General features: G+C 75.3%; 112 protein-coding genes, 1 pseudogene and 2 riboswitches (2 of these 115 cut by a window edge). Of the genes and pseudogenes, 52 read left to right on the top strand and 61 right to left on the bottom strand.

The features are described from left to right. The 18 genes from BMZ50_RS05105 to mraZ form a co-directional block, all read right to left on the bottom strand. Positions 1-490, bottom strand: partial view of a DivIVA domain-containing protein gene (locus BMZ50_RS05105; RefSeq protein WP_091321850.1) — the 5' portion only. Its footprint begins 230 nt before the window's first position; only the first 490 of its 720 coding nucleotides appear in the window; the start codon lies at positions 488-490; its stop codon lies off the left edge, out of view. A gap of 112 nt (positions 491-602) precedes the next feature. After that, a complete protein-coding gene (locus BMZ50_RS05100) occupies positions 603-890 on the bottom strand; it encodes a YggT family protein (RefSeq protein WP_091321849.1) in 288 nt (95 codons plus the stop codon). A gap of 54 nt (positions 891-944) precedes the next feature. After that, positions 945-1,721, bottom strand: coding sequence for a cell division protein SepF (locus tag BMZ50_RS24955; protein WP_091321847.1), 777 nt, complete (start codon positions 1,719-1,721; stop codon positions 945-947). A 26-nt stretch (positions 1,722-1,747) separates the two neighbouring features. Further along, entirely contained in the window at positions 1,748-2,509 is a 762-nt protein-coding gene (locus BMZ50_RS05090) for a YggS family pyridoxal phosphate-dependent enzyme (RefSeq protein ID WP_091321845.1), read from the bottom strand. Between the two features lie 41 nt (positions 2,510-2,550). Continuing rightward, positions 2,551-3,282, bottom strand: a complete 732-nt coding sequence (pgeF, locus tag BMZ50_RS05085; protein WP_218146099.1) for a peptidoglycan editing factor PgeF — start codon at positions 3,280-3,282, stop codon at positions 2,551-2,553. A 55-nt stretch (positions 3,283-3,337) separates the two neighbouring features. Continuing rightward, positions 3,338-4,624, bottom strand: coding sequence for a cell division protein FtsZ (gene ftsZ, locus BMZ50_RS05080; RefSeq protein WP_091321843.1), 1,287 nt, complete (start codon positions 4,622-4,624; stop codon positions 3,338-3,340). A gap of 339 nt (positions 4,625-4,963) precedes the next feature. Beyond that, positions 4,964-5,551, bottom strand: a complete 588-nt coding sequence (locus BMZ50_RS05075; protein WP_091321841.1) for a peroxidase-related enzyme — start codon at positions 5,549-5,551, stop codon at positions 4,964-4,966. Positions 5,552-5,572: 21 nt separating this feature from the next. Further along, the gene (locus BMZ50_RS05070) at positions 5,573-6,364 is read right to left on the bottom strand and encodes a cell division protein FtsQ/DivIB (protein WP_245753358.1); all 792 of its coding nucleotides are present in this window, start codon (positions 6,362-6,364) and stop codon (positions 5,573-5,575) included. Then, positions 6,361-7,815 carry a UDP-N-acetylmuramate--L-alanine ligase gene (gene murC, locus BMZ50_RS05065; RefSeq protein WP_091321840.1) on the bottom strand — a complete coding sequence of 485 codons (1,455 nt, stop codon included), beginning with the start codon at positions 7,813-7,815 and terminating at the stop codon, positions 6,361-6,363. The genes BMZ50_RS05070 and murC overlap by 4 nt, the downstream gene beginning before the upstream one ends. Then, complete coding sequence (gene murG / locus BMZ50_RS05060; protein ID WP_218146098.1) at positions 7,812-8,915, bottom strand: undecaprenyldiphospho-muramoylpentapeptide beta-N-acetylglucosaminyltransferase; 1,104 nt, start codon at positions 8,913-8,915, stop codon at positions 7,812-7,814. Before murG ends, murC begins: the two co-directional genes overlap by 4 nt. Positions 8,916-8,923: 8 nt before the next feature. Beyond that, a complete protein-coding gene (gene ftsW / locus BMZ50_RS05055) occupies positions 8,924-10,438 on the bottom strand; it encodes a putative lipid II flippase FtsW (protein WP_091321984.1) in 1,515 nt (504 codons plus the stop codon). 80 nt (positions 10,439-10,518) lie between these two features. Next, positions 10,519-11,598 carry a phospho-N-acetylmuramoyl-pentapeptide-transferase gene (mraY, locus tag BMZ50_RS05050; RefSeq protein WP_091321838.1) on the bottom strand — a complete coding sequence of 360 codons (1,080 nt, stop codon included), beginning with the start codon at positions 11,596-11,598 and terminating at the stop codon, positions 10,519-10,521. After that, entirely contained in the window at positions 11,595-12,989 is a 1,395-nt protein-coding gene (locus BMZ50_RS05045) for a UDP-N-acetylmuramoyl-tripeptide--D-alanyl-D-alanine ligase (RefSeq protein WP_091321836.1), read from the bottom strand. The genes mraY and BMZ50_RS05045 overlap by 4 nt, the downstream gene beginning before the upstream one ends. Beyond that, positions 12,986-14,548 carry a UDP-N-acetylmuramoyl-L-alanyl-D-glutamate--2,6-diaminopimelate ligase gene (locus BMZ50_RS05040; protein WP_091321833.1) on the bottom strand — a complete coding sequence of 521 codons (1,563 nt, stop codon included), beginning with the start codon at positions 14,546-14,548 and terminating at the stop codon, positions 12,986-12,988. Before BMZ50_RS05040 ends, BMZ50_RS05045 begins: the two co-directional genes overlap by 4 nt. 174 nt (positions 14,549-14,722) lie before the next feature. Next, entirely contained in the window at positions 14,723-16,555 is a 1,833-nt protein-coding gene (locus BMZ50_RS05035; protein ID WP_091321831.1) for a peptidoglycan D,D-transpeptidase FtsI family protein, read from the bottom strand. Between the two features lie 3 nt (positions 16,556-16,558). Beyond that, positions 16,559-17,239, bottom strand: a complete 681-nt coding sequence (gene ftsL / locus BMZ50_RS24005) for a cell division protein FtsL (protein WP_177212641.1) — start codon at positions 17,237-17,239, stop codon at positions 16,559-16,561. 73 nt (positions 17,240-17,312) lie between these two features. Further along, positions 17,313-18,290 carry a 16S rRNA (cytosine(1402)-N(4))-methyltransferase RsmH gene (gene rsmH, locus BMZ50_RS05020; RefSeq protein ID WP_091321827.1) on the bottom strand — a complete coding sequence of 326 codons (978 nt, stop codon included), beginning with the start codon at positions 18,288-18,290 and terminating at the stop codon, positions 17,313-17,315. A gap of 429 nt (positions 18,291-18,719) precedes the next feature. Further along, positions 18,720-19,154, bottom strand: coding sequence for a division/cell wall cluster transcriptional repressor MraZ (gene mraZ / locus BMZ50_RS05015; protein WP_091321823.1), 435 nt, complete (start codon positions 19,152-19,154; stop codon positions 18,720-18,722). Between the two features lie 337 nt (positions 19,155-19,491). Between mraZ and BMZ50_RS05010 the strand changes: the two genes are divergently transcribed. Genes BMZ50_RS05010 through BMZ50_RS05000 form a run of 3 tightly spaced genes read left to right on the top strand, consistent with a single transcriptional unit; the run spans position 19,492 to position 24,232 of the window. Beyond that, positions 19,492-20,475: an AAA family ATPase gene (locus BMZ50_RS05010; RefSeq protein WP_143087082.1), complete on the top strand. Its 984-nt coding sequence runs from the start codon at positions 19,492-19,494 to the stop codon at positions 20,473-20,475. Between the two features lie 2 nt (positions 20,476-20,477). After that, positions 20,478-21,851 carry a DUF58 domain-containing protein gene (locus tag BMZ50_RS05005; RefSeq protein ID WP_091321821.1) on the top strand — a complete coding sequence of 458 codons (1,374 nt, stop codon included), beginning with the start codon at positions 20,478-20,480 and terminating at the stop codon, positions 21,849-21,851. Next, a complete protein-coding gene (locus BMZ50_RS05000) occupies positions 21,848-24,232 on the top strand; it encodes a transglutaminase TgpA family protein (protein WP_091321979.1) in 2,385 nt (794 codons plus the stop codon). Before BMZ50_RS05005 ends, BMZ50_RS05000 begins: the two co-directional genes overlap by 4 nt. Positions 24,233-24,247: 15 nt before the next feature. On the opposite strand, the gene BMZ50_RS04995 is transcribed toward BMZ50_RS05000, so the two are convergent. The 3 genes from BMZ50_RS04995 to dinB all read right to left on the bottom strand — a co-directional run bounded on the left by BMZ50_RS04995 (position 24,248) and on the right by dinB (position 26,477). Then, positions 24,248-24,613 (bottom strand): DUF2750 domain-containing protein, encoded by a 366-nt coding sequence (locus BMZ50_RS04995; RefSeq protein WP_091321819.1) that lies wholly within the window; start codon positions 24,611-24,613, stop codon positions 24,248-24,250. 76 nt (positions 24,614-24,689) lie between these two features. Beyond that, a complete protein-coding gene (locus tag BMZ50_RS04990; RefSeq protein WP_091321817.1) occupies positions 24,690-25,091 on the bottom strand; it encodes a DUF3040 domain-containing protein in 402 nt (133 codons plus the stop codon). Positions 25,092-25,274: 183 nt separating this feature from the next. After that, on the bottom strand, positions 25,275-26,477 hold the full coding sequence (gene dinB / locus BMZ50_RS04985) for a DNA polymerase IV (RefSeq protein ID WP_091321976.1): 1,203 nt from the start codon (positions 26,475-26,477) through the stop codon (positions 25,275-25,277). Positions 26,478-26,775: 298 nt separating this feature from the next. On the opposite strand from dinB, the gene BMZ50_RS04980 reads away from it, so the two are divergent. The 3 genes from BMZ50_RS04980 (at position 26,776) to BMZ50_RS04970 (ending at position 29,451) form a co-directional block, all read left to right on the top strand. Next, entirely contained in the window at positions 26,776-27,165 is a 390-nt protein-coding gene (locus tag BMZ50_RS04980; protein ID WP_091321815.1) for a BatC protein, read from the top strand. A 341-nt stretch (positions 27,166-27,506) separates the two neighbouring features. Then, positions 27,507-28,490 (top strand): cupin domain-containing protein, encoded by a 984-nt coding sequence (locus BMZ50_RS04975; protein ID WP_342708009.1) that lies wholly within the window; start codon positions 27,507-27,509, stop codon positions 28,488-28,490. Between the two features lie 19 nt (positions 28,491-28,509). After that, on the top strand, positions 28,510-29,451 hold the full coding sequence (locus tag BMZ50_RS04970; RefSeq protein WP_091321811.1) for a ferredoxin family protein: 942 nt from the start codon (positions 28,510-28,512) through the stop codon (positions 29,449-29,451). Here the strand turns inward: BMZ50_RS04970 and BMZ50_RS04965 are convergent. The 7 genes from BMZ50_RS04965 to BMZ50_RS04935 form a co-directional block, all read right to left on the bottom strand. Then, positions 29,448-30,617 carry an alkaline phosphatase family protein gene (locus tag BMZ50_RS04965; protein WP_091321809.1) on the bottom strand — a complete coding sequence of 390 codons (1,170 nt, stop codon included), beginning with the start codon at positions 30,615-30,617 and terminating at the stop codon, positions 29,448-29,450. The genes BMZ50_RS04970 and BMZ50_RS04965 overlap by 4 nt on opposite strands. Next, positions 30,614-31,375: a class I SAM-dependent methyltransferase gene (locus BMZ50_RS04960; RefSeq protein WP_245753355.1), complete on the bottom strand. Its 762-nt coding sequence runs from the start codon at positions 31,373-31,375 to the stop codon at positions 30,614-30,616. The genes BMZ50_RS04965 and BMZ50_RS04960 overlap by 4 nt, the downstream gene beginning before the upstream one ends. Positions 31,376-31,463: 88 nt before the next feature. Beyond that, positions 31,464-31,943, bottom strand: a complete 480-nt coding sequence (locus BMZ50_RS04955; protein WP_091321805.1) for a VOC family protein — start codon at positions 31,941-31,943, stop codon at positions 31,464-31,466. 83 nt (positions 31,944-32,026) lie between these two features. Next, positions 32,027-32,893, bottom strand: a complete 867-nt coding sequence (locus BMZ50_RS24000; RefSeq protein WP_177212639.1) for a DUF2267 domain-containing protein — start codon at positions 32,891-32,893, stop codon at positions 32,027-32,029. A gap of 299 nt (positions 32,894-33,192) precedes the next feature. Further along, positions 33,193-36,960 (bottom strand): DNA polymerase III subunit alpha, encoded by a 3,768-nt coding sequence (locus BMZ50_RS04945; protein WP_091321803.1) that lies wholly within the window; start codon positions 36,958-36,960, stop codon positions 33,193-33,195. Further along, positions 36,957-37,439: an SAV_6107 family HEPN domain-containing protein gene (locus tag BMZ50_RS04940; RefSeq protein ID WP_091321801.1), complete on the bottom strand. Its 483-nt coding sequence runs from the start codon at positions 37,437-37,439 to the stop codon at positions 36,957-36,959. The genes BMZ50_RS04945 and BMZ50_RS04940 overlap by 4 nt, the downstream gene beginning before the upstream one ends. After that, on the bottom strand, positions 37,439-37,753 hold the full coding sequence (locus BMZ50_RS04935) for a DUF6504 family protein (protein ID WP_091321799.1): 315 nt from the start codon (positions 37,751-37,753) through the stop codon (positions 37,439-37,441). Before BMZ50_RS04935 ends, BMZ50_RS04940 begins: the two co-directional genes overlap by 1 nt. 220 nt (positions 37,754-37,973) lie before the next feature. Here BMZ50_RS04935 and BMZ50_RS04930 point away from each other — a divergent pair, with 220 nt between their 5' ends. The 6 genes from BMZ50_RS04930 to BMZ50_RS04905 are packed head-to-tail and all read left to right on the top strand — an operon-like array spanning position 37,974 to position 43,305. Then, the gene (locus BMZ50_RS04930) at positions 37,974-38,486 is read left to right on the top strand and encodes a YbaK/EbsC family protein (RefSeq protein ID WP_091321797.1); all 513 of its coding nucleotides are present in this window, start codon (positions 37,974-37,976) and stop codon (positions 38,484-38,486) included. Beyond that, complete coding sequence (locus BMZ50_RS04925; protein WP_091321795.1) at positions 38,483-39,070, top strand: GNAT family N-acetyltransferase; 588 nt, start codon at positions 38,483-38,485, stop codon at positions 39,068-39,070. The genes BMZ50_RS04930 and BMZ50_RS04925 overlap by 4 nt, the downstream gene beginning before the upstream one ends. Next, positions 39,067-40,710: a phytoene desaturase family protein gene (locus BMZ50_RS04920; protein ID WP_091321793.1), complete on the top strand. Its 1,644-nt coding sequence runs from the start codon at positions 39,067-39,069 to the stop codon at positions 40,708-40,710. The genes BMZ50_RS04925 and BMZ50_RS04920 overlap by 4 nt, the downstream gene beginning before the upstream one ends. Further along, positions 40,707-41,522: a carotenoid biosynthesis protein gene (locus BMZ50_RS04915; protein WP_091321791.1), complete on the top strand. Its 816-nt coding sequence runs from the start codon at positions 40,707-40,709 to the stop codon at positions 41,520-41,522. Before BMZ50_RS04920 ends, BMZ50_RS04915 begins: the two co-directional genes overlap by 4 nt. Then, the gene (locus BMZ50_RS04910) at positions 41,519-42,655 is read left to right on the top strand and encodes a glycosyltransferase family 2 protein (protein WP_091321789.1); all 1,137 of its coding nucleotides are present in this window, start codon (positions 41,519-41,521) and stop codon (positions 42,653-42,655) included. The genes BMZ50_RS04915 and BMZ50_RS04910 overlap by 4 nt, the downstream gene beginning before the upstream one ends. Beyond that, the gene (locus tag BMZ50_RS04905; protein ID WP_245753353.1) at positions 42,652-43,305 is read left to right on the top strand and encodes a flavin reductase family protein; all 654 of its coding nucleotides are present in this window, start codon (positions 42,652-42,654) and stop codon (positions 43,303-43,305) included. The genes BMZ50_RS04910 and BMZ50_RS04905 overlap by 4 nt, the downstream gene beginning before the upstream one ends. A gap of 51 nt (positions 43,306-43,356) precedes the next feature. Here BMZ50_RS04905 and BMZ50_RS04900 read toward each other — a convergent pair whose 3' ends face one another. Beyond that, entirely contained in the window at positions 43,357-44,331 is a 975-nt protein-coding gene (locus BMZ50_RS04900; RefSeq protein ID WP_091321788.1) for a carbohydrate kinase family protein, read from the bottom strand. A 97-nt stretch (positions 44,332-44,428) separates the two neighbouring features. After that, complete coding sequence (locus BMZ50_RS04895) at positions 44,429-45,085, bottom strand: CDP-alcohol phosphatidyltransferase family protein (RefSeq protein WP_091321786.1); 657 nt, start codon at positions 45,083-45,085, stop codon at positions 44,429-44,431. Between the two features lie 68 nt (positions 45,086-45,153). Here BMZ50_RS04895 and BMZ50_RS04890 point away from each other — a divergent pair, with 68 nt between their 5' ends. Then, entirely contained in the window at positions 45,154-45,951 is a 798-nt protein-coding gene (locus tag BMZ50_RS04890) for an esterase/lipase family protein (protein WP_091321783.1), read from the top strand. A 53-nt stretch (positions 45,952-46,004) separates the two neighbouring features. Beyond that, a complete protein-coding gene (locus tag BMZ50_RS04885) occupies positions 46,005-46,664 on the top strand; it encodes a hypothetical protein (RefSeq protein ID WP_091321781.1) in 660 nt (219 codons plus the stop codon). Here the strand turns inward: BMZ50_RS04885 and metF are convergent. Further along, positions 46,628-47,530 carry a methylenetetrahydrofolate reductase [NAD(P)H] gene (metF, locus tag BMZ50_RS04880; protein WP_091321779.1) on the bottom strand — a complete coding sequence of 301 codons (903 nt, stop codon included), beginning with the start codon at positions 47,528-47,530 and terminating at the stop codon, positions 46,628-46,630. The genes BMZ50_RS04885 and metF overlap by 37 nt on opposite strands. A 175-nt stretch (positions 47,531-47,705) precedes the next feature. On the opposite strand from metF, the gene BMZ50_RS04875 reads away from it, so the two are divergent. The 3 genes from BMZ50_RS04875 to BMZ50_RS04865 are packed head-to-tail and all read left to right on the top strand — an operon-like array spanning position 47,706 to position 51,303. Beyond that, the gene (locus BMZ50_RS04875; protein ID WP_091321776.1) at positions 47,706-48,830 is read left to right on the top strand and encodes a polyprenyl synthetase family protein; all 1,125 of its coding nucleotides are present in this window, start codon (positions 47,706-47,708) and stop codon (positions 48,828-48,830) included. Then, positions 48,830-50,353, top strand: a complete 1,524-nt coding sequence (gene crtI / locus BMZ50_RS04870; protein WP_091321775.1) for a phytoene desaturase family protein — start codon at positions 48,830-48,832, stop codon at positions 50,351-50,353. Before BMZ50_RS04875 ends, crtI begins: the two co-directional genes overlap by 1 nt. Next, positions 50,350-51,303, top strand: a complete 954-nt coding sequence (locus tag BMZ50_RS04865) for a phytoene/squalene synthase family protein (protein ID WP_218146097.1) — start codon at positions 50,350-50,352, stop codon at positions 51,301-51,303. Before crtI ends, BMZ50_RS04865 begins: the two co-directional genes overlap by 4 nt. On the opposite strand, the pseudogene BMZ50_RS24665 reads toward BMZ50_RS04865, so the two are convergent. From BMZ50_RS24665 to BMZ50_RS04850, 3 genes and pseudogenes are all read right to left on the bottom strand, one after another. Further along, positions 51,300-51,509 (bottom strand): annotated as a pseudogene (locus tag BMZ50_RS24665) (lycopene cyclase domain-containing protein); the annotation flags it as partial. The gene BMZ50_RS04865 and the pseudogene BMZ50_RS24665 overlap by 4 nt on opposite strands. Further along, entirely contained in the window at positions 51,506-51,865 is a 360-nt protein-coding gene (locus tag BMZ50_RS04855) for a lycopene cyclase domain-containing protein (protein ID WP_091321771.1), read from the bottom strand. The gene BMZ50_RS04855 and the pseudogene BMZ50_RS24665, both read right to left, overlap by 4 nt. Before the next feature lie 7 nt (positions 51,866-51,872). After that, positions 51,873-52,196 carry an Rv2175c family DNA-binding protein gene (locus BMZ50_RS04850; RefSeq protein WP_091321769.1) on the bottom strand — a complete coding sequence of 108 codons (324 nt, stop codon included), beginning with the start codon at positions 52,194-52,196 and terminating at the stop codon, positions 51,873-51,875. A 62-nt stretch (positions 52,197-52,258) separates the two neighbouring features. Next, positions 52,259-52,343, top strand: a riboswitch (ZMP/ZTP riboswitch). A gap of 28 nt (positions 52,344-52,371) precedes the next feature. Between BMZ50_RS04850 and BMZ50_RS04845 the strand changes: the two genes are divergently transcribed. The 5 genes from BMZ50_RS04845 to bfr all read left to right on the top strand — a co-directional run bounded on the left by BMZ50_RS04845 (position 52,372) and on the right by bfr (position 57,774). After that, positions 52,372-53,829 carry a glycine hydroxymethyltransferase gene (locus BMZ50_RS04845; protein WP_091321767.1) on the top strand — a complete coding sequence of 486 codons (1,458 nt, stop codon included), beginning with the start codon at positions 52,372-52,374 and terminating at the stop codon, positions 53,827-53,829. Between the two features lie 108 nt (positions 53,830-53,937). Next, the gene (pknB, locus tag BMZ50_RS04840) at positions 53,938-55,941 is read left to right on the top strand and encodes a Stk1 family PASTA domain-containing Ser/Thr kinase (protein ID WP_091321765.1); all 2,004 of its coding nucleotides are present in this window, start codon (positions 53,938-53,940) and stop codon (positions 55,939-55,941) included. A 28-nt stretch (positions 55,942-55,969) separates the two neighbouring features. Continuing rightward, the gene (locus BMZ50_RS04835; RefSeq protein ID WP_091321763.1) at positions 55,970-56,875 is read left to right on the top strand and encodes a deoxyribonuclease IV; all 906 of its coding nucleotides are present in this window, start codon (positions 55,970-55,972) and stop codon (positions 56,873-56,875) included. A gap of 120 nt (positions 56,876-56,995) precedes the next feature. Continuing rightward, positions 56,996-57,193 (top strand): (2Fe-2S)-binding protein, encoded by a 198-nt coding sequence (locus BMZ50_RS04830; protein WP_091321761.1) that lies wholly within the window; start codon positions 56,996-56,998, stop codon positions 57,191-57,193. 92 nt (positions 57,194-57,285) lie between these two features. Further along, positions 57,286-57,774, top strand: coding sequence for a bacterioferritin (bfr, locus tag BMZ50_RS04825; RefSeq protein WP_091321759.1), 489 nt, complete (start codon positions 57,286-57,288; stop codon positions 57,772-57,774). 68 nt (positions 57,775-57,842) lie between these two features. Here bfr and BMZ50_RS04820 read toward each other — a convergent pair whose 3' ends face one another. From BMZ50_RS04820 to BMZ50_RS04810, 3 genes are read right to left on the bottom strand one after another with little or no spacing between them, the layout of a single operon-like run. Then, positions 57,843-58,877, bottom strand: coding sequence for a threonine aldolase family protein (locus BMZ50_RS04820; protein ID WP_091321757.1), 1,035 nt, complete (start codon positions 58,875-58,877; stop codon positions 57,843-57,845). Beyond that, positions 58,877-60,214 carry a class II 3-deoxy-7-phosphoheptulonate synthase gene (locus tag BMZ50_RS04815; protein ID WP_091321755.1) on the bottom strand — a complete coding sequence of 446 codons (1,338 nt, stop codon included), beginning with the start codon at positions 60,212-60,214 and terminating at the stop codon, positions 58,877-58,879. Before BMZ50_RS04815 ends, BMZ50_RS04820 begins: the two co-directional genes overlap by 1 nt. A 46-nt stretch (positions 60,215-60,260) precedes the next feature. Next, complete coding sequence (locus tag BMZ50_RS04810; RefSeq protein ID WP_091321753.1) at positions 60,261-61,286, bottom strand: 6-phosphofructokinase; 1,026 nt, start codon at positions 61,284-61,286, stop codon at positions 60,261-60,263. A 165-nt stretch (positions 61,287-61,451) separates the two neighbouring features. Here BMZ50_RS04810 and BMZ50_RS04805 point away from each other — a divergent pair, with 165 nt between their 5' ends. Further along, positions 61,452-61,673 carry a hypothetical protein gene (locus BMZ50_RS04805; RefSeq protein WP_091321751.1) on the top strand — a complete coding sequence of 74 codons (222 nt, stop codon included), beginning with the start codon at positions 61,452-61,454 and terminating at the stop codon, positions 61,671-61,673. A 15-nt stretch (positions 61,674-61,688) separates the two neighbouring features. On the opposite strand, the gene BMZ50_RS04800 is transcribed toward BMZ50_RS04805, so the two are convergent. After that, positions 61,689-62,336: a hypothetical protein gene (locus tag BMZ50_RS04800; RefSeq protein ID WP_143087081.1), complete on the bottom strand. Its 648-nt coding sequence runs from the start codon at positions 62,334-62,336 to the stop codon at positions 61,689-61,691. Between the two features lie 117 nt (positions 62,337-62,453). Further along, complete coding sequence (locus BMZ50_RS04795; RefSeq protein ID WP_091321747.1) at positions 62,454-63,722, bottom strand: PucR family transcriptional regulator; 1,269 nt, start codon at positions 63,720-63,722, stop codon at positions 62,454-62,456. A 137-nt stretch (positions 63,723-63,859) separates the two neighbouring features. On the opposite strand from BMZ50_RS04795, the gene BMZ50_RS04790 reads away from it, so the two are divergent. Then, entirely contained in the window at positions 63,860-65,074 is a 1,215-nt protein-coding gene (locus tag BMZ50_RS04790) for a cytochrome P450 family protein (protein WP_091321744.1), read from the top strand. An 81-nt stretch (positions 65,075-65,155) separates the two neighbouring features. On the opposite strand, the gene BMZ50_RS04785 is transcribed toward BMZ50_RS04790, so the two are convergent. Further along, positions 65,156-65,644, bottom strand: a complete 489-nt coding sequence (locus BMZ50_RS04785) for a polyadenylate-specific 3'-exoribonuclease AS (RefSeq protein WP_091321740.1) — start codon at positions 65,642-65,644, stop codon at positions 65,156-65,158. A 35-nt stretch (positions 65,645-65,679) separates the two neighbouring features. Here BMZ50_RS04785 and BMZ50_RS23995 point away from each other — a divergent pair, with 35 nt between their 5' ends. Then, the gene (locus tag BMZ50_RS23995) at positions 65,680-65,832 is read left to right on the top strand and encodes a hypothetical protein (RefSeq protein ID WP_177212638.1); all 153 of its coding nucleotides are present in this window, start codon (positions 65,680-65,682) and stop codon (positions 65,830-65,832) included. Beyond that, positions 65,829-66,149, top strand: a complete 321-nt coding sequence (locus BMZ50_RS04780) for a DUF6221 family protein (RefSeq protein WP_143087080.1) — start codon at positions 65,829-65,831, stop codon at positions 66,147-66,149. The genes BMZ50_RS23995 and BMZ50_RS04780 overlap by 4 nt, the downstream gene beginning before the upstream one ends. Before the next feature lie 58 nt (positions 66,150-66,207). Here BMZ50_RS04780 and BMZ50_RS04775 read toward each other — a convergent pair whose 3' ends face one another. Continuing rightward, positions 66,208-67,101 (bottom strand): short-chain dehydrogenase/reductase, encoded by an 894-nt coding sequence (locus BMZ50_RS04775; protein WP_091321736.1) that lies wholly within the window; start codon positions 67,099-67,101, stop codon positions 66,208-66,210. Positions 67,102-67,203: 102 nt separating this feature from the next. Here BMZ50_RS04775 and BMZ50_RS04770 point away from each other — a divergent pair, with 102 nt between their 5' ends. The 3 genes from BMZ50_RS04770 to BMZ50_RS04760 are packed head-to-tail and all read left to right on the top strand — an operon-like array spanning position 67,204 to position 70,257. After that, positions 67,204-68,745: a flavin-containing monooxygenase gene (locus BMZ50_RS04770; protein WP_091321734.1), complete on the top strand. Its 1,542-nt coding sequence runs from the start codon at positions 67,204-67,206 to the stop codon at positions 68,743-68,745. Further along, positions 68,742-69,674: an alpha/beta fold hydrolase gene (locus BMZ50_RS04765; RefSeq protein ID WP_091321731.1), complete on the top strand. Its 933-nt coding sequence runs from the start codon at positions 68,742-68,744 to the stop codon at positions 69,672-69,674. Before BMZ50_RS04770 ends, BMZ50_RS04765 begins: the two co-directional genes overlap by 4 nt. Next, positions 69,661-70,257, top strand: coding sequence for a TetR/AcrR family transcriptional regulator (locus BMZ50_RS04760; RefSeq protein WP_091321729.1), 597 nt, complete (start codon positions 69,661-69,663; stop codon positions 70,255-70,257). Before BMZ50_RS04765 ends, BMZ50_RS04760 begins: the two co-directional genes overlap by 14 nt. Before the next feature lie 33 nt (positions 70,258-70,290). On the opposite strand, the gene BMZ50_RS04755 is transcribed toward BMZ50_RS04760, so the two are convergent. After that, positions 70,291-71,058, bottom strand: coding sequence for a lysophospholipid acyltransferase family protein (locus BMZ50_RS04755; RefSeq protein ID WP_245753351.1), 768 nt, complete (start codon positions 71,056-71,058; stop codon positions 70,291-70,293). A gap of 125 nt (positions 71,059-71,183) precedes the next feature. Here BMZ50_RS04755 and BMZ50_RS04750 point away from each other — a divergent pair, with 125 nt between their 5' ends. Genes BMZ50_RS04750 through BMZ50_RS04740 form a run of 3 tightly spaced genes read left to right on the top strand, consistent with a single transcriptional unit; the run spans position 71,184 to position 73,947 of the window. Next, the gene (locus BMZ50_RS04750) at positions 71,184-71,987 is read left to right on the top strand and encodes an alpha/beta hydrolase (protein WP_245753349.1); all 804 of its coding nucleotides are present in this window, start codon (positions 71,184-71,186) and stop codon (positions 71,985-71,987) included. Continuing rightward, a complete protein-coding gene (locus BMZ50_RS04745) occupies positions 71,984-72,664 on the top strand; it encodes a hypothetical protein (RefSeq protein WP_091321724.1) in 681 nt (226 codons plus the stop codon). The genes BMZ50_RS04750 and BMZ50_RS04745 overlap by 4 nt, the downstream gene beginning before the upstream one ends. 35 nt (positions 72,665-72,699) lie before the next feature. Then, the gene (locus tag BMZ50_RS04740; RefSeq protein WP_091321723.1) at positions 72,700-73,947 is read left to right on the top strand and encodes an ornithine cyclodeaminase, nickel-pincer nucleotide-dependent; all 1,248 of its coding nucleotides are present in this window, start codon (positions 72,700-72,702) and stop codon (positions 73,945-73,947) included. Positions 73,948-73,990: 43 nt separating this feature from the next. Here BMZ50_RS04740 and BMZ50_RS04735 read toward each other — a convergent pair whose 3' ends face one another. Genes BMZ50_RS04735 through BMZ50_RS04720 form a run of 4 tightly spaced genes read right to left on the bottom strand, consistent with a single transcriptional unit; the run spans position 73,991 to position 76,937 of the window. Then, positions 73,991-74,983 (bottom strand): ROK family glucokinase, encoded by a 993-nt coding sequence (locus BMZ50_RS04735; RefSeq protein ID WP_091321721.1) that lies wholly within the window; start codon positions 74,981-74,983, stop codon positions 73,991-73,993. After that, a complete protein-coding gene (locus tag BMZ50_RS04730; protein WP_091321719.1) occupies positions 74,984-75,340 on the bottom strand; it encodes a hypothetical protein in 357 nt (118 codons plus the stop codon). Further along, a complete protein-coding gene (locus BMZ50_RS04725) occupies positions 75,337-76,494 on the bottom strand; it encodes an ArsA-related P-loop ATPase (RefSeq protein WP_091321717.1) in 1,158 nt (385 codons plus the stop codon). Before BMZ50_RS04725 ends, BMZ50_RS04730 begins: the two co-directional genes overlap by 4 nt. An 8-nt stretch (positions 76,495-76,502) precedes the next feature. Next, the gene (locus BMZ50_RS04720) at positions 76,503-76,937 is read right to left on the bottom strand and encodes an SRPBCC family protein (protein ID WP_091321715.1); all 435 of its coding nucleotides are present in this window, start codon (positions 76,935-76,937) and stop codon (positions 76,503-76,505) included. 154 nt (positions 76,938-77,091) lie between these two features. Here BMZ50_RS04720 and BMZ50_RS04715 point away from each other — a divergent pair, with 154 nt between their 5' ends. After that, on the top strand, positions 77,092-78,885 hold the full coding sequence (locus BMZ50_RS04715; protein ID WP_091321713.1) for an AMP-dependent synthetase/ligase: 1,794 nt from the start codon (positions 77,092-77,094) through the stop codon (positions 78,883-78,885). 45 nt (positions 78,886-78,930) lie between these two features. On the opposite strand, the gene BMZ50_RS04710 is transcribed toward BMZ50_RS04715, so the two are convergent. The 5 genes from BMZ50_RS04710 to BMZ50_RS04690 form a co-directional block, all read right to left on the bottom strand. Continuing rightward, a complete protein-coding gene (locus BMZ50_RS04710; RefSeq protein WP_091321711.1) occupies positions 78,931-80,070 on the bottom strand; it encodes a glycosyltransferase family 4 protein in 1,140 nt (379 codons plus the stop codon). Beyond that, the gene (locus BMZ50_RS04705) at positions 80,067-81,332 is read right to left on the bottom strand and encodes a M48 family metallopeptidase (RefSeq protein ID WP_091321709.1); all 1,266 of its coding nucleotides are present in this window, start codon (positions 81,330-81,332) and stop codon (positions 80,067-80,069) included. Before BMZ50_RS04705 ends, BMZ50_RS04710 begins: the two co-directional genes overlap by 4 nt. A 97-nt stretch (positions 81,333-81,429) precedes the next feature. Continuing rightward, a complete protein-coding gene (locus BMZ50_RS04700) occupies positions 81,430-82,512 on the bottom strand; it encodes a C40 family peptidase (protein WP_091321706.1) in 1,083 nt (360 codons plus the stop codon). 16 nt (positions 82,513-82,528) lie between these two features. Next, positions 82,529-82,706: riboswitch (cyclic di-AMP (ydaO/yuaA leader) on the bottom strand. Positions 82,707-82,894: 188 nt separating this feature from the next. Continuing rightward, positions 82,895-83,218, bottom strand: a complete 324-nt coding sequence (locus BMZ50_RS04695) for a hypothetical protein (protein WP_091321704.1) — start codon at positions 83,216-83,218, stop codon at positions 82,895-82,897. Positions 83,219-83,314: 96 nt separating this feature from the next. Beyond that, entirely contained in the window at positions 83,315-85,057 is a 1,743-nt protein-coding gene (locus BMZ50_RS04690) for a D-alanyl-D-alanine carboxypeptidase family protein (RefSeq protein WP_091321702.1), read from the bottom strand. Between the two features lie 198 nt (positions 85,058-85,255). Here BMZ50_RS04690 and BMZ50_RS04685 point away from each other — a divergent pair, with 198 nt between their 5' ends. Together BMZ50_RS04685 and BMZ50_RS04680 are read left to right on the top strand one after the other, a co-directional pair. Beyond that, a complete protein-coding gene (locus tag BMZ50_RS04685) occupies positions 85,256-87,130 on the top strand; it encodes a DEDD exonuclease domain-containing protein (RefSeq protein ID WP_245753347.1) in 1,875 nt (624 codons plus the stop codon). Then, positions 87,127-87,414, top strand: coding sequence for an Lrp/AsnC family transcriptional regulator (locus tag BMZ50_RS04680; protein WP_091321700.1), 288 nt, complete (start codon positions 87,127-87,129; stop codon positions 87,412-87,414). The genes BMZ50_RS04685 and BMZ50_RS04680 overlap by 4 nt, the downstream gene beginning before the upstream one ends. Before the next feature lie 7 nt (positions 87,415-87,421). Here the strand turns inward: BMZ50_RS04680 and trpD are convergent, their stop codons facing one another. Both trpD and BMZ50_RS04670 read right to left on the bottom strand, forming a co-directional pair. Further along, a complete protein-coding gene (gene trpD, locus BMZ50_RS04675) occupies positions 87,422-88,492 on the bottom strand; it encodes an anthranilate phosphoribosyltransferase (RefSeq protein WP_091321698.1) in 1,071 nt (356 codons plus the stop codon). Beyond that, the gene (locus tag BMZ50_RS04670; RefSeq protein ID WP_091321696.1) at positions 88,489-88,905 is read right to left on the bottom strand and encodes a response regulator; all 417 of its coding nucleotides are present in this window, start codon (positions 88,903-88,905) and stop codon (positions 88,489-88,491) included. The genes trpD and BMZ50_RS04670 overlap by 4 nt, the downstream gene beginning before the upstream one ends. 131 nt (positions 88,906-89,036) lie before the next feature. On the opposite strand from BMZ50_RS04670, the gene ctaE reads away from it, so the two are divergent. The 4 genes from ctaE (at position 89,037) to qcrB (ending at position 93,477) form a co-directional block, all read left to right on the top strand. After that, complete coding sequence (ctaE, locus tag BMZ50_RS04665; protein ID WP_091321694.1) at positions 89,037-89,651, top strand: aa3-type cytochrome oxidase subunit III; 615 nt, start codon at positions 89,037-89,039, stop codon at positions 89,649-89,651. A 7-nt stretch (positions 89,652-89,658) separates the two neighbouring features. Continuing rightward, positions 89,659-90,543 (top strand): cytochrome bc1 complex diheme cytochrome c subunit, encoded by an 885-nt coding sequence (qcrC, locus tag BMZ50_RS04660; RefSeq protein ID WP_091321692.1) that lies wholly within the window; start codon positions 89,659-89,661, stop codon positions 90,541-90,543. Positions 90,544-90,694: 151 nt separating this feature from the next. Continuing rightward, positions 90,695-91,813 (top strand): cytochrome bc1 complex Rieske iron-sulfur subunit, encoded by a 1,119-nt coding sequence (gene qcrA, locus BMZ50_RS04655; protein WP_091321690.1) that lies wholly within the window; start codon positions 90,695-90,697, stop codon positions 91,811-91,813. Continuing rightward, complete coding sequence (gene qcrB, locus BMZ50_RS04650) at positions 91,813-93,477, top strand: cytochrome bc1 complex cytochrome b subunit (protein WP_091321688.1); 1,665 nt, start codon at positions 91,813-91,815, stop codon at positions 93,475-93,477. The genes qcrA and qcrB overlap by 1 nt, the downstream gene beginning before the upstream one ends. A gap of 1,162 nt (positions 93,478-94,639) precedes the next feature. On the opposite strand, the gene BMZ50_RS04645 is transcribed toward qcrB, so the two are convergent. Both BMZ50_RS04645 and ctaC read right to left on the bottom strand, forming a co-directional pair. Continuing rightward, positions 94,640-95,041 carry a cytochrome c oxidase subunit 4 gene (locus BMZ50_RS04645; protein ID WP_091321686.1) on the bottom strand — a complete coding sequence of 134 codons (402 nt, stop codon included), beginning with the start codon at positions 95,039-95,041 and terminating at the stop codon, positions 94,640-94,642. 48 nt (positions 95,042-95,089) lie between these two features. Next, complete coding sequence (gene ctaC, locus BMZ50_RS04640) at positions 95,090-95,959, bottom strand: aa3-type cytochrome oxidase subunit II (protein WP_091321684.1); 870 nt, start codon at positions 95,957-95,959, stop codon at positions 95,090-95,092. 279 nt (positions 95,960-96,238) lie between these two features. On the opposite strand from ctaC, the gene BMZ50_RS04635 reads away from it, so the two are divergent. From BMZ50_RS04635 to asnB, 3 genes are read left to right on the top strand one after another with little or no spacing between them, the layout of a single operon-like run. After that, entirely contained in the window at positions 96,239-96,604 is a 366-nt protein-coding gene (locus BMZ50_RS04635; protein WP_091321682.1) for a metalloprotease, read from the top strand. Further along, the gene (locus BMZ50_RS04630; RefSeq protein ID WP_091321681.1) at positions 96,594-96,980 is read left to right on the top strand and encodes a DUF3817 domain-containing protein; all 387 of its coding nucleotides are present in this window, start codon (positions 96,594-96,596) and stop codon (positions 96,978-96,980) included. Before BMZ50_RS04635 ends, BMZ50_RS04630 begins: the two co-directional genes overlap by 11 nt. Positions 96,981-97,036: 56 nt before the next feature. Then, positions 97,037-98,968, top strand: a complete 1,932-nt coding sequence (gene asnB / locus BMZ50_RS04625; protein ID WP_091321679.1) for an asparagine synthase (glutamine-hydrolyzing) — start codon at positions 97,037-97,039, stop codon at positions 98,966-98,968. A 100-nt stretch (positions 98,969-99,068) separates the two neighbouring features. On the opposite strand, the gene BMZ50_RS04620 is transcribed toward asnB, so the two are convergent. Beyond that, positions 99,069-99,416, bottom strand: a complete 348-nt coding sequence (locus BMZ50_RS04620; RefSeq protein ID WP_091321676.1) for a HesB/IscA family protein — start codon at positions 99,414-99,416, stop codon at positions 99,069-99,071. A gap of 147 nt (positions 99,417-99,563) precedes the next feature. Between BMZ50_RS04620 and BMZ50_RS04615 the strand changes: the two genes are divergently transcribed. Both BMZ50_RS04615 and BMZ50_RS04610 read left to right on the top strand, forming a co-directional pair. Then, a complete protein-coding gene (locus tag BMZ50_RS04615) occupies positions 99,564-100,169 on the top strand; it encodes a DUF3043 domain-containing protein (RefSeq protein ID WP_091321674.1) in 606 nt (201 codons plus the stop codon). Positions 100,170-100,194: 25 nt separating this feature from the next. Then, a complete protein-coding gene (locus BMZ50_RS04610; RefSeq protein WP_091321672.1) occupies positions 100,195-101,178 on the top strand; it encodes an aldo/keto reductase family protein in 984 nt (327 codons plus the stop codon). A gap of 54 nt (positions 101,179-101,232) precedes the next feature. Here the strand turns inward: BMZ50_RS04610 and BMZ50_RS04605 are convergent, their stop codons facing one another. Beyond that, positions 101,233-101,445, bottom strand: a complete 213-nt coding sequence (locus tag BMZ50_RS04605; protein WP_091321669.1) for a hypothetical protein — start codon at positions 101,443-101,445, stop codon at positions 101,233-101,235. 120 nt (positions 101,446-101,565) lie between these two features. Here BMZ50_RS04605 and BMZ50_RS04600 point away from each other — a divergent pair, with 120 nt between their 5' ends. Genes BMZ50_RS04600 through BMZ50_RS04585 form a run of 4 tightly spaced genes read left to right on the top strand, consistent with a single transcriptional unit; the run spans position 101,566 to position 103,790 of the window. Then, positions 101,566-102,006 (top strand): phage holin family protein, encoded by a 441-nt coding sequence (locus BMZ50_RS04600; protein WP_091321667.1) that lies wholly within the window; start codon positions 101,566-101,568, stop codon positions 102,004-102,006. Next, positions 102,003-102,392, top strand: coding sequence for a DUF3618 domain-containing protein (locus BMZ50_RS04595; RefSeq protein ID WP_091321665.1), 390 nt, complete (start codon positions 102,003-102,005; stop codon positions 102,390-102,392). Before BMZ50_RS04600 ends, BMZ50_RS04595 begins: the two co-directional genes overlap by 4 nt. Next, on the top strand, positions 102,389-102,664 hold the full coding sequence (locus tag BMZ50_RS04590; protein ID WP_091321663.1) for a DUF4235 domain-containing protein: 276 nt from the start codon (positions 102,389-102,391) through the stop codon (positions 102,662-102,664). The genes BMZ50_RS04595 and BMZ50_RS04590 overlap by 4 nt, the downstream gene beginning before the upstream one ends. A gap of 1 nt (position 102,665) precedes the next feature. Further along, positions 102,666-103,790: a YihY/virulence factor BrkB family protein gene (locus tag BMZ50_RS04585; RefSeq protein WP_091321661.1), complete on the top strand. Its 1,125-nt coding sequence runs from the start codon at positions 102,666-102,668 to the stop codon at positions 103,788-103,790. Between the two features lie 16 nt (positions 103,791-103,806). On the opposite strand, the gene gcvT is transcribed toward BMZ50_RS04585, so the two are convergent. After that, positions 103,807-104,925 carry a glycine cleavage system aminomethyltransferase GcvT gene (gene gcvT / locus BMZ50_RS04580; RefSeq protein ID WP_091321659.1) on the bottom strand — a complete coding sequence of 373 codons (1,119 nt, stop codon included), beginning with the start codon at positions 104,923-104,925 and terminating at the stop codon, positions 103,807-103,809. Between the two features lie 111 nt (positions 104,926-105,036). Here gcvT and BMZ50_RS04575 point away from each other — a divergent pair, with 111 nt between their 5' ends. Then, complete coding sequence (locus BMZ50_RS04575; protein WP_091321657.1) at positions 105,037-106,551, top strand: leucyl aminopeptidase; 1,515 nt, start codon at positions 105,037-105,039, stop codon at positions 106,549-106,551. Positions 106,552-106,633: 82 nt separating this feature from the next. Here BMZ50_RS04575 and BMZ50_RS04570 read toward each other — a convergent pair whose 3' ends face one another. Then, positions 106,634-106,981: an oxidoreductase gene (locus BMZ50_RS04570; protein ID WP_091321656.1), complete on the bottom strand. Its 348-nt coding sequence runs from the start codon at positions 106,979-106,981 to the stop codon at positions 106,634-106,636. A 155-nt stretch (positions 106,982-107,136) separates the two neighbouring features. On the opposite strand from BMZ50_RS04570, the gene lpdA reads away from it, so the two are divergent. The 3 genes from lpdA to BMZ50_RS04555 all read left to right on the top strand — a co-directional run bounded on the left by lpdA (position 107,137) and on the right by BMZ50_RS04555 (position 111,319). Next, positions 107,137-108,516, top strand: coding sequence for a dihydrolipoyl dehydrogenase (lpdA, locus tag BMZ50_RS04565; RefSeq protein ID WP_091321654.1), 1,380 nt, complete (start codon positions 107,137-107,139; stop codon positions 108,514-108,516). A 48-nt stretch (positions 108,517-108,564) separates the two neighbouring features. After that, positions 108,565-110,337 carry a 2-oxoglutarate dehydrogenase, E2 component, dihydrolipoamide succinyltransferase gene (sucB, locus tag BMZ50_RS04560; protein ID WP_091321651.1) on the top strand — a complete coding sequence of 591 codons (1,773 nt, stop codon included), beginning with the start codon at positions 108,565-108,567 and terminating at the stop codon, positions 110,335-110,337. Between the two features lie 76 nt (positions 110,338-110,413). Continuing rightward, the gene (locus BMZ50_RS04555; protein ID WP_091321649.1) at positions 110,414-111,319 is read left to right on the top strand and encodes a TIGR01777 family oxidoreductase; all 906 of its coding nucleotides are present in this window, start codon (positions 110,414-110,416) and stop codon (positions 111,317-111,319) included. A gap of 4 nt (positions 111,320-111,323) precedes the next feature. Here BMZ50_RS04555 and BMZ50_RS04550 read toward each other — a convergent pair whose 3' ends face one another. Then, positions 111,324-112,967, bottom strand: a complete 1,644-nt coding sequence (locus BMZ50_RS04550; RefSeq protein ID WP_091321969.1) for a serine/threonine-protein kinase — start codon at positions 112,965-112,967, stop codon at positions 111,324-111,326. 203 nt (positions 112,968-113,170) lie between these two features. Further along, on the bottom strand, positions 113,171-113,242 hold the 3' end of the coding sequence (locus tag BMZ50_RS04545) for an antibiotic biosynthesis monooxygenase (protein WP_091321647.1). It continues 549 nt past the right edge of the window; 72 of the gene's 621 nt are visible here — the last part of the coding sequence; the start codon falls outside the window, past its right edge — the gene reads right to left on this strand; it ends in the stop codon at positions 113,171-113,173.

Genomic DNA, 113,242 nt, shown 5'->3' with positions numbered 1-113,242 from the left:
TGGCCCGCGCCTCGCGCTCCATCGTGTCGGCCCGGGTACGGGCGTCGCTGACCATCGAGTCGGCGCGCATCTTGGCCTCGCTGACCAACTGCTCGCTCTTGGCGCGCGCGTCGGTGACCATGCGCTCGCTGTTGCTCTTGGCGCTGGCCACCATCTGGTCGGCCTGCGCCTTGGCCTCGTTGACGTACTTGTCGGCGGTCTCGGTGGCCAGCGCGAGCATCCGGGAGGCCCGGGCGCTGTCGTCCTCGCGAGCGGCCGCCGGCGGGGGCGGCGGGGCCGCGGCCGGGGTGGGCACCTCGGGAGCCTCGGCGCGGGGCGTGCGGCCGGTGGCCGACCCCGAGCGGAGCTCGTTGTTCTCCTCGATCAGCCGGGCCAGCTCGGCCTCCACGACATCGAGGAAGGCGTCCACCTCGTCCTCGTCGTAGCCCCGCTTGCCGATCGGCGGCTTCTTGAAGACGACGTTGTGCACGTCGGCAGGCGTGAGTGGCATCGGGCTCACCTCGGGTCGGACAGCGGGAACAGGGACGTTCTCGGACGAGCGGCGGCAGACCGCACCCAGCTCACAACGGCACCATCTCCGGCAGCTTCAGCATCCGCACGGATCAGGCGAGTTGGAGCGTGATGCCACGCAGGATGTACACGGCAATCAGAAGCACCATAAACCCGAGGTCCAAACGGATGGTCCCCAGGTTGAGGGGCGGGATGACCTTCCGGACGGCCTTCAGCGGGGGGTCGGTGGTGGCGTAGACCACCTCCAGCCCCGCTGCGACCAGCCCGGACGGGCGCCAGCTGCGCGCCAGCACCATCACCCAGTCGACGACGAACCGCGCGAAGAGCAGGACGAGGAAGACGAGCAGCACCGACGAGACGATCTGCCAGAAGAGAGCCACGGTCCTCGTTCGTTCGGGGCACCTCGCGTGCCGTGTCCAGTCCTGCGGTCGGCCTCAGGACTGGTTGAAGAACCCGCCTTCGCGGATCCGCGCCTTGTCCTCGGCCGTCACGTCGACGTCCCTCGGGCTGAGCAGGAACACCTTGTTCGTGACGCGCTCGATACTACCGCGCAGCCCGAAGGACAGCCCCGCAGCGAAATCCACCAGTCGCTTCGCGTCGGCGTCGTTCATCTCGGTCAGGTTCATGATGACCGGCATCCCGTCGCGGAAGCTCTCGCCGATCTGGCGGGCCTCGTTGTAGGTGCGCGGGTGCAGCGTGGTGATCCGGTACGGCTGCGGGGCGGGGGCCGGCGCGGGGGTCGGGGCGGGCTCCGGGACCGCGGCGACCGGCTCGCGGACGGCGAGCCCGGCGGCGCCGGACGTGGCCGAGGCACCCGGCCCGGTCCCGGCGCCGCTGCCGGCCCCGGCGCCGGCGAGGCCGCTCACGCGCGCCGAGCCGGCGGCCGGGGCCAGACCCAGGCCGCGGGCCGCCACGGGCCGCCGGACGACCGGGAGCTCGGGCTCGGGGGCCGACGCGAGGTCGGCCTCGAGCTCGTCCTCGTAGCGGTCGTACCGGTCACCGGGGTGGTCGTCGGCGTACCGCTCGCCGACCTCGGTGTAGTGGTCGTCGTAGGCCTCGTCCGCGGCGTACCGGCCGTACCGGCGGTCGTCGGGCCGGTCGCGGCGGTCCGGGTACTCCGACTGCCGGGCGTCGTACCGGCCGTAGGCGCGGGCGTCGTCGTCCTCCACGAGCCCGAGGTAGATGCCCATCTTGCGCATGGTTCCGGCCATCAGACCTCCCCCTTCTGGTGGTGTCGTCAGCGTTCCGACGCGCCAGGGCCGCACGCGGCCTGGTGCCCGTGTGACTGGTGTGACTCGTCCTCGGGCGAGGCTAGAGGGCGCTGCCCGAAGAGCGCGGTACCGACACGCACGAGCGTGGCGCCCGCCGCGACGGCCGGCTCGAGGTCGGCGCTCATGCCGGCCGAGAGCTCCCACGCGTCCGGATGGTCGGCCCGCACCCGTTCGGCGAGGGCCGCCAGCCGGGCGAACGCCGGCGCCGGCTCCTCCGCCCGCGGCGCGACGGCCATCAGGCCGCGCAGCCGGACCCCGTCGAGCCCGGCCACCTCGTCGGCCAGGGCCGGGACGGCGGCGGGGTCGGCACCGCCGCGGGCGGCCGCCTCCCCCTCGGGCCCGCCGAGGTCGACCTGCAGGAAGATCTCGACCGGCCGCCCGGCCGCCACGCCCACCCGGGCCAGCGTGCGGGCGAGGGCCGGCCGGTCCACAGAGTGCACGACCGCGCCGAGCCGGGCGATCGCGGCGGCCTTGTTCCGCTGCAACTGGCCGACGAAGTGCCAGCGCAGCGGGAGGTCGGTCAGCTCACCGGCCTTGCCGAGCAGCTCCTGGGCCCGGTTCTCACCGAAGTCGGCCTGCCCGTGCGCGGCCAGCTCCCGGACCGCACCGGCCGGCCAGGTCTTGCTCACGGCCAGCAGCGCCACCGAGGCCGAGTCGCGCCCCGCGGCGCGGGCCGCGGCGGCGATCCGCGCCCGCACGACCTGCAGCCGGTCCGCCGGAGAGCTCACCCCGTGATCCTCTCCTGCTCCGGCCCGACGGCTCCGCCGGCTCACCCGAGCCACGTGACGCCGGCCTGGCGGCCCGTGACGCCGTCGCGCCGGTGTGAGTAGAGGAAGCGGTCCTCGGCGGTGCAGCGGGGGTCGTGCACGACCTGGGCCACACCGGCGCCGCGGAGCAGCTCGGCCAGGCCGGCGCGCAGGTCGAGGCCGGGCGTGCCCTTCCGCGTGCGGACCGCGCTGGCCGGCGCCACCCGGCCCACCTCGGCCTGCATGGCGCGCGGCACCTCGTAGCAGGCACCGCAGATCGCCGGGCCCAGCAGGGCGGTCACGTCGGCCGGCCGGCTGCCCAGCCGGGCCATCGCCGCCAGCGCGGCCGGGACGACGCCCCGCTGCACCCCCTGCCGGCCGGCGTGCACCGCGGCGACCACGCCCTCCACCGGGTCGGCCAGCAGCACCGGCACGCAATCGGCGGCCAGGACGCACAGCACCAGGCCCGGAGTCCGGGTGACCAGGGCGTCGGTGTCGGGCACCGGCCCGTCCACCGGGCCATCAACGACGGCGACCCCCGTGCCGTGCACCTGGGACATCCAGACCAGCCGCTCGGCGGGCACGCCCAGCTCCCGGGCCAGCCGCTCCCGGTTGGCGGCGACGTCGGCCGGGTCGTCACCCACGTGGTCACCCAGGTTGAACGACGCGTACGGCGGACGGGACCGGCCGCCCCGCCGGTCGGTGACGACCCGTCGGGGTCGCACCGCCCGCGGGGCGGCCGGAGGCTGCGTCACGGCCCCGTCCTCCTCACCGCGAGCCTGCGAGCGGTGAGGGGGCAGGAGGGTCCTTTCACTGACGCAGGAACTCCGGGATGTCGAGCTCCTCCTCGAAGTCCTCGTTGGACAGCGGGCGCCGCGCGCCGCCGACCGAACCGGGGACCGGGGGCAGCGGAGGGACGGTGATGCCGCCGCCGGCGGACGCCACCGCCGGCCGGGCCGGCATCTGCGAGGTCGACGGCGGCGTCGGCTGGGTCGCCGGCGCGGAGCCGACGAGCCGCTCCCCGGTCTGCACCGGCGGGGCCGAGGCGACCGGCTGCGGGTGCACCGGCAGGCGCGCGGACGCCGCGGGCGGGGCCACCGGCGTCGCGGCTGCGACCGAGGCGACCCCGGCGTCCTTGCGGGAGTTGGGCTTGCCGCCGTCGAAGCCGGCGGCGATGACCGTGACCCGCACCTCGTCACCCAGGGCGTCGTCGATGACGGCACCGAAGATGATGTTGGCGTCGGCGTGCGCGGCGTCGGAGACCAGCGAGGCCGCCTCGTTGATCTCGAACAGGCCCAGGTCCGAGCCGCCCGAGATGGACAGCAGGACGCCGTGGGCGCCCTCCATCGAGGCCTCCAGCAGCGGGCTGGCGATCGCCTGCTCGGCGGCCAGCAGGGCGCGGTTGTCCCCCCGGGCGCTGCCGATGCCCATGAGCGCCGAGCCCGCCCCGGACATGACCGACTTCACGTCGGCGAAGTCGAGGTTGATCAGGCCGGGCGTGGTGATGAGGTCGGTGATGCCCTGGACGCCGGAGAGGAGCACCTGGTCGGCGGTGCGGAACGCGTCCATCACGCTGACGTTGCGATCACCGAGCTGCAGCAGCCGGTCGTTGGGGATCACGATGAGCGTGTCGCACTCGTTGCGCAGCTCCTCGATCCCCGACTCGGCCTGCACCGCGCGGCGCTTGCCCTCGAAGGAGAAGGGCCGGGTGACCACGCCGATGGTCAGAGCGCCGAGCTTGCGGGCGATGGAGGCCACCACCGGCGCACCGCCGGTACCCGTGCCACCGCCCTCGCCTGCCGTCACGAAGACCATGTCGGCGCCCTTGAGCACCTCTTCGATCTCCTCGCGGTGGTCCTCGGCGGCCTGCCGGCCGACGTCCGGCTGGGCGCCGGCGCCCAGCCCGCGGGTCAGCTCACGACCGACGTCGAGCTTGACGTCGGCGTCGCTCATGAGCAGCGCCTGCGCGTCGGTGTTGATGGCGATGAACTCGACCCCCTTGAGGCCGACCTCGATCATCCGGTTGACCGCGTTCACCCCGCCGCCGCCGATGCCGACGACCTTGATGACCGCGAGGTAGTTGTGCGGAGGTGTCATGTGGGACTCCCGACCTCGACCCTCATCCTCAAGTAAAGCCTTATAGTTATGTCAACTGGGTCGACGCGGACGAAGTTAGGTGGGCTTCCGCGGCCCCTACAAGCACCCGCCGGGGCCCGGCGTGTCGAACGAGCGCGTTCCCACAGTTCTCAGGCGACGCACTGGTCACTCGAGCATCACGAAGAGTGACGACCCGCGCCGGGAACGTCTCATTCCCAGGTCAATGGCGCGGACACGCCGGGAGCGCGGAACTTGCGAGGTGATCCTCCCCTCCGGGCGTGTCGCGGGCCTCCGCGTGTCGTCCTCGCTGCCGGCCCGGGCAGGTCCCCGTGGCCGCGATCACTCCCGGGCCAGCCGGCCCATCAGGTAGAACTCCTCGTTCGGCGGGATCGCCGCCCAGTGCGCCAGCCGGTTGGAGAGCGCGAACAGCGAGACGATCGCGCCGACGTCCCAGACGTCGTCCTCGGTGAGGTCGTGGTCACGCAGCCCGGCCAGGTCCGCGGCGGTGACCGCCACCGGCTCGACGGCCAGCCGCACCGCCACCTCGAGCACCGCCCGCATGCGCGGCGGCAGCGGCGCCTTGCGCCAGTCGACGGCCACCTGGTCGGCGAGGTACGGATCCCGGGACCGGATGCGGGCGATCGCGCCGTGCGCGACGACGCAGTACAGGCAGTCGTTGGCGGCGCTGGTGGCGACGACGATCAGCTCCCGGTCCGCCTTGGACAGCCCGGGGGTCTCCTTGTCCATGAGCGCGTCGTGCAGCGCGAAGAACGCCGCGGCCTCGGCGGGGCGCCACGACAGCGCGGCGAAGACGTTGGGCAGGAAGCCGGAGCGCTCCTCGACGTCGTCGAAGCGTTCCCGCAGGTCGGCGGGGAGCTCGTCGCGTGGGGGGACGGGGAACCGGCTGGCCGGCGGGGAGGAGGTCACCGCCCCACCCTGCCCGGACGGTCAGCGCAGGACCACTGCCGCCGGCGCGCTCACGTCGATCACCTCGGCCGGCTCCAGCGCCTCGGCGGCCAGCTGCCCGAGCAGCGCGACCAGCGCCGCGGCCTTGGCCGGCGCGTCCTCGGCGCCGCCCCACAGCACGGTGGTGCCGTCGGCGAGCCGGAGGGTGACGTCGTCCGCGCCGGTGGCCGAGGCGCCGACCAGGTCCGCCCGGACGTCCTCCGGCAGCGCCACCAGCGCGGCGAGCGCCGCCCGCGTGGCGCGGTCGTGCGGGCCCGGGTCGGCGACCTCCAGCGGCACGGCACCGGCCGGCGGCTCCCCGGTCACCGTGTCGAAGAGCACACCCGCGGCGTCGACGAGCGAGCGGGTGCCCTGGCGGTCGACGACCGCGACCGGGACCCGCTCCACCACGGTCACGACCACGCTGCGCGGCCAGCCGCGGGTCACCTCCACGGAGGCGACCTGGGGCAGCCGGGCGACCCGCGCCTCGGCCGCGTCGACGTCCACCCGCAGCAGCGGTGTCCCCTCGGCGACCCCGGCCACCTCGACGATCTCCGCGGCGGTCAGCGTGCCGGCTCCGTCGACCCGGACCGAGGAGACGGCGAGCACGGGGCTGCCCCACAGCAGCCAGGCCAGCAGGCCGAGCACGGCCGCGGCGCCGCCGGCCCGCAGCACCAGCCGCCGGCGGCGGTCGGCGGGGGTGTCCCGGCGCCGGGCGCGGGGGGGCCGCCGGGGCTCGGGTCCGGGCGCCCCACCGCGCGCGCGGTCGCGGGTCGTCGTCCCCGAGCGGCTCACCGGGCCGCGTCCTCCCCGCCGGCGGTCCCGGCCGCGCGGGCCCGCAGCGCCGCGAGCACCTCCGGCCCGACCATGGAGACGTTGCCCGCGCCCATGGTGATGACCAGGTCGCCGGGCCGCGCCCGGGCCGCCAGGGCCGGCGCGGCAGCCGACCAGGACGGCTCGAAGTGCACCCGCGAGGCCGGCAGGGGCACCGCGTCGGCGACCATCGCCCCGGTCACCCCCGGCACGGGGTCCTCCCGGGCGCCGTAGACGTCCATGACCACGACCTCGTCGGCCAGGGCCAGGACCTCCCCGAACCCGGCGGCGAACTCCCGCGTCCGGCTGTAGAGGTGCGGCTGGAAGGCCACGACCACCCGGCCGGTGCCGGCCACCGCCCGGGCGGCGCGCAGCTGGGCGGCGACCTCGGTGGGGTGGTGGGCGTAGTCGTCGTAGACCCGCACCCCGTCGACGACGCCCTTCAGCTCGAACCGGCGGTGCACCCCGCCGAAGCGGGCCAGCCCGTCGACCAGCGCGTCGGCGGGCAGCCCGAGCTCCAGACCGGCCAGCAGCGCAGCCGCGCTGTTGCGGGCCATGTGCTCGCCGGGTACCCGGATCTGCACCCGGCCGAGGACCTCCCCGTCCAGGACCGCGGTCCAGGCGGTCGCGTCCGGGCCGACCTCGATGTCCAGCAGCCGCAGGTCGGCGTCCGGGGCGGTGCCGTAGGTGCGCACCCGCGCCGCGGTCGGCACGGTACGCAGCCGCGCGGCCCCCGGGTCGTCGGCGCACAGGACGACGAAGCCGGCCGGATCCACGGTGGTGAGGAACCGGTCGAAGGCGGCCTCGACCGCGGCGAGGTCACCGTAGTTGTCCAGGTGGTCGGCCTCGACGTTGGTGACGATCGCCCCGTAGGGCGCCAGCAGCAGGAAGGAGCGGTCGCTCTCGTCGGCCTCGGCGACGAAGACGTCCCCCTCCCCCGCGTGCGCGTTGCTGCCCGACTCGTTGAGGTTCCCGCCGATGGCGAAGGACGGGTCCACGCCGCACGCCTGCACCGCCACGGTCAGCATCGAGGTGGTCGAGGTCTTGCCGTGCGTGCCGGCGACGGCGACGCTGCGCCGCCCGGCCATCACCGCGGCCAGGGCGACCGCCCGCGGCAGCACCCGCAGCCCCCGCTCGCGCGCGGCGGCCAGCTCCGGGTTGTCCTCGCGGATGGCCGTGGAGACCACGACGGTGTCGGCGTCCCCGAGGTGGGCCGCATCGTGCCCCAGCTCCACCCGCGCGCCCAGCGCCCGCAGCGCCAGCAGGGTCGGGGTGTCGCGGCGGTCGCTGCCGGAGACGGAGACCCCCCGGGCGAGCAGGATGCGCGCGATGCCGCTCATGCCGGCGCCGCCGATGCCCACGAAGTGCACCCTCCCGAGCTCGGGCAGGATGGGCACCGGCTCCTGCCACGCGGCCACGGTCTGGACACTCACCGCCCTGCCACCTCCAGCACGATGTCGGCGAGTCGTTCGTCGGCGTCGGGCGCGCCGGTGGCCGCGGCCCGCGCCGCGTAGCCGGCCAGCGCGGCCGGGTCGGTGACCAACGGCACGATCTGCTGCTGGATCCAGGACGGCGACAGGTCGGCGTCCTCCACCAGCAGCCCGCCCCCGGCCTCGACGACCGGCAGGGCGTTGCGGCGCTGCTCCCCGTTGCCGATCGGCAGCGGCACGAAGGCGGCCGGCAGCCCCACGGCCGACAGCTCGGCGACGGTCACCGCGCCCGCCCGGCACAGGGCCAGGTCGGCGGCGGCGTAGGCGAGGTCCATGCGCTCCAGGTAGTCGACGAGGACGTAGGGGGCCTGGCCCGCGGACCGCGGCGGCACCTCCACGTCGGTGTTCTTGGGCCCGCGGGCGTGCAGCACCTGCACCCCGGCCGCGGTGAGCGCCTCGGCGGCCCCGACGGCGGCGCGGTTCAGCGACGCCGCCCCCTGCGAGCCGCCGAAGACCAGCAGCGTGGGCCGGTCGGCGTCCAGGCCGAAGACGGCGCGGGCCTCGGCGCGCCGGGACCCGCGGTCCAGCGTGCTGATCGTCGTCCGCAGCGGCATGCCGACGTGCGCGCCACCGTGCAGCGGGGTCCCGGGGGTGGTGACCGCCACGCGCGCGGCGAGCCGCGCGCCGATCCGGTTGGCCAGCCCCGGCAGCGCGTTCTGCTCGTGCACCACGATCGGCACCCGCTCGCGGCGGGCGGCGAGGTAGGCCGGCAGTGCGACGTAGCCCCCGAAGCCCACGACGACGTCCGCGTCCAGCTCGCGCAGCAGCGAGCGGGTCTCGGCGACCGACCGGCGCACGCGGCCGGGCACGCGCAGCAGGTCGAGGGTGGGCTTGCGCGGCAGCGGGACCGGGGGAATCAGCCGCAGGTCGTATCCGCGGGCCGGCACCAGCCGCGTCTCCAGGCCGCGGGCGGTGCCCAGGCAGGTGATCCGCACGCCGCCCTCGGCTCCGCGGCGCCGCAGGGCGTCGGCGAGAGCGAGCATCGGTTCGATGTGCCCGCCGGTGCCGCCGCCGGCGAGCACCACGCTCACGGGGCCGTTCACCGGGCCGCTCACCGTGGCCGCCGGGAGTCGGGCGTCGCCGTCCGGGCGCGGGCCGGTGGTTGGCGGCGGGCGTCGGCGCCGCGGCCGCGCTCGGGAGCGCCCCGCCGGTCGCGGGCCGACGGCGCCCGTTCCCGGGACGGGGTGCGCACCCGCTCGCGGCCCGGCGGGGGCACCCGCACCACGGTCCGCCCGCCGGGGACCGCCGGCCGGCGGGCCGGGCGCTCGGCCGGTTCCGGGCGGCTGCGCCGCCGCGGCCGGACCGGGTCCACCGCGGCGGCCGGGACCGGCAGCAGCAGCCGGGCCAGCCGGCCGCGCTCACGGCGGCGCTGGTGGTCGATGGCCGCGGGCTCGGAGACGGCGAAACGGATCAGCAGGCCCACGATGAACAGTGTGAGCACCAGCGAGGTGCCGCCGGCGGAGATCAGCGGGAGGGTGAGGCCGGTGACCGGGAGCAGGCCCACCACGTAGCCCATGTTCAGCGCCGCCTGGCCGACCAGCCACACGGTGATGGCGACGCTGGCCAGCTGGACGAAGCGGTCGGTGGAGCGGCGGGCGATGCGGAACCCGGCGTAGGCGAGCACACCGTAGAGGGTGACCACCACCATGCACCCGAGAAACCCGAGCTCCTCACCGATGATCGCGAAGATGTAGTCCGACTCGGCCTCCGGCAGCAGATTCCACTTCATGGCGCTGTTCCCCAGGCCCACGCCCCACAGCCCGCCGGTGGCCAGCGCGTAGAAGCCCCGGATGGCCTGGAAGCCGGTGTCCGAGGGGTCGGCGAACGGGTCGAGGAACGAGGTGATCCGCTCCATCCGGTAGGGCGCGACCTTGATCATGAGCGCCAGCCCGGCAGCCCCGACGAGGAGGAACCAGCCGAAGAACCGCCGCGGCAGGCCCGCGCCCCAGAGCAGCCCGAGGAGCACCAGGCCGAGGCTGACGATGCCGCCGAAGTCCGGCTCCAGGTAGAGCAGGAAGGCCAGGACCCCGAAGACCGGCAGCAGCGGGACCAGCAGGGTCTGCACGGTGAGGAACCGCTCCCGCACGGCCAGGATGTGGGCCCCCCACAGCGCGAACACCAGCTTGGCCAGCTCCGAGGGCTGGAAGTTGGTGAACCCCAGGTCGATCCAGGCCCGGGAGCCGTTGAGCTGCATGCCGATCCCGGGAATGAGCACCGCGACCAGCAGCACCGCGGACCCGATCAGCGCGATCGGGGCCCAGCGGCGGACCAGGCCGGCGGGCAGCCGCAGCGCGACCAGCAGCGCGACCATCCCGATGCAGGCGAAGACGACCTGGTCGACCCCGGGGCGCCAGGCCGGCTGGTCGTTGAGCGCCGCCTCGATGGCCGAGGCGGAGAAGACCATCACCAGCCCGATCGCCAGCAGCAGGCCGGCCGCGCCGCTCACCAGGTGCGCGCTGGTCATGGGCCCGTCGAGCCAGGCGGGCCCGGTCAGCCGGCGGGCCGGCCAGGTCCGCTGCGGGGTGCGGCGCCCGCCCGGGGCGCCCCGCGTGCCGGTGGACTCCATCGGGCCATGGTCGCGGCTGCGCGCGGCGTCCCGGGGCACCGACGGGGCGTGTCGCAGCACCCGGCCCCTGCTCGTTCCGGTCACAGGCCCGTGACGGCGAGCCAGTCGGCGTAGAAGAGGCCCAGCCCGAACGCCACGGCCATCCCGGTGACCAGCCAGAACCGCACGATCACGGTGTTCTCGGCCCAGCCGGCCAGCTCGAAGTGGTGGTGCAGCGGGGCCATGCGGAACACCCGCCGCCGGGTGGCCCGGAAGAACGCCACCTGGATGACCACCGACAGGGTCACCGCGACGAACAGCCCGCCGAGGACGATGAGCAGCAGCTCGGTGCGGGTGACGATCGCCAGGCCGGCGAGCAGACCGCCGAGGGCCAGGGACCCGGTGTCGCCCATGAAGATCCGCGCCGGGCTGGTGTTCCACCACAGGAAGCCCAGGCAGGCGCCCAGGCCGGCGGCCGCGACCAGGGTGACGTCGAGGGGGTCGCGCACGGTGTAGCAGCCGTCGATCAGCTCGGTGGTGCAGTCGTGGGTGAACTGCCAGAACGAGATGATCGTGTAGGCGCCGCAGACCATCGCCGAGGCGCCGGCGGCCAGCCCGTCGAGCCCGTCGGTGAGGTTGACCGCGTTGGAGAACCCGGCGATGAACAGGTAGGCCAGGATCACGAACCCGATCGAGCCCAGGGCCAGCGGCGCGATGTCGCGCACGTAGGAGACGAACGTCGAGGCGGGGGTGACCCCGGCGCCGTCGGGGAAGTTGAGCGCGAGGACGGCGAAGGCGACGCCGACGACCAGCTGGCCGACCAGCTTGGCCGTCTTGTTCAGCCCGAGGCTGCGCCGGTACCGGATCTTCAGGTAGTCGTCGAGGAAGCCGACCGTGCCCAGCCCCACCATGAGGAACAGCACCAGCAGGCCGCTGGCGGTGACCCCGCGGCCGGGCTGGTTGATGAGGAACAGGTGGGCGATCAGGTAGCCACCGACGGTCGCCCCGACGATGACGGTGCCGCCCATCGTGGGCGTGCCCTTCTTCGACAGGTGCGTCTCGGGCCCGTCGTCCCGGATCTCCTGCCCGAAGCCCTTGCGGCGGAAGAGGTGGACCGCCACCGGGGTGGCGAGGATCGAGATCACCAGGCCGAACGCGGCCGCGACGAGGACGGACTTCACGCGCCTGCCCCGGTCGCCAGCAGGTCCTCGGCGAGCACCTCGAGCCCGTAGGACCGGCTGGCCTTCACCAGCACGACGTCACCGGGCACCAGCACCTCCGTCAGCAGTTCCCGGGCGGCCGCCCGGTCCGGGACGTGCACGGTGCCCTCGCCCTCGCGCGCACCGGCGGCGGCAGCGCCCTCCGCTATCCCTACCGCATCAGAGCCCACCGCCACGACGAGGGCCACGCCCGCGGCCACCGCGTCCCGGCCCAGCCGCCGGTGCTCCTCCGCCGCGCCCGCGCCCAGCTCGGCCATCGCACCCAGGACGGCGATCCGCCGGCGGGCGGGCAGCCCGGCCAGCGCGGCGAGCCCGGCGCGCATCGACTCGGGGTTGGCGTTGTAGGCGTCGTTGATCACGGTCACGCCGTCGTCCCGGCGGGTGACCTCCATCCGCCACCGGCTGCGGGGGCCGGCGGCCGCGAGCCCCGCCGCGACGGCGGCGGGCGCCATCCCGGCGGCCAGGGCCGCGCCCGCGGCGGAGAGCGCGTTGGCGACCTGGTGCTCCCCGACCACCTGCAGGGCCACCGGGTGGGTCTCCCCCGCGGCGGCCAGGGTGAAGTGCGCCCGGCCCGCCTCGTCCAGGGCGACGGCCTCGGCACGGACGTCGGCGCCCGCGGCCCGGCCGGTGGCCACCACCCGGGCCCGGGTGCGCGGCGCCATGCCGAGCACCCGCGGGTCGTCGGCGTTGAGGACGGCGGTGCCGTCCGCCGGCAGCGCCTCCACCAGCTCACCCTTGGCGGCGGCGATGCCGTCGGCGGAGCCGAACTCGCCCAGGTGCGCCGACCCCACGTTGAGGACGACACCGACCCGGGGCGGGGCGACGCGGCACAGGCGGGCGATGTGCCCGGGCCCGCGCGCCCCCATCTCGAGCACCAGGAAGCGGGTGTCCTCGTCGGCGTCGAGCACGGTGAGCGGCAGGCCGATGTCGTTGTTGTAGGAGCCGGGCGGGCTCACCGTCGGGCCGGCGGTCGCCAGCACCTGGCCGAGCAGGTCCTTGGTGGAGGTCTTGCCCGACGAGCCGGTGATCGCGAGCGTCTGCAGCCCGCCGTCGGTCAGCCGCCGGTGCACGGCCGCGGCCAGCCGGCCCAGGGCCGCGACCGGGTCGTCGACGAGGACGCACGGCAGCGCGCCGTCCGCGCGCGTGGCCAGCGCCGCGACCGCGCCCGCGGCCGCGGCGGCGCCGAGGAAGTCGTGCCCGTCCACCCGCTCGCCGGCCACGGCGACGAACAGGTCGCCGGGCGCGACGGTGCGGGAATCGAGGGTCACCGTGCCGGTGACGGCGCCGGAGGCCGTCCCGGCCACCCGCCCGTCCACCGCCGCGGCGATCTCGTCGAGGGTCAGCCGAATCACTCTGAGGGCTCCACTCCGGCCCGCGTCAGGGCCTCGCGCAGGACGGCGCGGTCGTCGAACGGGTGCAGGGTGCCGGCCACGTCCTGGCCGGTCTCGTGGCCCTTGCCGGCCACCAGGACGGCGTCGCCGGGCCGGGCGCGGACGACCGCGGCGGCGATCGCCGCCCGCCGGTCGCCGATCTCCAGGACGTCGCCGCGCCGGTCGGCGGGGACGCCGGCGAGCATGGCCGCGCGGATGGCGGCGGGGTCCTCGGAGCGCGGGTTGTCGTCGGTGACGACGAGCAGGTCGCTGCCGCGCGCCGCGGCCGCGCCCATGGCCGCGCGCTTGCCGGGGTCGCGGTCGCCGCCGCAGCCGAGCACGGTGAGCACCCGGCCGGGCGTGGCGGCACGCAGCGCGGCGAGCGCGGTGGCCACCGCGTCGGGGGTGTGCGCGTAGTCGACGACGGCGACGAACGGCTGACCGGCGTCCACCGGCTCCATGCGGCCGGGCACCACGGTCTCGGCCAGCCCGGTCAGCGCCGCCTCCACCGGGACGTCGACGGCGTCGAGCAGGGCGACGGCGAGCACCGCGTTGGCCACGTTGAAGGCGCCGGGCAGGCGGACGCGGGCCGGCCAGCTGCGCCCCCCGGGGCCGTGCAGGGTGAACAGCGAGCCGCCGTCCGGCGCGATCGCCACGTCGCCGGCCCACCAGTCCGCCGTCGGGTCCTGGGTGGCCACGGTGACCGCGCGGCGGCCGGTCAGCATGCCGGTGAGCCGGCGGCCGTAGGGGTCGTCGACGTCGACGACCTCCACGGCGGCGCGGCCGTCGAACAGCCGCGCCTTGGCCGCGAAGTAGTCCTCGAGGTCGGTGTGGAAGTCGAGGTGGTCGCGGCCGAGGTTGGTGAAGCCGGCCGCGGCGAAGGGGACGCCGCCGACCCGGCCCAGGGCCAGGGCGTGGCTGGAGACCTCCATGACCACCGTCTGCACCCCCGAGCCGGCCATGGCGGCCAGCAGCGCGTGCAGCGCCGGGGCCTCCGGCGTCGTCCGGACGCTGGGGAAGGCGGTGACCGTCGGGGTGCTGTCGGCGTCCCGGCCGCGGGTGCGGGTCTCCACGGTGCCGATCAGGCCGGTGCCCCGGCCGGCGGCCGCCAGGCCGGCCTCGACGAGGTAGCTGGTCGTGGTCTTGCCGTTCGTGCCGGTGATGCCGATGACCTGCAGCCGCCGGGCCGGCTCGCCGTAGACCCGCGCGGCGACGTCGCCGAGCAGCCGGCGCGGGTCGTCGACGACGCACACCGGCAGGCCGGTGGCCACCGCCTGCTCGCGGCCGGACGGGTCGGTGAGGACCGCGACCGCGCCACGGGCGGCGGCGTCGGCGGCGAAGCGGGCACCGTGGGTGCGGGCACCGGGGAGGGCGGCGTAGAGGTCACCCGGCCGGACCTCGCCGGAGGCCAGCGTGACCCCGGACAGCGGGGTGTCCGCGGCCCCCTGCACGGGCGCGCCGAGGAGGTCGGCGAACGCGGCGAGGGTCAGCGGGGCGGTCCCCTCCGGACGGGGTACCGACCCGTCAGCGGTGGGGGTCACGGAACTCCAATCTACCGGCGGGCAGGCTCCGTCCCGGGCCCCCGGGCCTCTCCTGGCGTGCCCTGAGCGTGCGCAGGGTTCGGGGAGGAGTGCTTCTTCGCAGGTGGGGAGGACGGCGGCCCCCAGCAGGGTCCCTTCGCGGGCGTGCGAGTGGCCGGGGCAGGCGGTCCCTTCTCAGTCCGAGGCGGTGAGGCGGAAATCGGGGCGCGGCGTCCCGGACGGGACGATGGCGTCGGCGGTGAGCGCCTGGCGCATGATGTCGGCGAAGACGGGGGCGGCGACCTGACCGCCCTCGGCGGAGCTGCTCGGCCGCTCCAGGTCCACCGCGACGACGTACTGGGGGTCGTCGGCGGGGGCGAACCCGACGAAGGTGGTCACGTACCCGCCGCCGGCGTAGCAGTTGCACTCGGGGTTGGCGCGCTGGGCGGTGCCGGTCTTGCCGGCCACCCGGAAGCCGTCGACCTGGGCCAACGGCGCGGTCCCGCCCGGACCGACGACGGACTCGAGCATGTACGCCGTCTGCTCCGCGGTGGCCTCGCTGACCACCCGGGTGCTCTCCGGGGCCGGGGTCGCCCGGCCGCCGACCGAGGAGACGATGCGCGGCTCGATCCGCACCCCGCCGTTGGCGATCGCCTGGAAGACCGAGGCCATCTGCAGGGTGGTCACCGACACGCCCTGGCCGATCGGGACGTTGGCCGCGCGGCTGGCGGTCCAGTCGGCGGAGTCCTGCAGGATGCCGGCGCTCTCCCCCGGCAGCTCGACCCCCGTGGTGCTGCCGATGCCGAAGGCGCGCAGGTACTTCTCGAGCGCGGCGTCCCCGACCTCGCGGGCCAGCATGATCGTGCCGACGTTGCTGGACTTGGCGAGGATGCCGGTCACCGTCCAGTCGATCGGCTCGTGGTCGTGGGCGTCGGTGACGACCACGTCGCCGGCCTGGATGTGCCCGTCGACGGTGAGCACCGTGTCCGGGGTGGCGACCCCCTCCTCCAGGGCGGCGGCGAGGGTCACGGCCTTCATCACCGAGCCCGGCTCGAAGACGTCGGAGACCACCGGGTTGCCCAGCAGCTCGGGGTCGGTCTGCGAGTAGTTGCCCGGGTCGTACCCGGGGCAGGAGCCCATCGCCACGACCTCGCCGGTCTTCACGTCCAGCACCACGGCGGAGGCGCGGGTGGTCTCGCCGTTCGCGCACTCCTGCCCGAGCCGCTGCTCCATGACGTACTGCAGGTCCTGGTCGAGGGTGAGGGCGACGGTCTGCCCGTCGACGGCCGGGGTGGACTCGTCGATGCCCGAGGGGATCGGGTGGCCGCCGCTGCCCACCTCGACGCGCCGCTCCCCCGGGGTGCCGGCCAGCTCGTCCTGGAAGGTCTGCTCGATGCCGGCCAGCCCCTCCCCGTCCCGGCCGACGAAGCCGACGACCTGGCCGGCGACGGTGCCCGCCGGGTACAGCCGCACCGGGTCGTCCTCGAGGAAGATCCCGCCCAGGCCGAGCTCGTCGATCGCGTCGGTCGTCTCCGGGGACACCTGGGCGGCGAGGACGACGTAGCGGCTGTCCTGCGACAGCTTCTCGGTGAGCTCGGAGACGGGGACGTCGAGCAGCGTGGTCAGCGCCAGGGCGGTGCGCGCCGGGTCGGCCACGACGGTGGGGTCGGCGACCACGCGGGAGGCGTCGACGGTGTACGCCAGGGGGCTGCCGTCCCGGTCCACCACCTGCCCGCGCAGGGCCGCGATCGGGTTCGTGCGCAGCCGGTCCTGCGCGGCCGCGGTGGCGTAGTCGCCGCCGTCGACGCCCTGCAGGAACACCAGCTTGCCCATCACGGCCAGCAGCGGGACGACGACCAGGACGAAGCCCAGGGTGAGGCGCCGGCGGCCGGGCCGCAGCTCGCCGCGGACGTGGCGACGCCCCGGCGCCCGGCGCGGCGCGAACGCACCGCCCGGGCCGCCCGCCCGCAAGGGCGCGCGGTCGCCGGTGCGCCGGCCCGGGCCCGGCGGTCGGTTGTCGCTCGGCACCGGTCAGTCCCCGCCCTCGGGGGCGGCCGGGTCCGCGGCCGGCGCGGGGGCGCCGCGCAGGGTCGCCGTCCCGTCGTCGCCGATGACCAGGTAGGCGGCGGCGCCGGCGGGGACCAGCCCGGCGGCGGTGGCGGCGGCGGCCAGCTGCGCGGGGGTGCCGCCGGCGATGACCTGCTGCTCGAGCCGCTGCACGTCCTCGGCCCGCTCCGCGTTCGCCTCCCGCAGCGCGGTGGCCTGGAGCGAGTTCACCGCGATGGCGGTGTTGAGGAACAGCAGCCCGAGGGTCGTGGCGACCAGCAGGGCGACCACCAGGAGGACGAACGGCGCCCGCCGGGTGGCGACGGCGGCCCGCCGGCCGAGTGCTGCGCTGACCCGTCCGGCCACGGCGGCCGGGCGGGCCAGCGGCGTGCTCGGCCGGGCGGCCCGGGCCCGCGGCGCGGTGGCACCGGCGGTGGAGGTGCGGGCGGTGGAGGTGCGGGCGGTGGAGGTGCGGGTGCGGCCCGGGCGGGACACCGTCCGGTCCGCCGGCTTCGTCCGGGCCGCCGGCTTCGGGGTCGCCGGCTTCGGGGGCGCCGGCTTCAGGGGCGCGGCGGCCCGCACGGGCCGGGGGGCGGCGCGGGAGGTCGACCGCAGCGGCGGGCCGGGGTCCGACGGGGAGCCGGCGGCCCGGGCGGTGGCGCTCATGCGGCCTCCTCGCTGGTGCTCGTCAGCCGCATTCGCGGCGCTGCTGTGCCCACGGGTGCGCTCGCGAGCTCGCTCACCTGGCCCGCCGGATGCGCTCGGCGGCCCGCACGCGGGCGGACGCGGCACGGGGGTTGACCGCGGTCTCCTCCGGCGCGGGCGCCTCCCCGCCGCGGGTGAGCAGCCGCAGCGTCGGCCCGTACTCGGGCAGCGGGAGGGGCAGCTCCGGCGGGGTGCGGTCGGTGGCCCCGGCGGCCAGCGTCTGCTTGACGATGCGGTCCTCCAGCGAGTGGAACGTGATGACCGCGATCCGCCCGCCGACGGCGAGCGCGTCCAGCGCCGCGGGCAGCGCCCGCTCGAGGACGCCGAGTTCGTCGTTGACCTCGATCCGCAGCGCCTGGAAGGTCCGCTTCGCCGGGTGCCCCCCGGTGCGGCGCGTGGCGGCGGGGATCGACTCCCGCACGAGCTCGGCGAGCCGGCCGGTCCGGGTGAACGGCTCGCGGACCCGTTCCCGCTCGATGGCCCGGGCGATGCGGGCGGCGAAGCGCTCCTCGCCGTAGGTCCGCAGCACCCGGGTGAGCTCGGCGGCGGAGTAGGTGTTCACCACCTCGGCGGCGGTGCGGGGCGCCGACGGGTCCATGCGCATGTCCAGCGGGGCGTCGGCTGCGTAGCTGAAACCGCGGTCGGGCCGGTCGAGCTGCAGGGAGGAGACGCCCAGGTCGAACAGCACGGCCTGCACCTCCTCCAGCCCCAGCCGGGCGAGGACGTCGGGCAGCTCGTCGAAGACCGCGGGGACGACGGTCGCCCGGTCACCGAAGCCCGCGGCCTCGATCCGGCGGGTGGCCTCGGCGCGGGCGTCCGGGTCCCGGTCCAGCCCGATCAGCCGCAGGCCGGGGTGGGCGCGGAGCAGGGCCAGGGAGTGCCCGGCCAGGCCGAGCGTGGCGTCGAGGAGGACGGCGCCGTCGGCGGCGCACGCGGGGGCGAGCAGCTCGGTCACCCGCTCGAGCAGGACGGGCACGTGCACCGCGCTGGGCGCCGGCTCGGTGCTGCTCATCGTCGACGGCTCCTGAACGGATCGGGGTGGGGCTCCGGGCCCGGGCACGGCGGGTCCATGGTGGCGCGGGGCGCGGGGCGGCGGGGGGAGCGCGGCGGCGTGTTCGGGGGCGGACGCGCCCCGGGGTGGGGCGCGGTGGGGCAGGTGGGGCGAGGTGGGGCGCCCGAGCGACCCGACGCCCGGCCCGCCCCCCGCGGGGCCGCCTGGCGCCGGGGAAGTGCGTCAGGAGGTGCCCCGCGGGGACGGGGAGGGCTCGCGCCGGCTCCGGCGGGGAAGCCGGCCGGCGTCGCGCCCGATCGGGCGGTGGATCTCCTCCGGACGCCGCGGGAGTCCGAGCCGCGGGGAAGGCGGCTCGGGCCGTCCGGTCGAGCCGCGGGGAAGTCGGCTCGGTCGGGGTGGGGCGCGGAGGGGTCGGGGGGACGGGACGGATCAGGAGAGGGTGGGCATCCCCTCGCTCTCCATCTCGGCGTAGCTGGCCTCCTGCTCGGCCACGTAGGCGTCCCAGGTGGCGGAGTCCCAGATCTCGAAGCGGGTGTCGACGCCGACCACGACGACGTCGCGGTCGAGGCCGGCGTACTCCCGCAGGTTGACGGGGATGGTGATGCGGCCGGTCTTGTCCGGCTCGACCTCGACCATCGACCCGAAGCTCATGCGGGCCCGCATGCGGGCGGCCGCGGTGTCGGAGGGCGCCATCGCGGCGGCAGCGGCGCTCTGCTCGGCGACGCGGGCCATGGTGAGGCCGTAGATGCAGCGCTCCTGGCCCTTCTTGATCACCATGCCGCCGGCCACCTGCTCGCGGAAGCGGACGGGGAGTGCGAGCCGGCCCTTCTCGTCCAGCCGCAGCGGATAGCTGCCGACGAACACCGGATCACCTCCCCCATTGGTCCTCCCACGGATTGCGGGGACCCGTCCGGGCCCTGCCTCCCCACCGGGCCACACAGTAACCCACTGGCCCCCACTGGACACCACTCGACACCATGTCGTGACCGGCCCTCCCCACCGCCGCTCGCGCAGGTCAGCGCGCCGTCGTCGCGACGGCCGCGGCGGCCCCCGGCGCCCCACCCGCGGGCCCTTCGACCTGCCCGCCGTCGCGGACGGTCACGGCCTCCGGCGGCGGCCCCAGCGCCCCGAAAGTGGGGGGAGCAGGCCGGTCACTCCGCGCGATCGCCCGAGCGCCGCTGCGCGCACGTACCGTGGCCATGTGACCGAGGTGACACGTACCGCTGACGGGACGGCCGGCTCCTCGGTCGACGTCGCGGCCGAGGGAGCGCGCATCGCGGCGAACATGGCCCGCGTCGTCCACGGCAAGCCCGACGTCGTGCACCTGGCGCTCGTGGTCCTGCTCGCCGAGGGCCACCTGCTGGTCGAGGACGTGCCCGGCGTGGGCAAGACGACGCTGGCCAAGGCGCTGGCCGCCTCGATCGACGCGAGCGTGCGGCGCATCCAGTTCACGCCCGACCTGCTGCCGAGCGACGTGACCGGTGTGGCGATCTACGACCAGGAGAGCCGCGCGTTCGAGTTCAAGCCCGGCGCGGTGTTCGCGAACATCGTCGTCGCCGACGAGATCAACCGCGCCTCGCCCAAGACGCAGTCGGCGTTGCTGGAGTGCATGGCGGAGCGGCAGGTGACGGTCGATGGGGTCAGCTACGAGCTGGCCCGCCCGTTCCTGGTGATGGCCACCCAGAACCCCATCGAGATGGAGGGCACCTATCCCCTCCCCGAGGCGCAGCGCGACCGGTTCACCGCGCGGGTGTCGATGGGCTACCCCGACCGCGAGGCCGAGCTGGCCATGCTCGACGACCTGGTCACGACCGACCCGCTCGCGTCGCTGACCGCGGTGGCCGACGCGGCGACCGTCCGCGCGCTGGTGGCCGCCGTGGGAACGCTGCACGTGTCCGAGGCCGTCCGCCGGTACGTGGTCACCCTGGTGGAGGCCACCCGCCGCTCCCCGCACCTGCGCCTGGGCGCCTCCCCGCGGGCCGGGCTGCAGCTGCTGCGCACCGCCCGGGCCGCCGCAGCGCTCGCCGGCCGCGACCACGTGCTGCCCGACGACGTCCAGACGGTGGCCCTGCCGGTGCTGAGCCACCGACTGCTGCTCTCGTCGGACGCGGCGGCCGGTCGGCGCAGCGCCGAGCAGGTGGTGAGCGACCTGCTGGCGACCGTGCCCGTCCCGCGCGGACGCTGACCGTGCGGGGGCCGGTCGCGACAGCGCTGTCCTCGCTCACGCTGCGCGGGCGGTGCCTCGTGGCCGCGGGGCTCACCCTCCTGGCCCTCGGCGTGCTGCTCGGGGAGCGGCCGCTCACCCAGATCGCGGTCTTCGTCCTCGCCCTGCCGCTGCTGTCGGCCGCGACCGTCGCCCGGCGCCGCTTCCGGGTCTCCTCCCGCCGGACGGTGAGCCCTTCGCGGGTGCCGCGGGGCGGGTCCGCCGAGGTCCGGCTCGAGGTCACCAACTCGAGCCAGGGCGCCGGGGGGCTCTGGCTGCTGGCCGAGTCGGTGCCGGCCGACCTGGGCCCCTCCCCCGAGTTCGTGGTGGAGCGGCTGGCCGGGGGCGGCACGGCGTCCCTGCAGTACCGGGTGCACGGGCTGCGCCGCGGCCACTTCCGCCTCGGCCCGCTGCGGCTGCGGCTGGTCGACCCGTTCGGGCTGGTGCTGCGCAGCGTCACGGGCATCGACAGCGCACCAGTGGTGGTGGTACCGCGGGTGCTGCCCCTCGGCCCGGGCGGCCCGGCCGGCGGGCACGGCGGCGGCGGGCAGGGCGCCCGCCGGTCGTTCGCCGTCCACGGCGAGGACGACGTCAGCACCCGCGCCTACCGGCACGGCGACGACCTGCGCAAGGTGCACTGGCGGGCGACCGCGCGCACCGGCGAGCTGATGGTGCGGCTGGAGGAGCGGCCCTGGCGGGCGCAGGCCACCGTGCTGCTGGACACCCGCAGCCGCGCGCACCTGCTGGCCCGGGGACGCACGGCCGGCCACCGCCCGCCGACGGCGCACGACGACGCGCCACCGGCGGACAGCCTGGAGTGGCTGATCGAGGCGGCGGCGAGCATCGGCACCGAGCTGATCCGCCGGGGCGCGGTTCTGCGCGTGGTCACCGACGCCGGCGAGCTGACGCCGACCGAGCACCGCGGCGGCCTGGGCCCCGGGGAGCTGCTGGACCGGCTGGCCGCCGTGGGTCCTTCCCGGGTCTCCGGCCTGGGCCCTGGCCTGGACCTGCTGGCCCGGACCGCGGGCGACGGCCCGGTCGTCGCCCTGCTCGGGGCGCTCGGCCCGGACGAGGCGGCGGAGCTGGTGCGGGCGCGGTCCGGACCGATCACCGACCTGGCCGTGCTCACCGACATCGGCAGCTGGGCCGGGACCGGTGTGCCGCCCGCCCGGAGGTCGTCCTCCGCCGGGGCGCACGCGGAGCTGACCCGGCAGCAGGAGGCCGCCGCCGAGCTGCTCCGCGCGAGCGGCTGGCAGGTCGTGGCGGCCGGGGCCGAGGACTCCCTCGCCTCGGTATGGGCCCGGCTCGCCCGGCACGGGCTGGCACCGGCCCCGGGCCCGCGCGGCGTGCCGGCATGACCGGCTCCCCCGCCGGCGCGACCCTCCAGGACGCCGGCACGACGCTGGCCGCGGCCGTCGCCACCGCGCTGGGCACCCTCGCCCTGGTCCCGGTGTTCGCCGGCCGGTCGTGGTTGCCGCCGGTGCTGGCGGCCGTGGCCGTCGTCGCCGCCGGCGGGCTGGCGCTGCGCGCCGCCGGGTCCTTGCTGTGGGCCGGGCTCTCGGGCGGGCGGCCGGTGCCGGCGCTGTGGGGCGGCCTCGGCGTCCTGCTGGTCCCGCTGGGGCAACTGGCCCTGCTGGCCTGCTTGCTGACGGCGCTGTTCGCGCCGGCGACGGCGTTCCTGGGGTGGTTCCCCACGCCGGCGAGCCTGCCCGAGCTGGCGTCGGTGTTCACCGACGGCTCCGCGGAGCTGCGTGAGCAGGCGCCCCCTGCGCTGCCGCTGACCGGGCTGGTGGCCCTGACGGTGCTGATGGTCGGCGGTGTCGCCGTCGTCGTCGACCTCATCACCGTGGCGGGCCGGCAGCCGGCGCTGGCCGGGCTGGGGCTGCTGGTCCTCTTCTGCGTCCCGGTGAGCACCGTGACCGGGTCGATCGGCTTGCTCGCGGTCGCCGCGCCGGCCGCCGGGCTGGCCCTGCTGCTGTGGTCCGACCAGCAGCGCCGGGTGGGCAACCAGCCCCTCTGGGGCCGCCGGTCGATGCTCGCCGGCACGCTCCCCGCCCTGCGCACCGCGGTCGTCGCGGTGGTGCTGGGCGTGGTGGTCGGCGCCGTCGTCCCCACCCTGGCCGAGGGCAGGGTCACCGCCGGCCTGGGTCCGGGCTCCGGGGGCGGGTCCACCGGGACCGCCCTGGATCCCGCCGCCGCGTTGCAGGGCCAGCTGACCCTCGACGAGCCGATCGACCTGCTGCGGGTCGACGCCTCCGTCGACGACCCCGGCTACCTGCGCGTGGTGGCACTGGAGGTGTACGACGCGGCGCAGGGCTGGTCGCTCGGAAACCTCGACGGCGAGATGTCGGTCGCCGACAGCGACGCGCTGGCCCCCCTCCCGGGACGGCGCGAGGGCCGGCCGGTCGACGCGCTGATCACCGCGCTCGGCCACGAGGACCGCTTCCTGCCGGTGTTCCTCTCCCCGCTGGCGGTCACCGTGGACGATCCGCAGCAGTGGCGGTTCGACCCCGGCACGAGCACCGTCTTCGGCCGGGACACCGCGACGGCCGGGCGGACGTACTCGGTGGTCTCGGTGGAGCCTCGCCCGACCGAGCGGGAGCTGGTCACGGCCGGTCCCCTGCCGGCCGGTTCCCCGGTGGCCGAGCGCTTCACGGCCCTGCCTCCGATGGATCCGGGCGTGATCGGCCTGGTGGAGACGTTGACCGCCGGCGCCACCACCCCCTATGAGCGGGTTCGGGCGATCTACGCCCACTTCACCGACCCGGCCAACGGCTACCAGTACTCCCTCTCCACCGCTCCCGGGACCAGCGGCGACGACCTCCTGGACTTCCTGCGGCTGCGCCGGGGTTACTGCGAGCAGTACGCGGGTGCGATGGCCGCGCTGGTGCGCGTGGCGGGCGTGCCGGCGCGGGTGGTGCTCGGCTACACGCCCGGCACGGTGCAGCCCGACGGCAGCCGGCTGGTCACCAGCGACGACGCGCACGCGTGGGTGGAGGTCTACTTCGACGACCTGGGATGGGTGCCGTTCGACCCGACGCCGATCGACGCGGACCGGGCGGTGGAGCTGCCGTGGTCCCCGCGACCCCAGGACCAGCAGGTCGACGACCGGGTCGAGGCCCCGGTCGCGCCGCTGCCGGGACCGACCGCGCCCGCCCCCCAGCCGGGCCGGGTCCCGCAGGGCGCGCCGGCGGCACCGCTGGTCCAGGAGCCGACCGACCGGGTGCGCCCGGTGCTGCTCGGGACGGCGGCGGTCCTGGCGGTGGCCGCGCTCGGCGCGCTCCCCGCGGGGCTGCGCGCCCTGCAGCGACGGCGCCGCCTGGCCGAGGGCAGCGCCGCCGCGCTGTGGGACGAGCTGTCGGCGACCGCCCTGGACCTGGGTGTGGCGCACGATCCGGCACGGACCCCGCGGCAGGTGGCCGCCGCGCTCGCCGGGTCCGTCGTCGACGGCTCCCGCGCCGGTGTCCGGCACGTGCCCGCCCAGGCGGCAGTCGACGCCGTGCACCTGCTGGCGCGGGCCGAGGAGGTGGCCAGCTACGCCCGGCCGGGGGGCGCCTCCGCGGATCCGGAGCTGCGCGCGGCGCTGGTCACGGCGCGGCGCGGGCTGCAGCGGACCGCGCCCCGGGGCGCCCGGCTCCGGGCGGCGCTGTGGCCGGCGTCGCTGGTGGCCGCCCTGCGGGCGCGGGTGCTGCGTGCGGCCCGGTGGCGGCCGCGCCGTGGCGCGCCGCTGCCCGGCTGAGGCCCGGCGGACCGCTCAGGCCGGGTCGCCGGGGCCGCCGTTCACCTGCAGCCGCAGGAGCGCCTCGGTCAGCTCGGGCAGCGAGAGGGTGAGCAGGAAGCGCCCGCCGTCGGACTGCAGGCCGGCCGCGCTCACGCCGGCCGCCAGCCAGAGCGGGATCTCGGCGAGCAGGTCCTCCAGGTCGAGGAGCACGGGCGCCTCGCCGGGGTCCGCGCCGGCCCCCGCCTCGGCCTCCGCCCGCCGCCCGTCGGTCCACAGCGGGACGACGATGCGGCCGGAGTCGTCGGTCCAGGGGACGATGCCGTCGGCGTCCCCCCAGCCCCACAGCCCGCCCTGGGCCCGGGCGGCGGCCCACATCGCGGCGATCGGGTCGTCCGGCACAGCTGCTCCTCGATTCGGGCTCGGACACACGGCAGCCGCCGTCCCGGAGGACGACGGCTGCCGGGAGGAGGGAGGGCTACTGGTCGTAGCGGCGGCGGAACCGCTCCTCGAGGCGGTCCTTCAGCGGCTGGCGACGGGCCTTGCCCTTGCCGCGCCCGCGGCCGGCGGGCCCCCCGGCCGGACCGGCCGGGCCGGCCTCGACCGCACCCGTCGCGGACTTGTAGTTGAGGACGGCCAGGGCCAGGCCGCCGAAGGCGATGAGGAACCCGAGAACGCCGAGGGGGACGGAGGGCACTACCGCGCCGCCGACGAGGACGGCCATGCCGACGAGGACCAGCAGGGCGCCGAGCTGCAGCTTGCGGCGGGCCTTGATCCGGCGGTCACCGGTGCGGACCGACGAGGCGAACTTGGGATCGTCATCGACGAGGGCGCGCTCGATCTGCTCCAGCAGTCGCTGCTCGTGCTCGGAGAGCGGCACGTCGACCTCCCATGGGCCATTACACACCCGTCGGAGGTGCCGCCGACGGTGACTTCGAGGATACGAGCCCTTCGCAGGGCGCGAAAGGCGAGTCGGCACCGACCCGCCGCGATCACCCTCGCGGGTGCGTCGCAGCCTCCACCGACCAGGACGAGCGGGGGTCGCCGGGGGTTCCCGGAGGGGTCATCTCCCGCCCCCGGCGCGGTGCAGCAGGGTCGCCGGGCGCACCGCGCCTGCCCCGAACCGGCGGGCGGCCCGGTCGGCGGCGAGCTCGGCCTCGCGGCGGCCGCGCTCCCGGGCCCCGAGCTCCAGCTGGAGGGGCGCGGAGTCCGCCGGGACCAGCCGCTCGGCGCGCACCCCGACCAGCCGGATGCGCGCCCGGTCCAGGCCCAGCGCATCGAACAGGGCGCGGGCGACGTCGTAGAGCTCCTGCCCGACGTCGGTGGGGACGTCGAGGGTGCGGGCGCGGGTGATCGTCGCGAAGTCGGCGAAGCGCACCTTGATGCTGACCGTGCGGGCCAGCCAGCCGCCCGAGCGCAACCGGCCCGCCGTCCGCTCGGCCAGCCGCAGCAGCTCCCGGTGGATGACCGCGGGGTCGTCGACGTCGGTGGCGAAGGTCTCCTCGTGGCCGGCCGACTTCTCGGGTTCGTCGGGCACCACCCGCCGGGGGTCGCGGCCCCAGGCCAGCTCGTGCAGGTGCGCGCCCGCCGCCTGGCCCAGCGCCCGCTGCAGCGTGCGCGCCGGCACGTGCGCGAGCTCCCCGACGGTGCGCAACCCCAGCCGCAGCAGCACCTCCTCGGTCTTCGCGCCGACCCCCCACAGCGCGCCGACCGGGAGCGGGTGCAGGAAGTCCATGACCTCGGCCGGCCGGACGACGAGCATCCCGTCGGGCTTGGCGCGGGTGGAGGCCAGCTTGGCCACGAACTTGGTACCGGCCACGCCCACCGAGCAGGTGATGCCCTGCTCGTCGTAGACCCGGGCGCGGATGTACTCCCCGATCCCGGCGGCGTCACCCAACCGGCGGCCGGCCCCGGCGACGTCGAGGAACGCCTCGTCCAGCGACAGCGGCTCCACCAGCGGCGTGACCGAGCGGAACAGCGCCATCACCGCCCGGGAGACCTCGCTGTAGAGGGCCAGGTCGCCGGGCAGCACCGTCGCCGTCGGGCACAGCCGCAGCGCCCGGGACACCGGCATCGCGGCGCGCACGCCGTAGCGGCGGGCCTCGTAGGTGGCCGAGGTCACCACCCCGCGGCTGCCGGCCCCGCCCACGATGACCGGCGTGCCGGCCAGCTCGGGGCGGCGCCGCACCTCGACGCTGGCGAAGAACGCGTCCATGTCGACGTGCAGCACGGTGCAGCCCGCCGCACGACCCGACGACCTTCCCACGACCACATCCTCCCCGTCGTCGAACACCTGTTCGACATCCAGGACGGAGACTAGCGGTCAGCCGAGCCCCGGGCCGGTAACCAGGCGGTCCAGGTGGTGCCCGAACCCGCCGCGCCCGGGTCTGCTCGACGGGCACGGCTCGGAGGTCAGCGCGAGGCCCGTCTACCCGGCACCGCCGCACGCACACCCGGCTCGTCCCGGGGGCGCCGCGGCATGTGTGAGGCGGTGCCGGGTGAGGTAAGGAGGCCGCCGGGGGCCGCTGGCCGGCGGTCCGACGACCGACGCGATCGGAGAAGCCATGGCGCTCGACGACGACGACATGACCAGCACGGAAGGCCCCGCTGACAGCGGTGCCGGCCCCGGCACGCCCGGTCAGCAGGACGGTGGCGCCGATGGTGGCGCGGACGGCGGTGCCGATGGTGGCGCGGACGGCGGTGCCGACGGGGGCGCGGACGGCGGTGCCGACGGGGGCGCGGACGGCGGTGCCGACGGCGGCGCGGACGGCGGTGCCGATGGCGGACTGATCGACAAGGTCCGCGACAAGGTCCGCGACGTGATCGGCGGTGACAAGGGTGCCGACGGAGGGGCCGACGGAGGGGCCGACGGAGGGGCCGACGGAGGGGCCGACCGGGGTGCCGACGGAGGCGCGGACGGCGGGGCCGACTCCGGCGCGGGGCGTCCGGTCTGAACGAGGACCCCACGCCGCAGGGCCGGCCGGATGGCAGGCCGGCCCTGCGGCGGTGCACGAACCTCGAGCCGCAGGTCTTCGCCGAGCAGTACTGGGCCCGCCGTCCCCTGCTCACCCGCGCCGCCCAGACCGGCGAGTCCTTCGCCGACCTGCTGGACCTCGCCGCGGTCGACGAGCTGCTCTCCCGCCGAGGCCTGCGCACCCCGTTCCTGCGGATCGCCAAGGACGGCGCCGTCGTCGACCCGAAGCGGTTCACCACCTCGGGGGGCGCGGGCGCCGAGATCGCTGACCAGGTCTCCTCCGACGCGGTCCTGCGGCTGTTCGCCGACGGCAGCACCGTCGTGCTGCAGGGACTGCACCGGCTGTGGCCGCCACTGATGGAGTTCGCCGACCAGCTGGCAGCCGACCTGGGCCACCCGACGCAGGTCAACGCCTACGTCACCCCGCCGTCCTCGCGCGGGTTCTCCCCGCACTACGACGTGCACGACGTCTTCGTCCTGCAGGTGGCCGGCGAGAAGCACTGGCGCATCCACGAGCCGGTGCTGCCGGCGCCGCTGCGCACCCAGCCCTGGAACGACCGCGCCGACGAGGTGGCCGCGGCTGCCGAGGGCGAGCCGGTCATCGACGCGGTGCTGCGCCCCGGCGACGCCCTCTACCTGCCCCGCGGCTACCTCCACTCGGCGGTGGCGCTGGGCGAGATCAGCGCCCACCTCACCATCGGCGTGCACCCGGTGACCCGCTGGGCGGCCGCCGAATCGACCCTCGACCTCGTGCGGGTGCTGGCCGCCGAGGACCTTGCGCTGCGCACCTCCCTGCCGGTCGGGCTGGACCTGGCCGACCCCGCCGGCGTGGCCGACGACGTGGCCGCCGTGATCGAGGGGCTCAAGACCTGGCTGGACCGGGTCGACCCCGCGGAGGTGGCCGACCGGCTGCGCTCCCGGACGTGGGCGCAGGTGCGCCCCGAGCCGGTGACCCCGCTGGCCCAGGCGGCCGCCGCGGCGGACCTCACCGCGGACACCGTGCTGCGGCTGCGCCGCCGGCTGCGCTGCCAGCTGCGGGAGCCGGTCGAGGGACGGGTGTCCCTGGTCGCCGGACGCCGGACGCTGGAGCTGCCCGCGCCGACCCGGCCGGCGTTGGCCGCGCTGCTGGCCGCCCGTGAGCTCAAGGTCGCCGACCTGCCGGGGCTCGACGCGGCCGAGCGGCTGACCCTGGCCCGGCGGCTGGTCACCGAGTCGGTCGCCGTCGTCCCCGGTGCCGTCCCCGTCACCGATGCGCACGCGGAGGACGATGAGGAGCGTGCGTGCACGCCCGGGACCGGACCGTGAGCCGCCCGGATCTCGCCGCGTGACCGACGCCGCCGACTTCTGCCATCCCGCGAGCACGCCCGGCAAGCCCGTCGGCCGGCTCGACGAGAAGCTCTGCTCGGTGCAGGCCCGGCTGCGCGGCGACTCGCCCGTGGCCACGGCCTCCCCCGCGCAGCGCTGGCTGCTGATCGAGCAGCCCGGGCCGTGGGGGATCGACGCGCTGCACCAGTCCCGCTTCGACCCCCAGGTCGCGCCCCGCCTCGCCCACCGGGCGCGGGTCGAGGGAGTGCGGCTGCTCCTGGTGCGCCGCCCCGGCGACCGGCTGGCCGACTCGCAGCGGCGCTGGGCCTACGCCGACGGCCGGCCCGGGCACGAGGGGCTGTGGTGGTCGGTGCGGTCCTCGGACGCCGAACTGATCGACGTCCCCTGGGACGGCTCGGTGGGGCGGCGCGCCGAGGACCCCACCTACCTGGTCTGCGCGCACGGGGGGCACGACGCATGCTGCGCGCTGCGCGGCCGGCCCCTGGCGCGCTGCCTGCCCGCCTCCGACGTCTGGGAGTGCAGCCACCTGGGCGGTGACCGCTTCGCCGCAAACGTGGTGGTGCTGCCGCACGGCTTCTACTACGGGCAGGTCCCCGGCGACGGCGCCGAGCTGATCGCCGCGCACGCGGCCGGGCGGGTGGCGCTGCCGTGGCTGCGCGGCCGGGCCGGGTTCCCGGCGCCGGTGCAGGCCGCGCAGCACACCGCCCGGGGCGAGCTGTCCCTGCTCGGGGTGGACGACCTGCCGCCGCGGAGCGTGCGGCGCACGTCCCCGGCGGGGGCGGACATCGAACGGTGGGTCGTGACGCTGGCCGGCCCGGCCGGTGACGTCGTCGCCGATGTGGAGAGCCGGCTGTCCGAGGAGGCGGTGCTCCTGACCTGCCGGGCGACCCACCCCGCGCACACCCGCACCTGGCACGTCCGGCTGGTGCACCCGGTCTAGCGCAGGGCGCGGCCGCGGGCCAGGAGCAGCGGGATCGCGAGCTCGGTGGCGGTCAGCGAGCCGTGGTAGGCGACCAGCCGGCTGGGCCCGGGCTCCTGCTGGGTGGCGGTCAGCGCCCAGGTACCCCGGGCGAGCGCGACGACGTCACCGATCCGCGCCGCCAGGCCGTCGTCCACGGGGCCGAAGACGCCGCTGGCGATCGCCTCGTCCCGTCCGGCCACCCACGCCCGGTCACCCACGATCTCCCGCCACCGCGCGAGGACGTCGTCCTCCGCGCCAGGGACGGTGTGCAGGTAGCGGGCCCGAGGCTCGCCGGCGAGCAGCCGGACCTGCTCGGTGAGGTCGGGTTCGGCGTCGAGGTCGACCCGGGTGGCCGGCGGGACGTCGAGCATCCCGTGGTCGGCGGTGACCAGCAGGGCGGCGTCGTCGGGCAGGCCGGCCACCACCTGCTCGACGAGCCGGTCGACGAGGACCAGCTGCGCGCGCCAGCTGGCGGAGTCCAGCCCGCGCACGTGGCCGGTGAGGTCAAGCTCGGCGGTGTAGCCGTAGACCAGCGTGCGCGGCCCGGTGGCCAGGGATTGGAGCAGGACGGCGGCGAGGTCCCCGGCGCTGACGGTGCCCGCGTAGCGCGCGCCGCGGTAGGCGGCCCGGGTGAGCCCGGAGCCGGCGAAGGCGTACGGGGCGACGGCGGTGACCTCCACCCCCGCGGCGGCGACGTGCTCGAAGACGCTGCGCCGCGGCTGCCAGATCGCGGGGTCGGGGTCGTCGGCCCACTGGACGTGGTTGAGCGTGCGCTCCTCCCCCGGCACGGCGGTGACGAAGCCCAGTACACCGTGGCTGCCGGGCGGGAGGCCGGTGCCCAGCGTGGTGAGGCTGACCGGGGTGGTGCTCGGGCAGGGGGCGGAGATGTCCCCGGCGGGCGCGGCGAGCGCGGCGAGGGTCGGGGCCAGGTCGGCGTGGGCGCGGACCAGGTCGGCACCCAGGCCGTCGACGAGCAGGACGGCGACCCGGCGGGCTCCGCCCAGCGCCGCCGCGAGGCCGAGCGGGTCGGGCGGGAGGCCCCCGCGCGGGACCGGCACGCCGAGCGCGGCGGCGACGCCGGGCAGCACGTCGGCGAGGGTGGCCGCCTCGTAGGCGGGGCGCTGCAGGTCCGCCGGGAGCGTCATGGGCGGGTGGCGAGCAGGTGCACGCCGGCGGCGACGTCCCGGTAGGGCGAGCTTCCGGCCAGGGCCAGCTCGAGCCGGCGGACCGCGTCGGGGTCGGCGCCGGAGGCGGCTTCGCCGGAGGTCATGTCGAGCAGGTCGGCGACCACGGAGACGCCCCGCCAGGCGCCCGGCCGCAGGCCGGCGGCCTCGACGAGTGCGAGCAGGTCGGCGGGGGCGAACCGGCGGCGGGCCGGCCTCCGGGCCCGACGCGGGGCGGGGTCCCGGTCCTCGAGCAGGGCGAGCGCCTCGACGGGATGCCCGGCGACGGCCCGGGCCAGCACCGCGCCGGCCCGGTTGGCGGCGGCGATGCTGGCGGTGCCGCCCGGGCGCAGGGCGCGGGCGAGCTCGTGGAGGGTGGTGGCCGGGTCGTCGACGACCTCGAGCACCGAGTGGCACAGGGCCAGGTCGTAACTACCGTCGGTGCCGGCAGCCGCGGGGATCACCTCGTGCAGGAGGTCACCGTCGCCCTGGACGCCGCGCACCCGGTCCCCCACGCCGGCGGTCCCCGCCCGCCGGGAGAGGGTGGCGAGAGCGTCGGCGCTCGGGTCGACCACCGTCACCTCGTGCCCGAGCCGGGCCAGGGGAACGGCGAAGTTACCGCTGCCGCCGCCGACGTCGAGCACGCGCAGCGGGGCGCCGGCGGTGACGACCGGATCGAGAGCGGCCCAGACGGCGGCGGCGCGGGCGGGCAGCTGGTCCGCGGCGGGAGAGGCAGGCACAGACGGCGGCACCCGTCGGAGCCTAGTGGCGCCGCGCGCCGGTCACCGGGTCGCGCACGGCCGTGCGCGGAGCGGACCGGCCCGGGTCTCAGGCCGGTACCTGGTCGGCGGCTCGCCTGATCGCGGCGGTGTCGATCCGGCGCATGGTCATCAGCGCCTCGCCGGCGCGCTGCGCGCGGCCGGGATCGGGGTCCTGGAGCAGTGCGAGGAGCTCGGTGGGGACGACCTGCCAGGAGACGCCGAATTTGTCCTTGAGCCAGCCGCACATGCTCTCCTCGCCGCCCTGGGTGAGCCGGTCCCAGTAGTGGTCGACCTCCTCCTGGTCGGCGCACATGATCTGGAAGGAGATCGCCTCGCTGAAAGGGAACTGCGGGCCGCCGTTGAGCCCGACGTACTCCTGGCGGTCGAGGGTGAAGCTGACCGTCATCGCGCTGCCCTCGGGCATCGGCATGCCCGGCCCGTAGCGGGTGATCTCGCCGATCGAGGAGTTGGGGAAGATCGAAGTGTAGTGGGCGGCGGCCTCCTCGGCCTGGCCGTCGAACCACAAGCACGGGATCTGCGTGGGCATCGGGTGGTCCTCTCTCCGGGTCCGGCGTGCTGCCGGTCTCCAGGTGGTGACCGTGCCCCCTGCCCGAACTCATCGGAGCGGGCTCAGCTGATCTGCACCAGGACGTCGTAATCGTCCGACAGCGGCTGCAGGGCGATGTCGACTTCGGTCTCACCGGCCGCGTCGCGCAGGGCGATCAGCACCGCCTGGATGCCGGGGGTGATGTCGTCGTCGGGCACGTCGTTGGTCAGGTCCCGGACCCGGCTGACGAAGTCCTCGACGCCGTAGTCCTGGGCCGGGGTGTCCGGTGGCTCGTCGAGCCACTGGGCGCTGGCGTCGGGCAGCCGCTGGGCCAGGTCGTGGGCCTGCTGTCCGCCGATCCGGTCGCCGAGGACCGACAACGTCGCCCGGGTGAGCTCGGCGGCCTCCGCAGCCGGGAAACCGGCCCGTTCGGCGGTCCGCTGCACGAGCGCGTCGTCCTGCGAGACCGCCGGCGCCGGGCCGCCGGCCCGCTGTCCGCCCCGTGCCGCTGCCCCGGCGGTCCGATCGCCGCCCGACTCGGCGGATTCCTGCGTGCCCACCTCGGGACGGCGCTCCTCCTGCAGCATCTCCCGGAACTCGTGGGGCAGCTGGGCCAGCGTGTCCCGGAACTCCTTCTCCGCCACGGCGTCGCGCAGGGTGAGCATCACCGCGCGGATACCGGGCAGGATCGCCTCCGGCGGGACGTCGACCGCCCGGTCGCGCACCTTCTCCACGAACTCGGCGAAGCCGTACTTCTCCGCCGGCTTCTGGGGTGACTTCCGCAGCGGCCGGGCGAGCTTCTCCGGCAGCTGCACCTCGAGATCGGCGGCCTGGCCACCGCTGATCCGGTCCGCCAGGACCGCCAGGGTGGCCTGGGTGAGGACCGCTGCCTGCTCGCGGCTCACGCCCGCGCGTTCGGCGACGCGGTCGATGAATTCGTCGTACTCCACGGAAGGCCCTCCTGGTGCCTCCGTCGCGACAACGCACTCCTGCTTACCCCGTCCCGGGGCACGGTGAGCGACACTCCCGCTTACCCAGCCCGCGGTGCACCGACGCGAGGAATGCCGGCCCGATTCCCGGCCGCAGAGCGGTCCGGCCCGTGCGCGAGCGGTGTTCTGCGAACGCCCTTCGACGCCCGGTCGGGGTAGCCCTGGCTGGCGCCGTACGTGGCCGCGCCGGCTGCACGATCCGGTGAGGCGCAGCGGATGCGGGGTGGCGCGGGCCGGAGTCACCCCGTACCGGCCGGCGGTCAGTGGCCGGAGCTGCCGGGGCTGGAGTGCCACAGCTTGCGGGGCGGCCCGGCGGCGGCGCGTCGCGCCGCTCCCTGGGTGTCCTCGCCGGCGGGCTTGATGTCGGCGTACGGCGACATCCGGAACCCGGTCGGGTGGACCAGCACCGGCCGCACCATGACCGGTCGCGAGTTCCGCGAGGCGGCCGCCCCGGCGATCGCCTGCTCGGTGTACTGCCCGGGCGCGGCCATCAGCTCGGCGACCGCGCCGGTCCCGCCGGCCTCCCACGCCTCGTGCAGCGCCGGCAGCTCCCAGGCGCCGGTGGCTCGCAGGGACACCCCGCGGGGGCCGGTGCGGCGCAGCACCCCCCGGATGACCAGCAGCCACCCGTGGAACACCGTCGCGGCGTAGGGGCCCTGCGCGTCCTCGAAAAACGTCGCGTCGGCACAGCCGGTCCCGTCGTCGAGGGTCACGAAGACCACCCGGCGTCCCGAGCGGATCGGCGGGGTCTGGGTCGCCACCTTCACCCCGGCGACCAGCACCTCCGCGCCGCTGCGGCAGGTGAGCAGCTCCCCGGCCGGCACCGCGCCGATCGCGGCGAGGAAGGGCCGGTAGAAGTCGACGACGTGCCGGCTGGCGTCCAGACCGAGCACCTCCAGCTCGGCGCGGACCAGCTCGGCGTCGGTGAACTCCGGCAGGCCGCTGCCCTCGGCCCAGCCCGGCCCGGGCTCCTCCGCCTCCTCGCCGGCCGGCTCCAGCCCCATGAGGTCGAGGCTCAGCTGCCCCACCGAGCCGGCCTTCGCCCCGCTACGGCTCCACCGGTCCAGCTCCCCGATCTGCAGCAGCAGGTCCCGCCGGGTGACCTGCCGGCGGGTGCGGGTGGGCCGGCCGGCCTCGCGGTCGCGCACCCCGAAGCCGTAGAGGGAGTCGAACCCACCGGCCAGCACCAGCCGCTCCACCACCGGCCGGGACACCGCGGCCCGGTGCCAGAAGTCGGTCAGCGACCGGTAGGGCTGACCGGCGACGACGCGGGTCACCTCCTCCGCGGAGATGCCCTTCACGTCGGCCAGCGACAGCCGGATGCCGTAGCGGGTCGGGTCGGGCATCGCCGCCGGCATCCACTCCGGCCGCCGCCACGGTTCCTCCTCCATCTCCTCCCCCGGCCGGATCCGCTCCACGCGGTAGGTGCCGGCCGAGGCGTTGACGTCCAGGCCCAGCACCCGGACGCCGAAGTTGCGGGCGTCGTCGAGGATCAGCCGCTTCGGGTACATGCCCGGGTCGTGGGTGAGCACCCCGGCGAGGAAGGCCGCGGGATGGTGCGCCTTCAGCCACGCCGACTGGTAGGTGGGCAGGGCGAACGCCGCGGCGTGGGCCTTGCAGAAGCCGAACGAGCCGAAGGCGGCCAGCACCTCCCACACCCGCTCGGCCACCTCGACCGGGTAGCGCTCCAGGGCCCGGGACATGAACCAGGCGCGGACCTCCGGATGGGCGTCCCTCTCCCCCAGCGCCCGGCGCACCTCGTCGGCCTCGGCCAGGGTGACCTCGGCCATCTGCGCCACGATCTGCAGCACCTGCTCGTGGAAGACCACCACCCCGGCGGTCTCCTCGAGGGCGAAGGCGAGGTCGGGGTGCGGGTAGGTGACGTCCTCCCAGCCGTTCCTCGCCATGAGGAACGGCGTGACCATGTCGCTCTTCACCGGCCCGGGCCGGAACAGCGAGATGTCGATGATGATGTCCTCGAACGTTCCCGGCCCGAACTTGCCGACCAGCTCCCGCTGCCCCGGTGACTCGATCTGGAACATGCCGAGGGTGCGGGTGCTGCGGATCAGCTCGAACGTCGTCGGGTCATCGCGCGGGACGGCGTCGATGTCGACGGTCTTCCCGTCGACCCGGGCTACCTCGTCGAGGGCGTGCGCGATCGCCGACTGCATGCGGATGCCGAGCAGGTCGAGCTTGAGCAGCCCCAGTTCCTCCACGTCGTCCTTGTCGAACTGGCTCATCGGGTAGCCCAGGTAGCTGTTCTCCACCGGGGTGCGGTCGAGCAGCGTGGCGTCGGAGAGCAGCACCCCGCACGGGTGCAGGGCGATGTGCCGGGGCAGGCCGTCGAGCCGGGCGACCAGGTCGAAGAGCAGGTCGAGGTCGCCGGTGCCGCCGGCCCGGCGGGATCCGTACCGGCTGGCCCGCAGCTCGGGGAGGTCCTTGAGCGCGGCGTGCACCTGGTTGGCGCGGATGTGCGGGAAGGCCTTGGCCACGGCGTCGATCTCCGCCGGGGGCAGCCCGAGCGCGGCCCCGACGTCCCGGATGGCGTGCCGCACCCGGTAGGTGTCCATCATCGAGATGCAGCTGACCCGGTGGGCGCCGAAGCGGTCGAGGACCGCGTCGTAGACCTCCATCCGGCGGGCGGACTCCACGTCGATGTCGATGTCGGGCAGCTGGTGGCGCAACGGGGAGAGGAAGCGCTCCATCAGCAGGCCGTAGCGCAGCGGGTCGACGTCGGAGATGCCCAGCAGGTAGGTGACCAGGCTGCCGGCACCGGAACCGCGGGCCGCCGCCCGAACCCTCAAGCTCTTGATGAGGTCGACCACGTCGGCCACGGTGAGGAAGTAGGACGGGTAGCCGAGGGAGTCGATGACCGCGAGCTCCTCGTCCAGCCGCACCCGGACCCGCTCGGTCAGGGGCATCCCCCGCCGGCCCAGCCCCACCTCACAGCGGGCGCGCAGCACCTGGGAGGGCCCCATCCCGCGCTCCGCGGGAGTGGTGACCACATCCAGCTCCGGATAGCGCACGGTGCCGATGCCGAGGTCGGCGCGGACGTCGACGGCGCACTGCTCGGCCAGCCGGGCGGTGCGCTCCAGCAGCCGCAGGGCCGCGTCCCGGTCGGGGCCGACGAGGTCCTCGGCGACCTCGGCCATCTCCTTGCCCGACTTCAGGTAGCCCTCGGCGGTGCGCCGGTCGACGTGCCGCAGGTCCAGCGGGACCAGCCGCCGGGCGGCGTCCAGGACGTCGGCGGTGGGGGCGTCGAGGGCGTCGACGTAGCGCACCGCGTTGGTCAGCACCGCCGGCACGCCCTGCGCGACGGCGAAACGCAGCAGCGCCTGCGCCCGGGAGCGGTCCCCCCGGCCGCGGTGGTGCACGACCTCGAGCACCAGCGAGCCGGGACCGAACACCGCGCGCCAGGCGGCCAGCCGGGCGGCGGCGACATCGGCTCGTCCGGCGGCCAGCGCCCGGCCGACCGGGGAGTCGGGCCCCAACAGCGCCACCAGCCCGGCCGCGTGTTCGGCGGCGGTGGCCAGCGAGCCCGCCGGCTCCCCGCGCGTGCCGCGCAGGTGGGTGGCGCTGGTCAGCCGGCACAGCGACCGCCAGCCGGCGCCGTTGCGGGCGAGGAAGGTGACCCGCGGCAGCCGCAGGTCGACGCCGGCGCCGCCCCGGGCCGGGACCCGGCGGCCGCCCCCGGGCCGGCGGGGCTGCGGGGGCGGCGCGTCCGGGCGGCGGGCGCGGGTCAGCTCCGGCGAGTGCCCGTTCCCGAGCACCGGCGCGAGGGCCGGGGGCGCCGTGCTGTCGACCGGGGGCACGACGGCCAGGTCCACCCCGAAGATCGGCCGGACGTCGGCCGCCCGGCAGGCGAGGGCGAACTTCACCGCGCCGTAGAGCCCGTCGCGGTCGGTCAGCGCCAGCGCCCGCATGCCGTGCTCGGCGGCCCGGCCGACGAGATCGGCCGGGTGGTTGGCCCCGTACTGCATGGAGTAACCCGAGGCGACGTGGAGGTGGACGAAAGGGTCGGCGCTCACCGCCGGTGCCGGGAGCCGCCGACCACCCGCGGGCGGGCGGCCCGGGGCGGCTCGGGGGGTGGCGGCGAGCTGGCCAGCGCGCTCTCGACGACGGTGAGGAAGGCGCCGACGTCGCGGACGAGGTCGTCGGCCTCCCGCACGGTGACCGCGTGGGAGAGGCCGGCCTCCGCGGCGGCCCGCTTGGCGGCACCGGCGGCGAAGAAGGTGGCCCACTCCCCCAGCTCCGGCGCGACCTGGCCGAGCAGCACCCAGGCGCTGCGCGGGCGGCGACGGCCGGACTCCGGTCGGGTGCGGGCGGCCAGCACCGCCGCGGCCGCGCGCAGGGCACCCAGGTGCGCGGTGGCGTAGCGCTGCCGCGGGTCGGTGCTCGCCCCGGCCTCGCTCAGCGCCCGGTAGGCCTGGTCGAGCAGCCCCGCGGCTGCCGCCGGCAGCGGCGGGGGCAGGGGTAGCTGATCGGCCATGACGCGGACGGCGCCCATCAGTCGTGCACCCGCACGAGCGCCCACCGGTTCTCCGACGAGCTCCAGCTCAGGTCGAACACCCCCGCGAAGCTCATCCGCGACCGCCCGGCCCGGACCGCCTCGACCCGCCACACCTCCCGGTTCGCGACCAGCTCGGCGGAGGCCCCGCCGACGGCTTCCGCCCCACGCTGCCACCAGGGAGCGGTCTCCACCCAGGAGTCGAGGAGCTCCCCGACGACGTACCGCGACTGCCCGCGCCAGAACTGCACCGGGCCGAGCGGGCCGCGCTCGACCTGCACCTCTTCGCCGACCCCACCCAGCACCCGGCTCATGACAGACTCCCCACCGCTCCGCGCCGCCCCGATCGGCCCCGACCCGTCGCACCGGGCGGGGAAGGACCCGGGAGCGACGGGAGACCGACATAGCTCGAACACATGTTCGAACGATGTCGAGTAGACCCGACCCTGCCGCCGACGTCAAGCGGGGCGCACAGGGGCCGTGGACGGCGCGCGAGGCGCAGCGTGCCGCCCGAGCCGATGGGAGGATCAGCCCATGAGCCGCGCCGACCATCCGCGGGTGGCCGCGATCACCCGTCTCCTCGCCGAGGCCGGTGCGGCCGGCGAGATCCGCGAGCTGCCCGACGACGCCCGCACTGCGGCGGCGGCCGCCGCGCAGCTCGGCGTCCCGGTCGGCGCCATCGCCAACAGCCTGCTGTTCGACGCGGGCGGTGCGCCGCTGCTGGTGCTCACCAGTGGCGCCCACCGGGTCGACGTCGACGCGGTCGCCGCGCTGCTCGGTGTCCCCTCCCTCGCGCCGGGCTCGCCCGAGTTCGTCCGCCGGCACACCGGCCAGCCGATCGGCGGGGTCGCACCGATCGGGCACCCGGAGCCGATAGGCACGCTGGTCGACGTGGAGCTCGCCCGGTACGCGCAGGTCTGGGCCGCCGCCGGGCACCCGCACGTCGTCTTCCCCACCAGCTACGACGAACTGCTGCGGCTCACCGACGGCACGGCCGCCGAGGTCGGCAGCGGCCCCTCCGTCCTGCCGGAGGCGGTGGCCCCGTGACAGGAACGACCCCCGCCGCGCGGGTCACCGAGCTGCCCACCGCGTGGCTGCGCGACCACATGCACGAGGCGCTGGCCATCTACGGGGCCGCGATGGGCTACTCGGCGTCGGTCGTCGCGGGCCGCTACGGCTACGCCGTCCAGCACACCGAGCGCCCCGGCTTCCGGGCGGTGGGGGCGTTCGTCCAGACCGCCGACGGCGAGCGGCTGGCCGGCTTCGGCTACGGCTACCTCATCGCCCCGGGCCAGTGGTGGCACGACCAGGTGCGAGCCGCCCTCGACCGGCGGACCGGGAAGAAGTGGCTGACCGGCGCCTTCGAGGTCTGCGAGCTGCACGTCCACCCCGACCACCAGAGCCGCGGCCTGGGCCGGCAGCTGCTGCACGCCCTGCTGGCCGGTCTCCCCTACCCGGCGGCACTGCTGTCCACCCCGGACAGCGACACCAAGGCGTTCCGGCTGTACCACGCCGACGGCTTCGTCGACCTGGTCCGCAACTACCACTTCCCCGGCGACGCGCGCCCCTTCGCCATCCTGGGCGCCCGCCTCCCCCTGGACCGGTCGGTCCTCCGCGCGGACCGCCGGTGACCCCAGCCGGTACCGCCGTCGACGCCGTCGTCATCGGCTCCGGGCACAACGGCCTGGTCGCCGCCTGCTACCTGGCCCGCGCGGGGCTCTCGGTGGAGGTCGTGGAGGCCGACGGGGTGCTGGGCGGGGCGGTCTCCACCGTGGAGCGCTGGCCCGGCGTCCGGGTCGACCGCGGGTCGAGCGCGCACGTGATCATCCGGCACAGCGGCATCGTCGAGGAGCTCGCGCTCGCCGAGCACGGCCTGCGGTACCTCGACTGCGACCCGTGGGGCTTCGCCCCCGCCCCCGCGCCGGGCGATCCCGGCCCGGACGGGCAGCCGCTGGTCTTCTCCGTCGACCTCGACGCCACCTGCGCGTCGATCGCCGCCGCCTGCGGCCCCGGGGACGCCGCCGCCTACCGGGAGTTCGTCGCGGTCTGGGGGCCGCGCAGCCGGGCGGTGGTCGCCGCCTTCCGCGACCGGCCCGGCCCCGCGCAGCTGCTCCGCTCGTTCTGGCCGCTCGGCGCCCCCGCCGGCGGGCGGCCGCGCACCCCCGGCGGCGACCTCGCCGTCGACTTCCTCGGCTCCGGCGACGCGCTGCTGGACCGCTGGTTCACCAGCGAGCGACTCAAGGCCGCGCTGGCCTGGTTCGGCGCGCAGTCCGGCCCGCCGATGTCCGAGCCGGGTACCGCGGCCATGGTCGGCTGGGTGGCGCTGCTGCACGACGTCCCGCCCGGTCACCCGGTCGGCGGCTCGGGCGGGCTCACCGAGGCCCTGCGCCGGCGGCTGGAGTCCGACGGCGGGCGGGTCACCCTCGGTGACGGCGCGGCTCGGCTGCTGGTCGACGACGGCCGGGTGACCGGCGTCGAGACGATGTCCGGACGGCGGATCTGCGCCCCCGTCGTCGTCGCCGCCTGCCACGTGCTGGCCACCCGCGACCTGGCCGGCGAGCACGCCCCGCCCGCGCTGGCCGGGGCGGCACCGCCGCTGGGCAACGGCTTCGGCCTGGTCGTGCGGGCGCTCACCGACGCGCTGCCGGCCTATCCGGGGGTCGCCCCCGCCCAGGCGCTGCGGGGCCTGCAGCTGCTGTGCACCGACCGGGCGCAACTCGCCGCCGCGCACGGCGACTGGCGGGCCGGCCGGCTGCCGCGCACCCCGGTGCCGCTGGCGATGTCCTTCTCCGCCGACGACGACACCCTCGCCCCGCCCGGGCAGCACGTGGTCACCGTCTGGGGGCAGTGGTACCCGTACGCCCTGGCCGACGGCGCTGACTGGGACGCGCTCGCCGGGTCCGAGGCGGCCCGGCTGATCGCGGCCGTCGACGGCTTCGCCCCGGGGTTCGCCGGCTCGGTGCAGCGGCTGTACGTGCAGACGCCGCTGCGGCTGGAGCAGGAACTGTCGCTGCTGCGTGGCAACGTCATGCACGTGGAGATGGGGCTGGCCAGCATGTTCGGCTTCCGGCCGACCCCCGCCCTCTCCGGGCACCGCGTCCCCGGGCTGCCCGGCCTCTACCTCGCCGGCGCCTCCACCCACCCCGGTGGCGGGGTGTCGGGCAACTCCGGGCGGACGGCGGCCCGCGTCGTCCTCGCCGACCGCGGCCTGCCCGCGCGCACCCGGGCGGCCGCCGGCCGGCTGGTCGGGCGGCTGCGGGGGTCACGGTGACCGGCCTCGCCGCCCCGCGGCCGCGGGTCCGGGCCGCGGCGCTGCCCTGGCCGCTGGCCGCGCTGCTCGTCCTCACCGCGATCGCCTACCCGCTCACCGACGGCCCGGCCCGCACCACGGTGAGCTGGGCCATCGTGCTGGTGGGCGCCACGCTGTCCGTGGTGCACGCCGGCACGAGCCGGACGCCGCGCACCGGGCTCGCCGTGCTCGCGCTCGTCGCGGCCACCGCGGTCGGCTTCGAGGCGCTGGGCCTGGCGACCGGCTTCCCCTACGGCACCTACACCTACAGCGACGACCTCGGCCCGACGCTGCTCGGCGTGCCGTTCCTCGTGCCGCTGGCCTGGCTGATGATGGCCTGGCCGAGCTGGCTGCTCGCCCGCCGGCTCACCCGCGACGTCCGGCCCGGGCCCCGCCGGGCGGCCCGCGTCGGCACCGCGGCCGCCGTCTTCGCCGGCTGGGACGTCGTCCTGGACCCGCAGATGGTGCAGGCCGGCTTCTGGACCTGGGCGCACCCGCGGCCCTCGCTACCCGGCATCGACACCGTGCCGCTGACCAACCTGGCCGGCTGGCTGCTCGCCGGCGCGGTGCTGATGACCCTGCTCGACCTGCTCGTCGAACGCACCACCCCCGGTGCCCCCCGGGCCGGCGACGGGCCGGCGCTGCTGGCCCTGGGCTGGATGACCCTCGGTGGCGCGCTGGCGCACGCCGGCTGGCTGGAGCTGCCCGGCTCGGCCGCCTGGGGCGTGGTCATCGCCGTCCCGGTGCTCGTGGCGCTGGCCGTGCAGGCGAGCGGCCGCGGCTCGGGCCGGTGACCGGCCGGGTGCTGCGCCTGCTCTCCGGCGCGGCGGTCGGCGGGGCGCTGCACGCCGTGGCGAACCTCGCGCTGCTCCGCCGCCCGCCGGTCCCGCCCCCGGCGGTGCGCCGGCCGGTGACCGTCGTCCTGCCGGTGCGCGACGAGGAGGAGCACGTCGGCGCCTGCCTGGCCGCGATCCTGGCCACGCAGGGCGTGCCCGAGCTGCGGGTGGTGGTGGTCGACGACGGGTCCACCGACGCCACCGCGGCGGTCGTCCGCGCGGTGCCCGATCCCCGGGTGCGGCTGGTCGCCGCCGGGGAGCCGCCGCCGGGCTGGCTGGGCAAGCCGCACGCCTGCGCGGCCGGCGCGGCCGCCGCGGCCGGGGACGACGGCGTGCTGGTGTTCGTCGACGCCGACGTGCGGCTCTTCCCCGACGCGATCGCCGGCGCCGTCGCCGTGCTGGACGCCCACCGGCTGGACCTCGTCTCTCCCTGGCCGCGCCCGCTGGCCGCCGGCCTCGCCGAGCGGCTCGTGCAGCCGCTGGCGCCGTGGCTGTGGGCCACCACGCTGCCGCTGCGGCTGGCCGAGCGCTCCGCCCGCCCGGCGCTGACCGCGGCGAACGGCCAGTTCCTGGTCCTCACCCGCGCGGCGTACCAGCGGGCGGGCGGCCACGGCGCGGTGCGCGGCGAGGTCATCGAGGACGTCGCCCTCGCGCGGGCGGTGAAGCGGGCCGGCGGGCGGGCGGTGCCGGTGGACGGCTCCCGGCTCGCGGCCTGCCGGATGTACCAGGGCTGGCCGGCGCTGCGGGACGGCTACACCAAGTCCCTGTGGGCCGCGGTCGGCGGATCGCCGGCGGCGAGCCTCGCCGCGGCCGCCGGACTGACCGCGGTGTGGGTGCTGCCGGCGCTGGCCGCGCTCCGCGGCTCGCGCACCGGGCTGGCCGGCTACGCCGCCGGGGTGGCCGGCCGGGCGGTGTCGGCGGCGGCCACCGGCAGCCGGGTGTGGCCGGACGCGCTCGCCCACCCGGTGTCGGTGCTGCTGTTCGACGCCCTGCTGGCCCGGTCGGTGCTGGCCCGGCGCCGGGGCACGCTGTCCTGGCGCGGCCGCCCGGTCGGCGCGCCGCCCGGGCGACGCGAGACGATGCCGGGGTGACCAGCCTGGATGCGCGCGTGCGGTTCGACCCGACGACCATGGAGAGCGGCGCCTTCTACCGCGTGCTCAACTCGGTGGTGGTACCCCGGCCGATCGCCTGGGTGTGCAGCCGGTCGGCCGACGGCGTGGTCAACCTGGCGCCGCACTCCTTCTACACGGTCGCCTGCGTGTCCCCGCCGGTCGTGCAGTTCACCTCGGTCGGCCGCAAGGACTCACTGCGCAACGTGGAGGCCACCGGCGAGTTCACGATCAGCCTGACCCCGGAGGCGCTGTTCGAGCAGGTCAACGCGACCGGCACGGACTTCCCGCCCGGGATCAGCGAGGCCGAGGAGTGCGGCGTCCAGCTGGCGCCGAGCGAGCGGGTCGGCGTCCCCCGGGTGGCGGAGTCCCCCGTGGCGGTGGAGTGCACGCTGCACTCCACGCTGCGGCTGGGCGACAGCACGGTCGTCTTCGGCCGGGTGGAGCTCATCACCGTGGCAGAGGGCGCGGTGCGCGACGGCCGGCCGCGGATCGAGGCGCTGCGCCCGCTGGCCCGCCTCGGCGGCAACGAGTGGTCGACGATCGGTGAGATCAAGGAGATCCGGCGGATCGCCTACCAGCGCTGGTCGGAGGATCCGTCGATCGGCGAGCAGGTCCGCGGCGAGCAGTGACCGGGCTCAGCAAGGCCGCGGGGTTCCCGGCGGGGACACGGGGTCATCGCGTCACAGCAGGTGCACGGCGACCTCGTCGGCGGCGTCGGCCCCGAAGGCGTCCGCGAAACGCTCGAGGAACGGCTGCCGGCGCAGCTCGTACTCCTGGGTACCGATCACCTCGACCGCCTCGGTGGCCACCGCCGACCCGAGCTGGGTTGCCCGCTCCAGTCCCAGACCCCACATCCGGCCGGCGATGAACCCGGCGCGCAGCGCGTCCCCACCCCCGGTCGGCTCCACCGGCCTGGTCTCCGGGACGGCGATCACCGAGATCGGCTCGGCGTCGGCCTGCCGCACCAGGACGCCGTCGGCCGCGCGCGTGGTCACCCAGGTCCCGACCCGGGCGAGCACCTCCGCGTCGGTCCACCCGGTCTTCTGCAGCAGCAGCGCCGCCTCGTACTCGTTGGTGAACAGCAGGTCCGCACCGTCGACCAGCTCGCGGATCATCTCGCCGTCGGCCCAGGCCAGCTGCTGGCTCGGGTCGGCGGCGAAGGCGTAGCCGCGGTCCCGGCACTCCTGGGTGTGCCGCACCATCGCCGTCGGGTCGTTGGGGCCGATGACCACCAGGTCCAGCGGGCCGACCCGGGCGGCGACCGGCGCCAGCTCGATCGACGAGGCCTCGGCCATGGCGCCCGAGTAGAAGGACGCGATCTGGTTGTTGACGGCGTCGGTGGTGCAGACGAACCGGGCCGTGTGCTTGAGCTCCGACCAGTGCACGCTGGCGGTGTCCACGCCGTGCCGGGTGAGCCAGGCGTCGTAGTCGGCGAAGTCGCTGCCCACCGCGCCGACCAGCACCGGCGAGAGGCCCAGCAGGCCCAGCCCGTAGGCCATGTTCGCCCCGGCGCCGCCGCGGTGCTGCACCAGGTCGTCGACGAGGAAGGACAGCGAGACGTTCTCCAGCTGGCCCTCGACGAACTGCTCGGTGAACTTCCCGGGGAAGGTCATCAGGTGGTCGGTGGCGATGGAGCCGGTGACGGCGACGGGCACGGAGCGCTCCTCGGGCGGCGCACGCGGACGTCCCGCGCGGATCAGGGCTGAGCACCGCACACCTTAGGAGCCCGGCCGCGACACCGCCGTCCGGGAGTCAGCCGGCCAGCGCCCGGCGCAGCGCGAAGCCCAGCTGGGCGACCCCGACGACCCCGAGCGCGCAGCCGACCGCCGCGCCGCTGGTGACCACCGGCGCGGCCGCGCCCCACCCGGAGATCACTCCGGCGCCGAGGAGCGTGGCCCCAGTCATGATCACCCGGGTCGGCCGCTCCCAGACCGAGAGGATCCCGGTCTCCCCCACCCCGGCCTGCCCGGCGCGGGCCCGCAGGTAGTCGGGCAGCCAGCACAGCGCCCCGAACGCCGCGGCCAGCCAGCCGGGCGCGCCGGCACCCCACAGGGCTGCGGCGTAGGCGGCCTCGGTCACCCGATCCACCGCGCTGTCGAGCACGAAGCCGCGGCGGGACGCCCGGCCGGTGGCGATGGCCAGCGCGCCGTCGAGGGAGTCCAGCAGGCCCGACCCTCCGACGAGCACCCCGGCGAGCAGCAGCCACGCCCCACCCGCCCATGCGGGGACGACGGCGGCCGCGGCCACCGCCAGACCGGACGCGGTCGCCGCGAGCGGGGGCAGGAAGGCCAGGGAGCGGGCCAGGGAGTAGGAGGCCGACAGCCAGCCGCGCACCAGCCGGTTGCCCTCCGGATCGGTGCCGCCGTGCCAGGACGACCACGCGCGGAGGTACTCCTCGCGGCTCAGCACGGCATTCCCTCCACGGCTGCAGTCCACCAGGCGGCACCGTCCGGGGCGCGGGCGGGCACAGTGGCGGCGTGTCCGCTCCCCGCCCCGCCGGCCGCCGCCTCGTCCTCGGCCTGCTGGCCGTCCTCGTCGTCGCGGTCCTGGCCGGGGGTGCGGTCCTGCTGGCCGGCCGGGCCGGTGACCCAGAGGCGGTTCCCGAGGCGGAGCCGGGGCCGGTGCTGCTGGTGCCCGGCTACGGCGGGTCGACCGCCTCGCTGCAGCCGCTCGCCGACCGCCTCACCGCCGAGGGCCGCGACGCGACGGTGGTGGCCGTGCCCGGCGACGGCACCGGCGACCTCCTCGCCTCCGCCGGGGCGCTGGGCGAGGCGGTCGACGCCGCACTCCAGCGGAGCGGCGCCGAGAGCGTCGACGTCGTCGGCTACTCGGCGGGCGGGTTGATCGCGCGGCTGTGGGTGGCCGACGGCGGCGCCGACGTCGCCCGCCGGGTCCTCACCCTGGGCTCGCCGCACCACGGCACCACGGTCGCCGACCTCGCGCGCACCCTGGCCCCCGCCCGCTGCCCGATCGGCTGCCAGCAGATGACCACCGACAGCGAGCTGGTCATCGGCCTCAATGCCGGCGACGAGACGCCCGAGGGGCCGGACTGGGTGTCGATCTGGACGACGCAGGACGCGACGGTCACCCCGCCGGACTCCGCACGCCTCGACGGGGCGCTGAACCTGCCGGTGCAGTCGGTCTGCGCCGACGCCCGGCCCGCCCACGAGGAGCTGCCGGCCGACCCGCTGGTGCTGGCGATGGTCGTGGAGCTGCTGGCGGCCGGTGGTCCAGCCGAGCTGGGGCCGGACGACTGCACGCGGCTGGGCGGATAGCGGGTCGCCCGCCCGCGCATGACCCGGCCGGCCGGACGGGTAGGCGCTCGACCATGGCTCCTCCGATCAGCGACGCGGCCGTGATCGACGTCCTCCGCCGGGTCGACCGGCTGACCGCCCCGCTGGGGCGGCGGCTGGGCCGCTCACCGGCGCTCTCCCAGGCCGAGCGTGACCGGTGGTGGGCCGAGCAGGTGCCCCGCATCGCCGCCGGGGTGAGCGCCGCGCCGCGGTTCGCCGGCAAGCTCGCCGACCTGCTGCCGCTGCAGAACACCGTCGGGGCCGCGGTGCAGGTCCTCGTGATCGGTGGCGTCGCCTCCGAACACGGCGTGGCCGACCCCGCCGCGCGGGTGTCGCTACTGGCCCGGGTGCTGCTCGACCGCAACCTGACCGCCGCGCACGTCGAGCCGCTGCTGCAGCACGCGAGGGGCACCTACCGGGAGGAGGCCTTCGGCCCCCGGGAGTCCCGCGCGGGTCTCGGCGGCAACCTCCGCACGCTGTGGCGGGTCGCCCGGCTGCTGAGCCGCATCGACGAGGCGCTGGACGGCCGCCCCAAGGGCAAGCTGCGCCACCGGTTCCTGGCCAGCCTGCCGGTGGTCGGTGTGTTCGGCGGCTACGCGTCCGAGCGGGAGGGCCTGCGCCGGGCGGCGGCCCGGACGGCCGCCCTGGCCGCGGAGGCTCAGGACGTCGGGGCCAGCGACGCCAGGCTGGCGTAGACCTCGCGGGTCGCCGTCGACCGGTTCATGGTGATGAAGTGGATACCCGGCACCCCCTCGGCGAGCAGGGTCCGGCACAGCTCGGTGGCCACCTCGACGCCGTAGGCGCGCACCGCGGCCTTGTCCTCCGGCCGGTCGCCGTCGAGCGCGGCGAACCGGGTGGCCAGCTCGGCCGGGAACGCCTGCCCGGACAGCTGCACGATGCGGGCGATCTGCCGGGCGTTGGTCACCGGCATGACCCCGGCGATGATCGGCACATCGCAGCCGGCGGCCGCCACCCGGTCGCGCAGCCGCAGGTAGTCCTCGGAGCGGAAGAACATCTGGGTGATCGCGAAGTCCGCACCCGCGCGGCACTTCTGGACGAACATCTCGACGTCGGTGTCGTAGTCCGGCGATCGCGGGTGCTTCTCGGGGAAGGCGGCGACGCCGACGCTGAAGTCGCCCATCGACCGGACCAGCTCGACCAGCTCGGCGGCGTAGCGCAGCCCCTGCGGGTGGGCCACCCACTCGGCCTGCGGGTCGGCGCCCGGCGGGTCCCCGCGCAGCGCGAGCAGGTTGCGCACCCCGGCGGCGGCCAGCCGGCTGACCACGTGCCGCAGCTCGGCCACGCTGTGGTCGACGGCGGTCAGGTGGGCCAGCGGCGTCATCGTCGTCTCGGTGGCGATCCGCTCGGTCACCGACACCGTGCCCTCGCGGGTCGAGCCGCCGGCGCCGTAGGTGACCGACACGAACGACGGGTGCAGCCGCTCCAGCTCGCGCAGCGCCGTCCACAGCCCTGCCGCGCCCTCCGGCGTGCGGGGCGGGAAGAACTCGAACGACCACGTCGGCCGCCCCCCGGCGAGCAGCTCGCGGACGGTGCGGGTCATGGGAGGGAAGGATACGGACGGAGATTTCTGCCGGGGCCGCATCCACCCGGCGCCCTCCGCGCGAAGCAGGACCAGCGAGAGCCGCTCGCGGAACGAGGAGGCTGGTCCGTTGACCCTGTGCCGGGACGTCGCGCCGGTGGAGTCGCCGCATCCGGCGCCGGGCGATACTTGGACGATGATCGCCGGGGCGCAGCAGCGCGAGTCCTCCGCCCTCCCGCTGGCCCCGTCGCCGGCCGCCGCCGAGCTCGACCGCGTCCGCAGCGCGGTCACCTGCGCGCTCACCGAGTTCCTCGACGACCAGCGCGAGACCCTCGCCGCCATGGATGACTCGCTGGTCCCCGTGGCCGACGAGGTGCGCGCGCTGGCCGACGGCGGTAAGCGGCTGCGCCCGCTGTTCGCCTACTGGGGCTGGCGCGGCGCTCGCCGGGAAGGCGCCGAGGACGATGCGGCCGTGCTGCGCGCCGTCGCCGCACTGGAGTTCGTGCACGCCAGCGCTCTGGTCCACGACGACGTGATGGACGGCGCGCTGACCCGCCGGGGCCGCCCGGCCACCCACGTCGGCTTCGCCGCGCAGCACGGGCACCACCGGCTCACCGGCGACGGCGCCTCCTTCGGCGTGGGTGCGGCGATCCTGGTCGGCGACCTGTCGCTGGTGTGGTCCGACGAGCTGCTCCGCCGCTCGGGCATCTCCCCCGCGGCCCTCACCCGTGCCCGCGAGGTGTGGGACACGATGCGCACCGAGGTGACCGCCGGCCAGTACCTGGACCTGCTGCGTGCCGCCGGCGGGCTGCCCGGCGCCCAGGGCGCGCTGACCGTCGCCCGCTACAAGAGCGCCGGCTACACGGTGCAGCGGCCGCTGCAGCTCGGCGCCGCCATCGCCGGCGCCGGGGCGCAGGTCACCGACGCCTACTCGGCGATCGGCCTCCCCCTCGGCGAGGCGTTCCAGCTGCGCGACGACGTCCTGGGGGTGTTCGGCGACCCGGCGGTGACCGGGAAGTCGGCCGACGACGACCTCCGCGAGGGCAAGCAGACCCTGCTCATCGCGCTGGCCGAGGAGGCCGCCGACGCCGGCGGGCGGCGCCTGCTGGCGAGGATGCTGGGCAACCCCGACGCCGGGCCGGCGGACTTCGACGCCCTGCGCCGCCTCATCGAGTCCACCGGCGCCCGCGCCATGGTGGAGCAGCGGATCGCCCAGCGCACCGAGCTGGCCCGCACCGCCATCGCCGAGGCCCCCGTGGCCGAGGACGCGCGCGCCGCGCTCGACGCGCTGGCGGTCGCCGCGACCACCCGCACCGCCTGATGGTCCGCACCGTCCCCGGCCGCACCGACCGCGTGGTGGTCGTCGGCGCCGGGCTCGCCGGGCTGTCCGCGGCGCTGCGGCTGCGCGGCGCGGGCCGCGAGGTCACCGTCGTCGAGCGCGGCCCCGGCCCCGGCGGCCGCGCCGGCCGGATCGAGGAACGCGGCTACGCCCTCGACACCGGCCCGTCGGTCTTCACCGCGCCGGAGCTGATCGCCGACACCCTCGCCGCGGTCGGCGAGAAGCTCGAGGACCGGCTGACCCTCGTGCCGCTGGAGATCACCTACCGGGCCCAGTTCGCCGACGGCTCGCACCTGGACGTGCACGCCGACGTCGAGGCGTTCGCCGCCGAGGTGGCGGCGCTGTGCGGCCCGACGGAGGCCACCGCTCTGCGCCGCTACCTCGCGGGCCTCGCCGACCTCTACCGGCTCCAGCTGGACGCGTTCATCGACCGCAACCTCGACGGCCCGCTGGACCTGCTCGGGCCCGAGCTGGTCGCCCTCATCCGCCGCGGCGGGTTCGGCCGGCTGTCCCGGCACGTCGCGCGGGCCTTCACCGACGACCGGCTGCGCCGGCTGTTCAGCTTCCAGGCCCTCTACGCCGGGGTCAGCCCGCAGCGGGCGATCGCCGCCTACGCGGTGATCGCCCAGCTCGACATCGGTGCCGGCGTCTGGCACCCGATGGGTGGCATCGCCGCGGTGCCCACCGCCCTGGCCGCCGCGGCGGCCGACGCGGGGGTGGCCGTCCGCTACGGCACGGCGGTCCGGGAGCTCCAGCTCGCAGGTTCGCGGGTCACCGGCGTGCTGCTCGACGACGGCCAGCGGCTGCCCGCGGACGCCGTCGTCGTGACCGCCGACGCGCCGCACAGGCTCGTGCCGGGGCTGCGCGGGCCGCGCCGTCCGGTCTACTCACCGTCCTGCGTGGCCCTGCACGTCGGCGTGCGGGCCGAGCTGCCCGGGCAGGCGCACCACACCATCAGCTTCGGCGCCGCCTGGGACGAGGTGTTCCGGGAGCTGACCCGGGACGGGCGGCTGCTCGGCGGGGGTCCCGGGGCTCGGCGGGGAAGGATCATGAGCGACCCGAGCCTGCTGGTCAGCATGCCCTCGCGCACCGACCGCGGCCTGGCGCCCGAGGGCGGGCAGGTGCTCAGCATCGTGGCCCCCACGCCGAACCTGGACCCCCGCAGCGGCGGAAACCCCGACCTGGACTGGGGGGCGCTCGGCCCCCGGTACCGCGACGAGGTGCTGGCCACTCTCGAGGCCCGCGGCTGGACCGGGCTGACCGGCGCGATCGAGGTGGAGCACCTGGACACCCCGCTGACCTGGGCGGCGCAGGGCATGGCCGCCGGCACGCCGTTCGCGCTGGCGCACACCTTCGGCCAGACCGGCCCGTTCCGACCGCCGACGCTCCCCCGCCGCGGCCCGGAGAACGTCGTCCTCGCCGGCTCGTCGGTCCAGCCCGGCGTCGGCGTGCCGATGGTCGTCATCAGCGGCCGGCTGGCCGCCGAGCGGATCACCGGCCCGTGACCCTCCTCGAGCCCCCGCCCACGCAGGCCGAGCGGCAGGCCCGGCTGGACGCCGCCTACCGGCACTGCGCCGCGATCGCCGCCCGGCACGGGAAGAGCTACCACCTGGCCACCCGGTTGCTCACCCCCGACCGGCGGCCGGCGGTCCACGCCCTCTACGCCGCCGCCCGCACCGCCGACGACCTCGTCGACGCCCCCGGCGCCGACCCGGCCGGCGACCTCGCCGACTGGTCGCGGGCCGTGCTGGCCGAACTGGAGGCCGGCTGGTCGGCCGACCCGGTGCGGCTGGCGCTGGTGCACACCTACCGCCGGTACGCCCTCCCGGTCGAGCACCTGGTGGACTTCCTCGCCGCGATGACCAGCGACCTCTCCGTGACCGGCTACGCCCACATGGACGCCCTCGACCGGTACATGTGGGGTTCGGCGTCGGTGATCGGGCTGCAGGTGCTGCCGGTGCTGGGCACCGCCCCGGGGGTGACCCGCGAGGAGGCCGCGCCGCACGCCATCGCGCTGGGCGAGGCGTTCCAGCTGACCAACTTCCTGCGCGACGTGGGCGAGGACGTCGACCGTGGCCGCGTCTACCTGCCCGCCGACCTGATGGCCGCGCACGGCGTGACCCGCGAGCAGCTGTCGGCGAAGCGGCACGACGCCCGGTTCGCGGCGCTGATGCGCGAGATGGTGGCGATCGTCCGCCGCCGCTACGACGACGCCGCCCCCGGCACGCCGCTGCTGGCCCGCGAGTCCCGCGACTGCGTGCGCGCGGCCACCGCCCTCTACGGCGGGATCCTCACCGAGATCGAGCGCGCGGACTACCGGGTGCTCGACCGCCGGGTGTCGGTGTCCCGGCCGCGCCGCCTGGCGGTGTTCGCCCGCCGGTTGACCGCCGCCCAGCTGGCCAGGGTCAGGGTGATCATGGCGAACCCGAACAGCAGGTCCTCCACCGGCGCGTAGACGATCCGCGGACCCCAGATCGCCCCCGGGTCGTAGGTGACCACCTCGAGCCCGGTGAGCACGCCGTTCATCAGCAGCTGGAACGTCACGATGATCGCGTAGGCCACCCAGAACACCGGCCGGGTGACCATCCGGGTGCGGTAGACGAACAGGTCGACCACGAGGACGGCGACGACCGAGGTGACCGCCAGGGCGCTGTAGCTCATGCCCGGTCGCCCAATGGCTCGGCCTCCTGTGCGGGATAGCCCGCGTCCCAGCCGGTCACCTTCCGCACCGCCTCCAGCGCGAGCACCGCGCAGAGCGGGACGACGAGGAAGAACAGCACCTCCTCGACCGGGATGCCGCCGGGCAGCCGGACGCCGAGGGTGTGCTCGCCGGAGTAGTCCCAGTGCCCCTGCGCGATCGCGTAGAGCACCCAGCAGACGAACACCACGAACTCCGGGGTGATCGCGACCAGCAGCCGCCGCCAGCGGGCGTAGACCCGGACCCGCAGCACCAGCTCCAGCGGCGCGGTGACGACCAGGCAGCCGGCCAGGAGCAGCAGGTACGTCAGGTGGCCCACGCGGGGCTCAGAAGGCCAGGGCCTGGGCCCGGCGGGTCACCTCGGTGTGCCGGTCGTCGCGCAGCGCCTGGACCGGCGTCCCGGGCAGCGACTCGTCGACGCGGAACAGCCACTCGAAGACCTCCTCGTCGCTGAACCCGCCGTCGCGCAGCACGGTGATCAGGCCGGGCAGGTGCTTGAGGACCTCGCCGTTCTGGAAGAAGTCGGCCGGGATCCTGCTGTTGCCGCTACCGGGCACCGCCAGCACCTTGCGCTCGCGCAGGAGCTGGCGGACCCGGTTGGGCGAGACCCCCAGGACTGCGGCGACCTCCGCGGGGGTGAGCGTCTCCATGGCACGCGAGCCTATGCGGCGGACACCGGAACACCCGCGCGGGAAGCTCCTCGCTACGATTCCGGTGGGGCCGTGACTGGCGCATCGAGGTGGACGAACCACCGGGGAGCGGCCCGCACCACCCCGCCGGGCGCCTGGGCACCTCCCCGTCGACACCCGCGCTGGAGCCCCTCCCATGACCGACGCGACCGCCCCCTACGACGCCACCACCGCCTCGGCGGCCTACCGCAGCGCCCTGCAGGTCATCGGCGCCGTCGAGCCCCGCGTGGCCGCAGCCATCGGCGCCGAGCTTGCCGACCAGCGGGCCTCCCTCAAGCTGATCGCCAGCGAGAACTACGCCAGCCCGGCGGTGCTGCTCACCATGGGCAACTGGCTGAGCGACAAGTACGCCGAGGGGACCGTCGGGCACCGCTTCTACGCCGGCTGCCAGAACGTCGACACCGTCGAGGCGCTGGCCGCCGAGCACGCCCGGGAGCTGTTCGGCGCCCCCTACGCCTACGTGCAGCCGCACTCCGGGATCGACGCGAACCTGGTCGCCTTCTGGGCGGTGCTGGCCTCGCGGGTGGAGTCCCCCGCGCTGGAGAAGGCCGGCGTCCGGCACGTCAACGAGCTCACCGACTCCGACTGGGCCGTTCTGCGCCGCGCCCTGGGCGACCAGCGGATGCTCGGCATGTCCCTGGACGCCGGGGGCCACCTCACCCACGGCTTCCGCCCCAACATCAGCGGCAAGATGTTCGAGCAGTCCTCCTACGGCACCGACCCGGAGACCGGGCTGCTGGACTACGACGCCGTCCGGGCGCGGGCGAAGGAGTTCCGCCCGCTGATCCTCATCGCCGGCTACTCGGCCTACCCGCGCCGGATCGACTTCGCCAGGATGCGCGAGATCGCCGACGAGGTCGACGCCACCCTCGTCGTCGACATGGCCCACTTCGCCGGGCTGGTCGCCGGCAAGGTGTTCACCGGCGACTTCGACCCGGTGCCGCACGCGCACATCGTCACCACGACCACCCACAAGTCGCTGCGCGGGCCGCGCGGCGGCATGGTGCTGGCCCAGCCGGAGTTCGCCGACGCCGTCGACCGCGGCTGCCCGATGGTCCTCGGCGGCCCGCTCCCCCACGTCATGGCGGCCAAGGCCGTCGCCCTGGCCGAGGCCCGGCGCCCGGAGTTCGCCGGGTACGCGCGGGCGGTCGCCGACAACGCGGTCAGCCTGGCCGAGGGGCTCACCCGCCGCGGCGCCCGGCTGGTCACCGGCGGCACGGACAACCACCTGGTGCTCATCGACGTCTCCAGCTACGGCCTCACCGGGCGGCAGGCGGAGTCGGCCCTGCTGGATGCCGGCATCGTGACCAACCGCAACGCCGTCCCGGCCGACCCCAACGGCGCGTGGTACACCTCCGGTGTCCGGATCGGCACCCCGGCGCTGACCAGCCGCGGCTTCGGCGCGGCGGAGTTCGACCGCACCGCCGAGCTCATCGTCGACGTCCTCTCGGGCACCACCCCGGCGGCCACCCGCGACGGCGGCGTCTCCAAGGCCAAGTACGCGATCACCGACGGCCTGGCCGACCGCACCCGCGCGGCCGCCGCCGAGCTGCTGGCCGCGCACCCGCTGTACCCGGGGCTCGACCTCGCCTGACGTCGTCGGCGGGCCCGGCGTGGCCGGTGGGGCGAGTGCTCCCCGCGTGACCGGGGACGCCCGCGTGTGCGGGCCGCGGGAGACGCCGGGGCTCATACACTCGACCGAGTGGACGCCGCCGTGACCGACCCCGTGGTCGGCCTCGTTCTCGAGGGGCGCTATCGCCTCGAGGAGCGGCTGGCCCGCGGCGGCATGGCCACCGTCTACGCCGCCACCGACCTGCGGCTGCACCGCCCGGTCGCGGTCAAGATCATGGCCGAGCACCTGGCGCACGACCCGACGTTCGTCGACCGGTTCACCCGCGAGGCGCGGGCCGCCGCGATGCTCAGCCACCCCAACGTGGTGTCGGTCAGCGACCAGGGCAGCGACCAGGGCCTGGTGTTCCTGGTCATGGAGCTCGTCCGCGGCCGCACGCTGCGCGACCTGCTCCAGGCCCGCGGCCGGCTGACCGTCGGCGAGGCCTTCGCCGTCCTCGAGCCGGTGCTGTCCGGGCTCACCGCCGCCCACCGGGCCGGCATCGTGCACCGCGACATCAAGCCCGAGAACGTGCTCATCGGGCAGGACGGCGTGGTCAAGGTGGCCGACTTCGGTCTGGCCCGCGCGCTCACCGGCACCGGGCAGACCAGCCACACCGGCGGCGTGCTCATCGGCACCGTCGCCTACCTCTCCCCCGAGCAGCTCGAGCGCGGCAAGGCCGACGCCCGCAGCGACGTCTACGCCGCCGGGGTCGTGCTCTTCGAGATGCTCACCGGCCACCCGCCCTACGGTGGCGACACCCCGCTGGCCGTGGCCTACCAGCACGTGCACCACGACATGCCCACCCCGTCCGACGAGGTGCCCGGCATCCCCTGGCAGGTCGACGAGCTGGTCGCCCGCACCACCCGGCGCGACCCCGTCGTCCGGCCGCTGGACGCCGGGGCGTTCCTGGCCGACCTCCAGGACGTGCGCAGCGACCTGGGCGTCGAGCGGGTGCCGGTGCCCACCGGCCGCAGCGCCGGCCCGGGCACGCTGCGCCCCACCAACCGGCCCACCCGGCCGCGGCACCCGAGCGAGCCCGGGCGGGAGAGCGACCCGGGCACCGAGGTGCTGGGCGGCACGGGCACCCGGCCCGGGCGCGGGTCGCGCACCTCGATGCTGCCCGGCATGGGCGCCGGCCCGACGGCCGACGTCGGCGGCCGGCGCCCACCCCTGGAGCACACCCGGCCCGGCGTGCCGCAGCACATCCGGCGCCGCCGGGCGCGGCTGGCCGTCGCGATCGTGCTGCTGCTCGCCGTCACCATCGGCGCCGTGGGCTGGTGGCTGGGCTCGGGCCGGTGGACCGCCGTCCCCGACCTCGTCGGGAAGGACCAGGAGGCCGCGATCGGCCTGCTCCAGGAGGCGGGGCTGGACCCCGACTGCTGCGACGAGGAGTTCAGCGAGGAGGTCGCGGAGGGCGTCGTCATCGCCGCCGAGCCCGAGGCCGGGGAGGCCATCCGCGGCACCGACGTCCGGCTCACCGTCTCCAAGGGCCCCGAGCGCTTCACGGTCGACCCCGCATCCATCGGGCGCCCGCAGGAGGAGGTGCTCGCCGGGATCGAGGGAGTCATCCCGGTCCTCGTCGAGGTGGTCCAGGACTACGACGACGACATCCCGGTCGGCCACGTGACCGGGTTCGACCCCGAGGCCGGGACTCAGCTGCGGCGCGACCAGCCCCTGCGGGTGTTCGTCAGCCGCGGGCCGGCACCGGTGGCCGTCCCCGACGTCGTCGGGCTGTCCCCGGAGGCGGCGACCACCAACCTGCAGAACCTCGGCTTCGTCGTGGCCCGCGCCGAGGGCCGCAGCTCGGCGGTCGACACCGGCGAGGTCATGGCGGTCGACCCCGGCCCCGCGGCCGGCCCGGTGGCCTTCGGCAGCACCGTGACGATCACCGTGTCGGTCGGCGTGCCCCAGGTGACCGTGCCCGACGTGACCGGCCGCAGCGAGGCGGAGGCCGTCGCCGCCCTGCAGGGCGCCGGCCTGCGCGCCGACGTGCAGACCTTCATCACCGGCGACCGCGTCTACCGGCAGCGCCCCGCCGCCGGCGAGGTGGTCGACGAGGGCACGACCGTCAACCTCTTGTTGAGCTTCGGATAGGGCTGAACTGTTGCGTACACCCACGGGTGTGCCACCGATCGGTGCGCACATCCAGATCAAGGGCGGCCTGGCCAAGGGCGGCCTCGCCTACACCGACGCCGTCGGCGCGCGGGCCGTGCAGGTCTTCGTCGGCAACCCCCGCGGCTGGAAGCTGACCGCCGGTGACCCGACGCAGGACACGCTGTTCACCGCCGGCTGCGCCGAACGCGGGGTGCCCTCGTTCATCCACACGCCGTTCCTGGTCAACGTCGGCTCCCCCACCGAGGCCACCGTCGAGCAGTCGATCGCCTCGATCGCCCACAACCTGGCCCGCGGTGCCCAGCTGGGGTGCCGGGGCGTGGTGGTGCACGCCGGCTCGGCCGTCGGCGAGGACCGCTACGCGGACGCGCTGCGCCAGCTGCACGAGCGGCTGCTGCCCGTCCTGGAGGCCGCCCCGGACGACGGCCCCCGGCTGCTGATCGAGCCGACGGCCGGTGGCGGCAAGGCCCTGGCCGCCACCGTCGAGGACCTCGGCCCGTACCTGGCGGCGCTGGAGAACCACCCGCTGGTCGGTGTCTGCTTCGACACCTGCCACGCCTGGGCGGCCGGGCACGACCTCGCCGTCCCCGGCGGGATGACGGCGACCCTGGACGCGCTCGAGGCCACCGTCGGCCCCGGCCGGCTGGGCCTGGTGCACGCCAACGACTCCCTCGACGAGTGCGGGTCCAAGCGCGACCGGCACGCGACCATCGGCGCGGGCACGATCGGCGGCGGCGCGTACGGCACCGGCCCGTTCGCCGAGCTGCTGGCGCACCCGTCCATGGCCGGCGTCCCGGTCGTCGTGGAGACGCCCAGCGAGCTGGACGGGTCGCCGTCGGCGGGGCACGCCCGGGACATCGCGCTCCTGACCGAGCTGCGGGACGCCGGGCTGCCGGAGTCCGACGCCGCTGCCTGACCCGCCGGCTCAGGCCTACGACCGATGTCTCGGTGCGTATCCGCACGAAAACCCTTGGCAGTCAGGTGAGCCTGGGCTAACTTAGGGGTGCCTTCCTTCCCCAGTCCTCGGGAGCGCCCCGTGTACGTCTGCATCTGCTTCGCCGTCAGCGAGAACCAGCTGGCCGACGTCATCGCCGACGGGGCGCGGACCGAGGAAGAGGTCGGCGACGCCTGCGCGGCCGGTACCGGCTGCGGCAACTGCCTGGACCGGATCTGCGACCGCCTGCGTGCGGCCGACCCGCTGCACGGGCTGGCATTCGGCCAGGCTGCCGCCTGAGCCCAGGCTCGCCTCACGAAGGGCTGCCTGAGTTCGGCCGCCCTCTCCGGGCCTGGTTAGCCTCGGCGTCAACCGCATCCCGAGGAGGCCACATGCAGGGCGACGCGCGCGTGATCGAGCTGCTCAACGAGCAGCTGACCAGCGAACTGACCGCCATCAACCAGTACTTCCTGCACGCCAAGATGCAGGAGAACTGGGGCTACAACAAGCTGGCCGAGTACACCCGCAAGGAGTCCATCGAGGAGATGACCCACGCGGAGAAGCTCACCGACCGGATCCTGTTCCTCGAGGGCCTGCCCAACTACCAGAAGCTGCTCGCCCTGCGGATCGGCCAGACCGTCCGCGAGCAGTTCGAGGCCGACATGGCCATCGAGCTGGAGGTCGTCGAGCGGCTGCGGCCGGCGATCGCCTACTGCGACCAGGTCGGCGACCGCACGAGCAAGAACCTCTTCGAGGAGATCCTCGCCGACGAGGAGCACCACATCGACTACCTCGAGACCCAGCTGCACCTGATGGACACCCTCGGGGAGCAGCTGTACCTGGCCGGGCAGATCGAGCACCCGACCACCGGCGCCGACTGAGCCCTCGGAGACCGAGCCCCCGGACGACGACGGGCCCGTACCTCTCGCAGAGGTACGGGCCCGTCGTGTCACAACAGCTCGGCCAGCACGTCCGCGGCCCGCTCCACGCCGGCGCGATCGACGTCCAGGTGGGTCACCAGCCGGATCCGGCGCTCGCTCACCTGGGAGACCAGCACGCCGCGAGCCCGCGCGGCCTCGGCGATCACCGCCGCCGGGACGTCGTCCAGCACCACCATGTTGGTCTCGACCGACGCCGGGTCGACGCCGAGCCGCTTGGCCAGCATCCGCGCGTGCTCGTGGTCCTCGGCCAGCCGGTCCAGGTGGTGGTCCAGCGCGTGGAGCCCGGCGGCGGCCAGGACGCCGGCCTGCCGCATCCCGCCGCCCAGCCGCTTGCGCCACAGCCGGGCCGTGGCGATCCGCTCGGACGACGACACCAGCACCGAGCCCACCGGCGCGCCCAGCCCCTTGGACAGGCACACCGAGGCGGTGTCGGCCAGCCGCCCGTAGGTCGCCAGGTCGATGCCGGAGGCCACCGAGGCGTTGAACAGCCGGGCGCCGTCGAGGTGCACGGCCACCCCCGCCTCCCGCGACCACTTCCACAGCCGCTGCAGCTGGTCCAGCGGCTGCACCAGCCCGCCGCCGCGGTTGTGCGTGTTCTCCACGGCGATCGCCGCGGTGGCGGTCAGGTGCCAGTTCCCGCGCGGGCGCACCTGCGCGATGAGCTGGTCGGCGTCCAGCCGGCCCCCGTCCGAGACGACCGTGCGGGTGGAGAGGCCGAAGACCGCCGCAGCGGCACCCATCTCGTAGGTGACCACGTGCGCGTCGGCGTCACAGAGCACCTCCTGGCCGGGCTCGCAGACCAGCCGCATGCCGATCTGGTTGCCCATCGTCCCGGAGGGGACGAACAGCGCCGCCTCGTGGCCCATCAGGCCGGCCACCCGCTCCTCCAGCGCCCGGACCGTCGGGTCCTCGGCGTAGACGTCGTCGCCGACCTCCGCCTCGGCCATCGCCCGGCGCATGGCCGGGGTCGGCGTCGTGACGGTGTCGCTGCGCAGGTCGACGACGGCGGGGCGGGAGGGGGCAGCCAGGCCGGCAGCGGTCATCAACCGCGCAGCATCTCGGCGACGAGGAAGGCCAGCTCCAGCGACTGACCGGTGTTCAGTCGCGGATCGCAGGCGGTCTCGTACCGGCTGTTGAGATCCTCGTCGCTGATCTCCATCGCGCCACCGAGGCACTCGGTGACGTCCTCACCGGTGAGCTCGACGTGGATGCCGCCGGGCCAGGTGCCCAGGGCCCGGTGCACGTCGAAGAAGCCGAGCACCTCGTCGACGATCCGGTCGAAGTGCCGGGTCTTGTACCCGGTCGAGGACTCGTGGGTGTTGCCGTGCATCGGGTCGCACTGCCACACCACCTGGTGGCCACTGGCGGTGACCTTCTCCACGATGCCCGGGAGGACGTCGCGGATCTTGCCGTTGCCCATCCGGCTGATCATCGTCAGCCGGCCCGGGACGCCCTCGGGGTCGAGGCGCTCGACCAGCTCGACGGCCTGCTCGGGGGTCGTGGTCGGGCCGATCTTGACGCCGATCGGGTTCGCGATCCGCGACATGAACTCGACGTGCGCCCCGTCGAGCTGACGGGTGCGCTCGCCGATCCACACGAAGTGCGCCGACGCGACGTACGGGCGGCCGTCGTGCAGCCGCACCAGCGCCCGCTCGTAGTCGAGGATCAGCGCCTCGTGGCTGTTGTAGAGCTCGACGCCGCGCAGCGCGGTGTCGTCCACGCCGCAGGCCTTCATGAACGCCAGCGCCCGGTCGATCTCGCGGGCGATCACCTCGTAGCGCACCCCGGCCGGGGAGTTGGCCACGAAGTCCTTGTTCCAGTCGTGCACAGCGTGCAGGTCGGCCAGGCCGCCGCGGGCGTAGGCGCGGATCATGTTCATCGCGGCCGCGGAGTTGGCGTAGGCGCGCACCAGCCGGTTGGGGTCGGGGATGCGCTGCTCGAGCACCGGCTCCAGCGCGTTGACCATGTCGCCGCGGTAGGACGGCAGCCCGAGCGCGTCGGTGTTCGACGACCGCGGCTTGGCGTACTGCCCGGCCACCCGGCCGACCTTCACCACCGGCACGCTGGCGCCGTAGGTGAGGACGACGGCCATCTGCAGCAGCGTCCGCGTGGTGCTCTGCAGGTGCGCGTCGGTGTTGAGGTCGAAGGTCTCGGCGCAGTCACCGCCCTGCAGCAGGAACGCGCGGCCCTGCGCCACCTCGGCCAGCCGCGCCCGCAGCTCGTCGACCTCGCCGGGCGCCACGATGGGCGGCACGGTGGTCAGGGTGGACAGAACGCTGTCCAGAGCGGCGCGGTCGGGCCACTCCGGCTGCTGGGCGGCGGGCAGCTCCCGCCACCGGTCCAGACCGGGGACCGACTCAGCAGATTCGGAAAGTGTCACCTCCCGAGGGTACGGCGGGCCCCTGCCCGAACCGAAGAAGACCTTCTCAGCCGAAGAAGACCTCCACCTCGGCGTACCGCTCCGGCGGCACCAGCTTCAGCCGGGCGGTGGCCGCCGACAGCGGCACGCGGACGATGTCGGTGCCGCGCAGGGCCACCATCACCCCGGACTGCCCGTCGTGCACGGCGTCCACCGCGCCCAGCCCGAACCGGGTGGCCAGCACCCGGTCGAACGGCGAGGGGGTCCCGCCCCGCTGGACGTGCCCGAGCACCACCGCGCGCGCCTCCCGGCCGGTGCGCTCCTCGATGACCGAGGCCAGCGCGGTGCCGATGCCGCCGAGCCGGACGTGGCCGAACGCGTCCTTCTCCCCCGTGGTCAGGACCATGTCCCCGCCCTTGGGCGTCGCGCCCTCGGAGACGACGACGATCGGCGAGTAGCCGGAGTCGAAGCGGTGCTGGCAGTGCGCGACGACCTCGTCGACGTCGAAGGGCTGCTCGGGGATGAGCACGACGGTGGCGCCCCCGGCCATGCCGGCGTGCAGCGCGATCCAGCCCGCGTGCCGGCCCATGACCTCGACCACGAGCGTGCGGTGGTGGCTGTCCCCGGTGGTGTGCAGCCGGTCGATGGCCTCGGTGGCCACGCCGACGGCGGTGTCGAACCCGAAGGTGTAGTCGGTGGCGTCCAGGTCGTTGTCGATCGTCTTGGGGACGCCGACGACCCGGACCCCCGCCTCGGAGAGCCTGGTGGCCACGCCGAGGGTGTCCTCCCCCCCGATCGGGACGAGCGCCTCGATGCCCAGCCGCTCGAGGTTGGCCATGACCCGGTCGGCGCCGCCCTCCATCGCGTAGGGGTTGGTCCGGGAGGTCCCCAGGATGGTGCCGCCCCGGGGCAGGATGCCGCGCACGGCGGAGAGGTCCAGCGGCACGGTGTCGGCGTCCAGCACCCCGCGCCAGCCGTCCCGGAAGCCGACGACCTCATCACCGTGCACCGTGACGCTCTTGCGGACCACGGCCCGGATGACCGCGTTCAGGCCGGGGCAGTCGCCGCCGCCGGTCAGGATGCCGATGCGCATGTACGCCCTCCGCGGGAACAGCTCTCGCAGCTCGGTCGGTTGCTGGGCGCCATGATGCCGCAGGACAGGGGAACGCACCCGCGCACCGCCTGTTCGCCGCGACGGGTGCCACCGGCGCCCACGGGGGGCGGGTGGCCCGGGCACTGGCCGGGCGGGACGACGCCGGTGACCTACGCCGAGCAGACGGCCGAGCAGGCGTGGGCCGCGCGGCGCCCCCTCGGCCCGGACCGGGAGGTGGAGGGCTGGGTGAGCAGCTACCTGGCGCTCGCCGCCGGCGAGCTGGCCGCGGTGACCGACGTGGTCCCCGCGCTCACCGGGCACCCGGCGCGCACGGTGGCCGAGCACCTGCGCGCCCACCCCGAGGACTGGGCGGCGCTGCGCGGCTGACCCGCGCCGGCCGGGTCACCAGGTGCGGTTGCGCCCCGTGCCGAGGTGCTCCTGGGGGGCGTCGTCGCCCGACTCGAGCCACCGCTCGACCCCCGCGGGGTCCCGCCGGGACAGCTCGTCCAGCAGCACGCCGCGCAGGTGCACGACCCGCTCCTGCCGCGCCGGGTCGGTCGCGGCGCCCAGGGCGGCGCTGCTCTCCTGCCACGAGGAGATCAGGGCCCCGGTGGGCAGGCGGGGGACGCTGCGCGCCAGCTGGGTCAGGTCGTTGCCGGTGGAATTGCCCGGCCCGGTCAGCCGGTCGGTGAGCAGCACGAGGATGCAGGCGAGCAGCGCGAGGAGGACCCACGGCCCGAACACCCCGAGCCGGCCGACCCCGGCACCGACCGGCATCAGCACCGCGCCGGCGGCCACGGCCAGGCCCACCGTGCGGCGGGCCGAGGCCAGGGCGGGGAAGCCGGGCACGAGGACGGCCGCCATCGCGCCGGCGAAGAGGGCGGGCAGCGGCACGGTCAGGAGCAGCATGGCCGGCGACATCGCGCCCGCGCCCACGAGGGCGAGCATCCCGACGGCCGCGGGGACGACGAGCCGGTTGAGGCGGACCAGGACGCGGCCGATGTTGCGGACGGCGTGGGCGGGGCCGGGGCTGGGCACGGCAGCAGGCATGGCGGTACTCCGAGACGGTGTGCGCGGGATCACCACTGACAGTGGTGCGGCAGTTACAGCTACTCTGCCCCGCCGCCGCCGGGCCGCACCGGGGTCGCAGCGGGCATCGTTCTCGGCTCATTCCCTGCCGGGTCCCGGAAAACGAGACCGCGTGGTCCGCCGGGCCGCCCGTCCCGCCGGCGGGCGACGCCCAGGCCAGTCGAGCAGCCGGGCCGCGGTGACCGCGAGCAGCAGCGTCAGGTGGTCGGCCGGATCGGCCGCGTCGCGGCCGGTGAGGTCGGCCACCCGCCGCAGCCGGTAGGTCACCGCCCGGACGCTCAGGTGCAGCCGGCGGGCCGTCTCGGCCGCGTTGCCGCCGGTCGCGAAGTAGGCCTCGAGGGTCTGCAGCAGGGGCTCGGCGCCACCGCGGGCGCCGGTGAGCGGACCGAGCACCACCTCCACCAGGTCGGCGGTCGCGGTCTCGTCGCGCAGCAGCACCCGGTAGGCCAGCAGGTCCCGGGCCCGCGCCACGGGCTCGGGCAGCGCGAGCCGCTCGCCCAGCCCGAGCGCCTCGACCGCCTCCCGGTACGAGCGCGGCACCCCCTGGGGGCCGGCGTGCGGGCGCCCCACCCCGACCCGCCAGTCCGGCCGCCCGGTCAGGCGCCCGACCACCGGCCCGGCCAGCTCGGCCAGCGCGTCGGCGGCCGGGTCCGGCCCGCGATCCGCGTCGTCCGCCGGTGGGGAGGAGAGCAGGCAGACCAGGCGCCCGTCCTTGGCCGCGACGAGGAGGCCGCGGTTCCCGATCCGCGCCCGGGCCTCGTCGACCACGGCGGAGAGCCGCATGCCGGCGTCCACCGGCCGGTCGGTGCCGGCGACGACGGCGACGTGCGTCGCGGCGAGCCGGAGGCCGAGGGGCTCGCCGCGCCGGACCAGCGACCCCACGTCGGACCGGCCGCTGAGCAGGTCGTCGAGGAACTCCTGCCGGAGCGCCTCCTCCCGGCGCACCGCGGCCGCGAGCTCCTCGGCGTGCCCGCCGGTCACGGCCGCGAGCGCGGTGTCCGCGGCGCGCCACACGGCCTCGCCCATCGCGATGAGTTCACCCGCCGGCCGCGGCGGGTCGCGGGCGGCGTCCAGCAGGACCGGCAGGTGCGGCCACAGCCGCGCCGAGGCGGTCATGTACAGGTCCACCAGCGCCGGCAGCCCGACCCCGTCCCCGGCCGCCTCCGCGCCCAGCCGCCGGCACTCCTGTTCCTCGGCCGCGCTCAGCCGCCGGCCCGTGCGCGCCACCTCGAGCAGCGCGGTCAGGTAGCCGCCGAGCAGGGACGGGGGGAGGCCGTTCCGCTCGGCGGCGGCGCCGGCCAGCTCGCCGAGGATCGCCGCCACGGTGCCGTCGGCCGACCCGCTCATGGCGGCACTGTTCTCCCCCGCCGGCCCCCGCGGCCAGCCCCGGCGGTGCGGGCCGGAGCCGGCCGCCTTCTGCGCCGGGGGGTCCGGTGCGACGCTCGTGGTGTCCCACGGGGGCCGCGTCCCGAAAGAAGACGATCATGACCGTGCCGGTCACCCCGCTCGCCGACCTGGCCGACCCGCACCCCGCGCTCGCCGCGCTGCGCGAGGACGGCCCGGTGCGCCGGCTCGACCTGCGCATGGGTCTGCCCGTGTGGGTGGTCGCCCGGTACGACGACGTCCTGGCGGCGCTGTCCGATCCGCGGCTGAGCAACGACCCGCACCACGCCGGCGCGCTCACCGAGCTGCTGCGCGGGGACTTCCTCAGCCGCAGCATGATCGGCACCGACCCGCCGGAGCACACCCGGCTGCGCCGCCTGGTGTCCAAGGCCTTCACCGCCCGCCGGGTGGAGGGCCTGCGGCCGCGGGTCCGGGAGATCACCGATGCGCTGCTCGACCGGATCACCCCCCGAGGCGGCGCCGAGCTGGTCGGCGAGTTCGCGCTGCCGCTGCCGGTCACCGTGATCGGGGAGCTGCTCGGCGTGCCGGAGGGTGACCGGGACCGCTTCCGGGGCTGGACCGACGAGATGCTGGACCGGCCGTTCGACCCGCGCAGCGACATGGCCCGCGTGACGGCGGCGCGCGAGCGGATGCACGGCTACCTCGCCGAGCTGGTGGCCGCCAAGCGGGCCCGGCCCGCGGACGACCTGCTCACCGACCTGATCGAGGTGACCGACGAGGGCGAGCGCCTGGACGGCCAGGAGCTCATGGCGATGATCTTCCTGCTGTTGATCGCCGGCTACGTGACCACGGTCGGCCTCATCGCCAACGGCACGCTGGCGCTGCTGCGCGCCCCCGACCAGCTCGACCGGCTGCGCGCCGACCCGACGCTGGTGCCGCAGGCGGTCGAGGAGCTGCTCCGCTTCGACGGCCCGGTCAACCCCGGGCTCACCCGGTACGCCCTCGAGGACCTGGAGATCGGCGGCGCGCGGATCCCGCGCGGGGACGTGGTGCTGCTGGCCATCGCGGCGGCCGACCGGGACCCCGACCGGTTCCCCGATCCCGACCGGCTCGACGTCGGCGCCACCGATCCCGGCCACCTGGCCTTCGGCCACGGCGTGCACTACTGCCTGGGGGCGCCGCTGGCCCGGCTGGAGGGGCAGGTCGCGTTCACCGCACTGCTGGCCCGGCTGCCCGGCCTCGCCCTCGGCGTCGACGAGGACGAGCTGCGGTGGACCGGCGGCGGCGTGCTGCGTGGCCTGCGCGAGCTGCCGGTGACCTTCACGCCCACGCCCACGCCCACCCGGGCCGGCTGAACAGCCGCGCGGCCGGTCACACCCCGACGGCGCCGCCGATCCGCCGGGCGTGGGCGATCTCGGCCTGCCACGGCCCACAGGTCAGCGAGGCTCGGCAGCTTCCATCGCCCGCCAGCGGGCCAGGTTGTAGCGGGCGTCGACCAGCGCGTCGTGGGTGCCCTCCGGCTTGGGCGGCAGCGGCGGCCGGCCACGGTCGTCCCACCGCTGGCGCAGCTCGCGGGTGAACCGCGGGATCGGCCGCGGCAGCGCCGGCATGGCCCCCCACAGCTGGCACAGCGCCACGTGGTCGTAGGCGGCGAACCAGGCCCACAGCTCGATCTTCTCGCCCGGGCCGGTGAGGAAGGCCAGCAGGTCGTCGCGGATCTGCTGGCGGCTGCGCCAGGCGCGGTCGGCCGGTGAGGGCAGCTGGTCGAGCACGTTGCGTCGCACCCAGGGGATCGCCTTGCCGGGGTCGAACTCGGTGCTGACCGCGTAGAACTCCCGCCCGGTCTCGTCCACGACGGCGATGGACACCAGGTCGATCGTGACGCCGTCCTCGATGAACTCGGTGTCGTAGAAGAACCGCCGCACGACGCCCACCGTAGGCGCGGGGTTAGGTTGCCCCCATGCCGGTGCTGGCGATGGATGCGGGGACGACCCGGGTGACCGCACTGGTCATGGGCGAGGACGGCGCCGCCCCCTCCCGCGGCGACCGGGAGTTCGAGCCGGACCCCGGGCGCCGGGACGACGGCCGGCGCGCCGGGGGGTGGGCGTCGTGACCGCCGGCAGCACCGACCGGCACGCCGACCTCCCCCTGCGGAACGACGACCTGGTCGAGTTCCTGCTGGCCCGCTTCGACGAGGACGAGGAGGCCGCGCGCTTCGTCCAGCTCAGCCCGGCCCCGACCAACCAGGCCCTGGTGTCGCACGTGCTGCGTGACGCCGAGGCCAAGCGGCAGCTGGTCGAGTACTTCCGCGATCTCGAGCAGCGGGGACAGCGGGGCGCCACGATGGAGCACGCGCTGCGGCTGATCGGCCAGACCTACGCCGATCACCCGCACTACCGCGACGAGTGGCGCCCGGTCCCGTCATCCTGAGCGCCCCGGGGATCGTCGTACGGGTGCGGCGGGGCCGGTTGCGCTCCCGCCGGCCGGCTCAGCTCCGCTGGTGGCCGGCGGAGTGGCGGCCGAACTCCTGCCCGTCCAGCGCCGCGATGTCCCGCTCGAGCTGCGGCACGCGGGCGGCCGAGAGCCTCATCGCCACCTTCTCCGCCAGCGCGCCGGTGACCAGCTGCCGCAGCGCGGCGACCGTGCCCACCGAGCGCGGCACGAACACCCGGCGGCCGCGGGTCTCCAGGTTCTCGAGCAGCGCCTGCGCGCACGCTTCGACCGAGGTGTAGGCGCCGAGCGGGCCGGGCAGCTGCCGGCGGGTGGCCGCGAAGGTCGGCAGCACGGCCTCGATGTCGCGGACCAGGTCCGTGTCGATCCAGGTCGGGTGCGCGCTGGCGACGGTGACCCCGCGGTGGGCGACCTCCAGCCGCAGCGCGTCACCGAACCGCTCGAGGCCGGCCTTGGCCGCGCAGTAGGCGCTCATCCCGGGCAGCACCGTGAACGCCGCCGCGGAGCTGACCAGCAGGACGTGGCCTTCGCGCTTCGCGATCTCGGGCAGCGCCGCGTGCGCGGTGAGCATCGCGCCGATCAGGTTCACCTCGATGGTGCGCGCCAGCGCGTGCGCGGAGCTGGTCATCACCGTGCTGAGCGGCGCGATCCCGGCGTTGGCGACGACGACGTCGAGCCCGCCGAAGGTGTCGACCGTGCGCTGCACCGCGGCCGCCAGCGCGTCGGCGTCGGTGACGTCGGCCTCCACCCACAGGTGCTCGGGGCCCAGCTCGTCGGCGACCCGCGCCAGCAGCTCGGGCTCGAGCCCGACCAGCGCCACGCGCGCGCCGCGGGCGGCGGCCCGGCGGGCGAGCTCGGCGCCGATGCCGCGGGCGGCTCCGGTGATCAGAACGGCCTGACCGGCCAGGGACGTGCGGGGACGGCGCGCCATCGGGTCTCCTCCGACCTCAGCTGTCGAATTGAGCACTGCTCAAGAGACGTTGTAGCTTGTTGACCGTTGCTCAGCAAGCCGGGACGACGAAGGAGCCGAACGGTGACCAGCACGCTCGAGAGCCAGCCCGCCCCCGCACCGGCCGGCGCACCCGCCGTGCGGGAGGTGCGGGTCGCGATCATCGGATCGGGCTTCGCCGGCCTCGGCATGGCGATCGCCCTGCGCAACCGCGGCGAGCAGGACTTCGTCGTCCTCGAGCGGGCCGGCGACGTGGGCGGCACCTGGCGGGACAACGCCTATCCCGGCGCCGCGTGCGACGTGCAGTCCAACCTCTACTCGTTCTCCTTCGCGCCCAACCCGGACTGGCCGCGCTCCTACTCCGAGCAGCCGGAGATCCAGGCGTACCTGCAGGGGACCGCGGACCGGTACGGCGTGCGGGCACACTGCGTGTTCGGTGCCGAGGTGACCGCCGCCCGGTGGGACCACACCGACCGGCGCTGGCACGTGACGACGACGGCCGGTGAGTTCCGCGCCCGGGTGCTGGTCTCGGCCGCCGGCGCGCTCGCCGACCCCACCTACCCCGACATCCCGGGGCTGGCCTCCTTCACCGGCACCGTCATGCACTCGGCCCGCTGGGACGCCGACCACGACCTGGCCGGCGAGCGGGTCGCCGTCATCGGCACCGGCGCCTCGGCCATCCAGATCGTGCCGGCGATCCAGCCGCAGGTCGCCGGGCTCACCGTCTACCAGCGCACGCCTCCGTGGATCGTGCCCCGCACCGACCGCCCGGTGCCCCCGTGGAAGCAGCGGCTCTACCGGCTGGTCCCCGGCCTGCAGAAGAGCGTGCGCGGCCTCCTCTACCTCACCCGCGAGCTGCTCGTCGTCGGCATGGCCAAGAACCGCCGCTTCCTCCGGCCGGTCGGCAGGCTCGCCCGCGCGCACCTGCACCGGCAGGTCCGCGACCCGAAGCTGCGGGCGGCGCTCACGCCGGACTACACGATCGGCTGCAAGCGCATCCTGATCAGCAACGACTACTACCCGGCGGTCGCCGCGCCGAATGCCGAGCTGGTCACCGCGGGCATCGCCGAGGTCCGGCCGCGCTCGATCGTCACGCAGGACGGCATCGAGCGGCCCACCGACACCATCGTGCTGGCCACCGGCTTCCACGTGACCGACCTGCCGATCGCCGGGCGCATCACCGGCCGCGACGGCCGCACCCTCGCCGAGGTGTGGGCCGAGGGGATGGTGAGCAATCGGAGCACCGCGGTGGCCGGCTTCCCCAACCTGTTCCTGCTGGTCGGGCCGAACGTCGGCGTCGGCCACACCTCGATGGTCTACATGATCGAGTCGCAGCTGGCCTACGTCGACGACGCGCTGCAGACCATGACCGCCGAGGGCCTGGAGGTCCTCGAGACGACGCCCGCGGCACAGCAGGCCTACCGCGAGCTGATCGCCCGGAAGTCGCAGGGCACCGTGTGGCTGGCCGGCGGCTGCGCCAGCTGGTACCTCGACCGGCACGGGCACAACACCACCCTGTGGCCGGACTTCACCTTCCGGTTCCGGAGACTGGTGCGCAGGTTCGACCGGGAGAACTACGTGGGGCTGCGGGCCGAGGCCCGCACCCGGCAGGAGGTGGCCGCGTGAGAACCCCGACCCTCCGCCGCACCGTCGCCGTCGGCACGCCGGACGGCGCCCTCCTGCACGCCACGGTCGACGGCGCCGACGACGCACCGGTCACCCTCGTCCTGGCCCACGGCTGGACGCTCGCCCAGGCCGCCTGGGACGACCCGGCGGAGCTGCTCGCCCCGCGGGTGGCCGCCGGGGAGCTGCGCCTGGTCCGTTACGACCAGCGCGGGCACGGCCGCTCCAGCTGGGGCTCCTCATCGATCTCGATCGCCCAGCTGGGTGTCGACCTGGCCGCCGTCCTGGAACAGCTGGCGCCGTCCGGCCCGGTCGTCCTGGGCGGGCACTCCATGGGCGGCATGACGATCATGTGCCTGGCCGCCGCCCGGCCCGAGCTGTTCGGTGACCGGGTGCGCGGGGTGGCGCTGGTGGCCACCTCCGCCGGCGACCTGCAGCCGGCGCCCCGGACCCGCGCCGAGCGGGTGCGCCAGCGGCTCACCCCGGGCGCCCTCAGGGCCGCACAGGCCGGCGCCCGGGTGGTGGAGCGGCTGCGGCAACTGGTGCCGCCGGACCACCCGCGCCACCGGGCCATCGTGCGCGGTCTGCTCTACGGCGCCGATGCGACCGAGGAGATGGTCCGCGCCGGCGCGGTGATCATGCACGCCAGCACGGTGCGTGCCTTCACCGCGTTCCTGCCGGCGCTGGGCGACCACGACAAGCGCACCGAGCTGGCGGCGCTGGCCCGCGTGCCGGTGGAGATCCTCGTCGGCGACACCGACAAGCTCACGCCGCTGCGGCACAGCCGGCAGCTGGCCGAGGTGCTGCCCGGCGCGGCCCTGCACGTGGTGCCGCGGACCGGGCACATGCTGCCCCAGGAGCGCCCGGAGCTGGTCACCGCGGCGCTGCAGCGGCTGCTGGACGCGGCGGTCCCGGACCGTGCCGCCGCCTGAGCGGTCCTCCGGGGCCGGGCCGCCCCGCGCCCGCCGCTCGGCCGGCGACCGGCGGGCGCAGCTGGTGGCGATCGGCCTGGAGCTGCTGCCCACCACCCCGGTGCAGGAGCTCACCATCGACGAGGTGGCCCGCCGGGCCGGGATCAGCCGCAGCCTGCTGTTCCACTACTTCCCGTCCAAGCGGGACTACTACACCGCGGTCACCCGCGCCGCCGCCGACCTGCTGCGCGCCCACCTGACCCCGCGGCCGGGCGCCCCGCCGCAGGAGCAGGCCGCGGGCATGCTGGACCGCTACGTGGGCTGGGTGGAGACCTACCGGGAGAGCCACATCGCGTTCGTCCGCGGCGCCGCCGGCGGGGACCCGTGGGTGGCCGAGGTCTACGAGGAGACCCGCGAGGCGCTCGTCGACCTGGTGGTCGGTGCCCTGCAGCTGCCCGACGACGCGCTGCGCCGGCAGCTGGTGCGGGCCTGGTTCGCCTTCACCGAGGACCTGGTCCACCAGTGGGTGCGGGACCCGGCGACGTCCCGCCCGGAGCTGCTTCGGCTGCTCACCGACGTCCTCGACCGCCTCCTCGACCGCTGACCCCGGCCGGTTCGCGCCACAACCGTCCGGGGCTCAGCCGGCGAGGGACTCCGGGGCGCGGTCGGCGGCCTCGTCCGAGGGCGGCAGCAGCCGGCTGAGCACCTCGGAGGCCGACGCACCGGTGGCGCCCATCGACTTCTTCACCGCGGCGCCGTAGACGTCGACGTACTCCTGCCCCGACAGCGTCATGATCTCGTACATGATCTCGTCGGTGATCGACCGCTCGACGAACCGGTCCCCCGCCAGCCCCTCGTAGCGGCTGAAGTCCAGCGGCCGGCCGAACCGCACGCACACCTTCGGCAGCTTGTGCCCCACCAGCGGCAGCCGCCGCGGCCGGTAGATCATCGCCACCGGCACCACCGGGACGCCGGCCTCCAGCGCCATCCGGGCCACCCCGGTCTTGCCGCGGAAGAGCCGCCGGCCGTCGGGCGAGCGAGTGCCCTCGGGGTAGATGCCGAGCAGCTTGCCCTCGCGCAGGATGCGCCGACCGGTCCGGATCGCGTCCTCCGCGGCCGAGGCGCTGCTGCGGTCGATCGGCACCTGGCCGGCTCCGGAGAAGAAGGCCCGCTGGAGAAAGCCCTTGATCCCTGAGCCGGTGAAGTACTCGGCCTTGGCCAGGAAGGTCACCCGCCGGCGCAGCGACAGCGGCATGAAGATCCAGTCGGCCGCGGACAGATGATTGCTTGCCAGGATGGCGGCACCGGTGCGGGGCACGCTGCCGGTGCCCTCCGCCCGGGGGCGGAACACCAGCTTCACGACCGGGCCGATCGCCACGAACTTGAGGAACCAGTAGAACAACACGCCTCCCTCGGGGGCTGCCAGACTAAGGAGCCCGGCGGCCGATGGACAATTGCGGGTCCGCGCGCCTCCGGTGCACCCGCTCGCCCAGCCGGTCGGCACCGCGGCCGACGCCGAGGAGGACCTTCGTGCCCACTGACCAGGCGCCCCCAGCCGCCGTGCGGCCCGGCGCCGAGCCGTTCGCCTTCCCCGGCGGCGCGGCCGGCGGGGGCACCGGCGTGCTGCTGGTCCACGGGTTCACCGGGTCGCCGTTCAGCATCCGGCCGTGGGGCGAGCACCTGGCCGCCGCGGGGTTCGCCGTCCGGGCGCCGCTGCTGCCCGGCCACGGCACCCGCTGGCAGGACTGCAACGCCAGCACGGAGGAGCAGTGGCTGGCCGCCGTCAGCGGCGCCCTCGACGAGCTGGCCGCCGAGTGCGACCGCGTCGTCGTCGGCGGCCTGTCGATGGGCGGCACCCTGGCGATCCGCCTCGCCGAACTGCGCCCGGACGACATCGCCGGCCTGGTGCTGGTCAACCCCTCCCTGCTCACCGAGCGGCTGGACGCGAAGCTGCTGCCGCTGCTGGCCCGGCTGACCCCCCGCTGGAAGGCGATCGCCGACGACATCAAGAAGCCCGGCGTCACCGAGCGCGCCTACGCCGCGCTGCCCACCCGCGCGGTGCTGGGCCTGCGGCGGCTGTGGACGGCGACCCGCGCGGACCTCGCCCGGGTGACCGCTCCCCTGCTGGTCTTCCGCAGCGTCACCGACCACGTCGTCGAGCCGGCGTCGGTGCGGGTGCTCCTGGCCGGGGTCTCCAGCACCGACACCACCGAGGTGCTGCTCGAAGACAGCTACCACGTCGCCACGCTGGACAACGACGCCCCGCGAATCTTCGCCGGGTCGGTCGACTGGATCCGGGCGCGCGTGCCCGCCACCCGCGACGGGGCGCCGTGAGCGGCCGGGGACGGCGCGACAACGGGCTCGACGCCACCCTCTGGACGCCGTTGCGCGACGTCGACCCCCGCGTCGGGGAGCTCCTGCTCGACCTGCTGCGCGAGGTGGGCATCGCCGCCTACCTGGAGCCGTCGGCCGACGTCGAGCCATACACCCGCACCGTGTCGCTGCCCAGCCCGCCGACCGACCGGCTGTTCGTCGACCGCGCCCGCAGCCGTGAGGGTCGCGTGCTGGTCGACCAGCACGTCGACGAGCACCACCCGGAGCCGGCGGCGGGCCCGGACCGCCGGGTATCCCGGCAGGAGGTCGACGAAGACGCCGAGTGGGCGCGCATCGTGGCCGCCTTCGAGGCCGAGAACGGCCGCACCGTCGTCCGGGAGGAGCCCGCCGCGGGTTCGCCACCGGCGCCGGCCGAGCCGTCGGTGCTCGATCTGCCCGAGGAGCACTACGAGCCGCCCCCGCCCCCGCCGCTGCCCGCGCCGTCCCCGCGGTCCCTGTACGCGGTGCTGCTCGTCGCCGTGGGCCTGGTGCTGCTGGCGGCCCCGCGGGTGCTGGGGCTGTCCTCCGACACCGGCCTGGTGCTGGGCGTCGCCGCGATCGCCGGCGGGGCCTGGCTGGTCGTGTCCCGGATGCGGGAACGGTCGGTGGACGACGGGGACGACGGCGCCGTCGTCTGATCGTCGGCGGCTACGGCTCCCCTAGCCTGCGTCGGGTGGACCCCGTGCCGCACGCCACCACCGTCACGCTGACCGGCCACCTCATGGACACCGGCATCCTGGCCCGGGTGCTCGACGACGTCCTGGAGTACGGCGGGGACTACCTGATCGAGCACCTCGACGTGGGCCGGCAGCACGCGGACGAGTCCCGGGCGCTCGTGCGGATCAGCGCGCCCGACGCCGAGCTGCTCGAGCGGATCGTCATGCGCCTGCAGACCCACGGCGCCAACGCCGTGGACCCGGGCACGGCGACCCTGCGCCCGGCGCCGACCGACGGCGTCTTCCCCGAGGACTTCTACTCCACCACCAACCTCCGCACCTACGTGCGGCTGGACCGGGAGTGGCTGCCGGTGGACCGCGCCGAGATGGACTGCGGCCTGGTCGTCGGCGAACGCGACGGCCGGGAGGGTGGGCGGATCCTCGTCCGCACCGTGCCGGTCAGCGACGTGCGCGCCGGCGAGCAGGTGGTCTGCGGGGCCCACGGCGTACGGGTGGAGATGCCCCCTACCGTGGCCCGCGGGGACGAGGAGGAGTTCAGCTTCATGTCGTCGGCCGCGTCGAGCGAGAAGCCGCAGGTGGTGCTGGTCCGGCAGATCGCCGAGCGGATGCGCGAGGTGCGGGCCGCGGGCCAGAAGGTGCTCTGGGTCGGGGGGCCGGCGATCGTGCACACCGGCGCCGCCCCGGCGATGGTCCGGCTGGTGGAGGCCGGCTACGTCGACATCCTCTTCGCCGGGAACGCGCTGGCCACCCACGACATCGAGTCGGCCCTGTACGGCACCTCCCTGGGGGTCGACCTGGCCAAGGGCGCGGGGGTGCCGCACGGGCACGAGCACCACATCCGGGCGATCAACACCATCCGCCGGGCGGGGTCGATCGCCGCCGCCGTCGACTCCGGCGTGCTCACCGGCGGGGTGATGCACGCGATGGTCCGCGCCGGCAAGCCGTTCGTGCTGGTCGGCTCGGTGCGCGACGACGGCCCCCTGCCGGACGTCCACACCGACGTGCTCGAGGGGCAGCGGGCGATGCGCGCCCACCTGCCGGACGTCGGTTTCGCGATCATGCTGGCGACGATGCTGCACGCGATCGCGACGGGGAACATCCTCCCCGCGGCGGTGCCGCTGGTGTGCGTGGACATCAACCCGGCGACGGTGACCAAGCTGGCCGACCGGGGCAGCGCGCAGGCGACGGGGATCGTCACCGACATCGGCCTGTTCCTGGAGCAGCTGGCCCGCGAGCTCACCTGAGCGGAGTGGGTTCGTCCGCGTGACGCGGACGAACCCACTCCGCTCAGACCTCGTCGTCGGCGACCGCGCGGCGGACCAGGTCGGCGGCGCCCACCAGCCCCGCCTGGGCGCCCAGCCGGGCGGCGACCACCCGCGGTCCGGGCCGGAAGCCGCGGCCGGGCAGCGCCCGCCGCAACCGCTCCCGCGCCGGGGCGAGCAGCATCTCGCCGAGCACGCTGACCCCGCCGCCGATGACGACGACCTCCGGGTCCAGGACGGCGGCCAGGTCGGCGATGCCCTGCCCGAGCCAGTGCCCGACGTCGGCCAGCAGCTCCAGCGCCAGCGGGTCCCCCTCGGCCGCGGCCGTCGCCACGTGCTCACCGGTCAACCGGTCGGCGTCGTCGTCCACCCGCTCCAGGAGCAGCGCGGCCGCGGCCGGGGAGTTGCGGGCCACCTCGCGCGCGGTCTGGCCGAGCGCGGTGCCGCTGGCGTACTGCTCCCAGCAGCCGCGGTTGCCGCAGGCGCACAGCCGGCCGTCCGGGACCACCCGCATGTGGCCCCACTCCCCCGCCACCCCGTGCGCGCCCCGCTGCAGCCGGCCGTTCATCACGATGCCGCCGCCGATGCCGGTGCCCAGGGTGATCATCAGCGCGAGGTCGGCGCCTCGGGCGGCGCCGTAGCGGTACTCGGCCCAGGCGGCGGCGTCGGCGTCGTTGCCCACCCACATCGGCTGCTGCAGCCGCGCGGCGAGGTCCTTGCGCAGCGTCGAGTTGCGCCAGGCCAGGTGCGGGCTGAACAGGACGGTGTCCCCGGTCCGGTCGAACCAGCCGGCCGCCCCGATCCCGACGCCGACCACCGGCGCCGACCGTGCTCCCGCCAGCTCCTCGACCACCGCGGCGATGGCGTCCTCGGTCTCGCTCACCGACGCACCCGGCGTCGCCCGCCGGGCCGTGGCGAGGACCGTGCCGTCGGGGGCGACGAGGCCCCCGGCCACCTTCGTGCCCCCGACGTCGATGCCCAGCGCGGGCAGGTCGGCGGCCCCGCTCTCGACGGCCACTCAGGCGATCTCGATCCGCTGCACCGCCGAAGGGCCGCCCCCCGGCGGCTCGGGCTCCCCCGCGGTGTCCGGCCCGGGCTCCTCCGCGGTCCCCGGCTGGGCCTGCGCCGCGGGGGCCGGGGACTCGGCGTACGCCCGCAGCGCGGTGGCCGCGCTGCTCAACGCGTCGGCCAGCGCCGCGGTGATCTCCGGGCGCTCGCCGCGCAGCACCGCCGCGGCCTGGCACAGCGGGCACCAGCGGCAGTCGCTCCCGTGCTGCGCGTCGGCGCCCGGACTGCGGAGGCTCTCGCCCAGCGTGTGGCCCAGCCCGGAGACCAGCCGGCGGGCCTGCTCCACCCAGTCGGATCCGTCGGTCATCGGTCACTCCCCTCGGCGGCCAGCAGGTCGGCCGGCCACTGGTGCGGATCGGGCGCGAAGGAGACATCGAGCCGGGCCGCGGCGGTGCCCGGGTCGGCGAGCCGGCCGGCGGTGACCCGGCAGCGCCGCAGGAGCGGGTCGAGCCGGATCGACCGGCGCGCTCCGGCGACCGTGACCACCAGGTCGTCCTCCCACCGGGTCAGCTCCAGGCCGTCCCGCTCGGCCCAGGGCAGCGGGACGGCCAGCCGCCAGCCATCGGCCACCCGCTCGGCCGCCGGGGCCCTGGGCGGCGCCGGGACCCGGCCGGCGCCGCCCTCGGGCAGCAGCCCGGCGAGGGCCTGCGCCCCGGCCGGGACCTCGGCCGCCTCCTCGACGCGGTGCACCGGGGCGAGACCGGCCAGCTCGGCGAGGACGGCGTCCTGCTCGGCGGCCCGCCGCGCCCACCACGCGCCGGCGCCACCGGCCGGCAGCACCCGGGCCAGGACGGCGCTGGGCCGCTGGCCGTGCAGCGCCAGCACGGTCACCGCCGCCCGCAGCCGCGCGACGGCGTCCGGCCGGGGCACGGCGACCAGCTGGATCTCCGTGGTCGCCGGGTCGGTCAGGGTGAGCCGGCCGAGCAGCTCCTCGAGCCCCGGGACGGCGGCCAGCACGACGTCGGCCGGGCCGGGGCGGGCCGCCCCGCTGCGGACGGCGGCCGTGCGGAGGGCACCGAGCATGCGCAGCCGGGCCGGCAGCGCCCGGTCCAGCCACCACCGCAGCGCCCCGGGGAGGGCGACGAGTGCGGTGGCCGACTCCAGCGGGCCGGCGTCCAGGACCACCGTGTCGGCCTCGTCCCCCGCGGCGGCGCGGGCCAGCCGGGCGAGCAGCGCGAGCTCGCCGGCACCGGGCAGCGGCACGACCGAGCTCGCCGGGGGCAGGGCCAGGCCGGCCGCGGCGGCGCTGCCGGTGATGGAGGCCCACAGCGCCTCCAGCGCGCCCAGCGGCTCGACCCGGTCGACCGCCAGCCCCGCGACCGCCGCCAGGTCGGACCGCTGCGCGCCGGGGCGGGTGAGCAGGAGCGTGCGCCGGCCCGAGCGGGCGGACCGCACGGCGGCCGCCGCGGCGAGCGTGGAGGTCCCGGCCCCGCCGGGACCGGTGAGGAGCAGCGTGTGCACCGGGCCGCTCAGCCCTCGACGCGCTTCTTGAGCTCCTTGAGCGCGGTGTCCAGGATGACCTTCTCCGCCTTGCGCTTGATCATCCCGAGCATCGGGATGGACAGGTCGATGGCGATGGCGTAGGTGACCTCGGTGGTGCCGGGCGCGGTCTCGACCAGGGTGTAGGAGCCCTGCTGGCGCTTCTGCATCTGCCCCTGCACCAGGGTCCAGGACACCGACCGGTCGCCGTCCCAGGTGTAGTCGAGGACGTAGTCGTCCTTGACCGCACCGGCGTCGAGCACGAAGTGGACCCGCGTGGCCCGGCCGTCGGCGCCGGTCCCGAGCACCTCCACCTTCTTCGTGGCGGCCACCCACTGCGGGTAGGCCGGGAAGTCGGCGATGACCGCCATGACGTCGGACGGCGGCGCCGCGACGGTGATCGACTGCGTGGACTGGTCGGCCATGGGCAGCAGGCTAACCGTTCGCCGACGCCCCGCGTGCCGACCGTCACTTGCTGCGCTACTCATGGGTAGAACCAGCCGTTAGATTGTCGAGACGACCCTGCACCGGGGCCGCGGGCGACGATGCCTCGGACCGGCGGGGAGGAGAGGACCAGGCGTGCGCGAGTTCAGCATCCCCGCGACGACCGAGGTGGGCCCCGACGAGGCCCTTCCCGACCTGCTGACGACGAACGTCAGCGAACACGGCGACGAGGTCGGGCTGCGTGTCCGCCGCGACGGGCACTGGCAGGACGTGACGTGGAAGGAGTTCGGCGCGGAGGTCGCCGGCGTGGCCAAGGGGCTGATCGCCGGCGGGATCGCCCCCGGGGACCGCGTCGCCCTGCAGGCCAAGACCCGGTACGAGTGGACCGTCCTCGACTTCGCCATCTGGGCCGCCGGCGCGGTGGTGGTGCCCGTCTACGAGACCTCCAGCCCCGACCAGGTGGCGTGGATCCTCTCCGACTCCGGCGCCACCGTGATCGTCGTCGAGACCGCCGAGCACGCCTCCGCCGTCGAGTCCATCCGCGACCAGGTGCCCGACCTCGGCTCGGTCTGGGTCATCGACGACGACGCGGTCGGCACGCTGATCGCCGCCGGCAAGGACGTCCCCGACAGCGAGCTGACCGCCCGGCGGGCCACGCTGACCGCCGACAGCCTCGCCACCCTGATCTACACCAGCGGCACCACCGGGCGGCCGAAGGGCTGCGAGCTCACCCACGCCAACTTCCTGTTCGGCATCGGCAACGGGATGAGCCTGCTGGGCCGGTTCCTCAACGTGGACGGCTCGATGCTGATGTTCCTGCCGCTGGCCCACGTGCTGGCCCGCGAGCTGGAGGTCGGCGCGGTCGCGACGCGGACCGTCCTGGGGCACACCCCGGACATCAGCAACCTGGTCCAGGACCTCGGCGAGTTCAAGCCGACGTTCGTCCTCGCCGTCCCCCGCGTCTTCGAGAAGGTCTACAACGGCGCGGAGGCCAAGGCGGAGGCCGACGGCAAGGGCAAGATCTTCCGGAAGTCCGCCCAGGTCGCGGTCGACTGGTCGCGCGCCCAGGACACCGGCGGGCCCGGGCTGGGGCTGCGCCTGCAGCACGCGGTGTTCGACAAGCTCGTCTACAGCAAGCTGCGGGCCGCCCTCGGCGGGAACTGCATGGCCGCGGTCTCCGGCGGCGCGCCCCTCGGTGAGCGGCTCGGCCACTTCTTCCGCGGCATCGGCGTCACCATCTTCGAGGGCTACGGCCTCACCGAGACCACCGCCGCGGCCGCGGTCAACCACGACGGCGCCTTCCGCATGGGCACCATCGGCCAGCCGCTGCCCGGTGTCGCCTTCCGGATCGCCGAGGACGGCGAGGTCCTCATCCGCGGCGGGGTCGTCATGCGCGGCTACTGGCGGAACGAGCAGGCCACCGCCGAGGCCATCGACGCCGACGGCTGGTTCCACACCGGCGACATCGGCCAGCTCGACGCCGACGGCTTCCTCACGATCACCGGCCGGAAGAAGGAGATCCTGGTGACCGCGGGGGGCAAGAACGTCGCCCCGGCCGTCCTCGAGGACCGGCTGCGCGCCCACCGCCTGGTCAGCCAGTGCATCGTCGTGGGCGACCAGCGCCCGTTCATCGCCGCGCTGATCACCCTCGACGAGGAGGCGCTCCCGGCCTGGCTGGAGAGCACGGGCAAGCCGGCCGGCACCCCGGTCGGGAAGCTGACCGAGGACCCCGACCTGCTGGCCGAGCTGGACGCGGCCGTCGCCGAGGCGAACAAGGCGGTGTCCAAGGCGGAGGCGATCAAGAAGTTCCGGGTGCTCGGCACCGACTTCACCGAGGCCAACGGCATGCTCACCCCGAGCCTCAAGCTCAAGCGGGCCGTGGTCATGAAGGAGTTCGACGCCGAGGTGGAGGCGCTCTACAGCCGCTGAGAGAGGCCCACACCGAGCCCCGTCCCGCCGCGCGCGGGGCGGGGCTCAGTGCGTGGCGGCGCCGGGCTCGAGCAGCTCGGCGAAGGTGGCCGCGATCGTCGTCCAGGACCAGCGCTGCTCCACCCACGCCCGGCCGGCCGCGCCCATCCGCCGCGCCCGCTCGGGGTCGGCGAGCAGATCGGCGATCGTCGCCGCCACGGCCTCCGGGGACCGGGGGTCGGCGACGACGTGCCCGGTCACGCCCTCCTGCACCGTCTCCGGCGCGCCGCCGGAGGTGCCGGCCACCACCGGCCGGCCGCAGGCCGCCGCCTCGAGGTAGACCATGCCCAGGCCCTCGACGTCCAGGCCGCCGCGGCGGGTGCGGCACGGCATGGCGAACACGTCCCCGGCGGCGTAGTGCTCCGGCAGCTGCTCGGGGGGCACCGGGCCGGTGAGGACGACGGAGTCCTGCAGGCCGCGGGCCGCGATCGCGCGGCGCAGGCCGGCCTCGTCCGGTCCGCCCCCGACCAGCAGCAGCCGCGCGTCGGGGTGCCGGGCGAGGACCCGCGGCCAGGCGGCGACCAGCACGTCCTGCCCCTTGCGCGCGACCAGGCGGGAGACGCAGACGACCACCGGGGCGCTGCCGAGCCGGTACCGCTTCCGCGTCGCCGCGCCGTCGGCCGAGGGGGTGAACCTGTCGACGTCCACGCCCGGGGACAACTGGGCCAGCCGCGTCCTGTCGCCCAGGGCCGGCGCCAGCCGGCTGCGGGTGTACTCGCTGATGTAGGTCAGCACGTCGAGGCCGCCGGCGATGCGCCGCATGAGTCCTCGCGCCCCCGGCAGGGCCACCCAGCCGGTCTCGTGGCCGTGCGTCGCCCCCACCAGGTGGCCGACACCGGCCGACCGCAGCGCGGGAGCGAGCAGGCCCAGCGGGGCGGCGGCACCGAAGAACGCCGTGTCGCAGCCGTACCGCCGGGCCAGGTCGGTCGCCGCGCGCGCCGTCGCCCGGGTGGGCAGCAGCATGCCGGTCGGCCGGCGGACCACCGGGTAGGGCAGCTGCGCGTCGTACTCCTCCCAGCCCGGCGACCGCGACGCCAGGACGACGAGGGAGTCCGGCGGCCGGCGGGCCAGCAGTGCCGCGACGAAGGTCTGGATGCCGCCCTGCCGGGGTGGGAAGTCGTTGGTGACCACCAGGGTGCGTCTCATCGGGCCTCCAGGCGCGCCCAGTCGCGGGCCAGCGCGACCCGCTCGGCCACCGTCGGGTGCGAGCCGAAGAACCACTGCCAGGCTGCGGGCGGATCGGGATCGGAGAGGTTGGCGACCGCGAGCCCGCGTTGCATCTCGATGAACGCCTCCGGGTCGCCGGTCAGGTCGAGGGCGCGCACGTCGGCCCGCGCCTCGATGTGCCGGGACACCAGGTTCTGCACCGGGGTCGCCGCCAGGGAGCCGACGGCGACGAGGAACAGGACCAGCGGCACCACCCGGGGGTCGCCCGGCGAGTCGGCGCCCGCGCGGCGGAGCAGCCGCGTCGAGGGCAGCAGCCAGCCCAGCAGGGCCACCCCGCCCGCGGCGCCCAGAGCGCCGATCAGCGTGCCGGTGAGCACGTCGTCGTAGACGACGTGACCGAGCTCGTGGGCGGCGATGGACTCGATCTGCGCGTCGGGCAGCCGGGCCAGGACGGTGTCGTAGACGACGATGCGGCGGGTGGCCCCGAACCCGGACACGTACGCGTTGAGCGCCGTCGTGCGGCGGGAGGCGTCGGCCACCAGCACGTCCTGCACGGGCGTGCCGTTCTCCTCGGCCAGCTCCAGCAGGTCGGTGCGCAGCTGGCCGGGCGGCAGGGGCGTGAACCGGTTGAACGCCGGCTCGACGAGCACCGGCCACAGGAACGACCCGATGACCACCAGCCCGGCCGCACCCGCGGCGGCCCACGCCCACCACGTCCGCGGCGCACGGCGGATCAGCCAGACCAGGACGAGCATCGCCAGCGCGGTCGTCACCGCGCTGATGCCGGTCGACACCGCGACGTCCCGCAGCCACAGCCCCCAGCCGCGGGTGGACAGCCCGTACCGGTGGCGGACGACCTCGCCGTAGGCCGACAGCGGGAGCGTGACCAGCCGCCCGATCACCACCAGGGCGATGGTGCCCAGCAGCACCTGCCAGACCCAGCCGCCGCCCAGCGGCCGGGCCACGGTGCGGACCAGCCGCCCGCCCAGCCGGGTGAGACCGAGGACGGCGGAGACGGCCAGCCCCAGCACCAGCGAGGCCAGGGACGCCGGCCGGATGGCGGCGGCGAAGGACTTCGCGCGCTCGATCTGCTCGGGCGAGAGGCCGGCGGTGGGATCCATCGGGGTGCGGCCACCCGGAGGTTCGGGCAGCACCACCCATGGTGTGCGCACGGCGATCACGACCACCAGCGCCGCGCCGAGCACGACCGCGGCCAGCAGCGCGGCCCGGCGGGCGCTCACCCTCCCGATCCTAGAGGCGGGCCCGGGCCGGGGACGGGCAGGGCCGGTGACCTCCGCGGAGGTCACCGGCCCTGGGCACGGTGCGGGTCGACGACCCTCAGGCGATGCGGCGCATGCCGGTGATCCCGCCCATGGAGTCCACGCTGACGACCTTCACCGGCTCGCCGGAGGTGGAGGCGTGCACCATCTGGCCGTTGCCGATGTACATCGACACGTGGCTGACCGGGCTGTAGTAGAAGATCAGGTCGCCGGGCCGCAGGTCCGCGCGGGACACCGAGGTGCCCATCTGCGACTGCATGCGGCTGGAGTGCGGCAGGCTGATCCCGGCGGCGGCGTAGGCGTACTGCGTCAGACCGGAGCAGTCGAACGAGTCCGGCCCGCCGGCCCCCCACACGTACGGGTCGCCGACCTGGGCCAGCGCGGTGTTCACGGCGATCTGGGCGGCGGCGCTGTCCGCGGCGGCCGGGGCGACCGCGACGGACTGCCCGGCGTGCGCGGTGTCGACCTCCTCCTGCTGAGAGGCCGACAGCGCGGAGTACTGCGCCTGGTAGTCGGCCTTGTCCTGCTCCCACTCGGCCTGCTGGGCGCTGAGGTCGTCCAGCGTCCGCTGCGCCTCCTTCTCGGCGGCGTCGGCCTCGTCCTCGGCGTCCTCGGCGGCGGCTGCGGCCTCGGCCACGTCGGCCAGGAGGCCGTTGGTGTGCCCGGCGATGGCCTCGAGCGTGGTCAGCTGGGACACGAAGTCCTCGGCGGACTCGCTGGTCATGAACAGGTCCAGCTCGGTCATGTCATCACCGGTGAAGGCGGTCCGGGCGACCTGCCGGATGTGGCCGTCCAGCGACGCGAGCCGGGCCTGCGCCTCGGCGGCGGCCTGGTGGGCGCTCGCCGCGGCGGCCTGCTGCTGCTCGAGCACCTCCCGGGCCTCGTTGATCTGCTCGGTCAGGACCTCGAGCTGGTGGCTCGCCTCGGCGACCAGCTGGGCGGCCTGCGCGGCACTCGTGGCCTGCTGGTCCGGGTCCGCGGCAGCCGTGCCCGGCAGGAGGGTGACGCTCAGGAGGGCGGTGGCCCCGATCACCACACCGCGGCCGAGCAGGCCAGCGAGGGTGGGGCGGCGGAATGCGACCGGGAGGTCGGGATGGTGCGGATCGACTGCATGCCCCAGGGCAGGGCGAGGGGTCGCCACGGTAGGCGGCTCTCCGTTCTTCCTCAGCAACCGCCTACCGAGTTAGCTGACGGGTTCGGGCTGGGAAGAAAGGTGCCCTATCTCGGTGCACCGGCGAGCCGGTGCACGTGAGAACTCACCCCAGTACTGCGGTGGGTCCCCGGTTCACCCTCGACGCTGCGGGAGCGCGTCGGGCGATTCGGCGGTGCCCGGTCGAGGTCACCTCTCTGCAGGTGACGGCCACCCGGCCGGACCGGATCACCGTACGGGCGTGATGCACCTGTGACAAACGGGAAACGCCGGGACTGCTGTGGCAATCGTGCAGGTGAGCGCGACACGCCGGGCGGCGCCGCCCGGGGACCCCCCTGCCGCCCGGCTCACCGCGCACCCACCGGCCGCGTCCTCAGCCGGTCCGCCGCCTCTCGGACGCCCGTCCGCCCCGCCTCCCGGGCGCGGCCCGGTGCCGCAGCGGTGGCACCAGGCCGCCCTCGGCCAGCGCCCGGACGGCGCGGCGCTCGATCTCGTCGAACTCCACCACCACGCCCGGCGGGGGGATGACGGCCTCATCGGCGTCCTCCGCCACGAGCGCGCCGTCCCACCCCCCGGCCAGGGGCACCACCGCAGGGTCGGTGCCCTGCCAGCCCGGCGGCGCCCCCAGCAGCACGGTGACGACGCAGTCGGCGCAGCCGGTGCCGCGCACGGTGCAGGTGTCGCAGTCGATGTACATGGCCCACTCCTTCGATGGCCGGACCCTGGTCGCGGAGGCCGTCCGCGGCCTCGGTGGGTCGGGAGCACCGTAGGAACGGGCACCGACATTCCCGGCTCAGCTACCGGCGTACTCCCAGTGCCAGGGCTCCTCCCGGCCGTTGCCCGGGTCCGCCCACGTCGGATGGAGGAAGCCGAACCGGCCGGCGTTGGCCACCATCCAGGCGTACTGCGGGGTGCCGAACCGCTCGATGCCGCCGCACAGGTCCACGGCCAGCCCCCACCCGTGGTTGCTCGTGCCCGGCACCGCCGCCAGCGCCGGCTTCTCCCCGTAGAGCCGCACCTGGCCGGCGAAGGTCCGGTAGGAGTCGGTGAGGCACAGCGGCGTGCCGAAGGCGTCGGCGTACGCCGACGCCATGGCCCGCCAGGCGGCCGCCGCGTCGCAGCGCAGCGAGTGACCGGCCACCGCCAGCGGGCACAGCGCGCTCGGGGGGATCAGCCCGTTGGGGTAGCCGCCCCACGCGCGGGCGCCGTCGAAACCGGGCGGGTGGACGGTGTGGCCGCACCTCACCTCGAGCGCGCCCCCGGTGGGCGCGGGCGCCGGCACCGGTGGGCGTGGGCCCAGGCTCGGCCGGGCGATGCCCAGCACCTGGTCCGAGGGCAGCGTGCGCACGACCACCGCCCCCGCGCGCGCGTCGGCGGCGAGCATGGTGCGCGGGTCGAGCGCCAGGCCCACGTGCCCGAGCCCGGCCTCCCCGGCGCCCAGGAAGACCAGGTCGCCGGGGAGCACGTCGGCCGGGGCGACCGGCGTCGTCACCGCGAACAGGTCGGCCTGGCTCGCGGGCAGGTCGACGCCGGCGGCGCGGTAGGCCGCCTGCACGAGGGACCCGCAGTCCCACGACTCCGGGCCGGTGGTGCCGGGTGCGTAGGGCAGGCCCAGGGCGTCCATCGCCGTCGTGACCGCGGTCAGCGTCTCGGCGGGGAGCACCAGCAGCGAGTTCGGCTGCCGGGGCAGCTGCGCCGCGCCCCGCTGCGCGCCGCCCGCGACCGAGCCCACCGGCACGAGCCCGGCGGGCAGTCCGGCCGGCGGAGCGCGCAGCGCCGCCGCCGGGGGCGGGGTGATCCCGGCCGCGGCCAGCTGGTCGAGGTAGGCCCGCCAGTTGGCCGCCGTCCGTCGGTTGACCTCCAGCTGCTCCTGCTGCAACCGGGCCACCTGCCGGTCGACGTCGCCCAGGGCGGCGTCGAGCTCGCCGGTCACCGCGGCGGCCGCCGCCTCCAGCTCACCGACCTCGGCCGCCAGCGCCTCGGCCCGGGCCCGCGCCGCCGCCAGCACCTCCCCGGCGGCCTCCTGCTCCGCCCGGGCGGCCTGCCGCTGCTGCTCGGCGGCGGCCACGATCCCGGCGGTGTGCCGGTCCACCGCCTCCAGGTAGCCGACGGCCGCGACGACGTCGCCCGGGTCCCCACCGCTGAGCAGCAGGGTCAGCGGGGTCAGGGCGCCTCCGTCGCGGTAGGCCGCCGCCGCGTAGCTGGCCACCGCGGCCCGGAACCGCGACCACTCGCCCTCGGCGTCGGCAACCACCGCCTCGGCCTGCGCGGCGGCCGCCTCGGCAGCGGCCACCTCGGCCCGGGCCGTGTCGACGCGGCCCTGCCGCTCCTGCAGGTCGGCCTGCACCTGCGCGGCCCGCTGCTGCAGCTCGTCGAGGGCGCGGCTGTCGAGCACGCCCGTGGTGCCCCCTGGCTGGTCGCTCGGCGCGGCCGCCGCCGGGGCGGGCGGCAGGAGCAGCAGCGCGGCGGCCGCCGTGGCCACCGCCGGCAGGCATGCCTGCGGGCGCCGGGCGCGCCGCCACGAGCGCGGAAGCATCGGACCCCCTCTTCGAGTTCGGGACCGCCGGGGTCCGACGAGTGGATGTTGTCCTGGTCACGTCCGGCCCGCCACTGCAGGGACCTGGGGTTTCGCCCGGTCGGGCGACGGCACGGCGGGCGACCGGGTCACCGGTGCCGCGGCACGCCGGGCGGCGCGTCCCCAGGACTGTCACCCCCGCGACCTACCGTCCGCTCCGTGGCCTCTTCCTCCGCCCGGCTGGCCGGGATCGCCGCCGGCAGGGCGGCGCGAGCCGCCGCCGGGCTGCCGCGCTACGAGCAGGCGACCATCGACGAGCTGGGCACCCCGCTGGCGGAGATCACGTTCGTCGTCGTCGACCTCGAGACGACCGGCGGGTCGCCGAAGGACAGCGCGATCACCGAGATCGGGGCGGTCAAGGTACGCGGCGGCGCCGTCCTCGGTGAGTTCCAGACCCTCGTCGACCCCGGCTGCGAGATCCCGCCGTACATCAGCGTGCTGACCGGGATCACCTCGACGATGGTGGCCACCGCACCCCGCATCGGCGCGGTCCTGCCCAGCTTCCTGGAGTTCGCCCGCGGCGCGGTCCTGGTCGCCCACAACGCCCCGTTCGACCTCGGTTTCCTCAAGGCCGCGTGCGCGGAGAACGGCATCGCCTGGCCGGCGGCCGCCTCGGTCGACACCGCCGTCCTGGCCCGCCGGCTGCTCACCCGCGACGAGGTCCCCAACTGCAAGCTGGCCACCCTGGCGCCCTACTTCCGCACGAGCACCGAGCCCTGCCACCGGGCCCTGGCCGACGCCCGGGCCACCGTCGACGTGCTGCACGGGCTCTTCGAGCGCCTGGGGCCGCTGGGCATCACCTCGCTGGAGGAGCTCACCGGGCTCACCCGCCAGGTCGACCCCGAGCGCCGGCGCAAGCGGCACCTGGCCGACACGGTGCCCCCCGGTCCCGGGGTGTACCTCTTCCGCGGCCCGCGGGACGAGCCGCTGTACGTGGGGACCTCCAACGACCTGCGCACCCGGGTGCGCAGCTACTTCACCGCGGGCGAGCAGCGCAGCCGGATCACCGAGATGGTCGCCCTGGCCCAGCGGGTCGACGCGATCCCGTGCGCGCACGACCTCGAGGCCGCCGTCCGGGAGCTGCGGCTGATCGCCGAGCACAAGCCGCGGTACAACCGCCGGTCGCGTTTCCCCGAGCGGGCCCTGTGGGTGCGGCTGACCGAGGAACCGTTCCCCCGGCTGTCGGTGGTCCGCCGGGTGCGGCCGGGAGCCGGCGTGTTCCTCGGCCCCTTCCCCGACCGGCGTGCGGCGGACGCCGCGGTCGCCGTCATCCACGAGTCCCTGCCGCTGCGCCAGTGCACCGGCCGGCTCTCCCCCCGCGTGCTGGGGACCGCGTGCGCGCTGGCCGGCATGGGCCGGTGCGGGGCGCCCTGCACCGGCGCGCAGTCGGTGGACGAGTACGCCGAGATCGCCGCGGTGCTCAGGACCGCCGTCGCGGCGGACCCGCAGGCGCTGCTGACCCCGCTGCTGGCGCGGGTGGACCGGCTGGCCGCCGAGGAACGCTACGAGGACGCCGCCGTCCTCCGCGACCGGATCGCCGTCCTCGTCCGTGCCGTCCGCCGGCGGCAGCGGCTGGAATCCCTGGCGACGGTCCCGGAACTGGTCCTCGCCCGGCCCGACGGGGACGGCGGCTGGCAGCTGTCGGTGGTCCGCCGCGGCCGCCTGGTCGCCGCCGGGTGCGCCGCGCGGGGGACCTCGGTCCGGCAGACCCTCGCCGACCTCCGCGCCACCGCGGAGACGCTGCCGGACGCGGAGGACGCGCTGGCCGCCTCGGTGGACGAGACCGAACTGGTGCTGCGCTGGATGGAGAAGCCCGGCACCCGCCTGGTGGAGGTGTCCGGGACGCTCGCCTGCCCCGTGCCCGGCACCGGCGGCTACAGCGGGTTCCTCGACCGCGTGGAGGCCGGGCGGGCCGGCCGGGACCCTTTCGCCGACAGCCGGTCGCTCGGGACCCGGGCCCGCCCCGAGCGCGTCTTCCCTGCCCCGCACGGTCCCGCCGGCCGGGGCGCACCCCCGCTAGCATCGCCGGCGTGATCACCGCCATCGTCATGATCGACGCGGCCACCGACCAGATCCCCGAGGTGGCCGAGGCCGTCGCCGCCCTCGAGAACGTGAGCGAGGTCTACTCGGTCGCGGGCGCCGTCGACCTCATCGCGGTGGTGCGGGTCCGCGAGTTCGAGCAGATCGCCGACGTCATCGCGGGCCGGATCAACAAGGTGCCCGGCGTGCTCGAGACCGACACCCACATCGCCTTCCGGGCCTACTCCCGGCACGACCTGGAAGCGGCCTTCGCGATCGGGTTCGACTCCGCCGACTGACCCACGCTCAGCCGCGGGTTTCCTCCCGCAGGGAGCGGCTGACCGTCACCCAGCCGTCGAGCAGCGCCTGGGCCCGGCCGTCGTCCACCGCGGCCGCCGCACGCTCGAGACCCGCGGCCAGGCCGTCGTGCAGCCGCTCGGCCCGCACGCCGAACGCGGTGAGCGCCGCGGCCGCGTTGAGCAGCACCGCGTCGCGGACCGGCCCCCGCTCCCCCGCGACGACCCGCCGGAAGACGTCGGCGTTGAACGCCGCGTCCCCGCCGCGCAGCGCCCCCTCCGGCGGCGGGTCGATGCCCAGCGCCGCGGGGTCCACCCGGTCGGGCTCGACCTCGCCGTCCCGGACCACCCACACCGACGACGTCGTCGCGGTGGTCAGCTCGTCCAGCCCGTCGTCCCCGCGGAAGACCAGCGCCCGCATGCCGCGCCCGGCGAGCACCGCGGCCATGACCGGGGCCATCCGCGGATCGGCGCAGCCGATCGCCGCCGCCGCCGGCCGCGCCGGGTTGGTCAGCGGGCCGAGGAAGTTGAAGACCGTGGGGATGCCCATCTCCCGCCGCGGGACGGCGGCGTGCCGCATGCCCGGGTGGAAGACCGGCGCGAAGAAGAAGCCGATCCCGACCTCCTGCACGCAGCGGGCGACCGCCGGCGCCGGGAGGTCGATGGCGACCCCGAGCGCCTCCAGCACGTCCGCCGCACCGGAGGACGACGAGGCCGCCCGCCCGCCGTGCTTGGCGACCGGCGCGCCCACGGCGGCCGCGACCACGGCCGCCATCGACGAGATGTTCACGGTGTGCGCACCGTCACCGCCGGTGCCGACGATGTCGACGCTCGCCAGCGGCAGCTCGACCGGGGTCGCCTGCGCGAGCATCTCCCCGGTCAGCCCGGCGAGTTCCTCCGCCGACACCCCCTTGGCGCGCAGGGCGACGGCGAACGCGGCGATCTGAACGGGGGTGGCCTCACCGACCATCACCTCGCGCATCGCCCACGCTGCCTGCTCCGCGGAGAGGTCCCCCCCGGCCAGCAGCCGGGTCAGCAGGGCCGGCCAGGTGGGCCCACCTGGCGCGGTGCGCCCGTTCACCGGCGCACGGCCGGCCGCTGCCCCACCCGGTCCCGAAGGAGGTCGGCGACGACGGCCGGCGCGGTCAGCGGGTCGATGGGGAAGGGCAGCGTGGCGTCGGCCAGCGACCAGTGCGCCAGCCAGCGGTCGGGCTGCCGGGCGATGAGGAGGCACAGCGCGGGGCAGTCGGAGACCTCGACCTTCAGCTGGCGGGCCAGCGCCATCCCCCCGGTCGGCTGCGCCTCGCCGTCGAGGATGCAGAGGTCCACCCCGCCGCCGTCCACGGTGTCCACGACCTCCGCGCCGGTGGCGCACTCGACGTACGTCACCGGGCCCACGTCGACGGCCGGCCGGCGTCCCACCGCAGTGCGAACGGCGGCCCTGACCTCGGGCCGGGAGCTGTAGACCAGGACGGTGGCCGGTGCCTCGATCACGACCGAGAGCCTAGTGCCCGCGGCATCCGGGGAAGGACAACACCGGCGCTGGGTAACGAGCCGGCCACGGTGCCGCCACGCCCGTGCCCCCGCGGTCGTGACCTCCTCGGCGGCGATGCCATGATGACCCCGTGACAACGGCTCCCGTCGCGAGCGGCACCTTCGACACCTCCCGGGTGCACTCCCTGACCCGCCCGAACATGGTCAGCGTCGGCACGATCATCTGGCTCTCCAGCGAGCTGATGTTCTTCGCCGGCCTGTTCGCCATGTACTTCACCGCGCGTGCCCGCGCCACCGAAGGGTGGCCGCCGGAGCCCACGCACCTCGATCTGCCCTACGCGCTGGTCTTCACGATCATCCTGGTGGCCTCCTCGGTCACCTGCCAGCTCGGGGTGTTCGCGGCGGAGAACGGCAACGTCTACGGGCTGCGGCGCTGGTTCACCATCACCTTCGTGATGGGGCTGATCTTCGTGCTCGGCCAGATGAACGAGTACCGCGTGCTCGTCACGGAGCACGACACGACCATCTCCAGCTCCACCTACGGCTCGGTCTTCTACCTGACGACCGGCTTCCACGCGCTGCACGTCATCGGGGGCCTCATCGCCTTCGTCTACCTGCTCATCCGGTCCACCATGGGCCGGTTCACGCCGGCGCAGGCGACCTCGGCCATCGTGGTCTCCTACTACTGGCACTTCGTCGACGTCGTGTGGGTCGGGCTCTTCGCCACGATCTACCTGATCCGCTAGGGAACCGGTGTCCACCACGAACCCGCAGTCCGACGCCCAGAACGACGTGCCGCACCGCGGCCGCGCGCGCTGGCTCCGCCGCCGCGCCGAGGGCGCCCCTGCCGCCTCGGCTCGCGCCCGCCGCCGGTCCAAGCAGCGCCGCCGCGTCATGAACGTCGCCGGTCTGATGGCTGCCCTGGTCCTCACCGGCGCGCTCTACTCGGCCCTGTCCCCGGCGTACGCCACCGACGAGGGCACGGCGAACGAGTCGTCCGCCGAGGCCGCCGGCCGGGAGCTGTACGAGCGCAGCTGCATCAGCTGCCACGGCGCCAACCTCGAGGGCGTGCCCAACCGCGGCCCGTCACTGATCGGCGTCGGCGAGGCAGCGGTCTACTTCCAGGTGCACACCGGACGCATGCCGCTGGCCCGCCAGGAGGCCGACGCCCCCGACAAGCCGGCCGTCTTCTCCGACGAGGAGATCGACCAGCTGATGGCCTACGTCCAGGCCAACGGCGGCGGTCCGACCCTCCCTTCCGGCGACCTGCGCGACGGCGACCTCGCCGAGGGCGGCGAGCTGTTCCGACTCAACTGCGCCTCCTGCCACAACTTCGTCGGCCAGGGTGGCGCGCTCTCCTCGGGCAAGGCGGCGCCGAGCCTCGAGGACTCCAGCGACCTGGAGATCTACACCGCGATGCTGACCGGCCCGGAGAACATGCCGGTCTTCGGGGACAACCAGCTGACCCCCGAGGAGAAGCGGTCGATCATCAACTACGTCCAGACCATCAACAGCCAGGCCGATCCGGGTGGTGCCGGCATCGGCCGCATGGGCCCGGTCGCCGAGGGCCTGGTGATCTGGGTCGTCGGTATCGGCGCGCTGCTGTTCGCCGTGTTCTGGATGGGGAGCAAGGCGTGAGCACGCCGGCCGCCCCCACCCCGGACACAGCAGGTCGGCGCCCGCTGACCGTCGAAGTCAGCGGGGAGGAATCGGCGAGCGAGCTCGCGAGCTCGCCTGGAGGCACAGCAGCTGTGCGCGCACGTACGACGAGCGCCAGCGAGGAGGAAGCGTGAGCACGCGCGACACCCGCCCCGGTTCGGCCGGCGGCGCGGACGTCCCCGGACCCCTGCACGGCGGTCCGGACGACGAGTACACCCCGGAGCAGCTGGCGACGTTGTCCCGTGAGGACCTCGACCGCCTGGGTGCCCGCTACGACGGCGTGGAGATCCTGCACGTCGACCCCGGCCCCGAGCCGGGCTCGCCGGTGGAGAAGCGCGCCGTCCGCCAGGTCGGGTGGAGCTTCACCATCGCCGGCCTGGCCTCCCTCGCCTTCGTGGTGATCTACGTCGGCTCGGGCTGGTTCCTACCGGACTGGCACTGGGAGATCGACGACCACGGCTGGAGCGCGCTGTTCACCCCGCTCCTCGGCGCGCTGATGGGCCTCGCGTTGATCATGGTCGGCGTCGGCCTCGTCCTCTACACGAAGAACCTGCTGCCGCACGAGACCGCCGTGCAGGACAAGCACGACGCCTCGTACTTCGACCGGGTGACCGCCGCCGCCACCCTCGTGGGCGGTCTGGAGAAGAGCGGGCTCAAGCGCCGGAAGCTGATCACCCGGTCCCTGGCCTTCATGGGCGGTGGCCTCGGCCTGATGCTGATCATGCCGCTCGGCGGTCTGATCAAGAACCCGAACAAGGGCAACCCGCTCGGCACCACGCCCTGGGGGGAAGGCGTCCGTCTGGTACGGGACGACGGCACCCCGATCCGTCCCGGCGACCAGCAGCCCGGCTCCCTGGAGACCGTGTTCCCGGCGGTGCCGGGCGGCAACTCCGTGCACCACGCGGACGCTGCGACGATGCTCATCCGGCTGCGCCCGGAGCAGCTGGAGGCCGACCGGCCCCGCCCCGGCCAGGAGGACTTCGGCTACGGCGACTACGTCGCCTACTCCAAGATCTGCACCCACGCGGGCTGCCCGGTCTCGCTCTACGAGCAGGAGACCAGCCGCATCCTCTGTCCGTGCCACCAGTCGCAGTTCGACGTCACCCAGGGGGCCAAGCCGGTCTTCGGCCCGGCCACCCGGGCGCTCCCGCAGCTGCCGATCACGGTTGACGACGAGGGCTTCTTCGTGGCGCGCAGCGATTACATTGAGGCCGTGGGCCCCACCTACTGGAACCGGGAGCGCATCTGATGGCTCGCACCGCCACCGCACCCGGCGCCCCGACCTCCAAGCTCGGCAAAGTCGCGCTGGAGCTCGACGACCGACTGATCGTCGCCGGCCCGCTGCGGCGCACGCTGAACAAGGTCTTCCCCGACCACTGGTCGTTCCTGCTCGGGGAGATCGCGCTCTATTCGTTCATCGTCCTGCTGCTGTCGGGCACCTACCTGACGTTCTTCTTCGACGCCTCGATGCGCGAGGTCGTCTACGACGGCTCCTACGCCCCGCTCCGTGGCGTGAAGATGTCGGCGGCATACGACTCGACGCTGGGGCTGTCCTTCGACGTCCGCGGCGGGCTCTTCATGCGCCAGCTGCACCACTGGGCGGCGCTGCTGTTCGTGGCGTCGATCGTGGTGCACCTGCTGCGCATCTTCTTCACCGGCGCCTTCCGCCGTCCGCGGGAGACCAACTGGATCATCGGTGTGGTCATGCTCGTGCTCGCCCTGCTCATGGGCGTCACCGGCTACTCGCTGCCCGACGACCTGCTCTCCGGCACGGGCCTGCGCATCATCAGCGCGATCCTGCTGTCGGTCCCGGTGATCGGGACCTGGGCCCACTTCGCCGTCTTCAATGGTGACTACGTGGGCGAACAGATCATCGGCCGCTTCTACATCGTGCACGTGCTGCTGCTGCCGGCGATCCTGCTGGCCCTGATCGCGGTCCACCTGCTGATCCTCGTCAAGCAGAAGCACACGCAGTTCCCCGGCCCCGGTCGCACCGAGCACAACGTCGTCGGCAACCGGCTCTTCCCGACCTTCGCCGGCAAGGCGACCGGTCTGCTGCTGGTGGTCTTCGGTGTCTGCGCGGCCCTCGGGGGGCTCGTCCAGATCAACCCGGTCTGGCTCTGGGGCCCCTACAACCCGGCGCAGGTCTCCGCAGCCTCCCAGCCGGACTGGTACATCGGATTCCTCGACGGGTCCACCCGCATCTTCCCGGCCTGGGACCTGAACCTCCCCGGCGACTACACGATCCCGGCCCTGTTCTGGCCGACGGTGGTCGTCGCCGGAGCCATGTTCACCGTGCTCGCGCTGTACCCGATGATCGAGCGGAAGCTCACCGGCGACACCGCCTCACATCACCTGCTGCAGCGGCCGCGCGATGTTCCGGTGCGGACTTCCCTCGGTGCCATGGGTCTGACCTTCTACCTGTGGCTCATGGCCGCCGGTGGGAACGACGTCATCGCGGACAAGTTCGACATCAGTCTCAACGCGATGACGTGGGTCGGCCGCATCGGTGTCGTCATTCTCCCGCCGATCGTCTACGTGATCACCTACCGGATCTGCCTGGGCCTCCAGAAGCACGACCGCGAGGTGCTCGAGCACGGCATCGAGACCGGTGTCATCCGCCGGCTGCCGCACGGTGAGTTCATCGAGGTCCACCAGCCCCTCGGTCCGGTGGACGAGCACGGCCACGGCACGCTCGCCTACGGCGGCGCTCCGGTGCCCAAGCGGATGAACCAGGTGGGCGGCGCTCGCCGCGCCGTCCGCGGCTTCTTCCGGCCGATCGAGGAGCCGGCGCAGGTGGAGCTCGAGGAGCGGCACGACCAGCACGGCCTGGCCGCGGCCGAGGCCGACCGCGAGCTCACCTCTGCTGGCCGCCCCTCCGAGGGTGGCCGACCGCAGGAGCCGCGCCACTGAGCACAGGTAGTACCCGGAAGGGCCCCGACGGAGATCTCCGTCGGGGCCCTTCCGTTTGTGCAGGCTGAACTCCGGAAGCCGGCGGGCCGGCCGTTCCGTCGGAACCCGCCCGGCTCCGCAGCCGCCCCGCGGGGGTCTCCCCACCCACGGCCTCCCTGGGCGGGTCCCAGGAGCGACGTGGCGTCCACGGACGCCACGTCGGGACGCCTCCGCACGACACCGCACCCCGCGAGTCAGGCCCCTGGGAGCCATGCCCCGCGCGCGAGTCGTGGCCGCGGAAGCAGCAGCTGCACGCCTGGCTGCCGGCCCGCCTGGATGTCGACGCCGACGCCACGTTGGCCGAGCACGTCGCGGCCTTCGTCGCCGCCGGAGGCGAGCCGGCGCCGTTGGCGTCGATGTCGCGGGCGATCGCCAGTCTGCAGGCCGAGGATCCCGGCCAGGCGCTGACCGCACGGGGGCGTCAGCGGCGGCGGGACCGGCCGCGCAACGTGCCTGGCCGCCTCCGAACGTGACGAAGCCCCCCCCCCCCCCCCCGCGCCCAGTGGCGAGATCGGATGGCCGGCATCGACGCGGCGCGGCTGGTGTTCGTCGACGTGTGCGGCACGCACACCTCGATGACGCACCGCCGTGCCCGCGCGGCGCCCAGCGCTGGGGGCGGTACCGCGCACCCGCGGGGCGGTACCGCCCTGCTCGCCGGGGTGTCGCCCTCGCCGGGGTGTCGCCAGCCAGCATGAGGCCGGCGAGGACCGTGGCGGGCGGCACCCACACCCGGTGTTCGCCAGCCATCTCGACCACGTCAGCGCGCACCAACCCGACCGGATCCGCCAGCTGGTCGACGCCGCCGGCTGGGTCAGCCGTTCCGGCTACCTCATCGGTCACGCTGCCTGAAAGCCGCTGTCAGGGCCTGGCCCGCGGCCTCCGGGCGGCTCCTCGCGGGGCGTGCGTCTCCCCCACCACACAGGTCGGATCACCGTCGCAGGGGCACATGCGCAGCAGGGCCACCAGGGCAGGATTGCGGCCGGTGCGAGACGGCGGACCGCCCCTCGACGCGCCCGCCTGCCGGCTGCGGTCACGGCCGGGGGACGGTTCGGCTTCCGTACGAAACGACGAGGGCTCCTTCCCGCTGGAGCGGGAAGGAGCCCTCGAGGAGCGCGTGGGCGGCTCAGCCGCGCGCGTTCTGCCCGACGTAGTACTCGAACAGCAGCCCGCCGACGGTGATCAGCAGTGCCGCGACGCCCATGACGATCATCCAGACGTGGAAGAACGCCAGGGCCAGTCCCATGAGGCCGGCGGACAGCGCGACCGCGAAGGGCCAGTAGCTGCCCGGGCTGAAGAAGCCCAGCTCGCCGGCCCCCTCGGCGATGTCGGCGTCCTTCCGGTCCTCCGGACGGGCGTCGATGCGCCGCGAGACGAACCAGAAGAACCCGCCGATGAGGAAGGTCAGTCCACCGGAGAGCACCAGGGCCGTCGTCCCGATCGGCTCCCGGGACCACAGGCCGTAGACGATCGCCGCCGCGATGCAGAGCACCCCGATGGCGTTGAAGATGAGCGCTTCGACCTTCACGGCCGTTCCTCCTGCTGCCTGGTGATCGGTGCGCTGGGCAGAAGCCGGTCAGCCATCGGCCCGCTGCGCGTCCTCGACGAGGTCGAAGGCGTGCGTGGTCTGGGACCGGCCCGGCTGACCGATGCTCTCCAGCGCCTCGAAGGTGCTGTCGCCGGCCTCGCGGGCGTCCAGGTAGGCCTCGTAGTCCGCCGGGGACACCGCCCGCACCTCGAAGTTCATGTAGGCGTGGTAGGTGCCGCACAGCTCGGCGCAGCGGCCGACGAAGGCACCCTCCTCCTGGATGGTGACCTCGAAGACGTTGTCCCGGCCGTTCTCGTTGCCCGGGATGACGTCGAGCTTGAAGAGGAACTCCGGCACCCAGAACGAGTGGATGACGTCGGCCGAGGCGACCTCGAACCGGATCGTCCGGTCGGTCGGCAGGACGAGGATCGGGATCTCCTCGCTGCTGCCCACGGTGTTGACCGGTTCGCCGTCCGGACCGGAGGTCTCGGGGTAGACGAACTGCCAGTTCCACTTGAAGGCGTTGACCGCCACCGTGACGTCAGGATCCGCGCTGCGCTCCTGCACCCGGTTCTGGACCACCACGGTGAAGAAGAACAGCCCGGCGATGATCAGGAACGGGAGGATCGTGTAGACGATCTCCAGCGGCAGGTTGTACGCCGTCTGCTTGGGGAGCTCGTCGCTGCGCTTCCGGTGCCGAACCACCGACCAGAGGATCAGCCCCCAGACGGCGAACCCGACGATCAGGGCCGCGATCACCGACCAGATCCAGAGATCGCGCATCGCCTCGGACCGGTCGGTGACGCCGTCCGGCCACCCCCAGCGCCAGAACTCGTTGTTCGGGGTGCACCCGGTAAGGGCGACCACCCCCAGGAGACCGAGCGCGGCGACCCGCGCGAGCCTGCTGCCTCGAGCCACTGCTCGTTGCCTCCTCGTCCCCCGCCCGGGCGTCCCGGACGGTCCTCCCGGCACGCCGTCAGCCGGTGCTCGGCAGACGGCTCCTGCGCCGACCACAGTCTGCGGCGAGACTAGCCGACCCCGCAGCGCGGTCTGTCACCGGCGACGCGGCACCGGCGGGTCGTGCCGTGCGTCTGCCGGAGGCGGCGGTGGAGCGGGCGCGCGGAGGCGTCCCGGCCGGCGGTGAGCCCCCTCACGAGGATGCCCGGACGACGGCCCGCGCCGGTTACAGTCGACGGCGTGATCTCCCGGCTGCTGACCCCCAGATGGGTGCTGCTGCACCTACTGGTGGTCGCGCTGTTCGTGGCCACCTTCTTCCTCGGCTACTGGCAGCTGAGCAAGGCCGAGGCCGGTGGCGGCGCGGTGAACTGGAGCTACGCACTGCAGTGGCCGCTCTACGGCTTCATGGGGCTGTGGTTCTACGTCCGCATGGCCCGGGACGAGCTCCGCCGGGACCCCGACGAGGACGAGCCGGGCAGCTCGCTGGTGCTCTACCAGCGCCCCCGCATCGACACCACGGGCGACCCCGAGCTCGCCGCCTACAACGCCTACCTCGCCGAGCTCAACGAGAAGGCCCTCGGGCAGCGGAGCACCCATGGCCGCTGAGCCGACCGCCGCCACGGCGGGGCGCGCCAGCGCGCTCCCCCGCGCCCTCGCCCGCCGGGTGGGCCAGAGGATCCCCGCCGCCCTGCTGCGCTACCGCGTCATGGCCTGGATCGTCGGCGTGCTGCTGATCGCGCTGATCCTCGTGGCCGTTCCGCTGAAGTACTTCGGGGGGATCGACTCGCCGGTCGCGGTGATCGGCACCCTGCACGGCTGGCTCTACGCCATCTTCTTCGTGACCGCCTGCGACCTGGCGCTGCGCGCCCGGTGGACGCTCAAGGGCTCGGTGCTCGTGCTGCTGGCCGGCACCGTGCCGATCCTGTCCTTCGTCGCCGAGCGGTTCGCGACCCGCAAGACCCGCGCCGGCGAGCGCGTGTGACCCCCGCCCCGGCCGCGCGCCGGGGCTCGAGCCGACCCACCGGAGACCTGCGCCTCATGTGCGGCCTGTTGGCCTACCTGTCCACCGACGCCGACCGGGTCGGCGACGCCCACGTCGCCGACGTGCAGCACGCCCTGCGCTGCCTGCACCACCGCGGCCCCGACGACACCGCGGTGTGGTCCGACACCCGCGCGGTCCTGGGCTTCAACCGGCTGTCCATCATCGACCTGGAGGGCAGCCCGCAGCCGCTGCCCTACGCCGAGGACCGCTATCGGATCCTGTTCAACGGCGAGATCTACAACTACGTCGAGCTGCGCGAAGAGCTGGCCGCCGCCGGCGCGGAGCTGACCACGCACGGCGACACCGAGACGATCGTCGCCGGCTACCACCTGTGGGGTCAGGACGTCGTCCGCAAGCTGCGCGGCATGTTCGCGTTCGTCATCTGGGACACCCTGACCGGGACGGCGTTCGGCGCCCGCGACCCGTTCGGGATCAAGCCGCTGTTCACCGCGCGGCTGGCCGACGGCGGGATCGTCTTCAGCTCCGAGAAGAAGGCGCTGCTGGAGCTGCTCGGCGGCAGCAAGGCCGCCGGCGGTGTCGATCCCGCCTCGCTGCAGCACTACCTGACCCTGCAGTACGTGCCGGAGCCGGCGACGCTGCACCGCGGCATCCGGCGGATCGAGAGCGGCACCAGCTTCACCGTGGTCGACGGTGAGCTGCACACCAGCCGCTACTTCCACCCGACCTTCCCGGTCCGCCCGGTGGCGAAGGACGCGCAGCAGCCCCTGTACGACCGCATCGCCGAGGTGCTCGACGAGTCGGTCCGGGTGCACATGCGCGCCGACGTCACCGTGGGGTCGTTCCTCTCCGGCGGCATCGACTCCACCGCCATCGCCGCGCTGGCCAAGCGGTACAACCCGGGCCTGATGACCTTCACGGTCGGCTTCGAGCGCCAGGGCTTCTCCGAGATCGACGTCGCCGCGGAGTCGGCGTCGGCGATCGGCGTCGAACACATCACCAAGGTCGTCACGCCGCGGGAGTTCGCCGAGTCGATCCCGCTGGTCGTCTGGTACCTGGACGACCCGGTCGCCGACCCGGCACTCGTGCCGCTGTACTTCGTGGCCCGCGAGGCCCGCAAGCACGTCAAGGTGGTGCTCTCCGGCGAGGGCGCCGACGAGCTGTTCGGCGGCTACAACATCTACCGCGAGCCGCTGTCGCTGGCCGCCTTCGAGAGGGTCCCGCGCGGCATCCGCCGGGCCCTCGGCGCCCTGTCGACCAGGCTGCCCGACGGCATGCGCGGCAAGGACCTGCTCCGCCGCGGCTCCATCCCGCTCGAGCAGCGCTACTACGGCAACGCGCGGATCTTCCGCGACGACGAGCTGGGCTTCCTGGAGCAGCGCGACCCGGACCTGTCGCACGTCGCCGTCACCCGGGAGCTCTACGAGCGCACCCGGGCCGCCGGCTACGACGACGTCACCGCGATGCAGTACGTGGACCTGTTCACCTGGCTGCGCGGCGACATCCTGGTCAAGGCCGACAAGATGACCATGGCCAACTCACTGGAGCTGCGGGTGCCGTTCCTCGACCCCGAGGTGTTCGCGGTCGCGGGCACCCTGCCGGTCGGCCAGCGGGTGACGAAGGAGACGACGAAGTACGCGCTGCGCCGGGCGCTGGAGCAGATCGTGCCGGCGCACGTGCTCAACCGCCGCAAGCTCGGGTTCCCCGTGCCGACCCGGCACTGGCTGGCCGAGGACCTGCACGACTGGGCGCGGCAGATCATCGAGGAGAGCCAGACCGACGAGTGGCTCGACCGGCGGCAGATCCTCTGGATGCTCGACGCCCACCGGGACAACCAGCGGGCCGGCTCCCCGGTCGACTACTCGCGCAAGCTCTGGACGCTGCTGGTGTTCATGATCTGGCACGGCGTCTTCGTCGAGGAGCGGATCACGCCCGTGGTGCCCGAGACCGTCTACCCCGTCCGTCTCTGACCGCATCGGGGGGACTGTCCGCGCGGAACCTCCCCCCGACACGACAGCGCCCCGGTTCCCTGCGCGGGAACCGGGGCGCTGTCGGTCGTTCAGGCGGCGATCAGTGGAACGAGTCGCCGCAGGCGCAGGAGCCCTGCGCGTTGGGGTTGTCGATCGTGAAGCCCTGCTTCTCGATCGTGTCGACGAAGTCGATGACGGCGCCACCGAGGTAGGGGCCGCTCATCCGGTCGACGATGACCTCGACGCCGTTGAAGTCGTAGGTCTGGTCGCCGTCGAGGAACCGCTCGTCGAAGAAGAGCTGGTAGCGCAGGCCGGAACAGCCGCCGGGCTGGACGGCGATGCGCAGCCGCAGGTCGTCGCGGCCCTCCTGGTCGAGCAGCGTCTTGACCTTCGCGGCAGCGGGGTCGCTCAGCATCACGCCGGTCGCCGCGGTGTCCTGCACCGTCATGTCTGTAGTCCTCCCACGTTCGAGGGTGCCGGGGACGGCACGTCCTGCCCCCGGGCCAACACCGCCGGAGCGGGTCCTCTTCCCACTGTACGGCGGATGACCGCGCAGAGGCGGGGATCGGCCGAGGTCACACGTAGACTCGAGCCCGTGAAGCTCCGCCTGCCCGGGCGCCGGGACCGCTCCGAGACCGCTCCCGATCCCACCGCCACGACCGCCGAGCTGGCGCGGGCGGGCGGCAAGGGTCGCCCCACCCCCAAGCGCAACGAGGCCCAGGGCCGTCGTCCGGGGCCGCCGCCGCCGCCGCCGACCACCCGCAAGGAGGCCTACCGGCGGTCCCGCGAGCAGCAGGCGGCCACCCGGGGCACCGCCCGGGCCGCCGCCGCGCGCGGTGACGACACCTACCTCCCCGCCCGCGACCGCGGACCGGTGCGCAAGCTGGTGCGCGACGTCGTCGACGCCCGCCGCAACGCCGGCAGCTTCTTCCTCGTCGTGGCCGCGCTCGTGCTACTCGGGTACTTCGTGCCCAACCCGGCGGTGCAGAGCTACACGGTCTTCCTGTGGTTCCTCTTCTTCCTGGTGATCATCGCCGACTCGGCCGTGCTGGGCCGCCGGATCAAGAAGAAGATCCTGGAGCGCTTCCCGAACGAGGACCACAAGATGCGCGGCCTGATCTGGTACGGCATCAGCCGCTCGACGATGGTCCGCCGCTGGCGGTTCCCCAAGCCTGAGGTGCCGATCGGCGCCGACGTCTGAGCACGCCCGACTAGCGTCGGCGCCCGTGGAATTCCGACGACTCGGCCGTTCCGGCCTGACCATCTCCGCGATCGCCTACGGCAACTGGCTCACCCACGGGGGCCAGGTGGAGGAGGACGCCGCGCACGCCTGCGTCCGGGCCGCCCTGGACTCCGGCATCACCACCTTCGACACCGCCGACGTCTACGCCGGCACGCGGGCGGAGTCCGTCCTCGGCCGGGCGCTGGCCGGCCAGCGCCGCGAGGGGCTGGAGATCCTCACCAAGGTCTACTGGCCCACCGGCCCGGGCCACAACGACCGCGGCCTGTCCCGCAAGCACATCGTGGAGAGCTGCCACGCCTCGCTGCGGCGGCTGCAGACCGACTACGTCGACCTCTACCAGGCGCACCGCTACGACCCCACGGTGCCGCTGGAGGAGACGATGACGGCCTTCGCCGACCTCGTGCGCGCCGGCAAGGCGCTCTACATCGGCGTCTCCGAGTGGCGTGCCGAGGAGATCGCCGCCGGCGCCGCTCTGGCGCGGGAGCTGGGCATCCAGCTGATCAGCAACCAGCCGCAGTACTCGATGCTCTGGCGGGTCATCGAGGAGGAGGTCGTGCCCACCTCCGAGAAGCAGGGGGTCTCCCAGATCGTCTGGTCCCCGCTCGCGCAGGGCGTCCTCACCGGCAAGTACCTCCCCGGGCAGCAGCTGCCGGCCGGCAGCCGGGCGAGCGACCCGGAGGCCGGCGGGTCGATGCGGCAGTTCCTGCGCGACGACGTCCTCACGCGGGTGCAGCAGCTGCGCCCGATCGCCGAGGAGCTCGGGCTGTCGATGGCGCAGCTGGCGGTCGCCTGGGTGCTGCAGAACCGCAACGTCGCGGCGGCGATCATCGGGGCGACCCGCCCCGAGCAGGTGCGGGACAACGTCGAGGCCGCCGGCGTTTCGCTCGGCGACGCCGTGCTGCGGCGCATCGACGACGTCCTCGGGGACGTCGTCGAGCGCGACCCGGCCCGGACCGCGCGCGGATGACCCCCCGTCGTCCGGCCCCGGTCGCCCGGGTCCGGACGACGCCGGGCGACGGGCTCAGGTGGCCGCGAGGCCCATCGGGCCGTAGACCTTCGCGTCCCCGTCGAACAGCGAGACCGTGGCCACCCCCCGCTCCAGCAGGTCCCGCCAGTTCTCCCCCAGCCACGACTCGGCGTCGCCCTGGTTGTCGTTCTCCGGGACCTCCACCCCGATCGAGGCGGGGTCCAGCTCCGCGCCCGCAGGGTCCTCCAGCCGCCAGTACCAGCTCATGGCCGCAGGCTAGTGACCCGGCCCCGGCCGTTCCCGGAGTGTGACCTGGGTCTGGTTACCCCTTCGGCCATCGGGGGCATGTGAGGGCATCGACCGCCGAGCCGAGGAGCGTCCGAGCCGATGACCCAGCCATCCGCCAGCGGGGCCCACGCCGCCGCCGCGCCACCTCCCCCACCCGAGGACACCTCCACCGGGCAGCTCGTCGGCCAGCTCACCGAGCAGATCTCACGGCTGGTGCGGGACGAGACTCGGCTGGCGCAGGCCGAGGTGACCCAGAAGGCCAAGCGGCTGGGCGTGGGCGCCGGCCTGTTCGGGGGCGCCGGCCTGTTCGGGTTCTTCGGGCTGGCCGCCCTGATCACCACCGCCGTTCTCCTGCTGGACCTCGTCCTGCCCGCGTGGGCGGCCGCGCTGGTCGTCACCGCGGTCCTCTTCCTCATCGCCGGCGTCCTCGCCCTGCTCGGCCGGAAGGACGTGCAGGAGGCCACGCCGCCGGTCCCGACGGAGGCGATCGCCAGCACGAAGGCCGACATCGCGACGGTGAAGGAGAGTGTCCGCCGATGACCGCTCCCCAGGAGAACGGCCCCGCCGACCCGGACGCCATCAAGGCCGACATCGAGGCCACCCGCGAACAGCTGAGCCGCACCGTCGACGAGCTCAGCCAGCGGCTCGACGTGCCGGCGCGCGCCAAGGAGGGCGCCGCGCGCGCCAAGGACACCGCGGTCGAGACCTACCGGGAGAACCCGCCGGTGGTCCTCGGCGCCGGGGTGGGCCTGGTGGCCCTCGTCGGCCTGCTCGTGTGGCGGCGACGGACGAAGGACCGGCGCGCGGCCGCTCGTGCGGCGCGACGGGCCGCCGCGCAGCTCGCCGCGCGCCGGAAAGCCGCGCGGAGCACCGGCAGGAAGAGCACCCGGAAGGCCCGCCGGGCCGCGAGGAGGACGACGAAGTGAGCAGCAAGGGAGCCAAGCTCGCCTACCGGCCGATCGGCCTGCTGAGCGGGATCGTCGCCGGCGCGATGTCCGGCGCGATCTTCAAGCAGGTCTGGAAGAAGGTGGCCGGCGAGGACGACGCACCGGCCGCGCTGCAGAGCGAGTACCGGATGCGCGAGGTGGTCCTGGCCGCCGCGCTGCAGGGCGCCATCTTCGCCGCGACCAAGGCGGCGGTCGACCGTGCCGGCGCCCGCGGCTTCACCAAGCTCACCGGCTCCTGGCCAGGTGACTGACGTGTCCGGTCCCCGGCCTCGTGAGAGCGCGGTCGACCGCATCCGGGAGCGGGTCGAGGAGAAGGCCGCGCGCCGGGCAGCCGCGCGAGCGGCCGCCGAGCGCGGCCCGCACCCCGACGCGGCGAAACCTCCCGCCGGCGCACCGAGCGAGCAGCAGCTGCCCGGCCTCCACGCCGACAAGCCGACCCAGATCCCGCTGCGCGGCTGGGTGCAGATCGTCAAGCGGGCGTGGGCCGAGCACAAGGCCGACAACATGCCGATCATCGCGGCCGGGGTCGCCTTCTTCGGCTTCCTGGCGATCTTCCCGGCGCTGATCGCGACGATCTCGATCTACGGCCTGGTGGCGTCCCCCGAGACGGTGGCGCGGCAGGTCGAGGAGCTGTCCAAGCAGCTGCCCGAGAGCGCAACGCAGCTCATCGAGACGCAGCTGACCTCGATCACCCAGAACAGCGAGCAGTCGCTCACCGTCGGGCTGATCATCTCGATCCTCGGTGCCCTGTGGAGCGCCTCCAGCGGGGTCGGTTACCTGATCACCGCGGTCAACCTGGCCTACGACGAGGTGGAGACCCGCGGCTTCATCAAGCGGAAGCTGCTCTCGCTGGCCCTCACGGTAGGCGGGATCGTCTTCGTGCTCGTCACGTTCACCCTCGTCGCCGTCGTCCCGGCGGTGCTCGAGGACCTGCCCATGGGCGTGGTCGGCACGATCCTCGCCCAGGTGGTGCGCTGGGTGCTGCTGCTGGGCGTGTTCGCCGGTGGGCTGGCCGTGATCTACCGGGTGGCGCCGGACCGGGACGCCCCGCGGTTCAGCTGGGTCAGCCTCGGTTCGATCGTGGTCACGATCGCGTGGGCGCTGGTGAGCCTCGCGTTCAGCTTCTACGTCGACAACTTCGGGTCCTACAACCGGACCTACGGGGCGATCGCCGGCGTCATCGTGCTGATGCTGTGGCTGTACCTCACCTGCTACCTGGTGCTGCTGGGCGCGGAGATCAACTCCGAGGCCGAGCACCAGACCGCGCGGGACACCACCACCGGCCAGCCGCAGCCGATGGGCGAGCGGGACGCGGAGATGGCCGATTCGCTGCCGGACCCGCCGGAACCGACGAGGACGTCCCACCAGCGCGCCTGAGCGGAGCCGGCTGCGCTCAGCGCACGTGCGCGGGCACGAAGGGCGGCCGCACGACCGTCACCGGCTGCGGCCGCCCTCGCACGTCCACGGCCAGCTCGTCGCCCTCGGCCACTCCCGCCGTCGTGTCGACCAGTGCGAGGGCGATCCCGGTGCGCAGGGTCGGCGAGAAGGTGCCGCTGGTGACCGCGCCGACGCGGGCGCCCTCACTCCCCAGGACCGCCATGCCCGGCCGCGGGATCCCCCGGCCGGTGGCCCGCAGGCCCCACAGCAGGCGGGCGGGACCGGTCTCCTTCTCGGCCAGCAGGGCCGACCGCCCCCAGAAGGCGGGCTTGCGCCAGCCGACCGCCCACCCGGCGCGGGCCTGGTTCGGGGTGATGTCCACGGAGAGCTCGTGCCCGTGCAGCGGGTAGCCCATCTCGGTCCGCAGGGTGTCCCGCGCCCCGAGGCCGCACAGCTGCAGCCCCTCGTCACGCCCCACGTCCACCAGCACGTCCCACAGCTCCCCGGCCCGGTCGGCGGGCACCAGCAGCTCGTACCCGTGCTCCCCGGTGTAGCCGGTCCGGCAGACGGTGACCTCGGTCCGCCCGCCGCCGGTGCCGGTCACGAAGGACATGTAGGGCAGCTCGCCGGGCAGTCCCAGGAACGACAGCACCTGCGCGGACTTCGGTCCCTGCACGGCGAGGACGGCGACCTCGGCGTGCCGGTCGACGACGGCGACCCCGGCGGGCGCGGCCTCGGTCAGGCGCGCGACCACCTCGGCGGCGTTGGCCGCGTTGGGCACGAGCAGGACCTCGTCCGGGCCGTGCAGGTAGACGATCAGGTCGTCGACCACCCCGCCGGCCCGCGGATCGCCGTCGGGCAGGCAGCACATCGTGTACTGGGCCTGCCCGGGCCCGATGCGGGAGAGGTCGTTGGTCAGGCACGCGTCGACGAAGGCGGCCGCCCCCGGCCCGCGCACGGTGACCGTGCCCAGGTGTGAGACGTCGAAGAGCCCCACCGCGTCACGGACGGCGGCGTGCTCGGCCAGCACTCCGCCGCCGGCGTACTCGATCGGCATCGACCACCCGCCGAAGTCGGCCAGCTTGGCGCCGGCTGCGACGTGCCGCTCGTGCAGGGGCGAAGTCCGCGCGCTCACGCTGGGCACGCTAGCGACGGCGGCCCCGCCCCGCCTCCTCCGCCGCCCTCCTCCCCGGCCTCCTCCCCGGCCTGGCCGAGCGGAAGCGCTGGCGGAGCCTAGGATCGAACGGTGCCGTCGACGATCTCCGCCACCGACCGCCCGCTCGAGAAGCTCTCTGCCGACGCCGTCGTCGTCGGTGTCGGCCGGGGGCCCGACGGGCCGCTGCCCACCCCGGGCGCGGAGGCCGTGGACCGGCTCCTGGGTGGCCGCCTGCTGCCGGCGCTGGCCGACCTCGGCGCGCGCGGCGCGGAGGACGAGGTCACCCGGGTGCCCACCCTGGGGCAGGGTCCCTTCCCGGTCGTGGCCGTGGTCGGCCTGGGCGCCCCGGAGACGGGCGGCGGGTACTCGGCCGAGGCGGTGCGCCGCGCCGCGGGAGCGGCCAGTCGGGCGTTGTCCGGCCGGGCGTCCGTCGTGACGCTGCTCGCCGCCGTCGGCGGGACGCCCGACGACCTGCGTCTGCACGCGGTCGGCGAGGGCAGCCTGCTGGGCGCCTACGAGTTCACCGCCTACAAGTCCGACCTGACCGCCGACCGGCCGACGCCGCCGCGGGAGTTCACCGTCGTGGTCCCCGACGCCGGGCAGGCCAAGGCGCCGCTGGCCCGCTCGCGGGCGGTGGCCGACGCGGTGAGCCTGGTCCGCGACCTGGTCAACACCCCGCCCAACGACCTCTACCCGGCCGAGCTGGCCGAACGCGGGGCCACCGTGGGCAAGCGCGCCGGGCTGGCGGTCGAGGTGCTCGACGAGGCAGGGCTGGCCGCGGGCGGGTACGGCGGCATCCTCGCCGTCGGCTGCGGGTCGGCCCGCAAGCCCCGGCTGCTGCGGCTGACCTACTCCGGCAAGAAGGCGCGCAAGAAGATCGCGCTGGTCGGCAAGGGCATCACCTTCGACAGCGGCGGCCTGTCCATCAAGCCGGCGCTGAAGATGGAGGACATGAAGAGCGACATGGCCGGTGCCGCGGCCGTGATCGCCACGGTCTGCCTCGTGGCCGAGCTTGAGCTGCCGGTCGAGGTGACCGCCACCGTGCCGATCGCCGAGAACCTGCCCAGCGGCACCGCCTACCGGCCGGCCGACGTGATCACCTTCCGCAACGGCAAGAAGGCCGAGATCACCAACACCGATGCCGAGGGGCGGGTCGTGCTGGCCGATGCCCTGGCCCGGGCCGCGGAGGACTCGCCGGACTACCTGCTGGAGACCGCCACCCTCACCGGCGCGCAGATGGTCGCCCTGGGCGCCCGCACCGCCGGTGTCATGGGCAGCGACGATCTGCGCGACGCGGTGGTCGCGGCAAGCCGGCGCAGCGGCGAGGCGATGTGGCCGATGCCCATGCCGCCCGAGCTGCGCCGGGGCCTGGACTCGCCGGTCGCCGACTTCGTGAACGCCAACGCCGACCGCATGGGCGGCATGCTGGTGGGAGCGCACTTCCTGGCGGAGTTCGTGCCCGCGGGCCTGCCGTGGGCGCACATCGACATCGCCGGCCCGAGCTACAACACCGGCGCCCCGTGGGGGTACACGCCCAAGGGCGGCACCGGCGTCCCCGTGCGGACCCTGCTGGCCACCATCGAGGACCTCATCGCCGCTGGGTGACGTACCGGAGCGGCCCCCGTGAGGGCCCCGTCCCGAGGCTCGCCCCGAGCCTGCGACCAGTGAGGAGGGCGGGGTCCTTCACCTAGCGAGTGGTGGGGGGACGGTGGTCCTTCGACCAGTCCCGCATGCGCTGCGGATAGCCGGTCACCTGCGCGTCGTAGACGGGCACGCCCAGGTCGCGGGAGAGCCGGCGCGCGGTGTCGGGCCCGTCGATCCGGCGACGGGTCCACTCGCCGTCGGCCGCCACCAGCACGATCGTCGTCTCGGTCACCGCCGTCCGCGGCTCCACGTAGCCCTCGACGCCGCGGCGGGTGGCGACGAACTGCTCCAGGTGAGCGAGGTCCGCCCGCCCGGCGCCACGGTCGAGCGTGGCGCGTCGGTGACCGTCCGATGCACTCCTCCGGCGCCGCAGCCGATCGCCCAGCCCCATGCCCCACCCCTGTCCTGCCCGGTCCCAGCGCGCGCCGCGACGTCAGCGCAGGAAACGGCGGTTCCCGCCTCCGCGTTCCCGGAGTGGCAGGATGAGCGCGGACATTCCGCCCCGCCGCTGGCGCGGGGCTGCACCGAAAGCATCGAGGAGCACCTGTGAGCGCACCCACCTCCCCCGCCGACCTGGTCATCCTCGGTGGTGGCTCGGGTGGCTACGCCGCCGCGCTGCGCGGGGCCGAGCTGGGCCTGTCCGTCGTCCTCATCGAGCGGGACAAGGTCGGCGGCACCTGCCTGCACCGCGGGTGCATCCCCACCAAGGCCCTGCTGCACAGCGGCGAGGTCGCCGACCTGGCCCGCGAGGGCGAGCAGTTCGGCGTGAAGACCTCCCTGGCCGGGATCGACATGGACGGCGTAAACGCCTACAAGGACGGCGTGATCTCCCGGCTGCACAAGGGCCTGCAGGGGCTCATCAAGAGCCGGAAGATCACCTACGTGGAGGGCGAGGGCCGCCTGGTCTCCCCCACCGCCGTCCAGGTGAACGGCCAGACCTACGAGGGCCGCCACATCCTGCTGGCCACCGGGTCCTACGCCCGCAGCCTGCCGGGCATCGAGGTCGACGGCACCAAGGTGATCACCAGCGACCACGCGCTCAACCTCGACCGCGTGCCGACGTCGGCGATCATCCTCGGCGGCGGCGTCATCGGCTGCGAGTTCGCCAGTGCGTGGAAGTCCTTCGGCGTCGACGTGACGATCGTGGAGGCGCTCCCCCACCTCGTCCCGCTGGAGGACGAGGCCTCCTCCAAGCTGCTGGAGCGCGCCTTCCGCCGCCGGAAGATCGAGTTCTCGCTCGGCAGCCGGGTGTCGGGGGTGCAGACGACCGCCGACGGCGTCGCGGTGTCCCTGGAGAACGGCAAGACGTTCGAGGCCGAGCTGGTGCTCGTCGCGGTCGGCCGCGGTCCGGTCAGCCAGGGCCTGGGCTACGAGGAGGCCGGGGTCGCCATGGACCGCGGCTACGTCCTGGTCGACGAGTACTGCCGCACCAACGTGCCGACCATCTCCGCCGTCGGCGACCTCATCCCCACCCTGCAGCTGGCCCACGTCGGCTTCGCCGAGGGCATCCTCGTCGCCGAGCGGCTGGCCGGGCTGACCCCGGCGCCGATCGACTACGCCGGGGTGCCGCGGGTGACCTACTCCGATCCGGAGGTCGCCTCCGTGGGCCTGACCGAGGAGCAGGCCCGGGCCCAGCACGGCGAGATCGAGACGCTCACCTACGACCTCGGCGGCAACGGCAAGAGCCAGATCCTCAAGACCTCCGGCGCGGTCAAGCTCGTCCGCGCCAAGGACGGGCCCGTCGTCGGCGTCCACATGGTGGGCAGCCGCGTCGGTGAGCTCGTGGCCGAGGCGCAGCTCATCTACAACTGGGAGGCCGAGCCCGAGGACCTGGCCGCCCTCATCCACCCGCACCCGACGCAGAGCGAGGCCCTCGGCGAGGCCCACCTCGCGCTGGCCGGCAAGCCGCTGCACGTCCACGGCTGACCCCGCACCACTCCCACCTATCCAGCATTTCGAAGGAGCACCGCCCCGATGCCGACGTCTGTCACCATGCCCGCCCTGGGCGAGAGTGTCACCGAGGGAACGGTCACTCGCTGGCTCAAGCAGGAGGGTGAGCAGGTCGAGGTCGACGAACCCCTCCTCGAGGTATCGACCGACAAGGTCGACACCGAGATCCCCTCGCCGGCTGCCGGCGTCCTGACCAAGATCCTGGTCGCCGAGGACGAGACCGTCGAGGTCGGCGCCGAGCTCGCCGTCATCGGCGGGGACGGCGCCGGCAGCGCGCCGGCCGCGCCGGCCGCTGAGGAGCCCCAGGCCGCTGAGGAGCCCCAGGCCGCCGAGGAGCCCGAGCCGACCCCCGAGCCCGCGCCCCAGCCGGCGGCCGCCGCGCCCGCGCAGCCCGCCGGCGGCCCGAGTGGCCAGGGCGGGGGCGAGGGCACCCCGGTGACCATGCCGGCCCTGGGCGAGAGCGTCACCGAGGGCACCGTCACCCGCTGGCTGAAGTCCGTCGGCGAGGAGGTCACCGCCGACGAGCCGCTGCTGGAGGTCTCCACCGACAAGGTGGACACCGAGATCCCGGCCCCGGTCTCCGGGACGCTGCTGGAGATCACCGTCAACGAGGACGAGACCGTCGATGTCGGCGCCCAGCTGGCGGTCATCGGCACGGGGGCTGCCGGCGGCGGCGCCCCGGCCGCGCCCGAGCCGCAGGCCGCTCCTGCCCAGCCGGCCCCCGAGCCCGAGTCGCAGCCGGCCCCGGCCGCCGCGCAGGCCACCGCGCCCCCGAGCGCCCCCGAGCCGCAGAGCGTTCCGGCGCCCCGCCAGGCTCCCGCCCCTGCCCCGACCCCCGCGCCCGCGGAGGCCGGTGACGGCGCCGGCACGTACGTGACCCCGCTGGTCCGCCGGCTGGCCGCCGAGCACGGGGTCGACCTGGCCAGTGTCCAGGGCACCGGCGTGGGCGGGCGGATCCGCAAGCAGGACGTCCTCGCGGCCGCCGCGCCGGCAGCGCCAGCCGCCCCGGCTCCCGCCGAGGCCGGTCGGACGGCGCCGAAGCCCTCCCCCGCGGCCATGCCCGACACCTCGCTGCGCGGGCGCACCGAGAAGCTGTCCCGGCTGCGCAGCGTCATCGCCCGCCGGATGGTGGAGTCGCTGGCGGTCAGCGCCCAGCTGACCACGGTCGTCGAGGCCGACGTCACGGAGATCGCCCGGCTGCGCGACCGGGCCAAGAGGGACTTCGAGGCCCGCGAGGGCGTCAAGCTCTCCTTCCTGCCGTTCTTCGCCAAGGCGGCGGTCGAGGCCCTCAAGGCCCACCCGGCCGTGAACTCCTCGATCGACCTCGAGGGCGGCACGGTGACCTACCACGACGCCGAGAACCTGGGCATCGCGGTGGACACCGACCGCGGCCTGCTGGTGCCGGTCATCAAGGACGCCGGGGACCTCAGCCTCGGCGGGCTCGCCCGCAAGATCGCCGACCTGGCCGAGCGGACCCGCACCAACAAGGTCACCCCCGACGAGCTCGGTGGCGGCACGTTCACGCTGACCAACACCGGCAGCCGTGGCGCCCTGTTCGACACGCCGATCATCAACCAGCCGCAGGTGGCGATCCTGGGCACCGGCACCGTGGTCAAGCGCCCGGTGGTGGTTCAGGACCCGAACCTCGGCGAGGTGATCGCGGTTCGGTCGATGGTCTACCTGGCCCTCACCTACGACCACCGCATCGTCGACGGCGCCGACGCCGCCCGGTTCCTCACCACCGTGCGCGAGCGGCTGGAGGCCGGACAGTTCCAGGGCGAGCTCGGCCTCGCCTGACCGCCTCCGATCGGGGCCCCGGCAACCGCCGGGGCCCCGATCCGTTTCTGCCGACCCGGCCGCTCGGAGGAGAGAGATGAAGGTCGCCGTCACCGGCTCGTCCGGGCTCATCGGCAGCCGCCTGGTGCCGGCCCTGCGCGCCGACGGGCACGAGGTCCTACGGCTGGTCCGGCGGACCCCGCGCACCGCCGACGAGCACCGCTGGGACCCCCAGCACCGGCGGATCGACCCGGCCCTGCTGGCCGACGTCGACGCGGTGGTCAACCTCGCGGGTGTGGGCATCGCCGACCGCCGCTGGACGCAGAAGCACAAGCAGCGGGTGCTGACCAGCCGCGTGGACGCCACCACGACCATCAGCCGGGCCATGGCCGACGCCGCCGCGGCCGACCCCACGCGCCGGCGTGTGCTGCTCTCCGGCTCGGCGGTCGGCTGGTACGGCGACACCGGGGACCGGGTGGTCGACGAGACGGCTCCTGCCGGCACCGACTTCCTGGCCCGGGTGTGCACCGAGTGGGAGGCGGCCACGGCGCCCGCGGTGGAGGCCGGGGTGCGGGTGGCGCTGCTACGGACAGGACTCGTCCTCGGCCGAGGTGGGCTGCTGGGCCGGATGGCGCCGCTGTTCCGCCTCGGCCTCGGCGGCCGGCTGGGCTCGGGACGGCAGTACTGGCCGTGGATCAGCCTGACCGACGAGGTCGACGCCATCCGCTTCCTCCTGACCGCCCCCGTGGCCGGCCCGGTCAACCTGACCGCCCCGACCCCGGTGCCCAATGCGGAGTTCTCGCGGGCGCTCGGCCGCGTGGTGGGCCGCCCGGCCGTGCTGCCGGTCCCGGGGGTCGTGCTCCGCGCCGTGCTGGGCGAGTTCGCCCCGATCGGCGTGCTGGCCGGCCAGCGGGCCGTACCGGCGCAGCTGCAGGCCGCCGGGTTCACCTGGACCCACCCCGACCTGGAGCCCGCGCTCCGAGCGGCCCTCGGCCGCCGCTGACGCCTCACCCGACCCGTTCCGCGGCCTCGATCCGCCAGCCGGCGTCGGTGCCGACGAGCGTCATCCGCACCTGCGCCGCCTCGCGCCCCTCCACCGATCGCGACGGCGGCCCCTCCGGCGCCGCACTCGCCACGACCTCGTACGGCGCCCACGTGTCGACGATCTGCAGGGTCACGCGCCCCTCGGCGTCCGGCCCCTCCGCGCTGTCGACCCGCACGACCGTGGGAGCGAACCCCCGGAGCCGTTCCCCCGCCGCGCGCAGCGCCTCGACGAGGCCCCGGTCGGCCGCCAGGAGCGGGCTGCCCGGGGCATGGACGTCCGTGAGCGTCTCCGGTGACGCCGAGGCGAACGCCGCGGCCCGCCGCTCGTACAGCTCGGTGAGGACCTCGCCCCAGCCGGCCGCCGAGTCCGGCACCCGGGACGGCTCCACCACCGCCGGATCCGCGGCACCCCCTGCCCGTGCCTCGGCACCGTCCCCGGCCGGGCCCGCCGGTGCCGCCTCCGCGGAGAGGGGCGGCACCGCGTCGGCCACGCCGGCCGCCGGACGCGTGCCCGGCTCCGCCGGCTGCCCCCACCGGCTTCCCGTCCACACGACCGCGGCCAGCACCACCACCGCGGCCGCGAGCACCCCGGTGCGTCGCAGCGGGGTCCCCGCCCCGGGACCCCGGTCGCGCAGCCCGCGCCGGCCGGCCGGCTCCACCACCGGAGCCGCCAGGCGGTGGCGTCCGGGTGCCCGGTGGGTCAGCTCGGTCCGCGGGCCCCGGCCGGTCCGTCCCAGCTCGTCGTCGGGCACTCCGGGAACCGGCAGCCGCACCGGCTCGGGGCGGCAGGCGTGCCGCAGGTCGAGGGCGAAGGCCGCCGCCGAGCCGCGTTCGTGCGGATCGGCCGAGAGCCCCCGGGCGACGACGGCGACCAGCTCGGCCGGCGCGTCCGGTGCGAGCTCGGCCAGGTCCGGCAGCGTGCCGCCGGCGGCAACGTGGAGCGTGTCCGCCGGGGTGGCCGCGTTCCAGGGGGCGACCCCGGTCAGCGCGTGGAAGGCGGCGGCCGCCACGCCGAACACGTCCGACGCAGGCCCGGGGGCACCGCCCCGGGCGACGGTGGGATCGACGTAGGCCGGGGTGATCTCACCGGCGGCGCTCTCCCCCAGCACCCGTGCCACACCCAGGTCGGTCAGCACCGGCCGGCCCTCGGCGGTGAAGACGATGTTGCCGGGCGAGAGGTCACCGTGGATGACCCCCCGCTCGTGGGCGTGCGCCAGCGCGGCAGCCACCGGCGCGATGGCGGTGACCACCTCGCCCGGGCGCAGCCGGCCGCGACGGGCGAGCAGGGCCGCGAGGCTGCCCCCGGGGAGCAGCTCCAGCACCAGCGCGACCCGCGGCTCCCCGCCGCGGCGGGGCTGGTGGACCACCTCGAGCAGCCGCACGAGGTGGGGATGGTCGAGCTCGCCGAGCAGCGCGGCCTCGCGGGCCTGGCGCTCGGGGTCGCCCGCGACGAGCACCTTCACCGCCACCGGATCGCCACCCGAGCGGGGCACCGCCTGCCACACCTCCCCCGACCCGCCCCGCCCCAGCAGCCGGTCCAGGTGGTATCCGGGGACGACCGGGGGCCGGGAGGGCTCACGCGGCTCATCGCGCGGGGACGTCGGCATGGCGGGGACCGTAGGCGGTGCGGCGCCCTCCCCGCCGGCGTCGTCCACAGGTCACCGGCCGTCCACAGGTCGGGCGCTGCTCTCGCCGCGAATGGAGATGAGCCGTGCCCGCCGAGGGCCCGCAGCCGACGGAGCCGGTGGCCACGAGGTCAGCACACGCATCCCGGCCGGTGCCCCGCGGCGGGTGGACGTCGGGGCCCGGTTCAGACCGTCTCGGGCACCCGGAGGTGGGCGAGCAGGAGTTCCATCTCGGCGACCTCCAGGACCTCCACCCC

This window comes from Geodermatophilus ruber (assembly GCF_900114385.1).
In the GTDB taxonomy this organism is placed as follows: Bacteria; Actinomycetota; Actinomycetes; order Mycobacteriales; family Geodermatophilaceae; genus Geodermatophilus; species Geodermatophilus ruber.
This window is presented reverse-complemented; position numbering and strand designations above follow the sequence as displayed.

Coding starts and splice junctions, on each gene's coding strand:
- BMZ50_RS04810 (WP_091321753.1), bottom strand. CDS start 61,286: ATGCGCATCGGCATCCTGACCGGCGGCGGCGACTGCCCCGGCCTGAAC.
- BMZ50_RS04775 (WP_091321736.1), bottom strand. CDS start 67,101: ATGGCGCGCCGTCCCCGCACGTCCCTGGCCGGTCAGGCCGTTCTGATC.
- BMZ50_RS04940 (WP_091321801.1), bottom strand. CDS start 37,439: ATGGGCGCCGTCCGCGTCATGGCCGATCAGCTACCCCTGCCCCCGCCG.
- ftsZ (WP_091321843.1), bottom strand. CDS start 4,624: ATGACACCTCCGCACAACTACCTCGCGGTCATCAAGGTCGTCGGCATC.
- BMZ50_RS04595 (WP_091321665.1), top strand. CDS start 102,003: ATGACCGCTCCCCAGGAGAACGGCCCCGCCGACCCGGACGCCATCAAG.
- ftsW (WP_091321984.1), bottom strand. CDS start 10,438: ATGGAGTCCACCGGCACGCGGGGCGCCCCGGGCGGGCGCCGCACCCCG.
- crtI (WP_091321775.1), top strand. CDS start 48,830: ATGGTCCGCACCGTCCCCGGCCGCACCGACCGCGTGGTGGTCGTCGGC.
- BMZ50_RS04850 (WP_091321769.1), bottom strand. CDS start 52,196: ATGGAGACGCTCACCCCCGCGGAGGTCGCCGCAGTCCTGGGGGTCTCG.
- BMZ50_RS04875 (WP_091321776.1), top strand. CDS start 47,706: ATGATCGCCGGGGCGCAGCAGCGCGAGTCCTCCGCCCTCCCGCTGGCC.
- BMZ50_RS04885 (WP_091321781.1), top strand. CDS start 46,005: ATGGCTCCTCCGATCAGCGACGCGGCCGTGATCGACGTCCTCCGCCGG.
- rsmH (WP_091321827.1), bottom strand. CDS start 18,290: ATGAGCAGCACCGAGCCGGCGCCCAGCGCGGTGCACGTGCCCGTCCTG.
- BMZ50_RS04935 (WP_091321799.1), bottom strand. CDS start 37,753: ATGAGCCGGGTGCTGGGTGGGGTCGGCGAAGAGGTGCAGGTCGAGCGC.
- BMZ50_RS04605 (WP_091321669.1), bottom strand. CDS start 101,445: ATGAGCTGGTACTGGCGGCTGGAGGACCCTGCGGGCGCGGAGCTGGAC.
- BMZ50_RS04800 (WP_143087081.1), bottom strand. CDS start 62,336: ATGCCTGCTGCCGTGCCCAGCCCCGGCCCCGCCCACGCCGTCCGCAAC.
- BMZ50_RS04690 (WP_091321702.1), bottom strand. CDS start 85,057: ATGCTTCCGCGCTCGTGGCGGCGCGCCCGGCGCCCGCAGGCATGCCTG.
- BMZ50_RS04570 (WP_091321656.1), bottom strand. CDS start 106,981: ATGGGGCTGGGCGATCGGCTGCGGCGCCGGAGGAGTGCATCGGACGGT.
- BMZ50_RS04550 (WP_091321969.1), bottom strand. CDS start 112,967: ATGCCGACGTCCCCGCGCGATGAGCCGCGTGAGCCCTCCCGGCCCCCG.
- BMZ50_RS04555 (WP_091321649.1), top strand. CDS start 110,414: ATGAAGGTCGCCGTCACCGGCTCGTCCGGGCTCATCGGCAGCCGCCTG.
- BMZ50_RS04695 (WP_091321704.1), bottom strand. CDS start 83,218: ATGTACATCGACTGCGACACCTGCACCGTGCGCGGCACCGGCTGCGCC.
- BMZ50_RS04790 (WP_091321744.1), top strand. CDS start 63,860: ATGACCGTGCCGGTCACCCCGCTCGCCGACCTGGCCGACCCGCACCCC.
- BMZ50_RS04710 (WP_091321711.1), bottom strand. CDS start 80,070: ATGAGACGCACCCTGGTGGTCACCAACGACTTCCCACCCCGGCAGGGC.
- BMZ50_RS04600 (WP_091321667.1), top strand. CDS start 101,566: ATGACCCAGCCATCCGCCAGCGGGGCCCACGCCGCCGCCGCGCCACCT.
- BMZ50_RS04845 (WP_091321767.1), top strand. CDS start 52,372: ATGACCGACGCGACCGCCCCCTACGACGCCACCACCGCCTCGGCGGCC.
- ftsL (WP_177212641.1), bottom strand. CDS start 17,239: ATGAGCGCCACCGCCCGGGCCGCCGGCTCCCCGTCGGACCCCGGCCCG.
- BMZ50_RS23995 (WP_177212638.1), top strand. CDS start 65,680: ATGCCGGTGCTGGCGATGGATGCGGGGACGACCCGGGTGACCGCACTG.
- sucB (WP_091321651.1), top strand. CDS start 108,565: ATGCCGACGTCTGTCACCATGCCCGCCCTGGGCGAGAGTGTCACCGAG.
- BMZ50_RS04965 (WP_091321809.1), bottom strand. CDS start 30,617: ATGACGCTCCCGGCGGACCTGCAGCGCCCCGCCTACGAGGCGGCCACC.
- BMZ50_RS04620 (WP_091321676.1), bottom strand. CDS start 99,416: ATGACGGTGCAGGACACCGCGGCGACCGGCGTGATGCTGAGCGACCCC.
- bfr (WP_091321759.1), top strand. CDS start 57,286: ATGCAGGGCGACGCGCGCGTGATCGAGCTGCTCAACGAGCAGCTGACC.
- BMZ50_RS05000 (WP_091321979.1), top strand. CDS start 21,848: ATGACCGGCTCCCCCGCCGGCGCGACCCTCCAGGACGCCGGCACGACG.
- asnB (WP_091321679.1), top strand. CDS start 97,037: ATGTGCGGCCTGTTGGCCTACCTGTCCACCGACGCCGACCGGGTCGGC.
- BMZ50_RS04730 (WP_091321719.1), bottom strand. CDS start 75,340: ATGACCGACGGATCCGACTGGGTGGAGCAGGCCCGCCGGCTGGTCTCC.
- BMZ50_RS04820 (WP_091321757.1), bottom strand. CDS start 58,877: ATGACCGCTGCCGGCCTGGCTGCCCCCTCCCGCCCCGCCGTCGTCGAC.
- BMZ50_RS04720 (WP_091321715.1), bottom strand. CDS start 76,937: ATGGCCGACCAGTCCACGCAGTCGATCACCGTCGCGGCGCCGCCGTCC.
- BMZ50_RS04630 (WP_091321681.1), top strand. CDS start 96,594: ATGGCCGCTGAGCCGACCGCCGCCACGGCGGGGCGCGCCAGCGCGCTC.
- BMZ50_RS04955 (WP_091321805.1), bottom strand. CDS start 31,943: ATGCCCACGCAGATCCCGTGCTTGTGGTTCGACGGCCAGGCCGAGGAG.
- BMZ50_RS04795 (WP_091321747.1), bottom strand. CDS start 63,722: ATGAGCGGGTCGGCCGACGGCACCGTGGCGGCGATCCTCGGCGAGCTG.
- BMZ50_RS24955 (WP_091321847.1), bottom strand. CDS start 1,721: ATGGCCGGAACCATGCGCAAGATGGGCATCTACCTCGGGCTCGTGGAG.
- BMZ50_RS04930 (WP_091321797.1), top strand. CDS start 37,974: ATGAGCCGCGCCGACCATCCGCGGGTGGCCGCGATCACCCGTCTCCTC.
- metF (WP_091321779.1), bottom strand. CDS start 47,530: ATGACCCGCACCGTCCGCGAGCTGCTCGCCGGGGGGCGGCCGACGTGG.
- BMZ50_RS04980 (WP_091321815.1), top strand. CDS start 26,776: ATGGCGCTCGACGACGACGACATGACCAGCACGGAAGGCCCCGCTGAC.
- qcrB (WP_091321688.1), top strand. CDS start 91,813: ATGGCTCGCACCGCCACCGCACCCGGCGCCCCGACCTCCAAGCTCGGC.